Annotated in this window: 101 protein-coding genes, 3 pseudogenes, 3 riboswitches and 1 other annotated feature (1 of these 108 running past the window's edge); of the genes and pseudogenes, 83 read left to right on the top strand and 21 right to left on the bottom strand. The window is 36.4% G+C overall.

Annotation, left to right across the window (positions count from 1 at the left end; genetic code table 11):
- Both dprA and B5V89_RS01570 read left to right on the top strand, forming a co-directional pair.
- On the top strand, positions 1-566 hold the 3' portion of the coding sequence (dprA, locus tag B5V89_RS01575) for a DNA-processing protein DprA (RefSeq protein ID WP_108070212.1). Its footprint begins 496 nt before the window's first position; only the last 566 of its 1,062 coding nucleotides appear in the window; its start codon lies beyond the left edge, outside the window; it ends in the stop codon at positions 564-566.
- Positions 567-656: 90 nt separating this feature from the next.
- Positions 657-1,295, top strand: a complete 639-nt coding sequence (locus tag B5V89_RS01570; protein WP_244913431.1) for a transposase — start codon at positions 657-659, stop codon at positions 1,293-1,295.
- A gap of 7 nt (positions 1,296-1,302) precedes the next feature.
- Here the strand turns inward: B5V89_RS01570 and B5V89_RS01565 are convergent, their stop codons facing one another.
- On the bottom strand, positions 1,303-1,713 hold the full coding sequence (locus tag B5V89_RS01565) for a helix-turn-helix domain-containing protein (RefSeq protein WP_066228952.1): 411 nt from the start codon (positions 1,711-1,713) through the stop codon (positions 1,303-1,305).
- 186 nt (positions 1,714-1,899) lie between these two features.
- On the opposite strand from B5V89_RS01565, the gene B5V89_RS01560 reads away from it, so the two are divergent.
- The 5 genes from B5V89_RS01560 (at position 1,900) to B5V89_RS01540 (ending at position 8,110) form a co-directional block, all read left to right on the top strand.
- On the top strand, positions 1,900-2,343 hold the full coding sequence (locus B5V89_RS01560) for a hypothetical protein (RefSeq protein ID WP_107920849.1): 444 nt from the start codon (positions 1,900-1,902) through the stop codon (positions 2,341-2,343).
- Positions 2,344-2,888: 545 nt separating this feature from the next.
- Positions 2,889-4,112 (top strand): MFS transporter, encoded by a 1,224-nt coding sequence (locus B5V89_RS01555; protein ID WP_107920848.1) that lies wholly within the window; start codon positions 2,889-2,891, stop codon positions 4,110-4,112.
- A 724-nt stretch (positions 4,113-4,836) separates the two neighbouring features.
- Positions 4,837-4,992, top strand: coding sequence for an aspartyl-phosphate phosphatase Spo0E family protein (locus B5V89_RS01550; RefSeq protein WP_084347497.1), 156 nt, complete (start codon positions 4,837-4,839; stop codon positions 4,990-4,992).
- A gap of 421 nt (positions 4,993-5,413) precedes the next feature.
- Positions 5,414-6,691, top strand: coding sequence for an FG-GAP repeat domain-containing protein (locus B5V89_RS01545; RefSeq protein WP_108070210.1), 1,278 nt, complete (start codon positions 5,414-5,416; stop codon positions 6,689-6,691).
- Between the two features lie 45 nt (positions 6,692-6,736).
- The gene (locus B5V89_RS01540; protein ID WP_108070208.1) at positions 6,737-8,110 is read left to right on the top strand and encodes a sensor histidine kinase; all 1,374 of its coding nucleotides are present in this window, start codon (positions 6,737-6,739) and stop codon (positions 8,108-8,110) included.
- A gap of 63 nt (positions 8,111-8,173) precedes the next feature.
- Here the strand turns inward: B5V89_RS01540 and B5V89_RS01535 are convergent, their stop codons facing one another.
- Positions 8,174-9,784 (bottom strand): FMN-binding glutamate synthase family protein, encoded by a 1,611-nt coding sequence (locus B5V89_RS01535; protein WP_108070206.1) that lies wholly within the window; start codon positions 9,782-9,784, stop codon positions 8,174-8,176.
- A 282-nt stretch (positions 9,785-10,066) separates the two neighbouring features.
- Here B5V89_RS01535 and B5V89_RS01530 point away from each other — a divergent pair, with 282 nt between their 5' ends.
- Entirely contained in the window at positions 10,067-11,734 is a 1,668-nt protein-coding gene (locus tag B5V89_RS01530) for an acyltransferase family protein (RefSeq protein WP_108070204.1), read from the top strand.
- A gap of 338 nt (positions 11,735-12,072) precedes the next feature.
- Here the strand turns inward: B5V89_RS01530 and B5V89_RS01525 are convergent, their stop codons facing one another.
- Together B5V89_RS01525 and sigX are read right to left on the bottom strand one after the other, a co-directional pair.
- Positions 12,073-13,230, bottom strand: coding sequence for a GerMN domain-containing protein (locus B5V89_RS01525; protein ID WP_108070202.1), 1,158 nt, complete (start codon positions 13,228-13,230; stop codon positions 12,073-12,075).
- Entirely contained in the window at positions 13,205-13,756 is a 552-nt protein-coding gene (gene sigX / locus B5V89_RS01520) for an RNA polymerase sigma factor SigX (RefSeq protein ID WP_066228974.1), read from the bottom strand. Before sigX ends, B5V89_RS01525 begins: the two co-directional genes overlap by 26 nt.
- A gap of 164 nt (positions 13,757-13,920) precedes the next feature.
- Here sigX and B5V89_RS01515 point away from each other — a divergent pair, with 164 nt between their 5' ends.
- Positions 13,921-14,124, top strand: a complete 204-nt coding sequence (locus B5V89_RS01515; protein WP_213087575.1) for a hypothetical protein — start codon at positions 13,921-13,923, stop codon at positions 14,122-14,124.
- A 70-nt stretch (positions 14,125-14,194) separates the two neighbouring features.
- Here the strand turns inward: B5V89_RS01515 and B5V89_RS01510 are convergent, their stop codons facing one another.
- Positions 14,195-14,641 (bottom strand): hypothetical protein, encoded by a 447-nt coding sequence (locus tag B5V89_RS01510; protein ID WP_244913430.1) that lies wholly within the window; start codon positions 14,639-14,641, stop codon positions 14,195-14,197.
- 133 nt (positions 14,642-14,774) lie between these two features.
- Complete coding sequence (locus tag B5V89_RS01505) at positions 14,775-16,034, bottom strand: glycosyl hydrolase family 18 protein (RefSeq protein ID WP_108070198.1); 1,260 nt, start codon at positions 16,032-16,034, stop codon at positions 14,775-14,777.
- 308 nt (positions 16,035-16,342) lie between these two features.
- Here B5V89_RS01505 and B5V89_RS01500 point away from each other — a divergent pair, with 308 nt between their 5' ends.
- The 5 genes from B5V89_RS01500 to B5V89_RS01480 all read left to right on the top strand — a co-directional run bounded on the left by B5V89_RS01500 (position 16,343) and on the right by B5V89_RS01480 (position 22,496).
- The gene (locus B5V89_RS01500) at positions 16,343-18,325 is read left to right on the top strand and encodes a methyl-accepting chemotaxis protein (RefSeq protein ID WP_108070196.1); all 1,983 of its coding nucleotides are present in this window, start codon (positions 16,343-16,345) and stop codon (positions 18,323-18,325) included.
- Between the two features lie 192 nt (positions 18,326-18,517).
- On the top strand, positions 18,518-20,353 hold the full coding sequence (glmS, locus tag B5V89_RS01495; RefSeq protein WP_107920014.1) for a glutamine--fructose-6-phosphate transaminase (isomerizing): 1,836 nt from the start codon (positions 18,518-18,520) through the stop codon (positions 20,351-20,353).
- A gap of 161 nt (positions 20,354-20,514) precedes the next feature.
- Positions 20,515-20,967 carry a GNAT family N-acetyltransferase gene (locus B5V89_RS01490; protein ID WP_066228985.1) on the top strand — a complete coding sequence of 151 codons (453 nt, stop codon included), beginning with the start codon at positions 20,515-20,517 and terminating at the stop codon, positions 20,965-20,967.
- A gap of 20 nt (positions 20,968-20,987) precedes the next feature.
- Complete coding sequence (locus tag B5V89_RS01485) at positions 20,988-21,890, top strand: phosphotransferase family protein (RefSeq protein ID WP_066228988.1); 903 nt, start codon at positions 20,988-20,990, stop codon at positions 21,888-21,890.
- Positions 21,891-21,917: 27 nt separating this feature from the next.
- Complete coding sequence (locus tag B5V89_RS01480; RefSeq protein WP_066228991.1) at positions 21,918-22,496, top strand: histidine phosphatase family protein; 579 nt, start codon at positions 21,918-21,920, stop codon at positions 22,494-22,496.
- Between the two features lie 60 nt (positions 22,497-22,556).
- Here the strand turns inward: B5V89_RS01480 and B5V89_RS01475 are convergent, their stop codons facing one another.
- Complete coding sequence (locus B5V89_RS01475) at positions 22,557-23,012, bottom strand: DinB family protein (protein WP_108070194.1); 456 nt, start codon at positions 23,010-23,012, stop codon at positions 22,557-22,559.
- On the bottom strand, positions 22,991-23,482 hold the full coding sequence (locus B5V89_RS01470; RefSeq protein WP_244913429.1) for a DUF421 domain-containing protein: 492 nt from the start codon (positions 23,480-23,482) through the stop codon (positions 22,991-22,993). Before B5V89_RS01470 ends, B5V89_RS01475 begins: the two co-directional genes overlap by 22 nt.
- A gap of 330 nt (positions 23,483-23,812) precedes the next feature.
- On the opposite strand from B5V89_RS01470, the gene B5V89_RS01465 reads away from it, so the two are divergent.
- The 3 genes from B5V89_RS01465 to B5V89_RS01455 all read left to right on the top strand — a co-directional run bounded on the left by B5V89_RS01465 (position 23,813) and on the right by B5V89_RS01455 (position 26,373).
- Positions 23,813-24,319, top strand: a complete 507-nt coding sequence (locus tag B5V89_RS01465; protein WP_108070192.1) for a DinB family protein — start codon at positions 23,813-23,815, stop codon at positions 24,317-24,319.
- Between the two features lie 69 nt (positions 24,320-24,388).
- Positions 24,389-24,473, top strand: a riboswitch (ZMP/ZTP riboswitch).
- Between the two features lie 94 nt (positions 24,474-24,567).
- Complete coding sequence (locus tag B5V89_RS01460) at positions 24,568-25,413, top strand: bifunctional 5,10-methylenetetrahydrofolate dehydrogenase/5,10-methenyltetrahydrofolate cyclohydrolase (protein WP_108070190.1); 846 nt, start codon at positions 24,568-24,570, stop codon at positions 25,411-25,413.
- Between the two features lie 171 nt (positions 25,414-25,584).
- A complete protein-coding gene (locus tag B5V89_RS01455; RefSeq protein WP_108070188.1) occupies positions 25,585-26,373 on the top strand; it encodes a lipid II flippase Amj family protein in 789 nt (262 codons plus the stop codon).
- Positions 26,374-26,747: 374 nt separating this feature from the next.
- Here B5V89_RS01455 and B5V89_RS01450 read toward each other — a convergent pair whose 3' ends face one another.
- The 7 genes from B5V89_RS01450 to B5V89_RS19990 form a co-directional block, all read right to left on the bottom strand.
- Entirely contained in the window at positions 26,748-27,893 is a 1,146-nt protein-coding gene (locus B5V89_RS01450) for an ABC transporter permease (RefSeq protein WP_066229010.1), read from the bottom strand.
- The gene (locus tag B5V89_RS01445; protein WP_108070186.1) at positions 27,893-29,014 is read right to left on the bottom strand and encodes an ABC transporter permease; all 1,122 of its coding nucleotides are present in this window, start codon (positions 29,012-29,014) and stop codon (positions 27,893-27,895) included. Before B5V89_RS01445 ends, B5V89_RS01450 begins: the two co-directional genes overlap by 1 nt.
- A 16-nt stretch (positions 29,015-29,030) precedes the next feature.
- Entirely contained in the window at positions 29,031-29,966 is a 936-nt protein-coding gene (locus B5V89_RS01440) for an ABC transporter ATP-binding protein (protein WP_108070184.1), read from the bottom strand.
- A gap of 117 nt (positions 29,967-30,083) precedes the next feature.
- Positions 30,084-31,187 (bottom strand): sensor histidine kinase, encoded by a 1,104-nt coding sequence (locus B5V89_RS01435; RefSeq protein WP_108070182.1) that lies wholly within the window; start codon positions 31,185-31,187, stop codon positions 30,084-30,086.
- A gap of 1 nt (position 31,188) precedes the next feature.
- A complete protein-coding gene (locus B5V89_RS01430; protein WP_108070180.1) occupies positions 31,189-31,896 on the bottom strand; it encodes a response regulator transcription factor in 708 nt (235 codons plus the stop codon).
- 84 nt (positions 31,897-31,980) lie between these two features.
- Complete coding sequence (locus B5V89_RS01425) at positions 31,981-32,100, bottom strand: YjcZ family sporulation protein (protein ID WP_066229026.1); 120 nt, start codon at positions 32,098-32,100, stop codon at positions 31,981-31,983.
- A gap of 123 nt (positions 32,101-32,223) precedes the next feature.
- Positions 32,224-32,397 (bottom strand): hypothetical protein, encoded by a 174-nt coding sequence (locus tag B5V89_RS19990; RefSeq protein WP_160331423.1) that lies wholly within the window; start codon positions 32,395-32,397, stop codon positions 32,224-32,226.
- Between the two features lie 220 nt (positions 32,398-32,617).
- Between B5V89_RS19990 and B5V89_RS01420 the strand changes: the two genes are divergently transcribed.
- The 4 genes from B5V89_RS01420 to B5V89_RS01405 all read left to right on the top strand — a co-directional run bounded on the left by B5V89_RS01420 (position 32,618) and on the right by B5V89_RS01405 (position 39,942).
- Positions 32,618-34,330 carry a transglycosylase SLT domain-containing protein gene (locus tag B5V89_RS01420; protein WP_107920025.1) on the top strand — a complete coding sequence of 571 codons (1,713 nt, stop codon included), beginning with the start codon at positions 32,618-32,620 and terminating at the stop codon, positions 34,328-34,330.
- A 116-nt stretch (positions 34,331-34,446) separates the two neighbouring features.
- A complete protein-coding gene (locus B5V89_RS01415) occupies positions 34,447-35,592 on the top strand; it encodes a metallophosphoesterase (RefSeq protein ID WP_108070178.1) in 1,146 nt (381 codons plus the stop codon).
- Positions 35,593-35,777: 185 nt separating this feature from the next.
- A complete protein-coding gene (locus B5V89_RS01410; RefSeq protein WP_181294585.1) occupies positions 35,778-37,892 on the top strand; it encodes a S8 family serine peptidase in 2,115 nt (704 codons plus the stop codon).
- Between the two features lie 154 nt (positions 37,893-38,046).
- Positions 38,047-39,942, top strand: coding sequence for a S8 family serine peptidase (locus B5V89_RS01405; RefSeq protein ID WP_108070174.1), 1,896 nt, complete (start codon positions 38,047-38,049; stop codon positions 39,940-39,942).
- Position 39,943: 1 nt separating this feature from the next.
- Here the strand turns inward: B5V89_RS01405 and B5V89_RS01400 are convergent, their stop codons facing one another.
- Positions 39,944-40,432: an SLAP domain-containing protein gene (locus B5V89_RS01400; protein ID WP_108070172.1), complete on the bottom strand. Its 489-nt coding sequence runs from the start codon at positions 40,430-40,432 to the stop codon at positions 39,944-39,946.
- 25 nt (positions 40,433-40,457) lie between these two features.
- Positions 40,458-42,809 (bottom strand): accessory Sec system translocase SecA2, encoded by a 2,352-nt coding sequence (secA2, locus tag B5V89_RS01395; RefSeq protein WP_108070170.1) that lies wholly within the window; start codon positions 42,807-42,809, stop codon positions 40,458-40,460.
- A 267-nt stretch (positions 42,810-43,076) separates the two neighbouring features.
- Here secA2 and B5V89_RS01390 point away from each other — a divergent pair, with 267 nt between their 5' ends.
- The gene (locus tag B5V89_RS01390; protein WP_108070168.1) at positions 43,077-43,805 is read left to right on the top strand and encodes a WecB/TagA/CpsF family glycosyltransferase; all 729 of its coding nucleotides are present in this window, start codon (positions 43,077-43,079) and stop codon (positions 43,803-43,805) included.
- A gap of 303 nt (positions 43,806-44,108) precedes the next feature.
- Complete coding sequence (locus tag B5V89_RS01385) at positions 44,109-45,179, top strand: MraY family glycosyltransferase (protein ID WP_066229050.1); 1,071 nt, start codon at positions 44,109-44,111, stop codon at positions 45,177-45,179.
- A gap of 63 nt (positions 45,180-45,242) precedes the next feature.
- Here B5V89_RS01385 and B5V89_RS01380 read toward each other — a convergent pair whose 3' ends face one another.
- Positions 45,243-45,875 carry a YigZ family protein gene (locus B5V89_RS01380; RefSeq protein ID WP_066229052.1) on the bottom strand — a complete coding sequence of 211 codons (633 nt, stop codon included), beginning with the start codon at positions 45,873-45,875 and terminating at the stop codon, positions 45,243-45,245.
- A 398-nt stretch (positions 45,876-46,273) separates the two neighbouring features.
- Between B5V89_RS01380 and B5V89_RS01375 the strand changes: the two genes are divergently transcribed.
- From B5V89_RS01375 to B5V89_RS01210, 34 genes and pseudogenes are all read left to right on the top strand, one after another.
- On the top strand, positions 46,274-47,416 hold the full coding sequence (locus tag B5V89_RS01375) for a sensor histidine kinase (protein ID WP_066229055.1): 1,143 nt from the start codon (positions 46,274-46,276) through the stop codon (positions 47,414-47,416).
- A gap of 294 nt (positions 47,417-47,710) precedes the next feature.
- On the top strand, positions 47,711-48,391 hold the full coding sequence (locus B5V89_RS01370) for a response regulator (RefSeq protein WP_066229057.1): 681 nt from the start codon (positions 47,711-47,713) through the stop codon (positions 48,389-48,391).
- Positions 48,392-49,137: 746 nt separating this feature from the next.
- Positions 49,138-50,538 (top strand): PTS system trehalose-specific EIIBC component, encoded by a 1,401-nt coding sequence (gene treP, locus B5V89_RS01365; protein ID WP_108070166.1) that lies wholly within the window; start codon positions 49,138-49,140, stop codon positions 50,536-50,538.
- A 77-nt stretch (positions 50,539-50,615) separates the two neighbouring features.
- A complete protein-coding gene (gene treC / locus B5V89_RS01360; RefSeq protein ID WP_108070164.1) occupies positions 50,616-52,289 on the top strand; it encodes an alpha,alpha-phosphotrehalase in 1,674 nt (557 codons plus the stop codon).
- A 68-nt stretch (positions 52,290-52,357) separates the two neighbouring features.
- On the top strand, positions 52,358-53,074 hold the full coding sequence (treR, locus tag B5V89_RS01355; protein ID WP_066229065.1) for a trehalose operon repressor: 717 nt from the start codon (positions 52,358-52,360) through the stop codon (positions 53,072-53,074).
- Positions 53,075-53,302: 228 nt separating this feature from the next.
- Entirely contained in the window at positions 53,303-53,875 is a 573-nt protein-coding gene (locus B5V89_RS01350) for a hypothetical protein (RefSeq protein ID WP_108070162.1), read from the top strand.
- A gap of 185 nt (positions 53,876-54,060) precedes the next feature.
- Entirely contained in the window at positions 54,061-54,957 is an 897-nt protein-coding gene (gene gnd, locus B5V89_RS01345) for a phosphogluconate dehydrogenase (NAD(+)-dependent, decarboxylating) (RefSeq protein ID WP_108070160.1), read from the top strand.
- 169 nt (positions 54,958-55,126) lie between these two features.
- Complete coding sequence (locus B5V89_RS01340; protein ID WP_108070158.1) at positions 55,127-55,969, top strand: DegV family protein; 843 nt, start codon at positions 55,127-55,129, stop codon at positions 55,967-55,969.
- A 51-nt stretch (positions 55,970-56,020) separates the two neighbouring features.
- Positions 56,021-57,394 carry an ATP-dependent helicase ComFA gene (locus B5V89_RS01335; RefSeq protein WP_066229080.1) on the top strand — a complete coding sequence of 458 codons (1,374 nt, stop codon included), beginning with the start codon at positions 56,021-56,023 and terminating at the stop codon, positions 57,392-57,394.
- On the top strand, positions 57,387-58,094 hold the full coding sequence (locus B5V89_RS01330) for a ComFC family protein (protein WP_108070156.1): 708 nt from the start codon (positions 57,387-57,389) through the stop codon (positions 58,092-58,094). The genes B5V89_RS01335 and B5V89_RS01330 overlap by 8 nt, the downstream gene beginning before the upstream one ends.
- Before the next feature lie 66 nt (positions 58,095-58,160).
- Entirely contained in the window at positions 58,161-58,559 is a 399-nt protein-coding gene (locus B5V89_RS01325) for a TIGR03826 family flagellar region protein (RefSeq protein ID WP_108070154.1), read from the top strand.
- Positions 58,560-58,690: 131 nt separating this feature from the next.
- Positions 58,691-58,951: a flagellar biosynthesis anti-sigma factor FlgM gene (flgM, locus tag B5V89_RS01320; protein WP_066229091.1), complete on the top strand. Its 261-nt coding sequence runs from the start codon at positions 58,691-58,693 to the stop codon at positions 58,949-58,951.
- A 22-nt stretch (positions 58,952-58,973) separates the two neighbouring features.
- Complete coding sequence (locus B5V89_RS01315) at positions 58,974-61,292, top strand: hypothetical protein (protein ID WP_108070152.1); 2,319 nt, start codon at positions 58,974-58,976, stop codon at positions 61,290-61,292.
- A gap of 2 nt (positions 61,293-61,294) precedes the next feature.
- Positions 61,295-61,582 carry an EscU/YscU/HrcU family type III secretion system export apparatus switch protein gene (locus B5V89_RS01310; RefSeq protein WP_066229154.1) on the top strand — a complete coding sequence of 96 codons (288 nt, stop codon included), beginning with the start codon at positions 61,295-61,297 and terminating at the stop codon, positions 61,580-61,582.
- Between the two features lie 48 nt (positions 61,583-61,630).
- On the top strand, positions 61,631-62,056 hold the full coding sequence (fliS, locus tag B5V89_RS01305) for a flagellar export chaperone FliS (protein WP_108070150.1): 426 nt from the start codon (positions 61,631-61,633) through the stop codon (positions 62,054-62,056).
- Positions 62,057-62,077: 21 nt separating this feature from the next.
- The gene (locus tag B5V89_RS01300) at positions 62,078-63,871 is read left to right on the top strand and encodes a flagellin N-terminal helical domain-containing protein (RefSeq protein ID WP_108070148.1); all 1,794 of its coding nucleotides are present in this window, start codon (positions 62,078-62,080) and stop codon (positions 63,869-63,871) included.
- A gap of 120 nt (positions 63,872-63,991) precedes the next feature.
- A complete protein-coding gene (locus B5V89_RS01295; RefSeq protein ID WP_066229106.1) occupies positions 63,992-64,429 on the top strand; it encodes a YaaR family protein in 438 nt (145 codons plus the stop codon).
- A gap of 56 nt (positions 64,430-64,485) precedes the next feature.
- A complete protein-coding gene (locus B5V89_RS01290) occupies positions 64,486-64,977 on the top strand; it encodes a flagellar protein FlgN (RefSeq protein WP_066229108.1) in 492 nt (163 codons plus the stop codon).
- A 20-nt stretch (positions 64,978-64,997) separates the two neighbouring features.
- Entirely contained in the window at positions 64,998-66,548 is a 1,551-nt protein-coding gene (gene flgK / locus B5V89_RS01285; protein WP_108070146.1) for a flagellar hook-associated protein FlgK, read from the top strand.
- A 12-nt stretch (positions 66,549-66,560) separates the two neighbouring features.
- Positions 66,561-67,454, top strand: a complete 894-nt coding sequence (flgL, locus tag B5V89_RS01280) for a flagellar hook-associated protein FlgL (protein ID WP_108070144.1) — start codon at positions 66,561-66,563, stop codon at positions 67,452-67,454.
- Between the two features lie 62 nt (positions 67,455-67,516).
- Positions 67,517-68,074, top strand: a complete 558-nt coding sequence (locus B5V89_RS01275; protein WP_107921056.1) for a DUF6470 family protein — start codon at positions 67,517-67,519, stop codon at positions 68,072-68,074.
- A 20-nt stretch (positions 68,075-68,094) separates the two neighbouring features.
- Positions 68,095-68,532: a flagellar assembly protein FliW gene (gene fliW, locus B5V89_RS01270; RefSeq protein ID WP_066229120.1), complete on the top strand. Its 438-nt coding sequence runs from the start codon at positions 68,095-68,097 to the stop codon at positions 68,530-68,532.
- A 4-nt stretch (positions 68,533-68,536) separates the two neighbouring features.
- Positions 68,537-68,764 (top strand): carbon storage regulator CsrA, encoded by a 228-nt coding sequence (gene csrA, locus B5V89_RS01265; RefSeq protein ID WP_066229123.1) that lies wholly within the window; start codon positions 68,537-68,539, stop codon positions 68,762-68,764.
- Positions 68,765-68,922: 158 nt separating this feature from the next.
- Entirely contained in the window at positions 68,923-69,744 is an 822-nt protein-coding gene (gene hag, locus B5V89_RS01260; RefSeq protein WP_108070142.1) for a flagellin Hag, read from the top strand.
- Positions 69,745-69,836: 92 nt separating this feature from the next.
- The gene (locus B5V89_RS01255) at positions 69,837-73,163 is read left to right on the top strand and encodes a CDP-glycerol glycerophosphotransferase family protein (RefSeq protein ID WP_108070140.1); all 3,327 of its coding nucleotides are present in this window, start codon (positions 69,837-69,839) and stop codon (positions 73,161-73,163) included.
- A 519-nt stretch (positions 73,164-73,682) separates the two neighbouring features.
- Positions 73,683-73,877: pseudogene (locus B5V89_RS20820) on the top strand (transposase); the annotation flags it as partial.
- A gap of 196 nt (positions 73,878-74,073) precedes the next feature.
- Complete coding sequence (locus tag B5V89_RS01245) at positions 74,074-75,168, top strand: RpnC/YadD family protein (protein WP_108070138.1); 1,095 nt, start codon at positions 74,074-74,076, stop codon at positions 75,166-75,168.
- 314 nt (positions 75,169-75,482) lie between these two features.
- Entirely contained in the window at positions 75,483-77,606 is a 2,124-nt protein-coding gene (fliD, locus tag B5V89_RS01240) for a flagellar filament capping protein FliD (RefSeq protein ID WP_181294584.1), read from the top strand.
- Between the two features lie 25 nt (positions 77,607-77,631).
- On the top strand, positions 77,632-78,036 hold the full coding sequence (fliS, locus tag B5V89_RS01235) for a flagellar export chaperone FliS (protein ID WP_108070136.1): 405 nt from the start codon (positions 77,632-77,634) through the stop codon (positions 78,034-78,036).
- The gene (gene fliT, locus B5V89_RS01230; RefSeq protein ID WP_066235720.1) at positions 78,036-78,383 is read left to right on the top strand and encodes a flagellar protein FliT; all 348 of its coding nucleotides are present in this window, start codon (positions 78,036-78,038) and stop codon (positions 78,381-78,383) included. The genes fliS (B5V89_RS01235) and fliT overlap by 1 nt, the downstream gene beginning before the upstream one ends.
- A gap of 201 nt (positions 78,384-78,584) precedes the next feature.
- Positions 78,585-78,852, top strand: a binding site (T-box leader).
- A gap of 65 nt (positions 78,853-78,917) precedes the next feature.
- Positions 78,918-79,759 (top strand): annotated as a pseudogene (locus B5V89_RS01225) (SAM hydrolase/SAM-dependent halogenase family protein).
- 88 nt (positions 79,760-79,847) lie between these two features.
- Positions 79,848-80,207 carry a flagellar protein FlaG gene (gene flaG / locus B5V89_RS01220; protein WP_066235718.1) on the top strand — a complete coding sequence of 120 codons (360 nt, stop codon included), beginning with the start codon at positions 79,848-79,850 and terminating at the stop codon, positions 80,205-80,207.
- A 129-nt stretch (positions 80,208-80,336) separates the two neighbouring features.
- Positions 80,337-80,606, top strand: coding sequence for a late competence development ComFB family protein (locus B5V89_RS01215; RefSeq protein WP_084347933.1), 270 nt, complete (start codon positions 80,337-80,339; stop codon positions 80,604-80,606).
- 164 nt (positions 80,607-80,770) lie between these two features.
- Positions 80,771-82,072: a globin-coupled sensor protein gene (locus tag B5V89_RS01210; RefSeq protein ID WP_108070134.1), complete on the top strand. Its 1,302-nt coding sequence runs from the start codon at positions 80,771-80,773 to the stop codon at positions 82,070-82,072.
- A gap of 45 nt (positions 82,073-82,117) precedes the next feature.
- On the opposite strand, the gene B5V89_RS01205 is transcribed toward B5V89_RS01210, so the two are convergent.
- Entirely contained in the window at positions 82,118-82,369 is a 252-nt protein-coding gene (locus tag B5V89_RS01205) for a hypothetical protein (protein ID WP_407716576.1), read from the bottom strand.
- Positions 82,370-82,535: 166 nt separating this feature from the next.
- On the opposite strand from B5V89_RS01205, the gene B5V89_RS01200 reads away from it, so the two are divergent.
- The 17 genes and pseudogenes from B5V89_RS01200 (at position 82,536) to B5V89_RS01120 (ending at position 102,019) form a co-directional block, all read left to right on the top strand.
- Positions 82,536-83,528, top strand: a complete 993-nt coding sequence (locus B5V89_RS01200; RefSeq protein WP_066228291.1) for a phosphotransferase enzyme family protein — start codon at positions 82,536-82,538, stop codon at positions 83,526-83,528.
- A 147-nt stretch (positions 83,529-83,675) separates the two neighbouring features.
- Positions 83,676-84,224: a ribosome hibernation-promoting factor, HPF/YfiA family gene (gene hpf / locus B5V89_RS01195; RefSeq protein WP_108070132.1), complete on the top strand. Its 549-nt coding sequence runs from the start codon at positions 83,676-83,678 to the stop codon at positions 84,222-84,224.
- 73 nt (positions 84,225-84,297) lie between these two features.
- Positions 84,298-84,747, top strand: coding sequence for an Lrp/AsnC family transcriptional regulator (locus B5V89_RS01190; RefSeq protein ID WP_108070130.1), 450 nt, complete (start codon positions 84,298-84,300; stop codon positions 84,745-84,747).
- Between the two features lie 459 nt (positions 84,748-85,206).
- Positions 85,207-86,817 carry a gamma-glutamyltransferase family protein gene (locus B5V89_RS01185; RefSeq protein ID WP_066228300.1) on the top strand — a complete coding sequence of 537 codons (1,611 nt, stop codon included), beginning with the start codon at positions 85,207-85,209 and terminating at the stop codon, positions 86,815-86,817.
- A gap of 117 nt (positions 86,818-86,934) precedes the next feature.
- The gene (locus B5V89_RS01180; RefSeq protein ID WP_108070128.1) at positions 86,935-87,495 is read left to right on the top strand and encodes a chromate transporter; all 561 of its coding nucleotides are present in this window, start codon (positions 86,935-86,937) and stop codon (positions 87,493-87,495) included.
- A complete protein-coding gene (locus B5V89_RS01175; RefSeq protein ID WP_066228306.1) occupies positions 87,492-88,022 on the top strand; it encodes a chromate transporter in 531 nt (176 codons plus the stop codon). The genes B5V89_RS01180 and B5V89_RS01175 overlap by 4 nt, the downstream gene beginning before the upstream one ends.
- Before the next feature lie 207 nt (positions 88,023-88,229).
- Positions 88,230-90,743: a preprotein translocase subunit SecA gene (gene secA / locus B5V89_RS01170; protein ID WP_108070126.1), complete on the top strand. Its 2,514-nt coding sequence runs from the start codon at positions 88,230-88,232 to the stop codon at positions 90,741-90,743.
- A gap of 87 nt (positions 90,744-90,830) precedes the next feature.
- A protein-coding gene (gene prfB, locus B5V89_RS01165) for a peptide chain release factor 2 (RefSeq protein ID WP_235598282.1) occupies positions 90,831-91,929 on the top strand; the annotation gives its coding sequence in 2 pieces (ribosomal slippage) (positions 90,831-90,893 and positions 90,895-91,929; 1,098 coding nt in all).
- Between the two features lie 201 nt (positions 91,930-92,130).
- Positions 92,131-92,395: pseudogene (locus tag B5V89_RS01160) on the top strand (YitT family protein); the annotation flags it as partial.
- A 48-nt stretch (positions 92,396-92,443) separates the two neighbouring features.
- The gene (cccB, locus tag B5V89_RS01155; protein WP_066228314.1) at positions 92,444-92,815 is read left to right on the top strand and encodes a cytochrome c551; all 372 of its coding nucleotides are present in this window, start codon (positions 92,444-92,446) and stop codon (positions 92,813-92,815) included.
- A gap of 351 nt (positions 92,816-93,166) precedes the next feature.
- Entirely contained in the window at positions 93,167-93,853 is a 687-nt protein-coding gene (gene ftsE, locus B5V89_RS01150) for a cell division ATP-binding protein FtsE (protein ID WP_066228316.1), read from the top strand.
- Complete coding sequence (gene ftsX / locus B5V89_RS01145; RefSeq protein WP_066228319.1) at positions 93,843-94,727, top strand: permease-like cell division protein FtsX; 885 nt, start codon at positions 93,843-93,845, stop codon at positions 94,725-94,727. Before ftsE ends, ftsX begins: the two co-directional genes overlap by 11 nt.
- A 75-nt stretch (positions 94,728-94,802) precedes the next feature.
- Positions 94,803-96,152, top strand: coding sequence for a murein hydrolase activator EnvC family protein (locus tag B5V89_RS01140; RefSeq protein WP_107921423.1), 1,350 nt, complete (start codon positions 94,803-94,805; stop codon positions 96,150-96,152).
- Positions 96,153-96,391: 239 nt separating this feature from the next.
- On the top strand, positions 96,392-97,837 hold the full coding sequence (cls, locus tag B5V89_RS01135; protein ID WP_066228326.1) for a cardiolipin synthase: 1,446 nt from the start codon (positions 96,392-96,394) through the stop codon (positions 97,835-97,837).
- Between the two features lie 107 nt (positions 97,838-97,944).
- On the top strand, positions 97,945-99,084 hold the full coding sequence (locus tag B5V89_RS01130) for a trans-sulfuration enzyme family protein (protein ID WP_066228329.1): 1,140 nt from the start codon (positions 97,945-97,947) through the stop codon (positions 99,082-99,084).
- A 273-nt stretch (positions 99,085-99,357) separates the two neighbouring features.
- Positions 99,358-99,471, top strand: a riboswitch (SAM riboswitch).
- A 136-nt stretch (positions 99,472-99,607) separates the two neighbouring features.
- Positions 99,608-100,903, top strand: coding sequence for an O-acetylhomoserine aminocarboxypropyltransferase/cysteine synthase family protein (locus B5V89_RS01125; RefSeq protein ID WP_066228333.1), 1,296 nt, complete (start codon positions 99,608-99,610; stop codon positions 100,901-100,903).
- Positions 100,904-101,023: 120 nt separating this feature from the next.
- A complete protein-coding gene (locus B5V89_RS01120) occupies positions 101,024-102,019 on the top strand; it encodes a homoserine dehydrogenase (RefSeq protein ID WP_066228337.1) in 996 nt (331 codons plus the stop codon).
- Between the two features lie 418 nt (positions 102,020-102,437).
- Here B5V89_RS01120 and B5V89_RS01115 read toward each other — a convergent pair whose 3' ends face one another.
- Complete coding sequence (locus B5V89_RS01115; RefSeq protein WP_107921161.1) at positions 102,438-103,742, bottom strand: VTT domain-containing protein; 1,305 nt, start codon at positions 103,740-103,742, stop codon at positions 102,438-102,440.
- Between the two features lie 253 nt (positions 103,743-103,995).
- Here B5V89_RS01115 and B5V89_RS01110 point away from each other — a divergent pair, with 253 nt between their 5' ends.
- From B5V89_RS01110 to B5V89_RS01070, 9 genes are all read left to right on the top strand, one after another.
- On the top strand, positions 103,996-105,453 hold the full coding sequence (locus B5V89_RS01110; protein ID WP_108070124.1) for a S41 family peptidase: 1,458 nt from the start codon (positions 103,996-103,998) through the stop codon (positions 105,451-105,453).
- 103 nt (positions 105,454-105,556) lie between these two features.
- The gene (locus B5V89_RS01105) at positions 105,557-106,744 is read left to right on the top strand and encodes a PDZ domain-containing protein (RefSeq protein WP_066228345.1); all 1,188 of its coding nucleotides are present in this window, start codon (positions 105,557-105,559) and stop codon (positions 106,742-106,744) included.
- Between the two features lie 132 nt (positions 106,745-106,876).
- Positions 106,877-108,130, top strand: coding sequence for a DUF445 domain-containing protein (locus B5V89_RS01100; RefSeq protein WP_066228348.1), 1,254 nt, complete (start codon positions 106,877-106,879; stop codon positions 108,128-108,130).
- Between the two features lie 449 nt (positions 108,131-108,579).
- On the top strand, positions 108,580-109,746 hold the full coding sequence (locus tag B5V89_RS01095) for an ABC transporter substrate-binding protein (protein WP_066228354.1): 1,167 nt from the start codon (positions 108,580-108,582) through the stop codon (positions 109,744-109,746).
- A gap of 63 nt (positions 109,747-109,809) precedes the next feature.
- The gene (locus B5V89_RS01090; RefSeq protein WP_108070122.1) at positions 109,810-110,688 is read left to right on the top strand and encodes a branched-chain amino acid ABC transporter permease; all 879 of its coding nucleotides are present in this window, start codon (positions 109,810-109,812) and stop codon (positions 110,686-110,688) included.
- A gap of 15 nt (positions 110,689-110,703) precedes the next feature.
- Positions 110,704-111,678 (top strand): branched-chain amino acid ABC transporter permease, encoded by a 975-nt coding sequence (locus B5V89_RS01085; RefSeq protein WP_066228358.1) that lies wholly within the window; start codon positions 110,704-110,706, stop codon positions 111,676-111,678.
- Complete coding sequence (locus B5V89_RS01080) at positions 111,653-112,432, top strand: ABC transporter ATP-binding protein (protein WP_066228361.1); 780 nt, start codon at positions 111,653-111,655, stop codon at positions 112,430-112,432. The genes B5V89_RS01085 and B5V89_RS01080 overlap by 26 nt, the downstream gene beginning before the upstream one ends.
- Positions 112,432-113,139 (top strand): ABC transporter ATP-binding protein, encoded by a 708-nt coding sequence (locus B5V89_RS01075; protein WP_066228365.1) that lies wholly within the window; start codon positions 112,432-112,434, stop codon positions 113,137-113,139. The genes B5V89_RS01080 and B5V89_RS01075 overlap by 1 nt, the downstream gene beginning before the upstream one ends.
- A 172-nt stretch (positions 113,140-113,311) precedes the next feature.
- Entirely contained in the window at positions 113,312-114,130 is an 819-nt protein-coding gene (locus B5V89_RS01070) for a hypothetical protein (protein WP_108070120.1), read from the top strand.
- A gap of 88 nt (positions 114,131-114,218) precedes the next feature.
- On the opposite strand, the gene B5V89_RS01065 is transcribed toward B5V89_RS01070, so the two are convergent.
- Complete coding sequence (locus B5V89_RS01065; protein ID WP_108070118.1) at positions 114,219-114,590, bottom strand: Na-translocating system protein MpsC family protein; 372 nt, start codon at positions 114,588-114,590, stop codon at positions 114,219-114,221.
- Between the two features lie 227 nt (positions 114,591-114,817).
- Positions 114,818-114,960: riboswitch (cyclic di-AMP (ydaO/yuaA leader) on the top strand.
- The last annotated feature ends 383 nt before the right edge of the window (positions 114,961-115,343 follow it).

Raw genomic sequence — 115,343 nt, 5'->3', positions numbered from 1 at the left:
TTATCTTTCTAGGGGGTGGAGTGGATGTTTGTTATCCAAAAGAACAACGTAGACTCTATGATAAAATTTTAGAATCCGGAATAATCCTCTCACAATACCCTCCGGGAACATTACCAAAGCCCAAACATTTCCTACAAAGAAATGCATTAATTAGTGCATGGTCAACCGAAGTGATTATAGTAGAAGCAGGTAAAAACAGCGGGGCTCTATGGACAGCGCAGTTTGCAAGAAATCATGGAAGAAGGATTTTGGCTGTTCCTAATCAACTTTATGTGAAAGAAGGAGTTGGAACAAACCAACTACTTGAACAAGGAGCAATCCCCTTTTTAGGAATCGAAAGTCTGGATGCAGTAAAAAATTTGCCAATACTTTATGAGCAAAATCTTATTCAGAAACTACGATCACATCCAATTCTCTCCATTCTTACAACAGCAACCTCGATACCAAAACTTGCATTGCAATTGAATATGAATAACGAAGACCTCATGAATGAACTCTTCGACCTAGAGCTCCAAGGAGAAATTACAATCCGTGGAAACATAGTTAAAAAGACAAATGGCAAATGAATAAATAAGAATAATTATTCAGTAAAATGAATAAATGGTACCTGACACCAGGTGTCAGGTACCATTTTACCAAAAAAAGGAGGGAACTTTATGCCTCGGAAACCGCGAATTTGGTTTGAGGGAGCAAAATATCATATTACTAGTCGCGGAATTAGGAGAAGTAATTTATTTTTTGATGATCAAGATCGTAGTATGTATTTATATCTTTTGCGCGAGGCGATGGGGAAATTTCCGTTTAAACTTTATACTTATTGCTTAATGACCAATCATATCCATCTTCAGATTGAAACGATCAAGCACCCGCCTGGCGAAATAATGAAACAAGTTCATACAAAATACGCCAAATATTTTAATAAACGGTATGATTTTACCGGTCATGTATTTGAAAGTCGTTACGGAGCGGAACAAATTGACAGGCCCGATTATGAACTAGAAGTGAATAAATATATTCACTTAAACCCGATTAGAGCTAATATTGTTCAACGTTTGGAAGATTATCCATGGAGTAGCTACCGAACATATATATTTGGGGAAGAAAACTCTCTAGTTTTTACCACCCAAATCTTTTCCTACTTTAAAGATCCCCTGGTTGTAAATTATGAGAAATACTTACACGAGCCATTTAGTGCTATCTTTATATTACCAACTGGAAAAATAGTGCATCTACCAAGGGAGAAGCCGATTCAACAGAGAATAAAAAAGGGGAGCGCGAAGAAAAATTGTAATTGAAATTTTATTACTCTCTTTCGTTTTTCAAAATGGAAATTATATTATTAATGAGTCTGCGCCGTTGTTTATTTGGATAGTTAGAAATAAGACTGAATTCTTTTCTGAGCTCGGTTTCATTTTTAAATATCTCAATTACACGTTGCATTTCCGCGTCTTCAAACTGTTCCCTTATGATCATTGGTTCAAGGTCCTCTCCGAATTCAGATTCAGATTCTGGTCCTCGCATTAAATAAATCAGATGGTTATTTGATAGATTGGTTACTTTAATAAAATCATCAAGTATCTCTGCACTCAGTGCTTGTTTTCCAGTTTCCCATTTTGATATTTCTGATTGTTTACGTCCCATTCTAGCACCGAGTTCTTCTTGTGTTAGGTTTAATTCTTCGCGAATCAATTTAAATCGTTCATGAATGGACATACAAACACCTGCTATCTCTTTTTAATTTTAAGATAGCGGTTTTACTACTAGAAAAAATACAATATTCCTATTACGAATATTTATTTGTAGTCTTTTTTGGAATAAAATATTAACAATATTCAATTTTATTTTACAATTGTACTAAATGTTGCTATATTCCTAGTATAAAAGTAATAGAAAGGAGACGTGGGGGATATTCTTTTTCACTTTAGAGAAATTTTATCCAATGGACAAGGCATACATGGAGATTATCAATTAATTTGTCATGGCAAAGCGGTTGGTGAGAAACTAGTGAAAGTGTATTCTGAGTTTCAGTTTCATCACGCCCTTCAAAGTATTGCTTTATCATCGAATTCATCATCTTTTGTTCCAATTACACCACTTAAAGAATGGAATTCACTTAAAATTGAAATTCACCACGAAAATTTAGAAAATCATTTGAATATTAAACTAATCGTTGATTTAGTCGAGAAGAGTGTTTCTTTTGAGACAAGAGAAAGTATATCGCCACACTTGCTTTCAGGCCTACTGTCATGTTTCGGGATAAAGAAAGGAAAACAAATTCTTTATTTTACTTCACAAGTCCCGATTAAAAAACGAAGAAAACTAAAAAAACGACATAACCGATAAGAAAGGACAGGTGCGCTTCATACAAATTATGAAGCGCCCTGTCCTTTTCATAGCACTTTGTTTTAAAAATTTAAGTGTCTATCATATGAGCACAAATGTCCATTAACGGTACCTGACACTATGCTCAGTTTTGATCATAGTAAAGGCTAAAAAAAGTGATTGAAATAAATTTATATTTAGGGTAAACTGTTAACACCATTAAACGAAGGAGTGAACCAAAGGGCGATGAAAAACTAATCCTAATTTTTATGAAAACATTCGTTATAGTCACGAAGCATTTTTCAAAAATAGGATTAGTCTATACATTTATAAAGTTGATGATTGTACAGAGGTGGAACATCCGACTGTACAGTGTCCTTTTATGGTTCTAGATGGCCCCCTATTTGAGAAATGCATGAATAGGGGGTTATAATTTTGGAAAAAATAGTTTAGTTAGCTACAACTAGAATGAAATAGGTTATTTCTATATTGGAAATGAGCATCTTTTCTTAGTATTTTGCTCATCATCCAACAACAGAACATTTTAATATGAAGAGGAGAATCCTATGGGACAATTATTTAAAAACAGATTTGTTCAAGCCATTTTTATTTCTGCGTTATTTTTACAGGTGGGTATTTGGGTTAGAAATTTTGCCGTATTATTATACGTCATGGAAAAAACAAATGGGAATCCATTTGCCGTTTCGATGATATCTGTTGCCGAATTTGCTCCAATCTTTATTTTTTCCTTTATCGGTGGAACGTTTGCTGACCGATGGAAACCCAAAAAAACGATGATCTGGTGTGATGTTTTAAGTGCCGTTTCAATCTTTGCAGTTATTTTAGCTCTAGTTTACGGTACTTGGAAAGCAGTTTTCTTTGCTACATTAATTTCATCAATTCTTTCCCAATTTTCACAGCCTTCCGGAATGAAGTTATTCAAAATGCATTTGAAGGAAGAGTTAATTCAATCAGCGATGTCCATTTATCAAACCATTTTTGCAATTTTTATGATTTTAGGTCCAATTCTTGGAACATTTGTATTCCAACAATTTGGCATTGACGTTTCGATTGCTATTACTGGGGTTGCTTTCCTTTTATCAGCCGCTGCTTTAACGTTAATTCCTGCAGACCACTCGATGGAAAGAGAAACAAAAGCAACATCGCTTTGGCAAGAAATGAAAAGTGGTATTCAATATGTATTAGCCAAAAAGGAATTAAAACTACTCGGTATTTGTTTTATGGCAGCGGGTCTTGCGATCGGCTTAATTCAGCCGCTTAATATCTTTTTAGTAACTGAACGATTAGGTTTGCATAAAGAAAATTTACAATGGCTTCTTATGGTAAATGGGGCTGGTATGATTATTGGCGGAGCTTTTTCAATGGTCTTTTCGAAAAGTACACCTCCGCAAAAACTACTTGTTTTAGGAATGCTAGCCAATGCAATCGGGATGAGTATAATTGGTGCTTCCACCGTTTTATGGATCACATTAATAGCAGAGTTTGTATGCGGCTTTTTTATGCCGAGTATCCAAATTGGTATTAATACGATGATTCTTCAAAACACGAAAGCTGATTTCATTGGGAGGGTAAATGGAACATTAAGCCCACTTTTCACAGGATCAATGGTAGTAACTATGAGTGTTGCTGGGGCATTAAAAGCACAGTGGTCCATCGTCCCTATGTACGAAATCGCAGCTGCTCTCTTCATTATCGGATTACTATTTATAGTTCCGCTATACAATAAGAACGTACCAAAAAATATGGAAGTTTCAAAAGATGGAGCATAATCTGTTATAAAAGTGTCAAAACCGTGCACAACTGCACGGTTTTTCCTTGATGAAAAATCGGGTTGTATACTCATAAGACATAATAGATTTCGGGCAAAGGATTATTACGTTCTTGATTTCATTTTTGAGTTTAGACTAATAGCTCTTAAAATAAATAGTTTGTCTTGAATTGTTAGCGACCTCCAACTACGAACTTTGATTTTCACTTTTAAATTCTCCTTTCGTCCTTTTATTAAGGATTGTACATGCAGAGATTTTTTTAAGATGCCATCTAAACCTTCCAATTGATTTGATTCTATTAATATAGTACCGCCATTTTTTTAAAGTGAAACCTTGCAAATATCGACATTCTTTCAAGACTGCATATAACAATTATAGAACGCCTCATCCTTTTTAACGATTTCTTTTTGCCTAAATTGCTTGACCGTTAAATACATAACACGTATATGATAAATGTGAAAAATCATTTGTACTTTGTACTGTGGAAAGGAGTTTATGTATTTTTCATTGAAAATAAAAGGAATTTTCGAAAGCGTAAAAGTAGATGACCTTTTGAAGATTATTTAAATGGTATGAGGAGATTTCTTTGTTAGGTATTTTGTCGTGTAAAGGAATTTTTTGTCATTTTGTTAAAACTATTGTCGAATCTATTCCAATTTTACTAAAATTTTTACATAATATTTATAAAAATAGTAAATTTGCTTGAAAGTGGGAGAAAAGGCCCATGCCATATGATGAGTTTAGATTAAAAGAAAAGATTGAAAAACTAAGACAAAAAATGATAGAAGAGGGATTGAATAAAGGATTGAAAAATATGGACACTGTAGCATATAGTCAAAAATTGGATCAGTTGATATACGAATACCAATTAAAAATGTAGCCAACTTGATCCTAATACTATAGCCACCTCTCGTTGGTGGCGATATCTCAATTGAAATGTACACTCAAAATCATAAGAAAAATTCCCTATAAAGTAAAAACAACAATCCATTGAACACCCCTCCCATAGGTGCCTGGCACCATTTATTCATATTTGTGTATAAATAATCCAAAAAATGCATAAACGGTACCTGACACCGTTTATGCATTTTTGAGAATAATTATTAAAGTATTTGCATAAATGGTGCCTGACACCATATGTGACACCATATGTTACTTCTTTGTTACCATTTTTGGTGGTGGGGGCTGTATACTGGTATTATTCTAGTGGGATAGATGTTAAGGGGATTTTGTAGGATACTATTTACGATTCAAAGAATAATAATGATTTGACTAATTGTTTGTAGAAAGGTAAAGCTGGGATGAAACGTTTAATTATATATCTGATGGTATTTATAAGCATCATCTTGATAACAGGTTGTGATTTGGGTAAATCTCCGACATCGCTGATTCAAATTCCGCAGTTATCAAAGAATAAGCAATTTTTAACGAAAGCAATTAAGAAGGCAATGCCTGCGGGTGCCGTTCTTGTTACTCCTATTAAGAGTTCAACGAAAGAAACAATTCACATGGTCGATATTGACGGAGATCATGTTGATGAAGCGATTGTTTTTTACAGAAATGAAGAATTCGATCGCGAAATATATGTATTAATTTTTAAAAAGAAAAATAATAGCTGGGTAAAAACAATCCATGAACAGGTTGGTGGTTACCAGCTTCATACGCTTTATTTTGCTGATATAAATCAAGATGGCAAGAAGGATATCGCACTTGGAATAGATTCCACATATCCCGGGACTGAAGTTTTGCCAGAAAATATGACGAGGGAATTGCATATTTACACAATGAAAGGCCATACATTAAACAGGTTTTTTACAAAACAATACACTGATGTTGTCGTAGATGATTTTAATAACGATAAAGTTCCAGATATATCGCTTGTTACTTTTAACAGATCTAAAAATGCAAATGTACAATTATTACAATGGAGGCATAAAAAAATAGAGACAATCTCAAAATTGAAATTGCGTGAATATGTAAATGGAATCGAGAATGTCTTCATTGGTCAATTAAGTGATCACCGAAAGGCACTATTTCTAGACTCCGGAACAGGTGCACACTCAGGGTGGACCGATATTATAAAATTATCAAATCAACAATTAGAAAGAATAAAAATAGACGAACGACAATTATTAAAAGCTTACTACCTTGATTCAAGAGATGTAAATGATGACGAGATTACTGAAGTTGGAAATATGTATCAACCTCAAGGATGGGAAGATGCCCCATATTCCGACACGCCATGGATAGTAACATATACACAGTATGATTCAAAAGGGAAAGGCACGAAAGTTGAGGAAAGATATGTAGACGTCACACACGGATTTTACGTTGTCATTCCTAAAAAATGGTGGATGAATGTGACGGTGGAAAGAGGAAAGAATTCATTAAAAATTATTGATTTACCTAAAAAAAATATCGTATTTGATATACAGTGGTATCCAAATCATGAGTCACTAACTTCAACAAATTCCCGTGTAATTACTAAATCCGAAAAGTATACGTTTGTCACTCAGTCACAAGCAAAGATGAGTGAATACCAAGTTTATTTTCATTTATTAGGTGAAGATTTTGAATAAGTTATTTCCCATACAATTATTTTATAGATGGAAGGGCCATGACGTATGAAGAGGAAAGTAATTTTATATTTTATGACAATCATTGTGTTAATGCTCTTTCTTTTCATTGGGCTATTTAGTATTTTTCTTAAGCAATATTATTATGGAGGAATCGCCAACACACTGGAAAACCATGCAGAAACCTCCTCGTCATTTTTTAACAAATATAATACGTTGTCCAATAATAATATCAGGGAAATGAGCGGGGATATTATGGATAATTTCAATTATGAATATGCCGAATTACAGCTACTTAGCCGAAAAGGAGAAATTATTCAATCCTCGTCCGGATTTAAAGTAAAAAATGAAATTATTCCAGTTGACCCGGCTGTGCTTGAAGGTCATTCTAACTATTCGGTTGAAACTACGGAGGATAATAAGGAAAAAGTACTATCTGTGTATACCCCTTTAATGTATCAAGGACAAGTTGTTGGTGTGTTGAAATATATTTCTTCATTGTCCCAGGTAAATAAAATGATGAATACACTGATGTTCGAAATGCTTGTAATTGGGAGTATTGTGGCAATTATTGTTTTTCTTATTAGTTTAAAATTAGCAAACTCCTTCGTAAATCCTATAAAAAAAATTATTGAGTTTTCAACATCGATGGCAAAGGGACATTTCAAAGCAAGAGTTGATGAAAAATATCAAAATGAACTTGGTGAGCTTGCGCAATCGCTAAATTTTATGGCTGATGAAATTGCACGAACAGATAAAATGAAAAATGAATTTATTTCCTCGATTTCTCATGAGTTAAGGACGCCATTAACAGGTATAAAAGGCTGGTCGGAAACGCTACGTTCCTATGATGATTTGACGAAAGAAGAAGTTGAGCAAGGGATGACAATCATTTCAAATGAGACGAATCGTTTAATTGGATTAGTTGAGGATTTGTTAGATTTTTCTCGTTTAGAAGCAAATCACTTAAAGGTTTATAAAGAGGGAATACAGGTTGACCGAATTATTGAACAAGCAGTATTGCAGCTTGAGAAAAAAGCCGAGGCAAAAAAGATTAACATTGTATCTGAACTACTACCGGTTATAATAGATGCGGACCCCAATCGATTAAAACAAGTATTCTTAAACATTATTGATAATGCTATCAAATTTTCACACATAGATGGGGAGATTATCATTCGAATGAAGAAGATGGGAAAAGGCGTCTGTATTTCGATTGAAGATGAGGGGATTGGGATCGAATCAAGTCAAATTTCTAAGCTAATGGATAAATTTTACCAAGTCAACGCAAAAGCAGTCGGAGCGGGATTGGGACTATCCATCTCAAAAGAAATCATTGATTTACACGAAGGAACCATCAAAATTAACAGCAAACCGAACGAAGGTACAACCGTTTCTATCTACTTGCCATTCGGTACCTGACACCATTTATTCATTTTTCTGCATAATTATTGCAGAATTTGCATAAATGGTGCCTGACACCGTTTAGAGGGTGATTTGGTCGATTGATGGTTTGATTAGGCCTTGCATGTATTCCGTTCCGGAGTATAGTTGGCCGTTTGATGTGCGAAACATGAGATGTGTTTCATTGAATTCTGTTGGGGAGGCCAGGCCGGCTGCTCCTGCAAGATTAAATAATCCTTCTCTTGTTGAAATGACATAATTGCAGACACGATACATTTTTTCTTCGATTACTAAAGCTTTTTCGCGATTTGGATCAGTTGTCGCTACTCCGACTGGGCATGTGTTCGAATGACAGGTTTGCGCCATAATGCAACCGACTGAGATCATAAAGGCACGTGCTGTATTTATTAAATCGGCCCCTAAGCAAAGAGCGTAGGCCATCTTTTCGGGAGTAACTAATTTTCCTGAAGCAATAAGTTTCACATGATTACGCAAATCGTATTTCTTTAACATTTCATGTGTAATTGGAAGTGCTGTATATAGAGGCAATCCCGGACCATCCGCTAATTCCTGATAGGTGGCTCCCGTTCCGCCTTCTCCACCATCAACTGTTATAAAATCGGGAACTTTCTCCTCCTGTGCCATTGTTTTGACCAATTCTTCTACTTCATCTCGATTACCGACAACAATTTTTATACCAACAGGTTTGCCGCCAACCTCTCTTAACTGTTGAACAAAGTCTAATAATCCTTTTGTATCGTGGAACTGTCGAAAACGATTGGGACTATCAATCATTGTCCATGGCGGAACACTTCGAATCTCTGCAATTTCAGGTGTTACTTTTTCCGCTTCCACATGTCCGCCACGAATTTTTGCTCCTTGGGCCAACTTTATTTCAAACGCCTTTATTTGTTCGATTTCACTTTTTACCTTAAAACGTTCCCACGAAAATTCTCCATCATCTGTACGGTAACCGAAAAGGGCCGGTCCAATCTGAGCAATGATATCTACATTCCCCTTCAAATGATGCGAGGACAACCCACCTTCACCGGTATTCATCCATGTTCCCCCCGCTAACCCAAGCCCGTTCGAAAGAGCGGTAATTGCGTTTTTGCCAAGAGAACCGTAGCTCATCGCAGATTGTCCAATTAACCCTTTTACATGAAATGGCTTCATACACCGACCTTTTCCAATGATGATTTGATCGTGTTCGGATAAATAATAGGGATCGACATCCGCTTTTTCAGAATGCTCTTTTCTGCTCAACAGTTTTTCATTATCAATTTTATAAAGATATGTAGATATTTTTGGTTGTTGCACAATCCTTAAATCTTCCCGCTGAGTTGGAAACATTGCATTTTTAAGAAAAAATCCTGATCCCTCAAAATTACGTTCAGAACCGAAGGAGGTAATTCTTTCTTTGTACTTGCCCGATTTTACAATACTTTCATACTGATTTCTTGAAAAAGGCTTTCCTTCCTCATTATTTAAAAATAAATATTGCCGTAACTCAGGTCCAATCTTTTCGACAATATACCGAATACGACCTAAAACTGGATAATTTCGTAATACAGCATGCTCTTTCTGACGTGCATCACGGTAAGATATCCAAAAATAAAAGCCAATTGGAACTACAAAAACAGCTACCATTAAAATAAAAATAATAACTAATAAAATTTGTGTCCAATTCATCATTTCTCACCCTTTCGCAAAAGTCTTCTACCTAAACTTACTTCAACATAATATAAAAGATTCCTGAAAGGGGTATTTTTTGAAAGGTAAGAGGGAGTATAATTTTTTTTATGTTTAATGTTTCTAATAAATATCTACTTTGTCTAGCTTCAGCGCCTAGCCCCGTGCATTTGTTCTTGTCTAATAATGAAACTTTTTTCAGGTAAACACGTATTAGTAAGTTAAGTAGTCGAATAGATCGATATTCTTTCTATTCAAGAGACATACAAATGGAGGAATAATATGTACTATCTTATTTCATTATTTGCATTAACATTAAACCCATTTATATGGAAAAACTATTATAAAGTGAAGGCATTTTTGTATTTTCAAGGATTACGTTTAATTGCGGGAATTGTCATTACTTTTGTTCTTACCTATTTCGGTCTTATTGATCATACATGGGAAGCATTTATAAGCTATGGCTTGTATATTATCGGCATCTTTTTCATTCTCGATATCCCATTTATCAAAGTGAAATACGGGGTACTGACACCTTTACTAGGTTTCGCGTTTATCATTGGAGGGCTATATTTTACCTTTATTTATCCGATAACGATCACAAATGACAAATACGAGTTTGTTAAACAAAAGGTAACGGTTGCGAAGAAAGATGTCTCCGCTATTGATGAAAAACATATCCCTGTTGTACCGGAAAAATATGCAAGATACCGTAGCGAAAAGCTTATAGGTGAACTTAAGCATTCCTCTTATTATGATCTAGGGGAATCAACCATTCAAAAAATCGACAATCATCTTTACTGGGTGACCCCGATTGAATATACAGGTTTCTTTAAATGGCTCAAAGGAGATAAAGTCCCTGGATATATTAAAATGAGTGCTGAAGATGAGCGTGCCGAAGCAGAGCTTGTCAAAGTTGAAATGGCCTATGTACCTTCAGCATTTTTTAATAAAGATGTGAAAAGGCATGTACGCTTGATTCATAAAGATATGATTCTATTAGACGTTAGTTTTGAACCGGATGATAATGATCATCCATACTATGTTATCCCCTATGGAAAATATGAAAAGTTTCGTAATATTATTGATGTCAAAGGAATTTATTTAGTTGATCCGGTAACCGGAAGCACAAAAGATTATCCGATCGACAAATTACCAGACTTTATTGATCATGCAATCCCGACAACCGTAGCCGAAGATTGGAATGAATGGTACGGAAAATATGTTCATGGATTCTGGAATTCCCTCTTTTCTCAGGAGGATGTAATGGTTCCGACGGAATGGGAAGATATAGATGAAGTGAATGGAGTGTTTAACGAAGATTTGCAATTGCATTGGTTCACTGATTTCACTCGTCCAAAATCAGGGAGCGGCTCGATGGTGAGTTACTCTATATTAAATGCGAGAACAGGGAAATTTACATTTTATACAGAAGGAAATGGACTATTAAATGGGAAATCAGCAATGAATGTCGCTGAAAAAACATTTAGAGCCAATAAATATGAAGCCGGGACACCAATTCTTTATACAATTTATGGTCAATTTACATGGGTGGTTCCACTAATGGATTCAAATCATGTGTTCCGCCAAATGATGCTCATCAATGCAAAGGATGAAAAGGTTTATAGTACAGGGGACACAAAACGCTCCTTATTTGATGATTATAAATACGCAATCGCCACGAAGCTCGGGAAGGATGAAACAACTCCTACCGATAAAGCTTTGCTAAAATCACAAAAAGGAATTATTTCACATGTATATAAGGCAGAAACCGATCGTGGAACAGCTGTGAAATTTATGCTTAAAGGCAATGACAAAATCTTTGTCGTACAATCAACCGATTTTCCGTACTCAATTTTTATTGAAAAAGGAATATCCGTTGAGTTTAATTATATAGACACGGAGGAAACGATTGCTTCGGTAAATGGTGAGTTCAAAATAAATGAATAAATGATGAAAGGACAGCAATCTGCTGTCCTTTTTACGTAATATTAAAAATGGAAAACAGCATAAAGAATGGATGAACAGATTAGTTTGTATTAATTCTTTTTAACAGATACCTCGTTAGAAAATGTGCAGAAAAGGATGAAAGATAAAGAGCCGAGGACTTCCATTATAAATAGGGTATTTAATATATTTTCCATGAAAAGCACCTCCGATAAATTAGGTCTTTCATATTTTATTATAACTAGTAATTGCTAAGAAATAATGTACGGAATATTAATATTTCTTAAAGGTATGCTTTTTATTAGTAGAAAAATGCAGACGGATCCAACCGCCTGCAATATTTATTTTATAACAACTGGATTTGGCGCAACGGGAACGGGAATTTTGGTATTGAATTGGATTTTTCCTATTTGACTGATGTTTGCCTCTTCAGCACCAGTAAAGGTGACTGTTTTATAACCAAAATCTCGAGCTGTAAGGAGTAAACTGTCAATCATCCTAGTAAATGTACGATTATTCATAAGCTCAGAGTCTTTCGAAAATTGAACGGTCACATGCTTTGTGTCCTCTTCGGTCTTCACTTTCTGGATGTCGACACCCCTTGGAATCGGAGCATGTAATGGTGGATTTGAACTGAAATGCTCACTTTCCATATTAGTTATTGCTTCAGGCAATGTCTTATACTTTTTCGAAGACGGAGCTAAAAATACCGGATAATCTTGATCATACATATATTCGAAATACGCCTTCTGCCCAGTTGATTCAATAGGAAGAATGGTCTGTTTATTGTTCTCTATTATTGCCCCAGGTTTTCCTTCTGTTTGAAACTCAACCTCGTCAACGTTTTGATAACGGAGGGATTCCTTTACTGTTTCAATAAAAGCTCCGCCCCTTGAAGAAGAACTTAAGGAACGATTATCTTGCAAATCGATAATGACCTTCTTTCCGTTTTTTTCACTTTTTGCAGTGGAAAGTTTATTTATATTTTCAAAGTCTGCGGGTTGAAGCCCCCATGATTCACTAGGAATATTATCAAGATTTTCTTTAAATTCTTGAATAGATGTTTTTTCTTTTTTATCAATTATGATACTGATTGGCACGACAATATTTTCGCCCTTTGAAGCAGGAAGCCCAAGTGTAATGAAATTTTGATCTTTCTGCACCACGTAGCGTTGATCCGTTTCGGAAAATACATTCGGTACCTCAGGTGCACTTAATGCCTTCATGGCAACATCTCTTTTAACATTTTCAACACTGCTTTTTTCTTCTATAGAACCTGATGAAAAATGAAATAAGGATGCTACGATAAGGAAGGCGACGGAAACCGTACCAAGGGATGCAACGGTTGGAAAAAACCATGAGTGATTCTTTTTCGTTTTTACTTTAGGTGCTATTGCTTGATAGATCTCTTCCGGCGTCCTGTGGTCTTTTACGACCGGAAGTTGCTTGAATAGTTTTTCAATATCGTAGGATTTATCGTTCCAACCGTATTTTTCCACAATTCTCCTCTCCTTTCTCTATTTCATTTTGCATCAGCGTTCTTATCGTTTTTAAGGCCCGATGCTGTGTTGTTTTGACTTTTCCTTCAGACCAACCTAATACAGAAGCCGTTTCCTGAATGGATAGGGATTGTATATATCTTAAAATGAGGACCAACCGTTGGTCCAGCTTGCATTTATCTAAACAGCGATACATCATTTGGATGGATTCATTTTGTAGTGCAATCTCTTCAGGGAGTGGAGCAGGGTCACTAATAAGATTTGTTTCACCATCAAAACTATCGGATATTCGGTGTTTCCATCTTTTTTGCTTCCGAAAAAAATCAAACGCAACATGTTTGGCAATGGAGAAAATCCATGTTTTTTCACTGCTTCTATTTTCAAATTGATGATACGATTTTAGGATACGAATATATACTTCTTGAATTAAATCTTCAGCATGTTCACGGCTTTTAACCATATAAAACAGAAATTGAAATAAATTTTGATGATACTTTTCATAAATGTCATAAAATTGTTTTTCCATCACTACTCCCCCCTAAATACATTAGTCGAATGGAACAAAAAAAGGTTACAAAAAATTTAAAAATTTAATTTAAATGTAATAGAGGGAGAACAAATTGTACACAGTTAATGTGTAATGAGTGATGAAAAGGGTAAATGGATAAAAACTAACGAGGAGTGTTTATCGTGGATAAAAAATCAAGTACTAAAACATTCGATCACCCAGAACAATATAAAACAGAAAAGGAAAGTCTATTTGATAAATATGAAAGCGAGCAAAATGTGGACCCAATTCCGATGGAGGATTTAAACGAAAAAATGCAAGATGAAAAAGATAAGCATAAAAGTAAAGATACCTCATCTAGTGAAAAAAAATATAAAAATGAATAGATAAGTAGAAAAAAACTGCGGAAGAATGTACATCAATTTCATCCTTCCACAGTTCTTTTTAAATATGTAATCAATACGAAACTCGGATATTTTCTAATTCCCTCTGTTCCAAATTTTTTAAAGTAAACCCGAGGTTCTTACAAAATTTAGCGATAGACTTAATTTGTTGAAGGGTTGTTATGATAAATGTTCGATCCCTTTGTATCGTATCTTTAATAGATGACAGCATATCCAACAAAGCGGCAGACTTTAATTCAGGGATTGCTTGTTGATACGCTAAAGTTTTTTCAGTAACTGGAAGAATCCAAAGATTACACTCAAAGGGAACCTTCAATAATTGAGAAAACGCATCTGCCTTCTCTAAAGGAGTTCGTAATGTATAATCAAACATTTCAAAAACAATCTTATTTGAAAAATCTAAAGATCGAAAAGGATAACTTCCTTGTTCATCAAAAACCTGAATCATTAATTTAGATTGAATTACTTCTTTATTTTTTTTTGTAGCTAGATTGTCCATCATCGATACTCCTTTCAAATTAGTTTTATAACTTAATACCCAAAAATAAAAAAAGGAAAACCTACTAACCTCTTTAACACAATTTCTCGAAAATAAAGGGAGGGAACCAAAGATTTTGTTCCCTCCGATAGATTTAAGTTTTATTAATATGAAAAAACTTTGTCAAAAGCCACGGACCTTCAGGGAAGCCTAGTGATAACTGCCACGCCCCGACACCGCCAATTTGGAATTCACGGATAAGCTGCATCTTTTTGCTTATACTTCTAGCATCCTCAAATCCAACTACATGACGATTTCCTTGACCGTCAACATAATAGAAATAGGGAGATTCATATTCCTTTGAATAGTGGATCTCTGCTTGGTGCTGCATGGCAAGCCGTACAGCATTTTGATTAGAAATTCCCGGAGCAATCGTTTTTGGATTATAAGGCAGTGTCCAATCATAACCATATAGAGGAAGACCTAATAGTATTTTCTTCCGCGGAACTCGATCAATTGCAAATTGAATCGTCCGTCTTACTTCATTAATAGGAGCAACTGGTCCAGGCTCACTAGCACTATGATGCCAGTCGTACGCCATAATAAACATCAAGTCGACGACAGAGCCTATTCCGCCATAATCGTAGCCCTTCAGCCAAGGGATATTGTCACTTGTTTTCGGTGGGACAGCAATCGTTAATAAATGACCGGCAGGCTTTAACCGATCACGAAGCTCTCGCAAAAATCCAGTAAAAAGATCTCTATCCTTCTCAAGAGTCATTTCAAAATCAATGTTTACGCCATCGTATCCTTTCGTTGATACTTCTTGTAAGATTCGGTTAATGAGTGTATTTCTTGCTGTAGAATTATTCAGCATTTGACTAGTCAATTGTGAACTAAATCCAGATTCCGTTAAGTTAGTTATTGTCATTAATGGTTTTACCCTATGCGACCATGCTGTTTTAATTGCTGTAAGATCGTTTAGTGTGCTTAATCCGCCATCAGGAGAAAAATGATATTCAAAAAGAGCAATATAGGTAAGATAAGGCGAGAAGTCGGTGATTAATCGTTGATCTGCTTGTGGAGTTCTTACAGAATAATACCCTAAACTTGTCACATAATAATTTGAAATATTAGGGATTCTAACTATCATTCCTACTTGTAATCGAGCAGGGTTAATGGAAGGATTTGCTCTTCTAAGACTTTCAACGGATACAGAAGCCATTTGTGCAATTGTATAAAAACTATCCCCGGGCTGGACAATGTATGTGTACGAAGGAATAAGTAATGCCTGCCCGGGAACGATATTCACTTGATTTAAGCCATTCGCAAGTCGAATCTGTTCAACAGGAACCGAATACTTCGAACCAATTCGATATAAAGAATCGCCTTGTTGAACGGTATAAATAAACATGATGATCGACTCCTTTCCATACAACATTGTATGAAATACATACCTGTCTATATGCTTATCGAATGAATAAGGACAAGTCGAAAATAAATATAAAATGGGAAATTTTAACGAGAAAATAAATCTAAAAATGTTAAAAAAATTGTCGATAAAAAAAGAGATTAATAATAATCTAAATCAATTGTTGATTTTTTAACTACAATGATCAGAGCAGACCAACAGCGAAAAATCAACAGTGATGGATAATAAAGCTTTTAAGTGAGAAGATACATAAATTTTCTTTCTTATAACGAACCAAGGAGACTAGCAACGTGAAAATCAAATTAAATAAATTCTTCAAGATGACGATTCGAAAAAAATTATCTGTATCTTTTGTGATTATGTTAATTGTACCAACAGTAATTATCGGTGCATCGTCTTATTTCAGCTCGAAAAATAGCCTTGAAAAGGAAATGATGAGAGCAGCAAGTGAAAATGTAGATACTTTAAATAATATTATTGATGATACAATATCCCCTTATTTATCGGATGCTGATTTTTTTGCAGAAACAATAACATCAAAAGATTACAAAGGGTTAGAAAGTCCAAAGATACGTACGAAACTCGATCAGTATATAAAGCTTCATAAATATGTGCAATTAGCTTATATTGGTACAGAAACAGGATTAATGATTAAATCTCCGAAAAGTAATGTTCCAAAAGGATATGTACCTAGTCAAAGACCATGGTATCAAGAAGCGATGAAACAGCCGGGTAAGACAATTATTACTGAGCCATATATATCCTCAACTTCAGGTGATATGGTTATTACCATTGCAAAAACATTGAATGACCATTCCGGAGTAATAGGAATAGATATTTCTTTGGAAAATATTAATAGTATCGCTAAGAAAATTAATATTGGTGCTAAAGGGTATACCATGATATTGGACAAGAGCGAAAAGTTTATCGCCCATCCGCACGAAAAAGGTGGAAAAGCAGCAACACAATCTTTTTACAATAAGCTTTACAAAAAAGACGCCGGACAATTTACTTATCATTTAGATGGTGCCGCGAAACAAATGGTGTTTAACACGAATAAGCTAACCGGTTGGAAGATAGCGGGAACGATGTATTTGTCAGAAACAACTGATGCAGCAAGACCGATTATGTTGAACACGGGACTCATTAACCTAATAGCGTTCATTATTGGTGGAATCGCAATATTCCTTATCATTCGTTCTATAATTACACCACTGCATAAATTAAAAAATGCAGCTAATCAGGTGAGTGAAGGGGATTTATCCTTAAATATAGACGTACAAACTTCCGACGAAATCAATGATTTAGCCCAATCCTTTAATTCGATGACAAGAAATTTAAGGGAGTTAATTCAGCAAATAGATGAAAGTGCCTTTCAGCTTTCCGCATCTTCGGAACAATTGAATGCAAGTGCGGAAGAAACGACAAGTGCTACAGAACATGTCGCGGCAGCGATTGAACAAATTTCGAAAGGAGCAGAAAATCAAACGGTTGGTATTGAAAATAACGCAAATGCAATGGATGAAATTGCCCTCGGCATTGGAAGGGTAGCAGATAACACGACACAGGTAACAGAATTGACAAGAAGTACAACCAAATTGGCAGATGAAGGTGGAGCGTTTGTTAATCGTACAGTCGAGCAGATGAAGGAAATCTATCAATCGGTGGAACAGTCCAATGTAAAAATTACTGCTCTATCTGATCGTTCCAAGGAAATTAGTACGATCATTGAAATGATTACGGGAATCGCCGATCAAACGAATTTGCTGGCATTAAATGCAGCGATTGAAGCTGAAAGAGCTGGAGAGTCCGGAAAAGGCTTTGCAGTAGTAGCTGACGAAATTAGAAAACTCGCCGAACAATCAAGACAATCAGCACAGCAAATATCAACACTCATTACGGAAATACAAAAGGAAACCGACAGTTCTGTACAGACAATGCATGACGCGACTCAGAAAGTGGAGTTGGGGCTTTCAATTTCAAAAGAAACAATTGCAAAATTCAATCAAATTTTACATGGAATGAAAGAAATTGCTCCACAAATGGAGGACGTTGCAGCGATTTCACAACAAATTACTGCCGGTGTTGAAGAGGTTACATCTATAGCGAACGAACTTGCGTCGATTGCAAAAGAAAACTCATCGGCAGCAGATGAAATTGCCTCAACAACAGAAGAAACAGTTGCATCAATGCAAGAAATTACTTCTTCATCGAAAGCATTGTCGAAACTTGCGGAAGATCTTCAATTACTTTTGAAAAAATTTAAACTGTAACAACTCCCCCTCTTCCAAATTGGAACGAGGGGTTTTCTATTTGGTGGCATGTATTTTCTAAAATACATCACCTAGTTCAGCCAATTGAACAATGAACCAATGGATATCTATACCAGTTCCGCAACTTTATCGTATATAATACTTATAATGAAATTTACATAAGTTTAAGTATCAAATCGAGGTGAAAAGATCGTGAGTGGAATTGTTGGATATATAGGGAAATCTTCGGCTCATACTGTCATATTAAATTGTTTAACCCATTTGGATTACCGTGGCTACGATTCAGCTGGAATTGCCATTTCGAATATGAAAACGATTGAAGTACGTAAAGAAAAAGGACGTGTCGAGGATTTAGAAGCATTATTGGAAATTGAGCCGATGACGAATGGAAAGCTTGGTATCGGCCATACAAGATGGGCCTCACACGGTGCACCTACAGTATTGAATGCACATCCATTAAGCGATGAGAATGAACAATTTTTTGTCGTTCATAATGGGATTATCGAAAACAATCGCCAGCTTAAAAATATGTTAATAGAAAATGGTCACCATTTTACTACCGAGACCGATACAGAAGTGATTCCACATCTACTTGCACATTTTGATACAGGCAATTTTGCGGATACGGTAAAAAAAGTTTTGCCATATTTAAAAGGTTCATTTGCGTTAGCAATTATGTCAAAATCTGATCCCGATACCATCATCGCCATATCACAAGAGAATCCTTTAATTATCGGTTTTGGTCAGGATGAGGCATTTTTATCATCGGATATCTCTGCGATTCTTTCCTATACGAAAGAAATATATCCTATTAAAAACGGTGAAATTGCAGTCCTTTCTCCTAAAGGAATAAAAGTAGAGACGGTTGAAGGAATGTCCATTCAACCAGAGAAAAAAATTGTCGAGTGGGATCAGGCTGATTTTAGCAGGCAAGAACATGAGCATTATATGTTAAAAGAGATTATTGAACAACCGAAAGAAATTAAGAAAACATTAGAAGGCAGACTAATCGATGATCGTGTTCATATTCCGGAACTTGAGTCTTTTTTAGCAGAAAAAACAATCGATCAATATCAAAAAATTGATATCGTCGCAACAGGTACAGCTTACCATGCTGGAATGGTAGGAAAAAAAGTTATGGAATCGATGCTCAATCTACCTGTCGAAGTGTCGATTTCTTCCGAATTTCGCTATGAGCATGGACCGCTTAATGAGAAAAATCTCGTCATCTTCATTAGTCAATCGGGAGAAACAGCTGATACATTATCCGCTTTAAAAGAAGCGAAATTACATGGCAGTTCAACAATAGCAATTACAAATAGACAGCGCAGTAATCTTGCACGGAAAGCGGATTGTACGATATGTACAAATGCTGGACCGGAATTATCCGTTCCTGCAACAAAGGCTTATACTACCCAAATTACAGTCTTACTGCTGCTCGCAATCGTGTTAACAGAAAAAACAAATGGTCCGGGTATGGATCGGATTCCGGAAATGATAAAAGAATTATATAATCTTCCTGAAGAAGTTGAGAAAACGTTAATTATGACACAAGATGCAATTGATCAGTTCGCACAAGTGACAGAAGATCAAGATAACCTGTTTCTTATTGGGAGGGGGCTCGATTATGTGCTTGCATTGGAAGGAGCACTTAAGCTGCAAGAAGTCGCCTATTTACATGCAGATGCCTATGCAGCGGGTGAAATGAAACACGGAACAATGGCCTTAATCACTCCGGGAGTTCCGGTCATTGCCCTCTCTACGCAGATACATTTACGTGATAAAACAATCAATAACATTAAAGAAATTAAGGCGAGAGATGCGTTTGTTGTAGGAGTAACAACAATTGGGGACGATGACATTAGTGAAATTGTCGACGAAGTTATGTATATTCCAGAAGTCCATCCTTTTTTAATGCCGATCATTGCCGCCATCCCGCTGCAATTATTAGCCTATTATGCGGGAACGGTGAGAGGCTATGATGTTGATCGACCAAGAAATTTAGCGAAGAGCTTAACTGTTGAATAAGAATGGGTATCAAGAGGGGATGTCGATTCTACAGACACTAGTTCCTTTATTTGTGAAAAAGTGGAGTAATTTCTTATGTTTGCGGGCATAGGTTCCATAATTTTGATAAAAAGCAATAGTTTTACCATATTTTTTCGTAAAAAAATAAAAGGGAGAATAAGATGGAGATTAGGAAATTATATTTGAATGAAGATCCACCTATGGATCTATTATTACTAGCTGATCCCTCTAAAAAACTAGTTGAAGAATATTTAAAAAGGGGACAATGCTTTATCGCTGAACAAAGTGGCAAGATGGTTGGCGAATATGTGTTGCTTCCAACAAGGCCTGAGACAGTTGAATTAGTGAATATAGCCGTTGATGAAGCACAACAAGGGAAAGGCATTGGAAAACAATTAGTCTTCCATGCCATTCAACAGGCAAAAACACAAGGTTTCAAAACGATTGAAGTAGGGACAGGGAATTCAAGTATTTCACAAATTGCCCTATACCAAAAATGTGGATTTCGCATGATTGGTATTGATCGCGATTTTTTCCTCCGGCACTATGACGAGGAAATCTATGAAAATGGAATACAAACGATTGATATGGTACGCCTATCTCAAGATCTTTAAATAGTTTTGGAGGAACAAAAATGAAATCAGCATTATCTGATCAAGTGCTGGATTGGGTGCGAAAGTCTGTCGGTTCCGAAACAGAGATTCGTTCAATTAAAAGACTGCATGGTGGAATCTCGTCGGCTGTTCATCACATTTCACTTACAACGGGGGATGTCGTCCTACGTCAATTTGATAACGATGAATGGCTGAAGGAAGAACCGGACTTAGCCAGACACGAAGCGGAAAGCTTGCGTTTGGCGAGAAAAGCCCCTATCCCAACACCTGAAATCATTGCATTTGATGAAACGGGGGACCGATGTGGGATGCCCGCCGTTCTTATGACAAAACTGGAAGGCACAGTTCTATTAAAAGCGCAACACATGGAAAGGTGGTTAGATGGGCTGGCTGAATCACTTGTTCGGATTCATTCGGTTCAAGCGGATAATTTTCCGTGGACCTATTTTACATATAAAGATGTAAAAGAGTTAGAGATTCCCGATTGGTCGAGTTATCCGGAACTATGGGGGGCTGTTTTCGATTTTGTGAGAGAACCGCGTCCACAGGTGAAACCATGCTTTATTCATAGAGATTACCATCCAACGAACATATTATGGGTAGATGATAAAGTCAGTGGTGTCGTCGATTGGGTGAATGCTTGTCGTGGTCCTGCAGGGATAGATATTGGACATTGCCGATTAAATTTAGCGATGCTATTTGGTGTATCCACCGCTGATGAGTTTCTTTCAGCATATGAAAAACTAGCTGGTTATTCATTCAGTTATCATCCGTATTGGGATTTGTTGTCTCTGATTGATATTCTTTTTGGCTCTCCAGAGGTATATCCGGGATGGATCGCATTCGGAGTTACCAATCTCACGGACCAAATGATGGTTGACCGCTTGGACCAATATATGAAAAGTTTGTTAAAAAAAATATAGATATTTTTATAGGGAGATGAGGAGAATATGACACGGATCGGTTTTATTCGCCATGGGAGTACGGCGTGGAATAAAGAAAGAAGAGCACAAGGAAATTCTAATATACCACTTGATGAAGAAGGACTCTTACAGGCTAGGAAACTAGCTGAACGAATCAGTCAAGAAAAATGGGATGTGATTTATTCTAGTGATTTATCAAGGGCAAGGCAAACCGCTGAAATCATTGGAGAAAAATTGCAGCATATACCTCTTCATTTAGACGAAAGGCTACGTGAAGTAAGTGGTGGTCAAATCGAAGGGACTACTGAATCGGAGAGAATTTCAAAATGGGGTTCTAGTTGGAGAGAACTGGATTTAGGAATCGAAAAGGTGGATAGTGTGATAAAAAGGGGGCGCCCATTAATAGAAGAGATTATTACTAAGCATCACTCAAAAAATATTTTAATTGTTAGCCACGGTGGGTTTATTCAATGTCTATTATCTGATCTTGTTCCCCATTTAAAACAAGAACAATCGTTGAGAAACACGTCATTAACTAAGATTCTTCATAAAGAAAATGGATGGGAATGTGAATTATTTAATTGTTCGATTCATTTAAATGAGTAATAAAAATGCTATCTTGTAGATAATTCATATCTAAAAGATAGCATTTTTGGCTTTGAACTTTTACATTTTCGGTGCTTCCATTCCCATTTTCGCCCATTCTTCTTTAGATGGTCCATAAATTCCCGGCACAGACAATCCAGCTTGACGCATTAAGATAGTCATTTGGCCGCGATGGTGAATTTGATGATGAATGACAAACATCAATAATGCGCCATTAGACATGTCCCTTCCGAAAATATTGTGAACTTCTTGCAATTTTTCATCAGTCCATTGCGTTTTAACAGTTTCTTGATAGGCTTCAGTCATTTTTTTATACTGCTCGGCAATATATTGTGCAGAATCAGGAACAGGAAAATCTTTATCCGGTCCATCGAATGTGAGACCGGATTGTGAGTCAATTACTTTAATAGCAGTCGTCACATGCCATGCGGTGCGCCCAAGTGTCCAATGGCCCGGCGCCGTTTCCTGTTGCAGTGATTCGTCAGTTAGTTGGTCTAATACCTTTTGAGTTTGCATTGCTTCATACTTCCACCTTTTAAATGTAATTCATTAGTTAACCAGTTTTCGTTAATATTTAATTCTGTTAAATTTTTGCTTACAATTTTACCGTCGACTATCAGTTCGGTTGGAATATAGGGTCTTCGTTTGACTAGAATGTTGGAATCTTTTTTTGTGACAGGTTCGAATTCTTCTTTTTTTAGAACGCTAAGCTGTCCATTTGGTTCTAAAATGGCATACTCTACTTCAGATACAGCAAACACGTTTTTTATACGTAAAAGCATAGTTAAATCATCCATATTTAATTTATTGGAGGAAAGTGCTTTCTCAATAATTTTTCCATGCTTGATAAGAATGGTAGGCTCTCCGTCTAAAAGGCCTCTTGCTTTTGATGATTTAAAGACGATAAACTCAATCGCAGCGGTTAGGAAAACCCATAAGGCAATCCCTGTAATCCCATCAATAATTTTAATATCTTTATGGATCACCATTTCCCCTGCTATATTCCCAAGGGCAAGCCCGGTTATGTAAGAAAAAAAGACATTTGGCTAATTTGCTTTTTTCCGAGAAGGCGAATCAAAATAAATAAAACGAAAAAGCCTATAAAAGTCCGAATAATAGTACTAGAAATCGAATCCATCTCTTCCCCCACTCAATCATATAGCAAATATAAACAACCTTATTCAATAATATGGCACAAACACTGACAACATATGTAAAAAGGGTGCCTGACACCTAAGTTTTTAAAAAATAAAAAAGGAAAATTGCCTTCTTTTAATGAATTAGTATAAAAGAAAACGGTTGAAGGAGGATTTTCATTGGATCATTCACTACAGCTTTATCAATATCATCTCTGGGCAAACAAAGCAATTTTTACCCACCTGAAAGAAATACCGAAATCATACTCAAAGGAAGTAAACAGTGTTTTTTCATCGGTAAAAGAGGTGCTCTATCATTTGTATCAAGTCGATTATATCTGGTTGCGAACCATTTCAGGAGACCCATTCGAAGACATCGCTGCCTCCATTCCACAATTGAAGGAAGAAAACGCTGATAATACGATCGAAGAAATGGAAGATGCGTTTGTTAATTTAGGTGAGAAGTATAAAGCGTTCATCAATAATCAAGAAGATATGAATCGTCGTATCTCTATTCACCATCCTAAATACGGGACACTACATACAACTTATGCCGAGTTAATCCAGCATGTCGTCAACCATGGAACCTATCATCGTGGAAATATTACTGCAATCTTAAGACAGCTAGGGCATACAGGAGTTCCAACAGATTATGTATCCTATTTATTCATTTTGAATCAATCTTAATTCACGATATTTCACTAGTTATACATTTACGATAAAAAATCAATATGCTACTATTAGCATATAATAAATAAACAGCATGGTAACTGACGACATTTGTGGAATTAACCACAAGGGAGCTATGCTTTTATAGAGTCGGGTCGTCTGGGCAGAGATAAGGAAGGGAATATGACCATCTTTATCTTTTTTTATTTTTTAAATTACTTTTCCATAATAGTAGTGGAAAAGCCATTTTCTAAGGAGGATCTTCAATGGAAAACCTTATTTTAGATGGAAGAAAAGTTGCTCAGAGTATTAAAAATCAATTAGTGGAACGAGTACAAGTCCTAAAGGAGAAGGGAGTTACGCCTTGCTTAGCAACGATTTTAGTCGGTGATGACCCATCTTCAGCAACCTATGTAAAAATGAAAGGAAATGAATGCGAAAAAATCGGCATAAAATCATTGCGTATCCATCTCCCGAAAGAAACAGAAACAATAGAATTACTTGAAACCATTCAAAAGTTAAATGAAGATGCATCCGTACATGGTATTTTGCTGCAGCATCCCGTCCCATCCCATATTGATGAGCGAAAAGCATTTGAAACCATTTCGATTGAAAAAGACGTCGATGGTGTAACAAGCTTTGGATATGGGCAAACTGCCCTTGGATTTGGAAAATATCCTTCCTGTACTCCAGCAGCAATTATGAGTATTCTCCATTATTATCAAATTCCGATTGAAGGAAAACATGCAGTCGTTATTGGAAGAAGCCCGATTTTAGGAAAACCTGTTTCCGCTTTGCTACTTAACGAAAATGCTACAGTAACAACCTGTCATTCGAGAACGACAAATTTATCGGAAGTGGTTCAATTAGGAGATATTGTCGTAGCAGCAGTAGGTAAACCGAAATTTATTCAAGGCGATTGGATTAAACAAGGCGCCGTTGTCCTTGATGCAGGGTACAACAAAGGAAATATCGGCGATGTTGATTATGAAGCCTGCAGTGAAAAGGCAAGCGCCATTACTCCCGTTCCCGGCGGTGTCGGTCCTGTAACCATCTCGATGCTGCTAAAACATACCGTAGATGCAGCTGAAGAAACAATAAGCAAACATTGACCTATTCATCATTGAATAGGTTTTCTTATGGTTGCATGCGATATTCTTCCTTTTCCAAAATTGCACCCATAGTCGTTTTATTTTTAATTCTAAAAGAAGGATAATAATTGATAAACAAAGAATGTTTGATGGTAGAATTAAAAAGGTGATTTTATAAATAGGGGGACCACCATGGATCTTCGTTTAATCGAATTGATTGGATTAACTATCATCATTCATTTAATTGATACACTTGCGTATTCTGTCAGACTAAACTCCGTAAAGAGCGGAAAATATGCATTATCTCTATCATTATTCAATATATTTGTACTTATTTCCAGGACGGCAAATATGTTCCAAGCACCATTGCTTGGATTAATCATTGGTTTAAGTATTGAAAAGGGACTAAACCCTAAATGGGATTTACATCTCGTTATTTTTGCGGCAACGACCGGAACAATATTGGGCATCGTGCTCATTCCAACATTTTTAAAGATTTTTTCAAAAGCGGTCGATAAACTTGATATAAAAGGTTCGGTACCATCAATCGTTGTAGAGGCTCTTCATATTAACAATATTAAACGAATGGTAAAAAGTACGACGAAACCGCGTAAATCGATGTGGGCAAAGTTACGTTATAAAGAAATTCCGAAAAGGCTATTAATCTTAAATACAATTATTACAGCAGTCTATACAATCGGGGTGCTATCGGCTTTTTATGCATCTACCTTCGTTGATGAAAAGTATCGACTCGCTACTTCGGCCTCATCAGGGATGATTAATGGGGTTGCATCGATCTTATTAACATTGCTTGTCGACCCAAAGTCCGCCATTATTACTGATCAAGCATTGAGAGGAAAGCGGCCGTATGGCGATGTAAAAGCACTCGTCATTTTGTTAATCGGGTCCAAGTTATTAGGAACACTACTTGGACAAGTATTACTGGAACCAGCAGCAAGGATTATTGCATTTTTTAATTGAGCAAATGGGAAAAGCGTGGAGCGCCTTGTTCAGCCCTGACAATAAGCGGAGATTTTCCGGTTAGTCTGCTGGATAGAGCTTAGTTCGGGGGATATAAGCGGAAATTTTCCGATTAAGCAAAGCAAAATTACCCATTTTTACGTTTTTTGAGTCAATAGCCGGAATTTTTACGTCTATTTAAGCCATTTTTAATGCGATTTCTAAATTAAGCGGAATTTCTCCGCTTATCAAACTCACTTTAGCATCTAATGAACTGGTTGGTTTCTAAAAAAAGTCCGATCATTTCCTTTTACTCCGAAGATTATTTGACCTCCCCGAGGGGCTAGACAGAAAACCCTGTTCCGAACTATGCGGAACAGGGTTTGTCAATGAAATTAAACAAAATTTCTTGTATCTTGATTGCGACTAAACTTATAAATGGCTATTAAGAAAAAGGCAGCTGCAAAAGCAAGGAGAATCATAATGTTTAAATAAAGGCTCCCTAATGTATTTCCGTCTTGCAATTTCGTTAATGTATCTAATGTCCATCTCTGTGGCAGGAAATTCGCTACCTTTTGAATGGAAGCCGGCATCACCTCAACCGGCCAAAAACAACCAGATAACATAACAGTTGGTAAGACGATTAAATTTTGCAGTGCACCTGCAGCACTTCGATTGTTAGCAAAGGAAGTTGTTAGTAACGATATTCCTACAGATATTAAAGCAAAGAGGAACATCACAGCCATTGCTTCCCAATAAGGAATATTAAGATCAATATGAAATATCGTTGTCATAACGGTTAAAGTGATAAGAACCTGGACAATCATCACAATCATATTCACAATAACATTGGAAAGTATATATGTTCTCGCATTGATCGGCGTTGAGAGCAATCGGAAATACGTACGATTTTCTTTTTCCGAAAGAATAATCTCCGACATATTCCCAGCTGACATTAGCATAATCATGATTAAAAATCCGACTGTTTGATAGGTCATATCATTATTTTTTGATGTATCCGCTAATGATTTTGTTGTTAGTGTATAATCCGTTTTTTGATAGTTTTTATACATGGAATCAAAATTTTGTTGATTTCCATTTGCGACCTTACCAAGCGTTGAAATATTATCGATATATTGATATAAATAGGACTTAATAAACCCAGTAACTTCTGCCCCTTTAATAGATGTAATCTGAATATCATTTGGTTCACCACGTAACACACTTTCTGAATAGCCGCGATCAAAAGTAATCACGCTATCGAGTGACCCCGATGTTATTTTTTCTTGTACATTTGATTCCTCAATCTTTGTAACTTCCACATTTTCTAAGTCTTCTAGAAACTTGATGGTATCGGCTGTAATCCTGCTTTCGTCATGATTAACAACGCCAACATGAAGGATCATCTTTTGATCACCGCCATAAGCAATTAAAGAAATGAAGATTCCGATGAGTGGCATGAAAAGGTACATAATGATATTTTTCTTTTGTTTAAATGTTACACTTAATGTGTTTTGGACTAACCAAAGGATATCCTTCATTATAATCCCTCCCGTCTACGCATTGAAATCACCGCTATGAGTAGGAATAAAACGGCAATTCCAATATTTAAGCTGATGGCTGGGATCGCAGCCGATAGATCATTTGTATAAATAATTTTCGTTACCGCTCGATTAATCCATGTGAGCGGAGAAAGTTCTGTAATAAATTTAAAAATTCCTTCAGGATTTTCAATTTTAAAATAGGCCCCTCCGAAAAATGATGCTAATTGGATTACTAACATAAGAATCACACTTGTTGATGCGTTTGATTTTGTCAAATAACTAATTCCGAGACCAAGACTGACTGCGAAGATCACCTCGGTAAATAAAACAAGAAATACGGTTCCAAAATGGTCACCCCAATTAGCATGAAAGAGAATTTTGCTAAAAAGAACAACAAGGAGAACACAAAGCGTATTTAAAACGATATTTCCTGCTACTTTCCCGATAAAAATTTCACTTTTCCGAACGGGAGCGACAATTAGTCGATCACCGGTTTTTCGTGCCCTTTCACCCGCAATAAGGGAGCTTGCAGACATTGCTCCATATAACGCAATCATCGTTGTCATGACAATCGCGTAATAATCCATTGAGCCTGGTGATTTTTCTGGTAAAAGAGAGGTATTTTTAATGTAATTATGATGCTTTTCAGTTGAAAAAACGGTTCCAATTTGGTCAGGAGCAATCTTTACGACTTCCTGGGCAACATTATATTTATCGACGAAAGAAGTGAGCATTCCTTGTAAAATGCTTCCTTCAATACTATTCCGTTCATTGAGATACAGCCGGATTCCCTTTTGATTCACTTCAAGATAACCATCATATTTGTTTTGCTTCACAGCCTCTTTTCCGGAAAACTCTTCCGAAGCTTTCTTAAAGTGAATTCCTGATTGTTTTGCCTCAACGACAAACCGAGAGAAATACTGAGAAAATTCTCCGTTTGTTTGATCTTTATATAAAACGTTCATATCGTCTATTTGGATACTTGTTGTAAATGTGTTCGACAATGCGGTGCCGAGTACAAGCATTAGTACAATCGGTAAAGCGAGCATAAATACTGCCGTGCGAATGTCGCGGAAATCACTCTTAATTTCCTTCAATGCAATATTGATGATATTCAACGAAATCACCTCCTTATTAGTCCCTTAAATTTCTACCTGTTAATGTTAAAAATACCGTTTCTAAATTTGGTGCTTTTTCTTGTAAGGAGCGAATTTCGATATGGTTAGTAATAAAGTGCTCAATAATTTTGTTTAAGTTATTCACGCCTGTATCGGAATTGATTTTAATAAGATTTTCATCAAGTTGAACAGCCTCGACACCATTAATTTCTTTAATGCGATCAATCATTATATTTTCGGTAGACTTCACTTCAATCCATATATCTTTCGTATTCGTAATAATTGATTTCAATTGTTCCTTCGTTCCTTCGGCAATAATTTTACCGTGATCAATAATGGCGATGCGTGAGCAAATTTCCTCTACTTCCTCCATATAGTGACTTGTGTAAATAATCGTACAACCCATTTCATTTAACTTCCGAACCGATGTCAAAATATAATTACGGGAGTGGGGATCAATCCCAACTGTAGGTTCATCCATAATGATCAATTTAGGTCGATGGGCGATGGCACAGGCTATATTTAAGCGCCGTTTCATACCGCCAGAGAAATTTTTCGGATAGCTTTTATGTTTATCATGTAACCCAACAAATTCAAGTGCTTCCTCCACTCGATCCTTTAGTTCATCACCACGTAAGCCGTATAAGCCGGCAAAAAATTTCACGTTTTCATATGCCGTCAAATCTTCATAAATCGCTAAATCCTGAGGAACCATGCCGATATTCATTTTGGCAAATCGACTGTTTTTCGCGATGTTTTTCCCGAGAATATTAATGGTTCCTTCATTACTCCGAAGTAGACCTGCAACCATATTAATTGTCGTGCTTTTTCCAGCACCGTTTGCACCAAGAAATCCAAAAATTTCTCCTTCTGAAATCGAAAGGGACATATTATCTACTGCGATAAAATCGCCAAATTTTTTTGTTAAGTTTTTTATTTCTAAAACATTCATCTTCTCACCCCTAATGTTTTGTATATCGTAAGTATAAAAAAAAGAATGAAGCGATATAAGTGGAATCGTTCATTCTTTTCACATGAAGATATTCATATTTTTCATATGAGAATTTCATTATTGGATAGGCAGCAATGTAGTTACGGAAAAACCGTGGGTGCTGTCAACGATAATTTTTCCATTGATTGCGGCTGTCCGTTCTTCCATGCCAATAATACCAAGCCCTTTTTTAATTTTCTCTGCCCCTTTTCCGTTATCCTTCACTTCAACTCTGATTAGCTTGTTGAGCACTTTAATATCAACGGATACATGGGAGGCATCCGAGTACTTCATCGTATTTGTTAAAGCCTCCGTCACATTCTCATGAATAATTTTCCATTGGATAGGGGATATCGTATCCAAATTCCCATTATGGGTTAGTGTCGTGTTTAAATCATGTTTTGCTGAAAATTCATCGATGAAAAGCTTCATTCGATGTATTCCAACTTGTTCAGTAGGAGGCTTCATATTTTTTAATGTCATTCGGATATTTTCAATGCCTTCTTTTGAAATATTGATTGCATTCTGCAGCAATTCCTCAGCTTTCTCTTTATCAAGTTCCATTAACCGTTTGGCTGCTTCCATTTGGATTAATGCACCTGTCATCGAATGGCCGATTTTATCATGAATTTCTTGAGAAATTCGATTTCTTTCTTCTAATTTAACGGTGTACTCCGATTGTCTTATATATTCTTTATTTTCATTCAAATGCTTGGTCAGCTTTTGAATATTCTTTCTCATTTGGTCCATTTGGACTTCGTTTTTGTTCATTAGAAAAAGATGTCTAGTAGCGATGATGTAGACCATGAAGCTTGATACTGCGACTAATCCATAAATTGGCTGCGTATCAAACTGTATGTATATGATTGGAATAAATGTGAGCAGTAAAATAATAAATTTGCTATTAGTAAAACGAGAAATTAGTTCAATGACTGACAATGGTAAAAGAATAATAAATAACGAATAGACGAAAATATAGGACCAAATCGTTAAAATAATGGATAATAAAAGTAGCGATTTTTTGATGCCATCATGTTTAAAAATATATAATGTAATATTGATGCAAAAATAAATAAGGGAGGCCAAAACAACCCACGAAATGTTCTCGGAATCGGCTCGAATGCAATTGACGGCTATAAAGACAATCAATGCAACCTTATTGAGGATGATCCAAATCTCCATATTAATCTACTTTTCCTGTAATATAATAAATGGCGATTTGTGTCCGATGCTCAAGGCCGGTTTTCCCTAGTATCGAGGTGATATAGTTGGCAACCGTTCCTTCCGAAATAAATAATTGCTTTGAGATTTCTTTATTCGAATAGCCTTTTGCAATTAAAGACATAATGTCTCGTTCTCTTTCTGTAAATAACTTTGCATCAATTTTTGTCCCTGATTCCTTCTTTTCTAATAAGTTGGATTTAATTTTTTCCAAAACGACATCTTGCATAATGCTATTTCCGTTAAATACTGTTTTGATCGCATCACGAATTCGTTCCGGGTCATTATTTTTCAATAAATAACCTTTTGCTCCATTTTTTACCGCATCTAATATGTATTCGTCATCGTCGAATGTCGTCAAAATGATCGGTCTCGTCCTCGTTTGTTCAGTAAGAATTTTTGTTGCTTCAACACCGTTCATATTTGGCATTCGCACATCTAATAATGCGATGTCCACTTTATGTTTTTTACAATAATCGACCGCTTCTTGTCCATCATTGACGGTGTCAACAACTTCAAATTCGTCATACGTATTTAAAATTATTTTTAAACCTTCACGGATAAATGAATTATCGTCTGCAATAATTACTTTAATTTTTGTCAAATAAGGGTCACTTCCTTCAATGCACGGCAAATATTTTTGCGTTTTATATAGCCTTATTATATGCATAATTTGTAATGAAAAAATACTAAAAAAATGTAAGACACTAAAAAAAAGAAGCGTTGTAAAAAACGCTTCCTTTCGTCGATCTTATTAGTAATAAGAAGCACCGACAATGATTAAAAGGATGAACAAGACAACAATTAAAACAAATGTTGAACCGCCGCCGTAGCCGCCACCGGCATAGCCGTATCCACCATAGCCGTAACCCATTATAACACCCCCCTATGCAAGGATAATTTACTTTATGTAAGGGGGGTGGTTTTTGAAATGGACAACAGTTTAGTGGTTGAAATTTAGAGGAATTTGGCGAATACACTAGTTCTTATTAATCTTTTACTGTTTTTGCAGATAAACGGTTAACTGAGTTAAATCCAGCGTTAATTTTTGATATTCATATAAGTTAGGAAAGATGGCCGCGCTACCTGTATTCAATAGATCGGTAATGGTTTCTTTATAGTTTGGTACCTGCAATGTTTCTTCATTATCCATAAAAACAACCTGAACCATAGAATCCTCCTAGCATAATTGTTTTTACTCTAATTTTACTAAAATATTGAATAGTTTTCCAGAAGAAAACTAGCGAAAAAGATGTTGGATGAATGTATTTCCTTGGAAATAAAATAGGATTTTTGTCGAATTTCCTATAAAAAGAGTAGATTATCAATCTTCGTTTTTCGGAAAGAATAATAGTATAATAGATTGTAATACAAATTAGGGGTGTGGATAATTGAAATTTTATCGATTATTTATAGCGGCAATAGTAATCTTAGCTATTTCTGGATTTGGTCATACAAATACATTCGCTGCAGATAAAGCGGATGCACTTGTTAACTCTGCGGTGAAAGCTGGAAAAACCCTAGATAATATGACAACGGTTGGGAAAAAGGCAACAGGGAAAAATATCCCGACCAAGGAGTACAATGCAGCGGTAAAAAAATATAAAAGTGCTAAATCAGCGGTAAATAAACAGTCAGGAAAAAAGAAGAAAGCCAATCTTTCCAAATTAAAAACAGTAAATACGCAAATATCTCGAGGGAAAAAGTACATCAATGCTGTTTCAAACGGGAAGAAAATTGCTTCAAAAAAAGCAAAGTTAGATAAAGATATAAAAATGGGTGTCATCAATTCTAAAACGCTAGTGGCTTATTCGAATCTATCAAAGGATCTTAACAAATACGCATCAACATTTGATGCCGTATATGATAAAAAAACGCGTGATACGGTAAAAAAACTGTATAAAACACCGGCAGAAAAGATTAAAAAGGATCTTAATTACGCAATTATCGTAAAGAAAGCAATTGATGAAACAAGTAAACTTATGAAATCCAACACTTCATCTAATAAACTTGCTGTACCATACTATAAAATTCTATTGAATATTGACTCTATTCCTCAGCAAAAAATGAAACAGCAACTGATGAAGGAAGTAAAAAAAATAAATTCAACCATTCCGAGTAAATTGAAAACAGGAAAATTTGCCGAATATGTAAATTTGGAAATGAACTTTGAACGACTGGATTCGTATATTTCTAAAGGAAAATCAAATGCGAAAGTTCCCGGTTTATACAACCAATTAAAGAAAAATATAACATCGATCAGTTCTAAAACAGATAAGGCACGCTTACAAAAAAGATTCGCAGGCATCATGAATCGACAAAAGGTGAGCATAAAAGAATTAAAAGGAATGCTAACGAAGTCGGCGATTGCTAAAGGGATTCCACCGGAAGTAGTTAAATCAATTGCGGTCACGGAAAACGGCAATCTTACACAGTTTTTACCAAATGGAGAAGTGTTCAAAAGTCATGATAATGGGTATGGAATCATGCAAGTGACACCTATGTCAGATTCGGATAAAAGCTATGATTGGAATCGAGTAAAATATGATCTATCTTACAATATTCAAGCGGGGGTAGAAATTTTAGCAAAAAAGTGGACCTACGCCTTCTTATCATCTCCAGTTATGCCTAAAATCAATAATGGGGAAAAGAACCTTTTAGAAAATTGGTATTTTGCGATAATGGCCTATAATGGATTATCAACGAAAAATGATCCAAATAAAGTAACCAAACCGTATCAGTTAAAGGTATATGAAAATATGAAAAACCGTACACTAATGAACCCGGAAATTGTAAAAAAACAAGATGTTATTTTTACTGGTAATCCAGTCAAATTGAAAACAACACCAATCAAGACAAAACTAAAAACAAAAAGCACGCAATTTTATAAAAAGAATGATCGTGTAACAATCTCGGCCAGTGCAAACTTTCGGACAAAACCAACAACAAAGAGTACGCGCAAATCATTTCCGAAAGGCACGAAAGTAACAATTCTCGGCGGAGCGATTGAAGATGATAGCCCAGCGAATCTCTTTACTTGGTACAAAGTATCTGTTTCCGGAGCAAAAGGGACTTGGTATGTGGCGTCATCGAATTTAAAATGAAGAAAGTTTTCAGTCGGGTAGTTATTGCCTGGCTTTTTATTATGAAGGAATGATTTTACGAAAAATGCACAACATATAAATCCACGAAATTCCTTTTGAAGGGATGAATATGCCCGATGTGTAAGAAATTCATATCATTCTTTTCCATATTTATAATCTTATTCTTTTCATTTCCGGTTTATGGATACGAAAGTGAACCATTATCTGGAATCGTTGATTTGCGATTAATGGAAACAACAGATTTACATGGAAACATTGTTGATTACGATTATATAAAAAATAAGAAAATAGTTGAATTTGGTTTAGCTCGAACAGCAACGTTAATTAAACAAGCGAGAAAGGAAGTTCCGAATTCACTTCTCTTCGATGATGGAGATCTGCTTCAGGGAAATCTTTTAGCAGATTATATCGCATATATTGATCGATTCAAGACCGAACCGATTCATCCGATGATAAACGTCATGAATTATCTTAAATATGACGCGGCTACATTTGGTAATCACGATTTTCATTATGGTTTAGACTTTTTACATCGGACGATTACAGGTGCAAAATTCCCTTTTATTAATGCAAATATGTATGTGAATGATCACAAACCGTATAATTTTAATGAAATCAATATGTTTAAACCATATGTCATTTTAAATAAAAAGGTAAAGGATCGAAGTGGAAAGAAGCACACGATAAAGGTAGGAGTCATTGGCTTTGTCACACCATCTGTCATGATATGGGAGAAAAAAGCGTTAGCGGGTAAAGTAAGGGTAATGGATATTGTAAAATCTGCGGAAGCCTTTGTTCCACGAATGAAAGAGGAAGGAGCAGACATCGTTGTTGCACTTGCCCATTCGGGATTTGATGAAAAAGCAAAACCGTATGAAAAAGCCGAAAATGCGGTGTACCCATTAAGCCTTGCCCCTGGAATAGACGTTATTTTATTTGGACATCAGCATAGAGTTTTCCCCGATAAATCCAAGTTAAAAGGGATATCAGGGGTGGATACAAGTATGGGGACGATCAACGGAGTCTCTGCAGTTGAAGCTGGCAGTTGGGGAAATTATTTAGGAATTGTAGACTTAATTTTACAAAAAAATAATGGGAAATGGGCCATCCTTCATTCAAAATCAAAAGCTGTTCCTATATTCAAAGTAGAGAAGAAAAAAGCAAAACCATTAATAAAATCTGATCCAAAAATCTTACAAATAGTAAAAGAAATACATGAAAAGGCAATTCAATATAGTAGACGGATAAGTAATAAAAAGTGACTCATGACTTTGGTTCTATTTCGAATGATAATCATGAGTCTTTTGTTATGCATTCTATAGAAGATTAGGAATATTCGCTAAGTCCTTTTTACCAATTTCATGGTTTGTAATTAAAATATATCATAATTGTAATTTAATGGTGATACGATAGATGTTGGATGGAAAAATAGAAATGGGGGATTATGATGGGGAAAAAATTTTTAAAAACGATTACTGCCATTGCTGCCACGGTGGTAATTAGCTGTGTATTACCAAATGTTGCAAATGCAGAGGACAACTTTGGTAGAATTAAGGCATCCTATGAGCAAACACATAAAAATAGTAGAACATTATCAGCGACTATTAATCTATCAAATGTCTTTGATCGCCAAATTATGATTAAAACGAAATCTTCGAAGTCAATATTATCAAAGAACTTTGGGCTAACATTTGTTGATAATCAAGATATTCTAACCTTAAAAGATGTGTATATTGCAAGAGTTCCAGAAAAGTTAAACTATGCAAGCACACTAAGTAAACTGAAAAATTCTTCACTAATTGAGATTGCAGAACCAAATTACATACAAGAAAAAGTGAGCGGCAATCCTAATGACCCGTATTTTTCAGCCCAATGGCATTTACCAAAGGTTGGGGCACCAGCGACATGGGGAAAAATTGAAAAAAGTAAGAAACATGTAGTTGTCGCTGTTTTGGATTCCGGTGTGGACATTAAACATCCTGATTTGTCAGGACAATTATTACCTGGATATAATGTTATGACCAAGACAAATAATGTTACTGATTCGGTTGGTCATGGGACGGCAGTTGCAGGTACGATTGCTGCGAAAATAAATAATAGAATTGGAACGATCGGGGTAAATCCGTATGCAAAAATTCTCCCAATAAAAGTGGGCAACGATCGGATTGCTGTATCGGATTCAATTAAGGGTATTTATTACGCGATTTCTAAAGGTGCTGATATTATAAATATGAGCTATGGTGGAACATCGTATAGCGAATTGGAATTTGATGCATTGCTTAGTGCAGCATCGAAGGGGATTACTGTTGTGGCTGCTTCGGGGAATGATGGAAGATATGTCAATTTCCCAGCAGCATACCCAACGGTATTAAGCGTTGGATCTACTAATCAAAAAAATCAGGTTTCAGGTTTTTCAAGCAGTGGACCGTTACTTGATGTTGTTGCACCAGGAGAGAAAATTATTACACTAGGTACAAATAATCGATATGTTGAAGCTAATGGAACATCCTTTGCTGCACCAATAGTTAGTGGTCTGGCGTCGTTCATTAAATCGGTATCTCCAAATATGCCACCACATGGCATTGAATATTTACTTGAAAAAGGGGCTACAAATTTAGCAGCTAAGCCAAATATATGGAGTTCAAAAGCAGGTTATGGACTCGTGAATAGTGTCAAAACTTTTCAAACCGAATTACCTAATCTCAAAGGAGATATAGGTGATATCCGTAGTAAAGCGAAGTCAATTTCTGTAAATAAGAAATATACGAATAAATACGATCTGCCGTTAGACAGTGATTGGTATAAGCTAAAAGTAACGAAAACAACGAAAGTAAAGGTGGAATTAAGTGGTGTCCCTAATATGGATGGGATTATTTGGTTCGATAAGTTTTCCAATGGTAAAGCGACGATGGAAACACTATATAATAAAGGCGGATTAGGAAAAGGAGAAAGCTTTACGAAAACATTGAAAGCAGGTACTTATTACTTCCAAGTAATGGAGATCAATAATCACTGGTCAACATCATCTTATTCCTTTAAAGTTACTAAATTAGATACAACCCCACCTGCGGCACCGAAAGTAAATAGTATTAATAATAAATCTACGAAACTAACAGGAAAAGCAGAAAAAGGTGCAAAGCTTACGCTCAAAAAAGGTTCAAAAGTGATTGCGACAGGAAAAGCAACATCAAAATCAACCTTTTCACTAAAAATACCAAAGCAAAAGGCGGGAACAGTCCTTTATTTAACAGCAACCGATGCGGCAGGAAACAAAAGCAAAGCAACGAAAATTACTGTAAAAAAAGCAGATACAACCCCTCCAAAGCCACCGAAGGTAAATGCGATTACCAGTAAGTCTACAAAACTAACAGGGAAAGCCGAAAAAGGAGCAAAACTTACACTTAAAAAAGGTTCAAAAGTGATTGCAACAGGAAAAGCAACATCAAAATCAACCTTTTCACTCAAAATACCAAAACAAAAAAAGGGCACAATCCTTTACCTAATAGCAACCGATGCTGCAGGAAACAAAAGTAAAGCAACAAAAATCACCGTAAAAAAATAAAGAATACGGTGCCTGACACCAGTGTCTTGACACTGGTGTCAGGCACCATTTTTCATTTTTATGGAAATATTTTTTCGTTAGTCAGTACATATGATTTCCGTGTTAAAATAAGATAGAATAGAGGTTATATTTTCTTTTAAGCGGAGGATTTAATATGGGAAATAAGATGTTTAATATTGTGGCATCAGTAGCAATGGCAGCGTTACTATGTAGTGCTCTGCCGAATGATACAAAAGCACAGGAAACTCAGGAGCAGATAAGTATTAAAAGGATTAAAGAAAACTATATTCGACACTCGAATAGTAGAAAACTATCCTCCACTATTAATCTTTCAAAAGTAAAAGATCGACAAATCATTATTAAAACAAAAGAAATCAACAAAATTCTTTCCAAAATAAGCGGAATTAAATTGCTGCAAAGTCATGAAATTCTTATTTCAAAAGATATATATATTATTAGAGTTCCCGAATGGTTAAATTATTCCGGGGTATTAAAAGCGTTAAAAAAGAATCCGCTAATTGATACGGTTGAACCTAATTATTTACAAGAACGAACTGTAAAAGCTGCACCCTTACCAGAACCAAATGATAAATTCTATAAAGATCAATGGTATTTAAACAAGATTGGTGTACAAGCAATTTGGCCATTAATTAAACCAAATTCTAAACCAGTAACAGTGGCGGTTCTTGATACAGGGGTAGATACAACCCATCCGGACTTAAAAGGGCAATTAGTAAATGGTTATGATATTCCCCGTCATACAACAAAACAAACTGACAAAAATGGTCATGGGACAGCGGTTGCGGGAACAATTGCCGCGAAAATGAATAATAAAATTGGGATCGTCGGAGTGAATCCCTACGCGAAAATTCTTCCAATCAAAATTGGTGGAGAAGAAATTGCGGATGCAGATTCAATTGCTGGAATTTATTATGCGATAAAACATCATGCCGATATCATTAATCTAAGTTACGGCGGTCCGGAAAGTAGTGAAACAGAATTTGATGCAATCCTTAGTGCCGCACAACATGGAATTACGGTAGTAGCTGCTTCTGGGAATGAATACGGTGAAGCTGTTGAGTATCCCGCTGCCTATCCAACAGTCATCAGCGTCGGCTCGGTCAATAGCAAAAATAAAGTCTCGGATTTCTCAAATGTAGGACCACAGCTAGATTTAGTTGCACCCGGAGAGAAAATAAAAATATTAGCGTTGAAAAATAAATATGATATAGAGGATGGCACATCCTTCTCAACACCGATTGTCAGTGGCCTTGCCTCAATCATCAAATCAATTAAACCTGAGATGACACCAAGTAAGATTGAGTATATCCTTGAAAAAGGAGCCACACCTTTAGCAAAGTCGCCAAATATTTGGAGTCCAACCGGTGGATATGGAGCGGTAAAGGCAGCCAATCCATTAACCATCAAGCTCCCGGATTTAAAAGATGATGTAGGTAATGACCGTGGCAAAGCGAAAACGATCGCCTTAAATAAATCATACACTAATAAATATGATCTTCCGTTGGACAGTGACTGGTACAAGCTGAAAGTAACTAAAAATATGACTTTAAAAGCGGAACTAAGTGGTGTAACGAATATGGATGGCGTTGTTTGGGTCGATAAATATTCGAAAGGGAAAGTCACGAAAGAAGAGATGCATAATAAAGGTAAGCTAGGCGGAAAGGAAAGCTTTATCTTTAAAGTTACACCTGGCACATATTATTTTGAAATTTTAGAAGGAAATAATCATTGGTCAACAAAACCTTATCACTTTATCGTAAAAAAGGTAGACGTCACACCACCTGCACCGCCGAAGGTCAACTCGTTTAACAGTAAAGATAGAAAGTTAACGGGAAAAGCGGAAAAAGGAGCTAATCTTATCTTGAAAAATGGTTCAAAAATTATCGCCAAAGGCAAAGTGACGTCTAAATCAACTTTTTCACTATCACTTAAAGCTCAAAAAGCAGGAACAAAGCTTTATTTAACTGCGACAGATGCGGCAGGGAATAAAAGTAAAGCAACGAAGATTATTGTAAAAAAAGCAAAATAAATCATCTATTATTCTTTTGTATTTCAAACGCTAGCCTCCAACCATTCTTCGGAATGGATGATGAATAAATGTCAAAAGGTGAAAAATAGAAATGCCAAGGACGGCTCGTTCTTGGCGGAATTTCACCAAGTTCACTTAAATCAAACACCTTGCTTGCCAAACGTTCCCCTTCAGGACCAATTAAAATAATTGGTAAAGACTCCAATGTTACTGCTTTTTTTAAACTGCTTCGGACAAATGCTGTAACAATGATTCCCCCATCCTCATCCTCATTTATTTCAATCCCGGACAAAGAAATTTTATTTTGTTTCATTGGTTCGTTTTCATTATTTAGAAAGCGAAGCACATACTCCTGTTCAATGGAATCTGTCCAGTTAGGTAAAATCGAGAGTTCAGTATCAACGAGTTCATCCTCGTTAAAATCGCGTTCTTTTTCTTCAAGTACAAATGCCCTCTCACTTCTAAGCTGCTTATTTTTAGAAAATAGCATGAAAGATCCTCCTATCCCTTATGACTTATTCATTCACTTCTCCTAACAATAGGAATGTTTTAACATGATCACTTACAATGGTGCAAATTTCCTCTTCAATCAGATAGAAAGTCTGTGTAAATATTTTTAAACTCTCTTTTTGATAAATTTGTATAGGATCCTCTTGGCTATAGCCTCTTAAGCCTATTCCTTCTTTTAATCTTGTCATCGATTCTAAATGCTGCGTCCAATACATGTCCATCGCGTGAAGAATATCGTATTTAACATCTAGCAAAAAGTTTGGTTCACTTTGATAAATTTCTTTAAGTTTTTCAATCGATTCTTCTAAATGAAGTAAAAAAACGTTAATAAATTCATTAGGTTCGATTATTTCAGCTGTATCAAATTCTTTTATCGAAATTAATTGTGCCTTATGCATCAGCTCTTCTATCTTTTCGTTAGTCAAACCATCATTACTAGTGTATTTTTGTTTATAATATTCAGCTAAACTTCGATAAGTTTTTATGATAAAGTCAAAAACATCCGTCGATTCTAAAATCATATCCCGATTTTTATATATAATGTTTCGCTGTTCATTAACAACATCATCCAGTTTTAATGTGTATTCGCGTGCTGAATAATTGCTTCCTTCACATAATCGTTGTGCTCGATTAACTATTTCATGAATTTTTCGATTCAAAATTAAGCCGTCAGAATTAGTTTTTAATGACTTCTTCATTTTTTTTAACTGTTCTGCTGCAAATCGCTCAGTAATGACATCTTCGATCGAGATGAAAAATTGGCTAACACCCGGATCACCTTGTCTTCCGGCACGACCTTTTAGCTGGTCATCTACACGCCTGCTTTCATGTCGTTCGGTCCCCAATACACATAGCCCGCCAAGTTCCGCAACGCCCGGACCTAAAACGATGTCAGTTCCTCTACCTGCCATATTTGTTGCAATAGTAATTTGATTTTTTTGTCCAGCTTTAGAGATTAAATCGACCTCTTGTTCCACACTTTTCGCATTTAATAAATTATAAGGTAGATTCGCTTGTTCTAAATACTCGGCAACCATCTCGGATTGTTCGATGGAGGTTGTTCCGATTAATATAGGTTGACCCGTCGCATGACGCTTCAATACTTCTTTTGTTAATGCTTCATATTTTTGCGGGATTGTGGCAAAAATAAGGTCTTCCAAATCAATTCTTTGCTTCGGCTTATTCGTAGGGATTTGAATAACATCCATGCCGTACACTTGCTGGAATTCCTTTTCCTTTAATTTGGCTGTTCCAGTCATCCCTGACAAGATCGGATACATTCTAAAATAATTTTGAATCGTAATCGTTGCCTGCATCTTATTTTCTTCTGTCAGTTCCAATCCTTCTTTTGCTTCAATAGCTTGGTGAAGCCCGTCACTTAAACTTCTGCCTTCCATTACACGTCCAGTGAATGAGTCAATGAGTTCAATTTTCCCCTCATGAACGATGTAATCCACATCTTTTTTAAAGATGACTTCAGCATATAACGATTGAATCATGTAATGGTATAAAACTTGATGTTTTAAGTCGTATAAATTATTGATGGAAAAGGCTTTTTCTATTTTATTAATGCCTTCCTCCGAAAAAAACGCCGTTCTCGTTTCAAGGTCTATCGTATAATCTACATCGATTTCCATTCGTCTTACTACTTTAGAGCAAACGGAAAATAATTTTGAGTATAAGGAAGCTTTATTTGCAATAATTAATGGTGTTTTCGCTTCATCAATTAAAATGCTATCCACTTCATCGATAATAGCGAAGTGATAAGGTCTTTGTACCTTTAATTCTTCATCTAATATCATATGGTCGCGTAAATAATCGAAGCCAAATTCAGTTCCGATCCCATATGTTATATCTGCCTGATAGGCCTCTTGTTTTTCATCAGGTGACATCTCTGTCAAGTTAATACCGACCGTTAGTCCTAGAAATTCATGAATTTGGCCAATTTGTTCTTTATCTCTCATGGCAAGATATTCATTCACAGTAATGACATGTACACCTTTTCCTTCAAGTGCCCTTAAATAACTTGGCAAAGAAGCAACAAGTGATTTTCCTTCACCTGTTGGCATTTCAGAAATATTTCCTTCCAATAGAGCAAGCCCACCGATTAACTGGACATCAAAATGACGCATTCCTAGCGTTCTTTTCGAAGCTTCACGGACTGTTGCGAAAGCCTCCACTTTAATGTCTTCAATTGTTTTACCATTGCTTAATAACTCTTTGAAGTAAGTTGTTTTTTGCTTCAATTCTTGATCAGAAAGTTGTTCAAATTCTATTTCTAACCGATTGATCTCGGTAACGAATTTTTGATATTTTTTTATTTTGCGTTCTTGAGTCTTACTTAGTAAGGTGATCATTGTTTAACTCTCCTTGCAGACTTGTAGCATAATAATATCATATTAAGATAAGAGAATATAAATGGAATGAGATAGAATTAGTTGGAAGAAAATATTAAGCTAGTTTCTTACTATGAATTTTGGTATTTTAGTAGGTAAGATTATTAAGGAAAAAAACAAAAAGAACACATGCAATAAAGTTTAAGAAATGAACCTTAAGCAAATATTAAGAAAAAAGTTGTAATCTTGTTTAGAAGCCTTTGTTAAGATTTTGTTAGGAGAATGATTATGAATCATGTTGAAATATTAGGTGTTCCATTTATTCATTCCACGAGAAATGAATTTATCGATATCCTCCATCAAAGAATTAAACAACAAAATAAGACATTTGTCGTCACAGCTAATCCGGAAATTGTGATGATGGCAAATGAAAATAAAGTATTCATGGAATATTTACAAACGGCTGATTTTATTACTCCGGATGGAATTGGGATTGTTAAAGCTGCCGGGTGGCTAAACAAACCGTTACCTGAAAGAGTTCCCGGTTTCGATACGATGAAAGATTTACTGTCGCTCGCAAATGAAAATCAATATCGTGTTTACTTTTTAGGTGCCAAACAAGAAGTGTTAGAACAATGCATACATAATGTAAGTAATGACTTCCCCAAAATGGAAATTGCGGGCTATCATAATGGCTTTTTTGATTTGGACAATCCGCAAATTGCTGAAGAAATCCGAGAGTTGAAACCCGATCTTATTTTCGTTGCACTAGGAGCACCTCGGCAAGAACAATGGATTTATCAAAACATTGCCAAGTTTGACAAAGGGATTTTTATGGGGGTAGGAGGAAGTTTCGATGGAATCGCCGGTGTAGTCCCGCGTGCTCCGGAAATTTGGCAAAAGTTAAACATCGAGTGGCTTTATCGTCTCATTCAACAGCCAACAAGGTGGAAACGAATGCTGGCTATCCCTCGATTTGTATTCAAAGTACTACTGCAAAAAACGAACAAAAGATAGATGCATTTATTAGCAATAAACGAGTATAACGTGAATACAATAAGAAATTAGGGAAATCTTATTAGATTGTTCGGTCTTGTTATTTTTTCTACCTCTTTATCATAGGACTATGGTATAATTCATTTGACCTGCAAAAATTGACGATATGTATAGAAAATTAGAATAAAATTTTGCTAGAGAAAGATGAAAATGAAACTAAACTAAAAATAAATCTTTGTACAAAAATGAAAATAACAACTAGGTGTTTTCTTCCTGTTTTTATTAGCTGTACATTTGGGCATTATAGTGCTAAGGAGGATTTGAATGATATACTTGACGTTGTTGTTCTGCTTTATATTATCGGTATTGGTAACTCCTTTAATCGGAAGACTCGCCATTAAATTAGGAATAACAGATAAACCAAATAATAGAAAAGTCCACAAAAAAAATATGCCCCTTATTGGTGGGGTTGCAATATTTATAAGTTTTCTTGTAGGGTATTTTATCTTAAGACCTGTACCACAGGAAAGTGATGCGGTAGTACATGTTTCGGGGATTTTTATAGGAAGTTTCATTATTTTAATTACTGGAATTCTTGATGATAAATATGAACTTTCACCAAAATTAAAACTCCTTGGTCAAATTCTTGCCGCATTAGCTGTTGTGGTTTGGGGCGGAGTGGAACTTACAAAAATTAATCTTCCCTTCGGTGGAATTCTTTATTTCGGTTATTTCAGTATTCCATTAACGATTTTTTGGATTGTCGCGATTACGAATGCAATTAATTTAATTGATGGCTTGGACGGCTTGGCTGCGGGTGTTTCATCCATTGCATTAATTACGATTAGCGGCATGGCGATTATTATGGGCGATATGTTCGTTGCGATTGTCGGCGGGATATTATTAGCTAGTACATTAGGATTTTTAATCTATAATTTCCATCCGGCGAAAATATTTATGGGTGATACAGGGGCACTGTTTTTAGGATATATGATTGCCGTTTTATCCTTGCTCGGTTTCAAGAACATTACCTTTATCTCTTTAGTCATTCCTGTCATTATATTAGGAGTACCGTTATCGGATACATTCTTTGCAATCATACGTAGATTTTTAAATAAACAACCATTTTCAAGTGCTGATAAGTCACATCTACATCATTGTTTATTACGAGTAGGTTTTTCTCATCGACAAACCGTTTTAGTCATTTATGCGATTGCTGCACTATTTGGTTTAGCGGCAATCATCTTTTCCATGTCGACGATGTGGGGATCATTAATCATAGTTGCCGTTTTGCTTCTGGCAATTGAAATTTTCGTGGAAAGCATCAATTTAGTCGGCGAGGATTACAAACCACTTTTAAAATATGTAAGACCGAAAAAATCACCAAATCAGTAATAGACAAACAAAAGGGCCAGTACAGTTCACGAACTATACTGGCCTTTTTTTTTCTCTTCGCTTTTATACATCAATTTCAAGATATAATGATTCCCCAATGGTTATTTTCGCTTGTCCGTTCGTTAACTCGGTCATCCACTGTGTAAAGGTTTCTGTTTGTTCTTCCTTCACATACGTCTCGATTTCCACTTGATCTAGGTAATGTATATCTTTAATTGAATAGATGGAGGAACGCAGTTCATTTTCAACTTTTCCAAGCCATGTATAATCGATTTTTGTTCGGACTGTACACATTAGTGTTCGTTCAACAACACCGGTAACATTAATTCCTTCCGATGTTGATTTTCCATATGCACGAATGAGGCCACCGGTTCCTAGCTTAATACCGCCAAAATATCTTGTCACTACGACAACCGTATCTTTTAAATCACGTTTTTTCAATACTTCAAGCATCGGCACACCGGCTGTACCACTCGGCTCGCCATCATCATTTGCCTTTTGAATTTGATTTTGCTGCCCAATCATATACGCAGAACAATTATGTGTCGCATTCCAATGTTTTTTCTTTATATCTTGAATAAACGTCAGCGCTTCCTCTTCGGTTGTTGCACGATTCACGTGGGCAATAAACCTTGATTTTTGAATAATGATTTCGTGTTCGCCCGCACCTTTTACCGTATAATACTGCCTTAACATCTATGTCACTCCTAAATGAACACTTAACTATACTTTCTACTATACATAATTTATGAAATAAATTAAATCCTTCCATCTTCAACGTCAGATGAAAATATATTTGGTATAGTGATATAATTAAAGAGATAAAGGAAATTAAGCAGTGTTTATTGAATACATAATAGTATTAATAAAATCTTTATTTCATTTTTTTTAACTAACGGTGCACATACGCTTTTCCATTCATACAAAACGTGTCAATAGAACTGGATTTCGTAGAAGGAACTATATAATTTCCAACTTATGGTTTAGGGACATTTTCCTAACTTTTATATTGACAAACATTTCAAATAGTATCTTTTCGCAAAAAGAGGTAAAATGACCCTAATATATACTGAGTGTACGCTGGAGGAATGAGGATGGCATTAAAAAAAATTGATGCAAAGACACTTGATCAAATATTGGAAAAAATGATTGATACCGTTGACTCTAGCAAAAATGAAATCTTCCATATTGGTGAACAATGCCGTCAAGACTATGAAACTCTCTCCGATGAACTACATGAAGTTAAGATCATGGTATCCAAGGCAATCGAAGAGGGCGATGATCTAGAAATTAAAACTCGGCAGTCACGAAGGCGATTATCAGTCGTCAGCCAACATTTCCGTGATTATACAGAAGAACAAGTTCGTGAAGCATATGAGATCGCTCATAATTATCAAATGAAACTTTCAATGAATCGTGAGCTTGAAAAGCAGCTGCGCAGAAGAAGGGATGAATTAGAAAGAAGACTAATTACCCTCGAGCAAACAATTGATCGCGCTAATCATTTAGTATCACAAACGAGTGTCGTTCTAAACTATTTAACAAGTGACTTAAAGGAAATAGGTAATGCATTAGAAGATGCGATAGAAAAGCAAGATTTTGGTCTTCGTGTCATTGAAGCACAAGAAGAAGAAAGAAAGCGTTTATCACGGGAAATCCACGATGGACCGGCCCAAATGCTTGCTAATATGCTCCTTAGATCTGATTTAGTCGAGAAAGTTTATCGTGAACAAGGAATTTTAAATGCACTTGAAGAAGTACGAAGTTTAAAGAAAATGGTCCGTTCATCACTTTCAGAGGTTCGTCGTATCATCTATGATCTTCGCCCAATGGCATTAGATGATTTAGGTTTAGTTCCTACCCTCAGAAAATACTTGGAACGAACCGAAGAGTATAACAATGGGATTGTTTTCCGGTTTACCAATTTAGGTGATGAATATCGACTACCATCAAAATATGAAGTAGCCTTGTTTCGCTTAGTTCAAGAATCCGTTCAAAACGCAATCAAACACGCGGATGCTACCGAAATTCAAGTGAAAATAGAAATGAGTAGGAATCGAGTATTTGTCGTAATCAAAGATAATGGAAAAGGCTTTGACGTAAGGGCAAAGAAAGAAGGATCCTTTGGTCTTATGGGAATGAGAGAACGTGTCGATATCATTGATGGTCAGATCACGATTGATTCAAAAATTGGTTCAGGAACCATCGTAACCATTCAAGTGATGTTTGACCAATAAAGAATGATTAATTTTGAAATAAGCCAATGGGAATGTAGTATTATCCATGGGAAATGTAATGAATAGTAAGAAATTGTTTTTTATATAGGCAATGTTAAAGCTAATTGTTGATTTTGACACTTTGTTGATTGGAGCGGAAGGTACGAGACTCCTGCGGGAAAAACGGTAGTCGGGAGACCCCGCAGGCGCGTTTAGCGCCGAGGAGGCTCCCGGACCGCCCGCGGAAAGCGAGTACCTGGAGCGGAAATCAACAGCCTAATTTAGCAGAGCCTTTAAATAAAGGAGGAGTAAGCTTTGTCTACTAAAATAGCAATCATTGATGATCATCAATTGTTTCGTGAAGGGGTAAAACGTATTTTAGAATTTGAAAAAACATTCGAAATCGTTGCCGAAGGTGAAGATGGGGCAAATGCTCTTCAATTAATCGAACAAACTAAGCCCGATGTTGTTTTAATGGATATTAATATGCCAAATAAAAACGGCATTGAAGCGACACGTCAATTAGTAGAAACCTATCCAGATACAAGGGTTATCATTTTATCGATTCACGATGATGAAAACTATGTTACCCATGCATTAAAAACAGGCGCCACTGGCTATCTGCTGAAAGAAATGGATTCCGATGCCCTAATTGAAGCAGTAAAAGTCGTTGCTGATGGAGGCTCTTATTTACATCCAAAGATTACTCGTAATCTAGTAGAGGAATTTCGCCGCTTAGCAAACAGACAAAGTACAGGGACAGGCTATCAACAACCTGAAGTCGTTCGACCACTACATCTACTTACACCACGTGAATGTGAAGTACTACAATTACTTGCTGATGGAAAAAGCAACCGTGTCATCGGAGAAACTTTATATATAAGCGAAAAAACGGTCAAAAATCACGTCAGCAACATTTTGCAAAAAATGGGTGCGAATGACCGCACACAAGCGGTCGTTTCAGCAATCAAAAACGGCTGGGTTGAAGTACGATAATAAGATTGAAAACACTCTTCTATTAATTTAGTAGAGTGTTTTTTTTATTCGAGTCTAAAAGTTTGTTAGCACTTTATGACCATATGCTTTTTTTAGAATAGTATTTTAGGTTTTAGTGGGAAGGATAGGGCGGTATAAAGCCCAAGATGAATTGAGAAAGTAGATCTTGGGCTTTAAAGAGTGGGAATGAAGCCCAAGATAGTTTGGAAAAGCGGAACTTGGTCGTCAAAGAGTGAGAATGAAGCCCAAGATAGTTTGGAAAAGCGGAACTTGATCGTCAAAGAGTGAGAATGAAGCCCAAGATGGTTAGAGAAAGCGGAACTTGATCGTCAAAGAGTGGGAATGAGTCCCAAGATGGTTAGCGAAAGTAGAACTTGGTCGTCAAAGAGTGAGAATGAAGCCCAAGATGGTTAGCGAAAGAGGAACTTGGTCGTCAAAGAGTGGGAATGAAGCCCAAGACGGTTAGCGAAAGCGAATCTTTGTCATCAAAGACAAGGAATGATAACCAGGTAGCTACTATTGAACACCCTCCCTTTCTAACATTTTATAATTTTTTATTGACCAACTTGTATATACAGGTTATTATAAAACTATAAATTTTATCTTGTATATACAGGTAATGGAATTTCATGTAAGCGGTATAAAATAGAATGCTATTATCCTATTTTATAAAATTGTAACCGCCTACAAATTATAAGAAAATCGTATTGTTTTCCTGTGAAAACAATAACTGGAGGATGGAACAAATGAGTGTAAAAACGTCTGCAGAGCAAATCGTGACGGCGATTGGTGGAAAAGAAAATATTGCCGCGGCAACGCATTGTGTCACACGCCTACGTTTTGCTTTGAAAGATGAAAGCGTTGTAGATAAAGAAACTCTTGAAAAAATCGATCTAGTAAAAGGCTCATTTTCAGCAAATGGCCAGTACCAAGTGGTCATCGGTCAAGGAACCGTTGATAAAGTTTATCATGAAATGGTGAAAATTACTGGAATTGGTGAATCCTCAAAGGAAGAGATAAAAGACGCGGCTGCACAGAAGTTAAATCCAATTCAGAGGGCGGTTAAAACACTTGCTGATATTTTCATCCCAATCCTTCCGGCAATTGTAACAGCCGGTCTTCTAATGGGAATCAACAATATTTTGACAGGCCAGGATATTTTCTTTGATAAAAAATCACTTGTTGATGTGTATCCACAGTGGAAAGATTTTGCTGGCATCATTAACTTAATTGCTAATACTGCTTTTACCTTTTTACCAGGCTTAATTGGTTGGTCGGCAGTGAAAAAATTTGGTGGGAATCCGTTATTGGGGATCGTTCTTGGCTTAATGCTTGTCCATCCAGACTTACTTAATGCCTGGGCGTACGGATCTACAAAAGAGATTCCAACATGGAATTTATTTGGTTTAGACATTCAAAAAGTTGGTTATCAAGGCCAAGTATTACCAGTGTTAGTCGCATCCTATTTACTTGCAAAACTAGAACTATTTTTGAAAAAGCGAATTCCGGATGCTTTTCAACTTTTACTTGTCGCGCCAATTGTTTTATTAGTTACTGGATTCCTTTCGTTCATCGTCATTGGACCAGTCACATTTGCGATTGCGAATGTCATTACGGATGCAGTTGTTGGCATTTTCCATGCTGCACCGGCATTAGGTGGACTAATCTACGGTTTGCTTTATGCGCCATTAGTCATTACAGGAATGCACCATACATTTTTAGCAGTTGACTTACAATTAATCGGATCAACAGGTTCTACCTTCCTTTGGCCAATGTTGGCATTATCAAATATCGCGCAAGGATCTGCAGCACTAGGAATGCTGTTTGTGACAAGAGATGAAAAACTAAAAGGACTATCATTAACATCAGCGATTTCCGCTTACTTAGGTATTACGGAACCAGCGATGTTTGGAGTGAACTTACGCTTCCGTTTTGCCTTTATCGCAGCGATTGTCGGTTCAGCCATTGGCGGCATGTTTATTACACTAAATGGCGTAAAAGCAGCATCTGTAGGTGTTGGTGGATTACCGGGATTCCTATCGATTTTCCCGCAAAACTGGGGAGCATTCTTTATCGGTATGGGAATCGCCATCGTCATCCCATTCATCCTTACAATCGTATTCGCGAAATTAAGAAAAACAAAGTAATTTTTAATAGAGGGGGTCTCATTAGTATTAGAGACACCCTCAGCCTATTTATTCTATGAAAAAAGTGGTGATATTAAATGAAGCAACCTTGGTGGAAGAAAGCAACAGTGTATCAGATCTATCCGAAAAGTTTTTATGATACTACTGGGAATGGAGTTGGTGATCTACAAGGGATTATTAAAAAGCTAGATTACTTGAAAGAACTAGGGATTGATGTCATCTGGCTAACTCCGATTTATAGCTCCCCGCAAAATGATAATGGGTATGACATTAGCGATTACTATGAAATTCATGAACCATATGGAACGATGGAGGATTTTGAATCACTCCTTGAAGAAGCACATTCACGTGAAATAAAAGTCATCATGGACATCGTTGTCAATCACACGTCAACAGAGCACAAATGGTTTAAGGAAGCATGTTCAGCAAAAGACAATCCATATCGTGATTTTTATATTTGGAAGGATGCTAATCCCGATGGCAGTGAGCCGAATAATTGGGAGTCAAAGTTCGGAGGCTCTGCATGGAAGCTGGATGAGAAAACAGGGCAATATTATTTGCATTTATTTGATGTCACTCAAGCAGATTTAAACTGGGAAAACGAGAAAGTACGCAGAGAAGTTTATAAGATGATGAACTATTGGTTTGAAAAAGGAGTAGATGGTTTTCGATTAGATGTAATCAATCTCATTTCGAAAAATCAAGATTTTCCTAATGATTCAACAGGTGACGGACGAAAATTTTATACGGATGGACCTCGTGTACATGAATTTTTATATGAGGCGAATCGTGAAGTTTTTGCAAAACATAATGCGATGACAGTGGGCGAAATGTCATCAACAACAATTGACCATTGTATTAACTATTCGAACCCAGAACGAAACGAATTAAGTATGACTTTTAATTTTCATCATTTGAAAGTGGATTACGCAAATGGGGACAAATGGACAGTAGCCGATTTTGATTTTATTAAACTAAAACAAATCCTCTCTGAATGGCAAACAGAAATGTATAAGGGTGGCGGATGGAATGCATTATTCTGGTGTAATCATGACCAACCGCGAATTGTCTCACGCTACGGGGATGATGGTGCGTATTGGAAAGAATCAGCAAAAATGCTAGCAACGACGATTCATCTAATGCAAGGGACACCGTATATTTATCAAGGGGAAGAAATTGGGATGACCAATCCAAAGTTCCAGCGAATTGAGGAGTATCGGGATGTGGAAACCTTGAATGCTTATAAAAAATTGCATGAAGAGGGATTAACAGAGGAAATGATTATTTCTATTTTACAAGAAAAATCCCGTGATAATTCACGTACCCCAGTTCAATGGACAAGTGATTTAAATGCGGGATTTACGGAAGGAATCCCTTGGATAAATGTGGCATCAAATTATAAGGAAATAAACGTGGAACGAGCATTGCAAGATAAAGATTCTGTCTTTTATCATTATCAAAAACTGATTCAATTGCGAAAACAATACGATCTCATTACTTATGGTGAATATGAACTCATTTTAAATAATCACCCGCGTATTTTTGCTTATTTGCGAAATGGCGATAATGAGAAGCTGCTCGTCGTTAATAATTTTTATGGAAAAGAGACAAGCTTTGAATTACCGGAAGAAATTCAGTTAGAAGGTTTTACAAGTGAGATTTTGATATCCAATTATCCAGATTCGACGTCCCACTTTCACCATGTACGATTACGCCCTTATGAATCTATCGTGTACTACCTGAAAAAATAAGCATTGTTTAAATAGACAAATATTTGTACAATATCCTTGAATGTTTGCAATCATAGTGGGTGATAATGATGCGTGAAAATAAATTTTTAGCTATATACGATGATTTAGTTGACCAAATCCAGTCAGGAGAAATCAAGCCAAGTACGAAGCTGCCTTCAGAAAATGAGATGGTCGAGCAATATGGAACTTCTCGTGAAACTGTACGGAAAGCATTAAACCTTTTGTCGCAAAATGGATTCATTCAAAAAATAAAAGGCAAAGGTTCATTTACGCTTGATGTTAGAAAATTTGATTTCCCTGTTTCCGGTTTGGTAAGTTTTAAAGAATTGGTAGACAAAATGGGTAAACCATGGAAAACAATCGTTTATGAAATGGCTTTGGAAAATGCAAACTCATACATTCAAAAACAATTGAATGTTAAGGGCAATGAACAAGTTTGGAAAATCGCCCGTGCACGGGAATTAGACGGGGAACGAATTATTCTTGATAAAGACTATGTTCGCCAAGCATTTGTCCCTACCTTATCAAAGGAAACATGTGAAGGATCGCTATTTTCCTATTTTGAAGGTGAGCTCGGACTAAAAATCAGCTTTGCCAAAAAAGAAATATCGGTAGACGAACCGACAGAAGAAGACTATAGATACCTAGACTTAAAAGACTACAAACATATCGTCGTCGTCAAAAACTACATCTACCTAGAAGACGCCAGCCTCTTCCAATACACCGAATCCCGCCACAGACTCGACAAATTCCGCTTCGTCGACTTCGCCCGAAGAGGCCACTAAGCATCTGCCCAACCAGCAGATGCCTTTTTGCATACCTCCAATAAAGTGTCAGGCACCATTTATACATAAATTCGCATAAATATTTACCATTCTGCATAAATGGTGCCTGACACTTTAAACTAAATTTGTAGTATTTTCTACATATGGCTGTAGTTTGTTGTAGGTTGGGGTGATTTTCTTTAAAATAGGGGAATAGTGAACTATATTTATTTTTGGAAGGTGTGTATTATGAAAAGGTTAAATAAATGGATGTTATTTCTTGTGATCATGTTGGTTGGTTCGATTATGCTTGCTGCATGTGGGAAGGATGAAAAAACGGAGAAGAAAAGCGAAACGAACACAGCGACGGAAAGTAAGAAACAAAATCAACAAACACCGCCTAATGAATCAACTGTTTCTGATGCTGCACCACCAATAAAGGAAGCGGAAAATCTTCCGGCAAAAGAAAAAAAAGCACTGCTGGCCGTTTTGGATCAACATATTTCCACATTCAATAAAAAAGATTTATCAGGATATATGGATACCGTTTCAAAAAATCCAACCTCGTTTAAATATGATGAAGAAAAAGCTTATATGAAAAACATTTTTGATACGATGAATATCCAAATTAAATCGGAGAATGTTGTTATCATCGACTATAAAAAAACAGAAGCTAATATTTTCACCCAAATGAAAACGATAGTTTCCGAAGCAGGAAAAAAGAAAAAAAAGATAGAGAAAGTTAGTCGTCAAATCAACACTTTCCGAAAAGAAGAGGGAAAATGGAAACTTATCGCAACGTACGCAATGGAAACGAAGTAAGAACTTCGAGCATATTTTCGTAAAAAAATCGTTAACCCGAAAGTTGCTGAATGACCAGACTTATTAGTTTTTCGAGTTGAAAACAACAAATTTTTCAAAAAGAGCAAACTAAAAAACTTGCATGGAATTTTTTTTCTTTTATAATGAAGGTATTGTGAAATAAAGTTTGAAAGGCGGCATATGACATGCAAATCGGTATGGTTGGTTTAGGAAAAATGGGCTATCAACTCTCATTAAACCTAATTGAAAAAGGATATAAAGTATCTGCGTATGATGTTAATAAAGAATCGGTCGATAATATTTCTAAAGATGGTGGACAAGGAGCTTACACATTAGAAGAACTTGTGCAACAACTTGAAAGCCCACGTAAACTTTGGATGATGGTTCCAGCCGGCGACATTACAGAACAAGTTTTCAACCAGTTACTCCCATTATTAGATGAAGGCGATATTCTCATTGATGGCGGAAACGCTCATTATAAAGATTCACTTCGACGTCACGCTATTTCAAAAGAAAAAGGTATTTACTACCTTGACTGTGGGACAAGCGGTGGTGTAGAAGGTGCACGCTACGGCGCATGTACAATGATTGGTGGAGATAAAGAAGCTTTTGCACAAGTTGAAAAAGTATTCGAAGACATCTCTGTTGAAAAAGGTTATCTTTACACAGGTGAAGCAGGAAGCGGACATTTCCTTAAAATGATCCATAATGGTATCGAATACGGTATGATGCAAGCAATCGCTGAAGGCTTTGATATTTTAGAAAAAAGTCCATTCGATTATGATTATGAAAAAGTATCAACCGTTTGGAACCACGGTTCTGTTATCCGTTCATGGTTAATGGAATTAATGGAAAATGCCTTCTCTAAAGACAGCAAACTAGATAAAATCAAAGGTGTTATGCAATCATCTGGTGAGGGTAAATGGACTGTTGAAACAGCTCTTGACTTCCAAACTGCTGCACCAGTTATCGCTTTATCATTAATGATGCGCTATCGCTCCCTAGAAGATGATACATTTACTGGAAAAGTTGTCGCTGCACTCCGCAACGAATTCGGCGGCCACGCAGTTGTTGAAAAATAAGTCATCGAATTTGACAAGGCACTTAGGAATAAACCTAGGTGTCTTTTGTTTTAACGGACCAAACACGGAAGAAATTCCTGCATAATAATAATTCTCCCCAAATCCCTTTCCAAATCGTCCAATCTTTTATAAAATGAAAGCAAACGAAATTGAGGATGATAAATAAACAATGAAAATTGCCATAGTGACAGACAGTACAGCTTACATTCCGAAGGACGTTCGTGACAAGCTGAATATACATATGATCCCTCTTAGCGTCGTCATCGGCGGCGAAACGTACGAGGAAGAAATTGACTTAAACGCCGAACAGTTTTATGAAGAGTTAAAAAGAAAAGACCGCTTTCCTACCTCATCACAACCACCATCTGGAAAATTCGTTGCCCTTTTTGAATCGTTGGCGAAAGATTATGACGCAATTATTAGTATCCACCTTTCAAGTGGCATTAGTGGTACCTATCAAGGAGCAATCACAGCGGGAACAATGGTTGAAGGTGTCAAGGTGTATGCGTACGATTCAGAAATAAGTTGCATGGCCCAAGGCTTTTATGCGATAGAAGCAGCAAAGATGGCTGCAGAAGGGAAATCACCGGAAGAAATCATCGCCCGTTTAGACGTAATGAAAGCCTCACTAAGAGCGTATTTCATGGTTGATGACCTCTCCAATCTCCAAAGAGGTGGACGTCTCACAAGTGCCCAAGCCATCATCGGAAGCTTGCTAAAAGTAAAACCACTGCTTCATTTTGTTGATAAAGTAATTGTGCCATTTGAAAAAATCCGCACACGCAAAAAGGCGATGAATCGGATTGCCGAATTAATTGGCGAGGACGCGTCGAAAGGCATACCACTGCAAGCATCCATCATTCATGCAAATCGTGAAGAAGATGCTAAAGAATGGAAAGCTGAACTTGAACAGCTTTATCCAAATGTCGACTTTTCAATCAGCTATTTCGGTCCCGTTATTGCTACTCACCTCGGTGAAGGAGCAATGGGATTAACTTGGACAATTAAATAACAGTTGACGCCATTCGTAAAAGAATGGCGTCCTTTAAAAGGAGTGAATCATTTGTCAGCCGAATTTCCCCCCGAATTACAAACCTTTCTCACTGGCCGCAAACTTCTCCAAAACGAAATCCCTTTCCCGCAAAAACTAATCACACTACACGAAAAAAATGGCTATATCTCATCAACCCCAGGAATAACGACACAAAAATGTGAACGCTGCGGCAACACAGCCACCCATCTTTTTGCCAAGTTCCCCTGTGCAAAATGCCAAAAAGAATGCACCTATTGCCGAAACTGCATCATGATGGGACGAGTCTCAACTTGTACGCCTTTATATCAATGGACAGGCCCAGCGCCGACCATCAAAATAGAAGAATCCCCACTACAATGGGACGGCACACTTTCACCGGGTCAACGAACTGCCTCGGAAAAAGTTCAATCAGCCATCCAAACAAAATCCGAGCTCCTCGTCTGGGCGGTATGTGGCGCAGGAAAAACAGAGATCCTTTTTGAAGGCGTTAATGAAGCCTTAAAACAAAACATGAGAGTCTGCATTGCCACACCCCGCACCGATGTCGTTCTCGAACTTGCCCCTCGATTGCAAAAAGTTTTTCCAACGATCCAAGTGGCAGCCCTTTATGGAGGAAGTGAAGATCGACATCTATTTTCACCCTTAACGATCGCAACGACCCACCAATTATTCCGTTTCTACGAGGCTTTTGATGTCATCATTGTCGATGAGGTCGACGCCTTTCCGTACACTTACGACCATACACTACAATGGGCCGTGAAAAAATCAGCAAAAAGCTCGGCAGCAAAAATCTATTTAACGGCAACACCTAACGAAAAATGGCAGCTTGAATGTAAAACAGGCAAACGTCCATTTATCACAATCCCAGCCCGATTTCATCGCTATTCCTTACCAGTTCCAACTTTCACATGGTGCGGAAATTGGAAAAAGTCATTTGAAAAAGGAATCATCCCCGCACCTATCGAAAAATGGACAAAAGAAAGAATACAAAGAGGAAAACAAGCCCTTATTTTTCTCCCAAACATCAAATTAATGGAAAAAACGGCCCCATACTTTAGAAAACTTCATCCAAACATCGAATCCGTCCATGCTGAAGACCCAAACAGGAAAGCCAAAGTCGAACGAATGCGCAAAAAAGAAACACAAATCCTTCTCACGACAACCATTCTCGAAAGAGGTGTCACATTTCCGAATATTGATGTCGCAGTCGTTGGAGCCGAAGATGGCATTTTTACCGAAGCCGCCCTCGTGCAAATTTCCGGTCGCGTCGGAAGAAGTTCACAACATCCAACTGGAAACATCACGTTTTTCCATCATGGACGAACAAGGGCAATGAATAAAGCGTACAACCACATTATCCAAATGAATAAAGAAGCGAAAGAAAGGGGACTAATCGATGTCTGACCATTGTTTAAATTGTCATCTCCCACTTCCATTCGAACTCACCTGGCGATCACTATTCAAACAATTGCCACCCTCCTATTTATGTAAAGACTGCAAAAAGCAATTGGCTCCTATACACCCGCCAATCTGTCCAAAATGCAGCCGCCCGCTTGAAAAACTTTCGAAAGACTATCTTAAGGGGGATGTATGTCTCGACTGCTATCGCTGGGAAAATGATACGAACTGGACCAACATTCTCGATAAAAATATTTCTTTCTATGAATACAATGACTTTTTAAAAGATTTGCTTGCCCGTTTCAAATATCGCGGCGACTATATACTAGCAAAAATTTTTTCACAAAAAATCCAAAAGGAACTAGAAAAAATCAGCTGCGACGAAATCGTTCCGATCCCGCTTAGCAATGAACGCCTTCTCGAACGAGGATTCAATCAATCCACTGCATTAGCAACCGAAGCAAACTTAAACGTTGCTAATCTCCTAACAAGAGTGCATACCGAAAAACAATCAAAAAAGTCTCGCCAGGAACGAATTCATCTTCAACAAGTTTTCAATCGAAAAGATGACGTTAAACTGGAAGGGGAAAATATTCTCCTGATCGATGACATCTATACAACGGGCTCAACACTTAGACATGCGGCAAAAATATTAAAAGAGGCAGGCGCAAAAAGCGTCACATCCATCACAATTGCAAGAGGTTAACTATTAACAAAATCAATTAACATCCGATATAATAAATATATTAGTGATCAGTAGGAGGAGAACCGGATGGCAGATTTAGAAAACTGTCCGAAATGTGGTGCATTGTATATTAAAAACAATGTTCGTGACGTTTGTGAAAAATGCTATAAAGAAGAAGAAAAACGATATGAAGTTGTTTATAAATTTTTGAAAAAACGCGAAAATCGCTCGGCTACTAAAGATACCGTCGTCGATGAAACAGGAGTCGAAGAGGAATTACTATATAAATGGGTTCGTAAAGGCCGGCTCCAGCTCGCACAATTCCCTAACCTTGGATATCCTTGTGCAAAATGTGGAACAATCATAAGAGAAGGGAAACTCTGTGTAAAATGTACAGGAAGCATCCTAAATGACCTAGAATTACATAAAAAAGAAGAAAAACGAAAAGAAGAACTCCAAAAACGCACATACTATAGTCAGTTATAATTAACAAAAAAATCCAAACTCGCTGTTTGGATTTTTGACTAAATGGGAAAAATCGACTATAAAACTTTCACAAAAACTACCGATATAAACAATATAGGAAAAAATACGTTCGAACGAAAGGGGCGTAACCAATGAAAATTAACAACATTGGAAATCATGGAATCAACCCATATAAAAAGCAAATGAATAAAATGGAACAAGTAAATAAGAGCGGAAAACAAGTTGATAAAGTAGAGATATCCGGTGCGGCAAAGGAAATGCAGCAACTATCGAGCATCGAAAAAGAACGCCAAGCAAAAGTGGAACAATTAAAAAAACAAGTCGAGAACGGTCAGTATAAGATCGATCCGGAGAAAATTTCCACTAGTATAATGAAATATTACCGACCATAAAGTTTAACGGAGCGTGAGAAACATGCAAGTGCAAAATGATATGAAGATTCCATCTTTTACACAACAAGAAAAGCCCCTTGAATTAAAAGCGGGCGATGTCTATCAAGCAACAATAAAAGATAAAATCTCTGATCATGAGGCTGTACTGCAAATTAGAGGCCAAGAGGTAAAAGTGAGTATCCAAGGTAATTTCCCTTCAAGCGGGAATTTGTCAATTGAAGTAAAGGATACAAAACAGGCCATGCCAGTTGTAAAAGCGCTCCCACAAACAGAAGCAGCAGTTAATCAACAAAAGACTGTCCCATTTGTTATGGGAAATACAAAATTACCTGATGATTTAAAGGCTGCTGTAAACCTCCTAGTGAAACACAATATTCCTCTTGAACAAACCACACTGAGTCAAGTGAAGTCTTTTATGGAGCATGAAACAGGGACAACTACTCAAAAGTTGGAAACAATTGCAGCAATCATAAACAAAGGCTTGGATCTCACAAAGTCCCAGTTACAAGCAGTTCATCAAGCATTGCACTCATCTTCAATCGAACAGCTTGTTCAAGACATCGCCCCTGGCTTTGATCAGAAAACAATGGAAGCGATAAAAGGCAACACTACAGTCATTCTTTCAAAAAATAGAAACATTACTCAATCGGATCAGCTTTATCGTGTTGGTATGGATAAAGTAAATGAGGTTCTAGAAAAATTAGCACAGGGTATAAAGGATCCGCAAAAACTGCGGTTAATTGACTCATTACAAAAGGAATTAATAAAGGAAGGAGGATTGGAGCGGGTAATCAAACTTCTTCACGCGAATTTTTCCAGTGAGCTTAAAGCCGATCCTGCCCTATCCTCTTTAGTAAAAGATGCGATAAAACTTGGGTCACTAAGTCAATCATTCTTATTTGAAGCAGTAGAAAAATCGAACGTTCAGACGAATCAGGCAAATACCATTCAACAGGCGATCAAAATGGTTCAAAAAAGCCCAAATATGAATGAACTGATGCAATTCATTAAAGAGCAACTAATAGATTCAACCAATCTATCAACTATAGAATCAGAATCATTGAGAAACGTAGTGGAACATGCTGAACAGCTTCAGTCAAGTGGACGAGAATTGGCAGCACGTAAAGAATTGATGACCGAATTACATGCCATTAATAAAAATCATAAACTGCCTGTGACAGCGCCTATCTCGGAAGATACCGCATACCAAGTCAATGATGATTTCTTAGCAACATTGCCTATCCAGTCTAAGGATGTAATCGTCACGACGATTACAAAAAAGCTATCACAAGCGGCTATTGATTTTAAAGAAATAAAAAGGGAAATTTCAAACAATCTACAATCAATAATTAAATTATTTGATATGTTTAAACAAAATGCCGGAAACCAAGCAAAGCCCTTATTAGAATCAACGATTAAACAATTGGATAAAGCCATTTTACGAAGCGATTTTATGCTTTATACCGATATGACAACAGAAAAGAAGCTATTACAAGCAAGTTCACAGTTAAATGAAGCGAAAAAGCTTTTAAGCACAGGCAATTTTTCGGACGCAAATAAAATTGTAAGTGAAGTCAAAACGATGATGGACAAGTTGATTTTTAAACCTTCAAATGTGAAAGTACAGCATTTTGTAACAAAAGAATTTTTACAGCAAGAGGAGCCATCATTATCTAAGCAGCTGGTTCATTCATTAAATGAATCAAACCAAACATTAAAGCAATCACCATCTGCACGACAAGCATTTGAGTTTGTCCGAAATTTAGGTTTAACCTATGAGTCAGAACAGGCACATTCCTTATTCACCAAAGGGCAAGGTCAAGCATCGTTAGACTCTACTGTGAAAGGGATCTTACAGAGGCTTGCACAGACTGAAGGGAATCCTACGATAGACCAAGCATTGCAAAACCTTACCGGACAACAGCTATTAAGCAGGTCAGATCAATCAAGTACACAAAGTTTAATGTTTGCTCTACCATTTCTTATTCAAAATAAAGTGGAGAATGTGAAAGTCTATATTAATTCTAAAAATCAGTCGGAAAAAATAGATTGGGAGCATTGTAGTCTTTATTTTCTATTTGAAACGAAGAAGCTTGGTGAAGTGGGGATTCTACTTTCCTCCTCAGATCGGACCCTAAATCTCACGATAAAAAACGACCGCCAAGGATTTAAGGAAAAAATTACACCACTTGCTGAAGTTGCAAAAGAAAGATTAAAGGAAATCGGCTATAACATAGGGACAATCCAATTTACACGATTAACAGAGTCAAATAAATCTTTGACACCTAAGGTAGATTCCGAAAAAAAGAACATTACAAGAGGATTGGACTTTACGATATGACAATGAAATATTTTAACCCAAAAAACAAACGAATACTTAATGGTCCATCGGCCGCAGTCATCCGCTATGATGAAACACAACCTGGTCCAACAGTCGTTGCACATGGTACAGGCAATGTTGCCGAAAAAATCATTGAACTAGCAAAAAAACACGGAGTTCAAATGCAAGAAGATGCAGGACTTCTTCAGCAATTGATTGATGTAGACTTAGGTGATAATATTCCTCCACAACTATATTCAGTCATTGCCGAAATATTAATATTAATTGAGGAAATGGAAAAAAACTATTAAAAAATGAAAGAATCATCCGATATATAGAGTGATTAGGAGGTTAAAATCATGGAATTTTTAACAAAAGAATTCATTTATTCAAAATCATCACAAGAAATAACCTCATTGCTCTATGAAGCATTAATGGATCGAGTGCGCGAAGCAATTGATGCAATAGAAAAAAAGGACTTTATTGAAGCAAATACAAAGCTTCAAAAGGCAAATGATATTTTACAACGATTAGGTGTAGGTTTGAATTATGAAGCGGGGATTATTGCTGACCAGCTTGATACCCTTTATAACTATATGGCAAATAACTTAGTAGAAGCAAACTTGAAAAAAGATACGACCCTTTTAATAGAAGTTCTTCAAATCACGGAATCTATCGCAAATGCTTGGAATGAAGCATTAAAAAATAAAGAAAAACAAGAAACTCAACTTCAACGAAAAGCGAATGCTTACGAACAGCATGTAGCAGTAGCAACACAGGAATAAGAGAAATGAGGAGAATCGAACATGAGGATTAATCACAATATCCAAGCATTAAATGCGTACAGAAATTTATCACAAACGATGAGCAGTACATCGAAAAGCCTTGAAAAACTTTCATCCGGACTGCGCATTAACCGTGCGGCAGACGATGCGGCAGGACTTGCCATTTCCGAAAAAATGCGTTCACAAATCCGCGGTTTAAGTATGGCTGAACGAAATTCATTGGATGCTGTTTCTCTTATTCAAACTGCTGAAGGGGCATTGAACGAAACCCATTCCATTTTGCAAAGAATGAGGGAATTAAGTGTGCAGGCATCAAATGGCACACTAGAGGATAATGATCGTGGCGCGATACAAGCCGAAATGAATCAATTAACATTTGAAATTGATCGTATCGCTGATACGACGCAATTCAACCAAAAGAAATTATTCAGTGGTGCGGAAAAAGGAAGACCATTTGCCGAAATTAGCTCGGATCAAGTGACTTATCAGGGAACGGGAACATGGAAGGGTACGATTACAGCGGATCCTACAGACCCTGCTCAAGTCGTAATGGACTTTTCTGCAGCATTTGGAAAGCAACTATCGACAGCAATTGATGGCAAAACCTTTACAGTTAATGGCAAAACGTATGAAATAGATATTACAAATGGCAAAACACCTGGACTTTCTAAATCAAGTAATATCGCTGTCAATTTAACAACGGCTCAATGGAAAGACAACGCAGCGAATGATACAGATGCCGTTTCAAATATAAATAATTTACTTGGTGCATTAACATCAGCAATTAATGCAAATGATCCTACTTTCACTGCAAAAGCAACAAATGCGGCAAATACTGGAACTACAACTGATAATATCATTAATAATGGTAAAATCACTTTAACGACTAAAGCGAATATGGCTCCAATTGATGCCGCAACTATAAAAGTAAGTACAACCTTTGCAAATACAGCAGTCAAATATTTAGACCCTACTAATTTAACAACAGAAGTAAAAAATGTCATCGGCAAACCAAATGCAATTAATGCTGAGACGTTTAATCTAAAATTTTCTGAAGTTCCAAAAGCAGGGGATCAATTAAAAATTGGCAACTTAACGATTAATTTCGGTACTACATCAAAAGCGTACGCAAACAAGAGTGCAACAATCGATATAACTGGAAAAGATGTTTTTACTGTATTAAACGAAATTAACCAAACTTTAGTAACTGCACAAAAGGATACGACAAATAATCCGTTAAAAGATCTTGCACCAACCTTTAGTGTTGTTGGAAATACATTATCATTAGGCACGACAAAAACGAATGACGGCACGAGCGGTTTGGCAATCCAGCTAATTGACAAAGATTTTGAAGCAAACGCAGGAAAAGATCTTGAAATTCAGTTCCAAATTGGAGCAAACAGCTCCGAAACATTAACGATGTCTATCGGAATAATGGATGCTGCTAGCTTAGGACTTGCAAGAGACTTACAAGGAAACAAAATTACAACACCAGGACTAAACGCTCAAGCAGGAGTAGATGTAAGTACGGCGCAAGGAGCTAGTGAAGCGATTGACATTATCGATCAAGCGATCCAAAAGGTTTCTGCAGAACGAAGCAAATTAGGGGCATACCAAAACCGATTAGAGCACACCGTTACAAATTTACAAACTGCCAATGAAAACTTAACAGCTGCTGAATCACGTATTCGTGACCTTGACATGGCAGAAGAAATGACAAATTATACACGTAACAATATTCTAAACCAAGCCGGTCAAGCAATGCTCGCGCAAGCAAACCAGCTGCCACAAGGAATTCTACAGTTATTGAAATAAATTTCAACATGGGGTGGAGGACAAATAGGACTCCACCCTTATTTATTGGGGATAATCTCCAACTGAAATTTTATTGAAACTCACGTAAAATAAGAAAAAAGCGATGAAGAGGTGAGCACCGTGGAAGTAGGGAAAGTAGATAAATTAGGTTTAAATAAACTTCAAAAAAAGAATCAAGTAGCTTCAGAGACGGTCTCGTTTTCAGAAGTCATGTCTAAAGGACGTGAAAATAGAACGTTAGAAAGAATGACCAAGCTGATGCAAGACATCGAGGACCAAGGACAAAAGCTTGCCAAATCAAGAACGATTGAAGATTTTCGTAAATATAAAAAACTAGTGAAATCCTTTATGGAGGATGCCGTCAATAATGGTCTAAAGCTGGAAGAACAGCGCGGTCTCAACTGGCGTGGACGTTCAAAAGTTTATAAAATCGTTAAAGAAGTAGATTCGAAATTAATCGATTTAGCCAATAAAGTACTGGAAAAAGAACAAAAAGGAATAGATATATTAGGACTTGTCGGAGAAATTCAAGGATTAATCGTTAATATTTACACTTAACATTTTTCCTTATTTGCCGATAAAAAAGATAGAAACTTAAAACAGGAGGGTCTTTCATGCTGACCCAAAAGCTAATAGAAATATTGCAAAAAACACTTAAGCTTCATCAAAGTCTATATGAAATTGCTGTTGAAAAAACAGAAGTTATAAAATCAGCCAATATCGAATCATTACAGAACATCATCCAAAATGAACAAAAGCATATTGCAGCCATTCAAATGTTTGAAAATCAACGACAAGAATTGGTTGCACGATTTAAAAAAGATTTAGCCATTGAAATGGACGGGTTCACTATTTCAGCACTACTTACTCATTTAAATGGACCCGAGAAGGAACAGATTCAAGAACTACAAGCGAATTTAATCCAACAAGTGGATGAATTGAAAAATGTAAATACGTTGAATCAACAATTACTTATGCATTCCTTACAATTCGTTCATTTGAATTTAAACTTTTTCGATCCAGACCCTGAATCACCAAATTATACAAAATCAGCAGATGAAGAGCTTGTCGAAACGACGCGATCTTTATTTGATTCTCAAGCCTAACGAGAGAAGGAGGGAAACCATTGCGTTCAACATTTTTCGGTTTAGAAACGGCCAAACGCGGAATGTTTACTTCGCAAAGTGCCATTTATACAACAGGAAATAATATTTCAAATGCGAATACACCTGGATATACAAGACAACGAATAGAATTTATCCAAACAGAAGGTTTTCCATCACCGGCGATGAACCGACCTGAAATTCCGGGCTTACTCGGAACAGGAGTAAAAGAAGGATCGATTGAGAGAATTAGGGATCAATTTATCGATCGGCAGTATCGCAATGAAAATACGAAATTAGGATACTGGCAATCCTATGCGGGGTCTGTACAAAAAATGGAAGAAATTATGAATGAACCGAGTGACTATGGTTTATCAAAAGCGATGTCGCAATTTTGGCAGTCACTTCAAGATTTAAGTGTAAACCCTGAAAATGAGGGGGCAAGGATGGTTGTTTTACAACGTGGACAATCATTAGCGGAAACATTTAATTATTTGCATGATTCTTTAATGTCCGTGCGCAATGAGCTGAATCATGAAATGGATGTAACGGTTCAGCAAGTGAATTCATTAACGACCCAGCTTGCCGCTGTAAATAAGCAAATTAGTGAAGTAGAGCCTCATGGTTATTTACCGAATGATTTATACGACCAAAGAGACCGTTTACTTGATGAATTATCGAGTATTGTTCCTATTGAAACGACTTATCAAACATCGGGTGGCAAACCATCGACAAAAGCTGAAGGTACAGCTAGTATCAATCTGGTCATTGGAAATAAAAAGATAAGCTTAGTAAACGGCTCAAATGCAAGTGCTCTTTCTATTGAAAAAGATGAAAAAGGTGTAAGTTCTATTTCAGTTAATGGTGAAATTGCGACAAGTAATACGGATAGCCTCACAGGCCAAGGTAAACTAAATGCATTAATTCAAGCATATGGAACAGGTGAAGGCAAAGGGTTGTATCCGGAAATGCTTGATAACTTAGATAAACTAGCTTATACATATGCAAGCATTTTTAACGAGATTCATTCAAAAGGCTATGATAAGGATGGAAATGGCGGAGTCGATGCAAATGGCAATCCACTAGGCAAAAACTTTTTCGAAGGACTAGGAACTGATTATAAAGGGGCGGCAGGAAGTATTAAGGTAGCTGACCTCAAACCGTCAGAAATCGCTGCTTCACTAGTGAAAGGTAATGCAGGAAATGGTGGCAATGCGATTGCTTTAGGGAATATTAAAGACTTGCAATTCTCTAATAACTCTGTCACGTTAAGCGATGGAACGAAACTTGAAAATTTAGAAATAAATAATGGAACGATCCAATCTTTTTTTGAAGGGACAATTGGAAGTATGGCGGTAAAAGGTCAGCAGGCCAATCGACTCGCACATAATAGTGAAGTCCTTCTAAATTCTGTAGATAAAAACCGTCAATCAGTTACAGCAGTTTCTTTAGATGAAGAGTTTTCAAACTTAATACAATTTCAACATGCCTATTCAGCATCTGCTCGCATGATTACAGCAATCGATGAGATGCTTGATCAAATTATTAATGGACTGGGACATGTTGGGAAATAGGGGTGAAATGAGATGCGCGTAACACAAAGTATGATATCGAATAATGTGATGTTTAATATTAACCAAAGCTATTCACTCATGGATAAGCTGAATGAACAAATGACAACACAAAAAAAGATTTCAAGACCGTCGGATAATCCAGTCGTTGCGATGAAAGGAATGTTTTATCGGACAAATGTAATGGAAATTGAGCAGTTTAAAAGCAATTTCTCGGAAGCGCGAAATTGGGTTGATACAACCGATTCTGCATTAAGTGAAATGAATAAAGCCTTGCAACGTATTCGTGAAATAACGGTAAGTGCGAATAATGGAACATATGATAAAGAGCAAACGAAAGCAGTAGCGGATGAAGTTAGTCAGTTAAAAGAACATATTGCCTCCATTGCTAATTCTAAAGTCGGCGACAAATATATTTTTAACGGAAGCAATACATTAACAGCCCCTGTTCAAACGACTGATGCAGGTATTAAAGCACAATTTTCTGAAGGTAATGTGAATATGGAGCTTTCTAAAGGAATCTATGTTCCAGTTAATATCAATGGAACGAATGCCTTTATGGGTGGTGCAAATGGGGACAGTGTCTTTACAGAATTAGACAATCTGGAAAAAACATTACGAGGAGAAGGCTCCGGAAAAATAGGCGACTTCATTCAAACGATGGATGACCGGATTTCTAAAGTTTTATCTGCTCAATCCGAAATCGGTGCACGAACAAACCGCTTAGATTTCATGGAAGAGAGAATTGACAACCAACAACTTATCGCGAAACGCGTCATGTCAGATAATGAAGATATCGACTTTGAAAAGCTCGTCACAGACTTCAAAACACAGGAAGCGATTCACCGTGCCGCAATGGAAGCCGGTGCAAGAATCATCCAACCGACCCTATTGGATTTTCTAAGATAAGGGGAAGCTATTCATTTCGAATAGCTTTTTTTGTAGAATAAGAAAAAAGGGGATGAATTTCTATGCAGGTGCCACAAATTAGACTCCAGTCCCAGCAGGCACAAATTGAATTACAAACGAGACCAGCCACACAAACAATCGAACAGCCAAAAGCACAAATGGATATCCAGCAGCCACATGCGGAATTACAAATACATACAATTCCCGGCAAACTTTCCATTGACCAAACCGAAGCTTGGGAAGAGATGGATATTAAAAGTGTCTTTCGACGAACCGAAGAAAATGCCCAATATGGAAAGCAAAAGGCAATGGAAGGAATCGCAAGGATTGCCTCCGAAGGTGATCAACTAATGAAGATAGAAAACAGTCGGAAAGTAATCGTCGAACAATCTGCCCAACGTGCACTTGAGAACCAAACATTCGACACGAATATTACATGGATTCCATCGTTTTTTTCTGTAAAAACGGACTACCAGCCAGCGGAAGTAACTATTGATTGGAATACCCACCAAGCAAACATCAATGTGAAAACACAAAAGCCAATTATTACGTATCAACCTGGTGAAGTAACGGCAAGATTGAAACAGCATCAAGCATTAAACATAGATTTTACGCTGTAAGATGAAATGGAGTGTTAAAAATGAAAATCGAAACAAAATATCACGGCGAAACCGAAATAAATGAAAAAGACGTTCTGCACTTTGAAAAGGGAATCCCGGGCTTTCCAGAAGAATACAAATTTATTTTACTCCCATTACCGGACCAAGCCTTGTTTACAATTATGCAATCGCTTCAAACAGCAGGACTTGCATTCGTATTAACAAGCCCATTTAATTTTATCGATAAATATGAATTTTCCCTTGATGAAAGTACAATGGAACAATTATCTATCGAGAGTCAGGAAGATATTAGCGTATTTACAATTGTAACGGTCCAAGATCCATTTGAAAAAACAACAGCCAACCTGCAAGCGCCTATTGTGTTAAACATAAAAAATAACAAAGCCAAACAAGTTATCCTAAACGATTCGCCATACAAAATCAAACATCCGCTCTTTGAGCAACTAGTAAAGGGGTGAGACGATGCTAGTCCTATCAAGAAAAAAAGGTGAAGCCATCCAAATCGGTGATGACATCGAAATCACCATCACCGCCATCAAAGGCGACCAAGTCAAAATCGGCATCAACGCACCAAAAAACATAGAAATCCATCGGAAAGAAGTCTACCTAGACATCCAATCCGAAAACACCGAAGCATCAAAAGATATCACAAATCTTCTATCACTCCTACCAAAAACAAAAAAAGAATAAAATTTTTATCAAAAACTATTAAACCTCCTCGAAACCTGTCGATATAAATAATGTAAGCGAGAAACGAAAGGACGGCCGACTTTCAGTTCTTGCTAAACAAACTAAATTTATATCGTTCACAAGGATGTGGGCGGGATATTCAAGGAGGAAATTATATTATGCAAATCAATCATAATATTGCGGCGTTGAATACTTATAACAAGTTAAATGCTGCATCAAATGCTCAAGGTAAATCAATGGAAAAATTATCTTCGGGTATGAGAATTAATCGTGCAGGAGATGATGCAGCTGGTCTTGCAATTTCTGAAAAAATGCGTGGACAAATTCGTGGATTAGATATGGCTGCCAAAAACTCTCAAGACGGTATTTCTTTAATCCAAACAGCTGAAGGGGCTCTAAACGAAACACATGATATTCTTCAACGTATGCGTGAATTAGCAGTTCAAGGTGCTAATGATACAAACGTTGCTGATGATCGTACAGCTATTCAAGATGAGTTAAATCAATTGTCTTCTGAAATTGATAGAATTGCTAAAACTACTGAATTTAATACGAAACCATTGTTAAGTAATTCTGGTGGATTTAGTGCTACCTTACAAATTGGTGCAAATAAAGATCAAACAATTGCTATTCAGATTTCTAATATGAATACAACAAGCCTTAGTTTGGGTGCTGCAAGAATTGCTGTTGCTACTCATGCATCTGCGGGCGTAGCGATTAGTGCAATTGATAATGCAATTAAATTAGTATCTAAACAACGTTCTAAATTAGGTGCTTACCAAAACCGTTTAGATCATACAATTAACAACTTAAGCACTTCTAGTGAAAACTTAACTGCTGCTGAATCTCGTGTTCGTGACGTAGATATGGCTAAAGAAATGATGCAACAAACAAAGAATTCAATCTTATCTCAAGCTTCTCAAGCTATGCTTGCTCAAGCAAACCAAATGCCACAAGGTGTACTACAATTACTTCGATAAAAATAATGGGTTTATAGAAATATCGTGCTTAGGTGGAATCTTAAGCACGATGTTTTTATTAAATCCATTACTTCCCAGGAGGATTACATTTTATGAGACCTTTTATTTCACTCTGTATGATTGTTAGAAATGAAGAAAAAGTTCTAGAGCGTTGTTTATTGTCGATTGCTAATTTGGTTGATGAAATTATTATAGTGGATACAGGATCTACTGATAGTACAAAAGAATTAGCGTTAAAGTATACAAAAAATATATATGATTTTGAATGGATTAACGACTTTTCAGCTGCACGAAATTTCGCTGCTGAAAAAGCCACGGGAGAGTGGATATTAGTATTAGATGCTGATGAATATGTAGATGAAGAAAACTTCAAAGAATTTATAAAACAATTAAAAAAAGATAATGGACATATTGATGCGTATGATGCAAAAATAATTAATTTTTCTGGTCTGTCCGGGGAATCATTGATGCAAAATTTTCATGATCGCATCTATAAAAACAATGGAAAAATTTTCTATTATCGTAGAATACACGAGCAATTTAAACATAAAGATAATGCAACATTGAATATTCAAAAATCTAATCTAATAATTTTTCACTCAGGGTATTTAAACCAAACAGTCAAAGAAAAGGAAAAATCAAGCCGTAATAAAGAGTTACTCGACATAGAGATGCATAATGGAGAAAAGAATGCCTTTGATTATTTTAATTTTGGTAACGAGTATTTTTCTATTGGTGAATATTCCGAGGCTTTAGATGCTTATTTAAAGGCATATAAATTTAAAAAAGATTTTCGCCTTTCTTGGGTACCTATGGCAGTCATGCAAATCATTACTTGTTTAATAAATTTAAAAAAATATAACGTTGCATTAAATGTAATAAATGATGCAGAAAATATATATTCAAATTCACCAGAGATAAAATACTTAAAGGGGGAAATATTTTTACTAAGAGGGCAATTAGAAGATGCAAGGAAAACTTTTCTTGAGTTAGTAAATAATAATGAAAATTATACTTTTATTATTCTTAGACCTGATTTAAAAGATCAAAAGCCACACCTAAAATTAGGGGAAATCTTCCTTTATCAAAAGGACTATAACGCTGCAGTACATCATTATGCTAATGTTCTTAATATAAATAATAGTAATGTAGAAGGTATCAAAAAGCTAATTTATATTCTAAATAAATTTTATACAGAAGTTGAAATCACTGATTTTTTACAATCCAATAATTTAGTAAACCATCATAATATCAACATTTATATAAAAACTTGTTTTGATATTGGAAATTCAAATTTAGCTTTATCTATACTAGAAGACTTTTCTGAGGAACATAAATTGTTATATCAAATAGCTTTACTAAAAGATTTTTGTATAAATGGTAAAAGAGAAATTCATCATTTTAAAGATACACTAAATTTCGATATTCTAAAAAGTGTAGTAGAAACAAATTGGATAAACCTGATTGACCTCGTATTGTTAAGGGATTATGTAGAGGTAAATAGCGATTTATTAGGGGTATTAGAATCTTTAGGGGAGAATAATCAAATCAATAAATTAATAAATTTACTTAGTGGTTCTGAAAATATCACAAATCTCGATGAAGATCTTATTTTGTATTCGCTAGAGATATTCTTAAAATATAAAAAAACTGATTTATGTAATGTAATTCTTGATAATATAGAACAAACAGATAAAAGTACTATTCGTAAGGTTGCGGGTTTACTGTTTGCTAATGAATTTAAAACAGAGGCTTTACAATTGTATGAGCTATGCGACTGGAATACATTTAATGAGCAAGATTTTATAAATATTATTGACAGTTTAATAGAGACAAATAATAAAGATTATGCTATAGAATTGGCGAAATATGCGATCATTATGTTTGAAGAAGACTTTCGTTTTTATAAGTATGTTTTAGAAAATACGGAGGATTCCTTTGTATTTAAACAAACTTTTCAAAAGGCAGGAGAGCTATTTACCCAAAGTGAATATCTTGAAAGTATTATTTCTGCTAATGGACAAAACGTTAGCGGTGAAGATAAAGCGAAAATAATGCTCGGCGAACAAAATAAAATATTAAATGCATTTTTGGAAACTATAGATCAGTATTTAATAAATTTTTATTCGCTCAAAAAAGATGAATTTACTGTATGTTATCCATATATTTCTTTTATAAATGAAGAAGTTAGTATTGCCGGAGTAAAGTTCCTTTTAATACATGAAACTAAAAAATGGGTAACAATAGAAGTTGCTAAAAAAGAAGAAAAGTGGACATTACAAAATTTAAAAACACCTAATGAGTCTGAATTGATAAAGAAAAAGACTTTATTAAAAATGAATTATATTAATAAGAAACCTAAAATATTATTAGGTTACAGAGATTTTAGTGGTTGTAATACATTAGCTTTATACAAATCAATTCCTTCATACATTTCTGATGAATTTGAAGTAGATTTTGTCAAAGGAACAACTGACGAGTTTACACAAAAGGCTCTTAACAGTGATATGATTGTAATAACAAATATGGAATACAACTTTGAATCAAATACTAAAACTAATGAAAAAATAGTTATTGATACATGGCACGGCTTTCCATTAAAAAATATGTTCTATACAGACCCACATTATTTCAATAAGAATTCTATTGCACCTTTTTGGAGACAAATAGATTATTCAACTTCATATTCAGAGTTGTATAGTAAAATAGTAAATAAATCAATTATGGTTGATCCAGATAATTTTGTAATTACTGGTTCCCCAAGGAATGATTTCCTCTTTAATAAGGATGTTAGTCGATCATTATTACTAGAGTTACTAGGTAAAGAAGATAACGGGCAAAAATTTATATTTTATATGCCTACTTTCCGTAGTGCCGATATAATAAATACTCTTAGCTCTAATAACCTTTTTGGATTTAAAGGTTTTGACTTAGGTTCTTTAGAAAATTTCTTAGAAGAAAGTAATTATGAATTAATTGTCAAACTTCATCCAATTTATAAAAAGAAGTTCAATGATCTTATATTCAATAGTTCTAGAATAAGTATGTATCCTGAATATGAAGCTAAAAAAAGATTTGTTGATCTCTACGAAGTTTTAAGTGCAACGGATATTTTAATCACAGATTATAGTTCAGTCTATTTTGATTATTTGCTACTAGATAAACCCATAATTTTTGCTATTCAAGATTTAAAAGAGTATCAAGAAGAAAGAGGTTTTTGTCTTGAACCATTCGAAAATTGGACACCGGGTCCGAAGGTAGTTAACCAAGAACAATTACAAACTGAAATAATGAATTATGAGAAAGATAAAGATTACTATCGTTTAATCCGAAAAGAAATTAGAGATAAAGTGTATCGTTACAAAGATGGGGACTCTTCAGAAAGAGTCTGGAATTTTATTTCATCACTTTATTGTTGAGTGGGAAATAAAAAGTTTTAGCAACGATTAATATGGCTCCAATTTGTAGGAAATAAATTGGGGCTTCATTCAAATCCAACAGATATAAGTACATTAATTCCATTTTTATATGAAATCGAGTAGGATTATTACGAGTTACCGAAACACATTGTAACATATGCAAGTTATTGTAGTGAACAAAACTATAATGATTTCCTTTTGAACAGGAAACGAGATGCACTTATTTCGTATAATACGTATTTGAAGGAACAAAAGAAAAAGTACAAACAAAACACATTTAATCCCGACAACTGGCACTACGATGATGAAACAAATGGATATACTATACATGCCCTAAACAGAAACGTCTTGAATTTCACTATCATGCAGTCCGTAATGACCGTACTAGCTTCCAACGGAAGTTCAAAATCTACAAATGAGAAGACTATTCGGGATGCCATTCCGTTCATCCAGTAAAAAGCAAAAGAAGGAAACAATCGAAAACTAATAATGAATGAAAAATGGGAACAACAAAAATTATATATAAGAGAGAAGCTTTCAGAAGAGAAAAAGAGTGACATTTATCGAAAACGCAAATCGATGCGGAACCAGATTTTGATTTTTGAAGGCTAATCTGCGTTTCACTCGCTTTTATGTAAGAGGAAAATCAAAAATAGAAATCGAAATGGGTCTCGCGCTAAGGCAGTGAATTTAAGAATATTCACTGCTCAATAACTAAGGTAATAGAAGAATTCACCTTTCTCGCTATTTAAAGCTAGTTTTGTCCTAGCCCGATTATTTTGGAGAAAGTTCCTGTCACAGTACCACCCCAAGTAATATTGTTTCACGGAATAAGTTAATGTTCATTGGTCCACTGTATTGATGAATAGTCCTCAATTTTTGAGTTATACAAGGTATGTGGGGGCAGCTTATGTGCTTGTCACACCAGCTTTTCTTGTTTAACAGAAAGTTCTACAAAGATTTCCCTTTTGAAAAAATACCAAATAGAATACTCGTTCTGTTTTTGTTATTATTAATGTATAAGCTCGAAAAAGGTTGTGATATATTAATGGTAACAAGCATGGTGTTTGAAAAGCCACCAATCTATTCTGTTGTTGATTATGATGGACTTTGGAAAAAACTCATTAATGAGCTGTTTGAGGAGTTTGTTCTATTTTTTGCACCTGATTTATATGAAAAAGTTGATTTTCAGAAGAAGTATGAATTTTTGCAGCAGGAGCTTTATAAAGAAGTTATTCAAGAGAAGAAGGGCAAACAAATTGCTGATCAAATTGTTAAAGTATACTTAAAAAGTGGTATAGAAAAATGGCTTCTTATCCACATTGAAGTTCAAGGGGATCCCGATCCAGAGTTCCCAAAACGGATGTTTAGGTACTATTATCGTATCTTAGATAAGTACGATCGTGATATAGTTGCCATCGCATTATTAACTGATGCGTCCGGAGGTTTCCGTCCAAGTAGATATGAACGCTCATCCTTCGGTACAAAGCTAACCTATGAATATAATGTTTATAAATTTAAAGACCAGAAAGAGGAAGAACTTATACAATCATCTAATCCATTTGCTATTGCAGTATTAGCTGGTATGTATGCAAGTATGTTCAAAAATGATGAAGATACCCGCTTTCGTTTCAAACTCAAATTAATGCGGTTACTTTTGCAAAAAAGTAACTTTCCTCAAGAAGAACAACGCATCTATTTATCTGCCCTTATTTATTTTGTAGACTACATCTTGCAAATTCCCGATGAATTGACATCCAAATTAAGAAATGAAATCATGATCATGAAGGAGGAAGTGGATATGTTCTTTTTAGATCGAAAAAATCTACCCCCAACTTTTGGCGAAATAAGAGAAGAAGCACGTGAAGAAGGCTTAAAGCAAGGACGTAAACAGATTGCCCTTGAAATGTTAGCAGATGGTATGGATGTTGAAGTAATTGCTAAATATGTAAAACTTCCTATCGAAGAAATTAAAAGATTGAAGAAAAAGGGATGGACACAGTGACACCCCGAATTCCCCAAAAATGTTGATAAGGGATTTAACGTCTTTTATTTGAGAGGGATTCTATCTATTACCAAGCCAGAGGATAACTGTACTGGAACTTCTATAAGCTTTTTCAACCACAATATAACTGGAAATGGTCCATCGATAGCTTAAATAAAATCATAGGAAACTTGTTTTTATTGAAAACGAGTTTTTTATGATTTTTTTAATTCAAGTCATTCCCGAAAACAAACAAATCCATCCTAAACATTCACAAAAAACTACCGATATAAATAATAGAAGAAAAGACTTTACAGATTAGGGAGTGAAACCAAATGGTTCGTATAAGCGGATTGGCCAGCGGCATGGACATCGACCAAATGGTAAAGGATTTAATGAAGGTAGAACGTATGCCTTTAGATAAATTAAAGCAAAAACAGCAAACCCTTGAATGGCAACGGGATGATTATCGTTCATTGAATACATTGTTTTTTAATTTTCGACAAACATTAACAAATATGAAATTAACGCCAGCATATCGTGCGAGAAGTACCGTTTCAACGAATGATCAATTACTGACAGCCACTGCTTCAAGTGCAGCTGCGATGTCATCGTACTCAATTTCGAAAGTGAAACAGTTGGCAACGGCTGCCACAAAAGTAAACACAGGGAAGATATCTTCTGGCACAGAAAAAGTAGATATAAATCAAAGTATAATGAGTCAAGCAGGTAAACTTAGTGGACTTACATGGGAACAAGGTGTTGTTGAATCAAAGTCTATTAGTGTATCAGAAGATGGGACTGAACTGAAATTTCCATTGGATGGAGCAAACCTAAAAGATATTAACAACATGAATATTAAAGTCGATGGGAAAACCTATAAACTTGTAACTGACCCTAATGCAGTTCTAGCCGACAATGAAGTTCGTGTCTCTGTATCTGATACTGGTACCGATGGGGTTCTTACATTTAAATCATTAAAAAAAGGAAGCAACGTAAAAATCGACTATGTTGCCGATAAAAAAATAGAAAAAACAACTATATCAGATCAGGCAACAGGATTTCAGTTAAGTCATGGAGCAATTGTCACTGATTCCAACTTTTCTATCGTTATAAATAATAAAACATTTAAATTGGATGGGAATGGAACGGATTTAATAGAAGTAGATGCATCAGGTAATCCTGCCTCATCATTAAAACTTGGAACATTAGATAAAGAAACAGGGAAAGTTACATTTAGTGATGCTTATAAAGAAGAACTAAAAAAAGAAGCTGAGGAAAAACGAGCTGCTGAAAATTTAGGTGAGAAGGATGCGGTAAGTTTTGACGTTTCCACAACCTATCAACAAAACTACACAAGTTTTAAGGTGGCTACATCTACCTCTCAATACCCTAATGGGGTTGAGGAAAACTTTTTTGTTCAAGGAAATGATTCTTTAAGTAAAGTTATGACAAATGTTAATAATTCCAATGTAGGTGTTTCACTGTTCTATGATTCTTTTTCCGATAAAATGACGTTAACACGTACGGAAACCGGAAACTTTAGCGGAGATGAAACAGTTCAAGAAATTTCAACATCAGGTAATTTTATTGATAACGTATTGAAATTTGGCGGAGCCGCTGAAACAGGTGGGACAAACGCAAAATTCAACATTAATGGTCTAGATACTGAAAGAACATCCAACACCTTCGAAATGAATGGCGTCACATTTACACTAAAGAAAACATTTGACACTGCCGAAAGTGTATCTATCAAAAACGACTCAGATAAAGTCTTTGACAATATCAAAGCATTCGTCGATGAATATAACAAACTAATAGACACTGTTAGTAAAAAGACTTCCGAAGAACGATACAGAGATTACGGTCCATTGACAGATGAGCAACGCGAACAACTTTCCGACAAACAACAGGAAATGTGGGAAGAAAAAGCGAAAAGCGGTCTGCTTAGAGGGGATACAATGCTTTCTGGTGCTCTTTCGCAAATGCGGATGTCGATGTATCAGCCTGTTGATAATGCAAATGTTGCTTCAGCTTTTAAACAATTGGCTGCAATCGGAATTAAAACGACTGCAAATTATTTAGAAGGAGGAAAGCTTGAAATCAATGAGGCTGCCTTGAAAAAAGCAATTGAAGATGATCCGACATCTGTGGAAAACCTTTTCAGAGGTACAGGGGAAACATCTTCATCCAAAGGGATTGTCCAACGACTCTATGATGATGTCTCAACAACTATTGATAAATTAAATGAACGTGCAGGAAAAGCATATTCCACGAACCAGCAATTTACAATAGGAAAAAACCTAGATGATGTGGCTAAAAAGATTACATCCTTTACTGAACGATTAAAGCAAATTGAGGATCGTTATTACCGACAATTCTCAGCAATGGAAACAGCGATTCAAAAATCAAACAACCAAATGAATTATTTATTACAACAATTTAGTAGCGGACAGTAATTTTACTAGAAAGGAATGGGAGAGTATGGCAATGACCAATCCCTATCAAACGTATCAAACGAACTCTGTAACAACAGCATCACCAGGAGAGTTAACATTAATGCTATATAATGGATGCCTAAAATTTACGAATCTCGCAAAGGTAGCGATTAAGCAAAAAAATATAGAAGAGAAAAATAAATACATCCTAAAAGCACAGAATATCATTCAAGAGTTAATGGTTACATTGAATATGGATTTAGACGTTTCGAAGAATATGATGTCCTTATACGACTATATCCACCATCAATTAATTCAAGCGAATATTAAAAATGACATCGCTGCTCTTGAAGAAGTAGAAGAGTTTGTTACAGAGTTTCGTGATACATGGAAACAGGTTATCCAATTAAATCGTCAGCAGCAGTATGGGGTTCAAGGTGGCAAAGCATAATGAATCCGATTCAGGAATGCTGTAACATTACTAAGGAATTGATCGAGTTTTTAAGAAATAATAATGATGCAGATCGGGACAATGTGATTCAAGAAGTCGAACAGTTTCTCGAAAAACGCGAATCACTACTTGAAGATATCAAGCCACCTTTTTCAGCTGAAGATCAATTATTAGGTGAAAGATTGATCTTATTGGGAAAGCAACTAAATCTACTATTGATGAATGTAAAACAAGAAATTCAAAAAGATTTGAATGGATTAAATAAAAAGAAGAAATCGATGAATCAATATACGAATCCATATGCAAATATTCAGAGTGACGGTTTTTTCTATGATAAAAGAAAATAAATGAAAAATAGGACCATCAACTTGATGGTTCTTATTTTTTTTAGCTTGAAAAATGTATAAAATATATAGAACATAGGTTTCGATTTATGAGTGATGTCATTGAAATATTAAAAAGGAACATAGAGTAATTCGCAAAAAACAACTTGCAAATTTTTATTACCCCTTTTATAATAAATTTAATATTCAATCAATTCCCATAAATTAAAAACTACGAAGAGAAAAGTAAGATTTAATCATTTTTTTAAAGAGAGCCTCGGGAGCTGAAAAGAAGCAAAAAATGTAAATCTGAAAAATGGCCTCTGAGTTTCGTGCTGAACGTATCAATTGATATTAGTAGGTTCCGACGAGAGTTGGTACTCGTTATCCATACCACAGTATAAAAGTTTAAGCTTGAGTACTTGTCGAGGCTGTATGTGTGAGCATGCAGTAAAGTAAGGTGGTACCACGTTGATTCAACCACGTCCTTATCGTTAATGATGGGGGCGTGTTTTTTTATTTTGTTTTATATTTATTAAAGCCAGGGAGGATAACAGCATGGGTAAGAATTTAGTGATTCAAACAGATTTTGGTACAAGTGATGGGGCAGTTAGTGCAATGTATGGAGTGGCCATTTCTGTTGATCCGGATCTTCGGATTTTTGATCTAACACATGATATTCCACAATATAATATTTGGGAAGGCTCTTATCGTCTCTACCAAACCATCACGTATTGGCCAGCGGAAACGGTCTTTGTTTCCGTCGTTGATCCTGGAGTGGGATCGAATCGTTTAAGTATTGTCGCTAAAACGGTGGATAATCAATATATTGTTTCACCCGATAATGGGACATTGACGCATATTAAACAACAGATTGGTATTAAAGAGGCGAGAGTGATTGATGAAACGGTCAATCGATTGCCGAAGTCGGGTGAATCATACACCTTCCATGGTCGTGATGTTTATGCCTATACAGGAGCACGATTAGCGGCAAATGTTATCACATTTGAACAGGTAGGTCCTGAAATCGACGTGAATCAAATTATTGAATTACCTAATATAGAGGCGAGTATCAATCAAGGGACTATTTCTGGAACAATTGATATTCTAGATGTTCGCTTCGGGAATCTTTGGACGAATATAAGTCGTGAATTATTTAAAAGCGGAGTATTGAATACGGAACATCATTAGAAGTGACGCTCTCTAATAATCGACATCAAGTGTATAAAAACAAAATGACATTTGGTCGTTGTTTCGCGGATAGTCGGCTAGGAGAACCATTGCTTTATGTAAATTCTTTAGACAAAATAGGCGTTGCTCTTAACCAAGGATCTTTTGCAAAAGCTTATCATATTTCGACCGGGGCGAATTGGAAAATTAGTATTCGCAAAATAATGTAATAATTGCAGAAAAACTAGCCAAAAGTACTAAACATTCCCATTGACAAACCGATATAAAAAATAAAAGGGTTGTAAGGGGTGAGAGGAAATGATTGATAGACTTGGAGGACAGGCGCTACCTGCAGCAACAATAACTACTACAGTCCAAGGAGATACGGATAATAGTAACCTTGCAGAATCGACGCAATCCAGGCATACAGAAGAAATGAAAGTGGAAGTGGTGCCAAAGGATAAACTCGAAAAAATAATTGATAGTATGAATGAGTTTGTTGCTGCATCAAACACTCATTTAAAATTCGAATTTCATGATAAATTAAATGAGTATTATGTAACAGTAGTTGATGACACAACACAGGAAGTCGTTAAAGAAATTCCTTCAAAGAAAATGCTCGATATGTATGCAGCAATGACTGAATTTCTTGGCGTTATGGTAGATAAAAAAATATAATAAATACAAATATGTTTTCCTAGTTAATCCAGTATATGAAATAATTAAAACTATGATAAAATGAGTGTAGCCACCTGGAGTAGGTGGTTTTAATTATGTTTTTAATAATGATCTCATGGGGGACATATTATGCCTGTGTTCAATGTGATGGAGGAAATTGTAAGAAATGCAATTGATGAACATAAAGATCAGTTGAATTTAACATGTGCTTGTGAAAATTGTTTAGACGATATTTTAGCACTTTCATTAAATCGGTTACCTCCGAAATATATCGTGAATCCAAATACGAGTCCATTTGTTCGGGCGGCATATACAGCCGATCGACAAGGCGCGGCGAACATAATTAGCACCGTTTTTCAGGCAGCGGAAATCGTATCGAAAAATCCGCGGCATATATGATGTATTAAGGAATTTTTGAAGTATAGTATTTATGTAGTTTTGTTATTATTTTTCAGATAAATAATAGGTACTTAGTATTGTTCAAATAATACGAGCACCTGCAGAAGAAATCAACAACCTAATTTAACATTGCCTTAACAAAAATAAGATCTAAGAGGTGGCCAATGAATTGGTTCAGTAAAAAAACAATAAATGAACAACCTGTTCTTGAGAAAGATGAACAACTAATCTCGATAAATATTAAAGATCATGAAGTAAACAAACAGATGCAAATGATTCGTTTTACAGAGGGAGATTTACGCATCGCAGCATCTATAAAATATATTGTTGATCAAAACATTGAAAAGATCGTTGATGATTTTTATGATGCAATCGGTCATCAGGCAAATTTAATGAACATCATCAATCAGTATAGTAGCATCGACCGGCTGCGACAAACATTAAAACGCCATATAAGTGAAATGTTTGTTGGAGTTATTGATGATGGCTTTATCGAAAAGCGGAAAACGATAGCTGTTGTTCATTTACATATTGGGTTAGAACCTAAATGGTATTTAGGGGCATTTCAAAATCTATTGTATTCCTTAATTGAACTCATTGAAGAACATGTAGAATCAAAAGCTAGGGTAATTGAAATCATAAAAAGCATTTCAAAACTTCTTAACTTTGAACAACAAATTGTTCTTGAAACATATGATAAAGAATATCAAAAAGTCCGCAAGCAGCATGAAGAACAAAAGAAAATTATTGAGCAGCAAGTGGCCCAAGTATCTGAAACGCTTTCTCAATTTTCGACCCAAACCAATGATTTTATGAATCAACTAAATTTACAATCTGCTGAAATGCTGTCCATTGCTAGTCAAAATGTTGAAGTAGCAAAGTTAATGTCTGCGGAAGCAAGTATTAGTAAAGAAAAATTAAGTCAAGAACTACAATTAATCAATAATATTGAAGCAAGTACTCTAAATATCAATGAACGGGTTAAAGAGCTTAAGAAAGCATCGGATCAAGTTCATTCCATCATTTCCATTATTACGAGTGTTGCTGAACAAACAAACTTATTAGCATTAAATGCAGCAATCGAATCTGCAAGGGCTGGCGAGTATGGAAAGGGATTTTCGGTCGTTGCTGGTGAAGTAAGAAAATTAGCCGAAGAAACAAAAAAATCAATCGGTAATATTTCTACATTAATCGAAAGCATAAAAAGTCAAATTGAGAATGTAACAATTTCGATCGGAGATGTGACAGAACTTACAAAGGAAAGTTCAAAAGAGATCACTAATATGGACTCATTCTTTGATAAAATTTTACAAGCAGCAGATGAAAATAAACATCATAGTGATCGAACTAAAATTGAGCTAACGCAAACGTCGGAAATTATTCAACAAGTGACAAACCTTATGGAACAAATTGCTATTTCTTCTGACGATTTAAAGGAGCTTTCACAAAGATTTAATACAAATTAAATAGGAGGTATCCAAATTTGGATACCTCTTTTTACTATAAAGGATCTACCAGAAGAACCCTGGGTAGCCATATCCATACGGATAGCCGCCGTAAAGGGCAGGAGCTAACAAGGCAGATCCTGCAAGTCCTCCGAGAACTCCGCCTAAAAATGGTCCACCGAAAAATGGTCTGCCCCACGGACGACCGAACCCCCATGGACGACCAAATCCCCAAGGGCGTCCCCAAATTCGTTGATCATTGGCATTGTATTGATACTCATTCCAATTTGGCATTTGATGATAATACTCAGGATGCATCACATTTCCTCCTCTTTTATTTATAAACGCTTTCCCTAAAGGATATGAAAATTACACAAAGAGGGTTTGGGTGAATATCCCACTTTATGAAAAATAAAAAAATACAGAAAACTAGTTAAGAGTATGCTATGATTTTTTCCAAATAGGACAAATGGGGGATATGGGAGTGGAACAATTTGTAGAGAATCTCTTTACTCAAGACGTTATCGAAAACATATTAAATCGATTTAATCTAGATCATTCCTATAAAAAATTAGGTGATTTTGAAAATTATGTGTTCGAAGTGTATGAGCTGGGTAAGCCTAAAATATTGCGGATAACACATAGTTCGCATCGTTCCAAACAGGAATTGGAATCTGAGTTAGACTGGATTCAATATTTGAATCGTTGCGGAATTAGCATACCAAATGTTTTACTTTCACCTGACGAAAAAACAGTAGAGGAATTTACGGTTGAGAACTCCTCTTTTTTTGCCAGTCTTTTTGAAAAAGCATCCGGTGATCCGATTACATTAGATGATTCCATTTTCAATGAAAAGTTGTTCTATAAATGGGGGAAAATGATCGGGAAGATGCATCGCCACACGAAAGAGTATCAGCCTTCGGAAGGAATTGTTCCAAGACAACACTGGGATTCCGCCGATCTACTTGATTTTGAAAAATATTACTCAAATGAGGAGTTACTTGAACATACAAGGAATGTCGTGGGAAAAATTCAGCAATTAGCGAAAAGCAAAGATAATTATGGATTAATTCATTCTGATATTCATCAAGGGAATTTTTTCTATGATGGTAATACGATACATGTTTTTGATTTCGATGATGCAAGCTATCATTATTTTGCTTCCGACATTGCTATTCCGCTTTATTATGCGACGAATTCAAAGCATTTTTATAGTACGAGGGATGAACGAAATCGGTTTGCTAAAAAATTTTTAACCGCTTTTCTCGACGGATACGAAGAGGAAAATAAATTTTTTAGTGACTGGATCGAAATGATACCTTTATTTTTACAACTTCGAGACAGTGAATTATATGCAGTTTTTAATAAAAAAGTTGCTCCCGAGGAACGAAATGATCGTGTGAAACATTGGATGAAGGAAATTAAACAACGGATGGAAGAGAATGTAGCCATTGTCGATATAGACTTTTTGACATAATTCTCAAATTCGACAAAAAACTTTTCGTTTTAAGCAGGAATATGATGGGCTATAATAGAAATATATAAACATAGTATTTATAATAGGAGGCAGTTTCCAATGTTTAAGCAAATGGAAGCGGCATCCATATAATGAGGAGGAGTCCATATGATGAACTACAACATACGTGGCGAGAACATTGAGGTAACTCCAGCAATTAGAGAATACACAGAGAAAAAAGTAAGTAAATTAGAACGATATTTTACAGAAGTACCTGAAGCAAATGTACATGTTAATCTTAAAGTGTATCAAGATAAATCATCTAAAGTTGAAATTACCATTCCCCTCCCGCAATTAGTCCTAAGGGCAGAGGAAATTAATAACGATATGTATGCAGCAATTGACTTAATTGTTGACAAGCTCGAACGACAAATTCGTAAACATAAAACGAAAGTCAATCGTAAATTCCGAGAAAAAGGAAATGCAATGGAATTTTTCTCAAACGGTGAAAGCCAAGCGGAATCCGACGATGATCTTGAGTTTGAAGTTGTTCGTACAAAGCAATTTGATTTGAAACCGATGGATAGTGAAGAAGCGGTTCTTCAGATGAACATGCTTGGACATAATTTCTTCGTCTTCACCGATGCAGAATCAAATAACACAAACATCGTATATCGTCGAAAAGATGGGAAATATGGTTTAATCGAAACGAAATAGTGATCTGACAATAAGGTGAGTACCTACAGTTGTAGTGTCTCGCCTTTCTTTTTCCTTAAAAGTGGGTGATAAAATGAAGTTGGATGATATTGATCGAAAAATTCTTCAAATTTTAACAGAAAACGGGCGTGCATCCTATGTAGATATTGGCAAGGAATTAAACTTGTCCCGTGTAGCAGTTCGCGAGCGAGTACATCAATTAATGAATAATGGCGTAATCGAAAAATTTACTGTTGTGATTAACTCAGAAAAAATTGGAAAGCACGTATCCGCGTTTTTTGAAGTGGATTGTGAACCAGCTTTTTTAGTTCAAGTTGCACAAGCTCTTGCAGATAATCCAAGTGTAGCCAGTTGCTATCAAATGACAGGTCCTAGCACATTACATATGCATGTTTTAGTCGACGACTTTATTGCTTTGGAAAATTTCATCAACAATGAATTGTATGCGTTAGACGGGATAACAAGAGTTGAAAGTAATATTTTATTAAGGCGATTTAAAAGCCGAAATGGATTGAAGCTTTAAGTGAAACAACTGCATGCTAAGAGTGGAATTTGAGTTCGTAATCCTGGAGCCTGAGACCAAGTGAACGAATCCGCTGGATGCGAGAAGATGAGGACGGGAAATCCAAGTGGACGAATCCGCCGGATGCGGGAAGATAAGGATGGATGAACCCTGCTCAAGTGGACGAATCTGCTGGATGCGGGAAGATAAGGCCAGGAAAACCATATTCAAGTGAACGAATCCTCGAAATAAACCCTAAAAATGACATAGCGTGCTAGTTACTAAAATGCGCTTAATCCGAACCGGGCATCTTTTTTGCTCGGTTTTTCTTATTAAAAAAATTTATTGTAGAATAAAATGAAAATTTTCTATATAATCGTAATTAATTAAAAAATAATTCCGTTTGTAAATTATTTTTACAAAAAAGACTAACAAATGTTAATCAAAAAGGATTATTTGTTTTCAAGGAGGGAATAGAAGGTGAAATTGGATCATTTGTATCAGCCATATTCTTCGGTTCGTAACACAATATTTGCGAAAAATGGAATGGTGGCGACATCGCAGCCATTGGCAGCTCAGGCTGGACTTAGTATTCTTCGAAAAGGCGGAAATGCGATTGATGCGGCAATTGCCACGGCGGCCGCTTTAACGGTAGTTGAACCAACTTCAAACGGAATTGGTGGGGACGCATTTGCACTCGTTTGGACGAATGGGAAGTTGCATGGATTAAATGGGAGCGGTCCGGCACCTAAGTCCATTTCTATCGATGACATCAAGGCGAGAGGACATGAAAAAATGCCAACATACGGTGTCATTCCGATTACCGTTCCTGGTGCACCAGCTGCTTGGGTCGAGCTATCAAAGAAGTTCGGCAAACTGCCGCTGCAAGATGTACTCCAACCAGCGATTCGCTATGCGGAGGACGGCTATCCGCTCACACCAATATTAGGGAAAAATTGGATGGCGACCTATAAACGTTTCAAAGAAATTTTCAAAGGGGAAGAATACCAGCCTTGGTTTGACACATTTGCACCGAATGGAAATGCCCCTCTTATAGGTGATATTTGGCGTTCACCTGGTCATGCTGCCACATTACAATCAATTGCAGAGACAGATGGGGAAAGTTTTTACCGTGGAGAATTAGCTGAAAAAATTGCAGATTATATTCAGAAATATGATGGATTTTTATCAAAAGAGGATTTGGCTGATTTCAAAGCGGAATGGGTCGAACCGATTTCTACTCACTATCGCGGCTATGATGTATGGGAAATTCCACCGAATGGGCAAGGGCTGGTAGCATTAATGGCCTTAAATATTGCGCGCGGCTTTGATTTTACCGAAAAAGAAACGGTCGAGACATATCATAAACAAATTGAAGCGATGAAGCTTGCATTTACTGATGGGAAAGCTTTTATTACTGATCAAAGACATATGAAACTTACGACAGAACATTTATTATCAGAAGAGTATGCAAGAACGAGACGTGAATTGATTGAAGACATGGCATTAGTCCCTGATCCATATAAGCCGCCAAGTGGAGGTACCGTGTATTTGGCTGCCGCGGATGGGGAGGGTAACATGGTTTCCTTTATTCAAAGTAATTATATGGGATTCGGTTCGGGAATTGTTATCCCTGGAACAGGCATTGCTTTGCAAAATCGTGGACATGATTTTTCTTTAGATCCGGAGCATTCCAATGCTTTACAGCCTGGGAAGAAAACCTATCATACGATTATTCCTGGTTTTCTCACAAAAGATAATCAAGCTGTTGGCCCATTCGGCGTCATGGGTGGTTATATGCAGCCGCAGGGACATTTTCAAGTAGTCATGAATACGGTCGATTTTCATTTGAATCCTCAAGCTGCCTTGGATGCCCCGCGTTGGCAATGGATAGAAGGGAAGAAAATTGTTGTCGAAGCGAATTTTCCAAACCATCTCGTGCAGGCATTGATTCGTTTAGGTCATCAAATCGAAATTGCTCCTGATACTGGCGGTTTTGGCAGGGGGCAAATTATTTGGCGAAATCCTGAAACGGGTGTTTTAATGGGAGGGACAGAATCTAGAACAGATGGATCGATTGCTGCTTGGTAGTGAATAGGATTGGTTCGATCAAATATGGTCAATCTAACGATATCGATCATTTTGTGTATGAGGAAATTTTTCAACGAGAATAGCATCAATAGAAATGATTAAAGGATTGTGATAGTTTTGAAACAAATGGATATTTTTATTGCCTTTTTCCGATCGGGTATGCTCGGCTATGGAGGAGGATTATCCGCCATTCCGCTTATGCATAGGGAAGTCGTAGAAACGTATAAATGGATGGATGACGAAGAATTTTCCGATATATTGGCATTGGCTAATACACTCCCCGGGCCGATTAATACGAAAATGTCTGGATATATTGGCTGGAGGGTTGGCGGCTTTTTAGGGATGCTTACGGCACTTGCTGCAACGGTTCTGCCTACCGTTATTTTAATGATTATTTTATTAACGGTATTACATGCGTATAATGACAAACCATGGGTAAGAGGGATGTCAAAAGCCGTTGTACCAATTGCTGGTGTCATGTTAGGTGTGCTCACATGGGATTTTGTTAAAAAGTCAAAGAGTTCGATGGGGTGGATGTCAACTCTCATTGTCATCGGGATTAGTATTATCGTTATCAATATTTTAGGACTTCATCCAGCGATCATGATTGTCGGACTTCTAGTTGCTGCTTTATTTTCGAAACAGGAAGAGAAAGAAAAGCAGGTGAAAGCATCATGATCTATTGGCAAATTTTCGTAGCGAATTTTATGGCGAATTTTTTAGGATATGGAGGGGGACCCGCTTCTATTCCCTTACTTGAACATGAAGTAGTTGACCGTTATAAATGGTTTACCGTCCATGAATTTAGTGAAATGGTCGCGTTAGGAAATGCGTTGCCGGGACCAATAGCGACTAAATTAGCTGGTTTTGTTGGTTACCAGCAAGGGGGGATATTAGGAGCCATTGTCGGTTTATTTGCGACCATTGCGCCCTCCATTATTTTACTGATCATTTTATTGGGGATTTTACTAAAATTTAAAGAGTCTCCGAAGGTAAAAAATATGACGAAACTCGTTCGTCCGGCGATAGCGGTACTATTAGGAGTCATGACAATTGACTTTTTCTCCAGTTCATACGAAGGAATTGGTATCATACATACCATCTTTTTAGGTGGTGCGAGTCTGCTATTATTAGAAAAGTGGAAAGTAAGTCCCGTCTACGTTATTTGTGGGGCTTTACTATACGGAGCAATCTTTCTTGGGTAAGGAAATTTTTGGCCTGCTACATGTTATCAGGTCTTAATTTTTTTCTCCTACTTGGTATGAGTTGTCACTTCATAGTATACAATGGTAAAATTTAATCAGGTTTCAAAATAAGAATGCTTGGTGAGAGGATTTTTGGTCTTTCATCACGAAAGAGTTAAGACCTAAACGAAAGTTCACTCACATTTACTATAAAGGAGCGTTTACTACATGGCAGCTTTTTTAGAAAAAGTTTTTGATGCAAACAAACGTGAAATAAAACGACTTGATAAGATGGCCAATCAAATTGAAGAATTAGCATCTGATATGGAAAAAATGTCTGATGAACAGCTTCGCGAAAAAACAGAGGAATTTAAACAACGCTATCAAAACGGCGAATCATTAGATGATTTACTAACAGAAGCTTTCGCTGTTGTTCGGGAAGGTGCTCGTCGTGTTCTTGGTCTTTATCCATACCACGTCCAATTAATGGGTGGGATTTCTTTACACGAAGGAAATATCTCGGAAATGAAAACGGGTGAAGGGAAAACCTTAACAGCGACAATGCCCGTATACTTAAATGCGCTTTCCGGAAAAGGCGTCCATGTTGTCACTGTTAACGAATACTTAGCTAGCCGTGATGCGACAGAAATGGGTGAATTATATGAGTTTCTTGGCTTAACCGTTGGCTTAAACTTAAATAGTATGTCAAATGAAGAAAAACAAGAAGCATACGCTGCTGACATCACTTATGGAACGAATAATGAATTTGGATTCGACTATTTACGTGATAATATGGTGTTATATAAGGAACAGCGGGTGCAGCGTCCATTGTATTATGCAGTAATTGACGAGGTCGACTCCATTTTAATCGATGAAGCGCGGACACCTTTAATTATTTCCGGTCAAGCACAAAAATCTACTTCTCTATACATTCAAGCGAATGCTTTTGTTCGTACATTGAAAAAAGAAGAAGATTACACATACGACGAAAAAACGAAAAGTGTTCAATTAACAGAAGAAGGAATCAATAAAGCAGAACGCTATTTCTCAATCGATAATCTATTCGATATTTCACATGTAACATTGAATCATCATATTAATCAGGCGTTAAAAGCAAATGTCAGCATGCATTTGGATGTTGATTACGTTGTACAAGATGGGGAAATTGTGATTGTCGATCAATTTACCGGTCGTCTCATGAAAGGACGTCGCTTTAGTGATGGCCTTCATCAAGCAATTGAAGCAAAAGAAGCCGTTGAGATTCAAAATGAAAGTATGACAATGGCAACAATTACATTCCAAAACTACTTCCGAATGTATGAAAAGCTTGCCGGTATGACAGGTACAGCGAAAACGGAAGAAGAGGAATTCAGAAACATTTATAATATGAGAGTTATTGTTATTCCTACGAATAAACCAATTATTCGCGACGACCGTCCGGATTTGATTTATGCAAGTATGGAAGGGAAATTCCGTGCAGTTGTTGAAGACATTGCCGAACGTCATAAAAAAGGCCAACCGATTCTTGTCGGTACGGTAGCAATTGAAACATCTGAATTAATCTCCGGTTTATTACAGAAAAAAGGCGTTCGCCATAATGTATTGAATGCGAAAAATCATGAACGTGAAGCCGAAATAATTGCTGAAGCAGGCCACAAAGGCTCCGTAACGATTGCTACAAACATGGCTGGTCGTGGAACAGATATTAAACTAGGTGAGGGAGTTAAAGAACTTGGTGGATTAGCTGTTATCGGTACAGAGCGCCATGAATCTCGCCGGATTGATAATCAGCTTCGTGGTCGTTCAGGACGTCAAGGTGATCCAGGGGTCACACAATTTTATCTCTCCATGGAAGATGAATTGATGCGTCGTTTTGGTTCAGATAATATGAAAAACATGATGCAGCGTTTAGGTATGGATGATTCCCAACCAATTCAAAGTAAAATGGTATCGCGAGCAGTGGAATCAGCACAAAAACGTGTAGAAGGAAATAACTTCGATGCCCGTAAACAACTTTTACAATATGATGATGTGTTGCGCCAACAACGTGAAATCATTTATACTCAACGAAATGAAGTGCTCAATTCCGAGAATTTACGTGAAATCGTTGAAAAAATGATTCAGTCTGTTCTTGAACGCAATATTCAACTATATGCTTCAAGTCATGAGGACGAAGAAAACTGGAATCTTCAAGGACTAGTTGATTTTGTTCACGGCAATCTTTTACCTGAAGGCGATTTAACAATTGACGAATTACGTGGTAAGGAACCTGAAGAGATATCAGACCTTATTATGGAAAAAGTCAAAGTCCGTTACGATGAAAAGGAAGAGTCGTTAACACCTGAACAAATGCGCGAATTTGAAAAAGTTGTTCTCCTTCGTGCAGTTGATTCAAAATGGATTGATCATATTGATGCAATGGATCACTTGCGTCAAGGAATTCATCTTCGTGCATACGGTCAAGTGGATCCGTTACGAGAATATCAAAGTGAAGGGTTCGCTATGTTTGAAGGGATGATTGAAGCAATCGAAGAGGATGCAGCGAAATATGTGATGAAAGCTGAAATTAGAAACAATCTTCAACGTGAAGAAGTAGCTAAAGGTCAAGCGGTGAATCCGAAAGAAGACGGGGAAAAGGTGAAAAAGAAACCGGTGAAAAAATCCGTTGATATTGGCCGTAATGCTCCGTGTCCATGTGGAAGCGGCAAGAAGTATAAGCAATGTCATGGTAAGAATGTTTAAATCTATGATACAAATGGATTTTTTTAAGGGACAGGTGAAAAAGCCTGTCCTAAACTAATTACAAATTACACCCTGAGGTGAGGCAAAATGGAATTATTTGAAATACGTACAGAACTTGAGAAAACAGCTAAGAAACTAGCGGACTTTAGGGGGTCTCTTTGACTTAGAAAACAAAGAAGCCCGCATTGCCGAATTAGATGAAAGAATGCTTGAGCCTGACTTTTGGAATGATCAGCAAGGTGCACAAACGATCATCAATGAAGCTAATGGCTTAAAGGATTTAGTAAATGAATATAAGGAACTTCTTGATATTCAAGAAAACCTTGAATTAACTCATGAACTTGTGAAAGAAGAGAATGATGCGGAACTTGCTGGGGAACTAGAATCTGAATTGGAAACATTAGTGGAGAGAGTAAATCAATTTGAATTACAACTTCTATTAAGCGAACCATATGATAAAAATAATGCGATTCTTGAGCTTCATCCCGGTGCAGGTGGTACGGAATCACAAGACTGGGGTTCCATGCTTTTACGCATGTACACACGCTGGGCAGAGAAAAAAGGTTTCAAAGTGGAAACTCTCGATTATTTACCTGGTGATGAAGCTGGAATTAAAAGTGTCACTTTATTAATTAAAGGACATAATGCATATGGCTATTTAAAGGCGGAAAAAGGGGTCCATCGTCTAGTCCGAATCTCACCGTTTGATTCGTCAGGACGCCGTCATACATCCTTCGTTTCCTGCGAAGTTATGCCGGAGTTTAACGAAGAGATTGAAATCGACATTCGCACAGAAGACATCAAAATAGATACGTACCGTGCAAGTGGTGCCGGTGGACAGCATATTAATACAACCGATTCAGCGGTTCGTATTACCCATATCCCAACAGGTGTCGTTGTTACATGTCAAAACGAAAGATCGCAAATCAAAAACCGTGAGCAAGCAATGAAAATGCTCCAAGCAAAACTTTATCAGCGTGAACTCGAAGAAAAAGAAAAAGCACTCGCTGAAATTCGTGGAGAACAAAAAGAAATCGGCTGGGGAAGCCAAATCAGATCCTACGTCTTCCACCCATACTCAATGGTCAAAGACCATCGAACTAACACAGAAGTAGGTAACGTCCAAGCAGTAATGGACGGCGAGCTTGACAACTTCATCAACGCCTACCTCCGCTCTCGCATATAAGTGTCACTTTATAGGTGCCCCTTTATAGGTGCCTGACACCGGTGTCATTACACCGGTGTCAGGCACCGTTTGTGGACACTTTCCATCTGGGGTGGACAGTTTATGTTTGATTTGAATTCTTTTTATAAGAAGCCTTTACCTGCGTGGTGAAGGCATCTTAACGTTGAGATTGAAGACCTATCATTAAAATTTTTGAATCGCTCAAACACGGTATTAATTATTACCGAAAAGAAGAAAGAAATACGTAAAGGAATTTTGAATAAAATTGACCGTGGTGTGACAAAACTAACAGCATATGGTGGTTTTACTGAGAGTGAGAGACCGGTACTTATGTGTGGTCGATCAAATAGAATTCACAAAGTTGAAACAACTAGTGAAAGCCCTTGATCCATCTGCGTTTGTCGTGGTTATGGATGCATCAGAGGTACTTGGGGAAGGTTTCAAAAGAAGCGAAAAAGGTATATAGTAATAATGATAAAGGATTAATTTTCCAACATCTAAAGGAGGAAATAAAATGGTTAAAAAGCTAATAGGAATTCTGATGATTTTCACATTAGCATTCGGACTTGCTGCCTGCGGCTCTAGTAGCAAGGACAATAATAATGATAATGCTAATAAAAATGAAACAACGACAAATACTAACAAATCGACAAACACAGCAAGTGCTGGGGATGCAGAAAAATTATTTAGTCAAAATTGTGCAAGCTGTCACGGTGGAAACCTCGAAGGTGCAGTTGGCCCTAATTTAACAAAAGTAGGAGCAAAATATAACAAAGATCAAATCCTCGATATCATTAATAAGGGGAAATCAGGCGGAATGCCTGGAGGACTTATTAAAGGTGATGACGCAGATAAAGTAGCTACATGGCTATCTGAGAAAAAATAATAGCAATTCAAATGACCTGATGTTAGTATGACAAACATCAGGTTTTTTCTTTGTTAACAGATATAATGACAAAAATAGAACTTTCATACTATTGAAAAAGTATTTAAAATATGAATATTTTCCTCTCGAAAGAATCAAATTTTTCAATAGAATAAAGCTTTGAAATATAAATGTAATATTATTTTCCATTAACATTCAAGTTTATGATGTTATAATAGTTTTGTGATTAAATTTCGCTATTTTACGTCAGCATTCGAGTTATTCGCGGGAAGTTAGCGAAATAGTAAAGAAAATGACAGTTATGAATTATGGGGATCTAGTAAAATGATCCTAGAAGAGTAAGGTGATTAAATGATAGAAATGCAAAATGTATATAAAAAATATCCCAATGGGATTATAGCTACAAATGATTTGAACATTCAAATCAAACAAGGTGAATTCGTATATGTCGTCGGACCTAGTGGAGCAGGGAAATCGACTTTTATAAAAATGATTTACCGCGAGGAAAAAGCAACACAAGGTAATATTATGGTTAATGGAATTAATTTAAGTAAGTTGAAAAATAGCCGAATTCCATATTTTCGCAGACAAATAGGAGTCGTTTTCCAAGATTTTAAATTGCTGCCAACATTAACGGTTTTTGAAAATGTTGCTTTCGCAATGGAAGTAATCGAGGAACAACCAAAGCAAATCAAACAACGGGTGATGGAAGTTCTTAATTTAGTCGGATTGAAGCATAAAGCAAGAATGCTTCCAACAGAGCTTTCCGGTGGGGAGCAGCAGCGTGTATCGATTGCACGATCCATTGTAAATACACCAAAGGTTGTAATTGCGGACGAGCCTACGGGAAATCTTGACCCAGAAACGTCATGGGAAATTATGAACATTTTAGAAGAAATTAATACACGAGGGACAACTGTGGTAATGGCAACACATAATCGTGAAATCGTTAATACGATTAGACATCGAGTTATCGCTATAGAAGGCGGTCGCATTGTCCGTGACGAGCAACGGGGGGATTACGGATATGAAAGCTAGAACAGTTAGAAGACACCTTCGCGAAAGCTTCAAGAGTCTAGGGCGTAATGGATGGATGATGTTTGCTTCTGCAAGTGCGGTAACTATCACATTATTGCTAGTGGGCGTTTTCTTTGTCATTATGATGAATATGAATAAAATTGCTTCCGATATCGAGCATGATGTCGAAGTTAGAGTTCATATCGATTTAACAGCGAAACAACAAGATCAAGAAGCTCTTAAAAATAAAATAGAGAACTTAAGCCAAGTTAAATCAGTTGAATTTTCTTCTAAAGAGAATGAACTTCAAAATTTAATAAATAGTATGGGGAATGACATGAAGTTATTCGAACAAAACAATCCCCTCTATGATGTATTTATTGTAAAAACAAAGAAGCCGACAGATACGCCGGCAGTAGCGAAACAAATCGAATCTTTCCCCCATGTCGAATCTGCAAAATATGGTGAGGGGAAAGTAGAGAAACTGTTTAATGTGTTAAAAATAAGCCGTAATGTGGGATTAGTATTAGTTATTGGTTTATTATTTACCGCGATGTTTTTAATCTCGAATACAATTAAAATTACGATTTTTGCTAGACGTAAAGAAATTGAGATTATGAAATTAGTAGGTGCAACAAACTGGTTTATTCGATGGCCATTTATTATGGAAGGCCTTTGGTTAGGGATTCTCGGATCAATTTTACCGATTCTTATTATCACATTCGGATACTATTACATGCATAGTTTCTTAGCACCAAAATTAGAAAGTAATATGATTCAAATTTTAAACTATAATCCATTTGTGTTTGAAATTACAGGCATACTCCTATTAATGGGTATTTTAATTGGTATTTGGGGAAGTACAATGTCCATTCGCCGATTCTTAAAAATTTAAACATATAACCGAGGTAGTGCTGCTACCTCGGCCATCCATACATATACATATAAAATTTCTTAAGGGGGAAAAACATTGAAAAAAAAGTCATTGCTTTCGGTTACTTTAGCATCAGTACTTGGTTTTGGCGGTTTATTTGCTTATCAATCCGATGCCTTTGCATCCAAACTATCGAATTTACAAGATCAGCAAAAAGATGTGCAAAATAAACAGTCAAATATTCACTCAAATATTAAACAAAAAGAGAACAAGATTGATGAAATTAAAGGAAAACAAAACAATCTTGAAAGTGAATTGGAAACATTAGATGTAAATATCGCAGATACAGATGAAAAAATACAAGAAAAGCAGCAACAAATTGATGTAGCTAAAAGGGAAATAGAAAAGCTGAAATCCGAAATTAATGCATTAAAAAAGCGAATCAAGGAACGAAATGAACTGTTGGACAAACGTGCCCGTACAATGCAAACAAATGGTGGGGGCTCAGTAAATTATTTAGATGTTATATTAGGTGCGGACAGCATTGCGGATTTACTTGACCGTGTATCCGCCGTTACTACATTAGTCAATGCAGATAAGCAAATCATTGATGAACAAAAAAGAGATCAAGCGGAGTTAGAAAAGAAGCAAGCAGATGTAACAAAAAAACTAAATAATCTTCAAGAAATGCAACAAAAGTTACAAGCGATGAAAGCTGAATTAAATCAACAAAAATCAAGAAAAAATGTGATATTGAAAGAACTTGGAAAACAAAAGAAAAAACTAGAACATGATAAAATGTCTTTAGAGGAAGAAAATGCAATCCTTTCTGCACAAAAATCCGCGATCGAAAAAGCGATTCAATTAGAAAAGGATCGTATTGCAGAAGAGCAACGTGCCGCAGCAGAAGCAGCAGCTGCACAGAAACAACAAAGCTCATATAGTACAAACGGCAGCGGGAATAGTGGAAACAGTAGTAATAGTGTAAATAGCGTGAGCAGTGGCGGAGGAAAATCTTCCGGAACACCAGCTGTTTCATCCGGAACATTTACACGTCCGGCACAAGGCTATGTTTCTTCTGAATTTGGTAGACGCTCTTTCGATGCAGATGGATTCCATTCAGGAATAGATATTGCTAAGGGAGGAACAGTTCCTATCGTGGCTGCCGGTGATGGAGTAGTAACTCGTTCATATTTTTCTTCAAGTTACGGAAATTGCATCTTCATTACCCATTCTGTTAACGGAAAAATTTATACGACAGTTTATGCACATATGAGTTCTCGTACCATTGGTGAAAATGCAACAGTACGAAAAGGACAAGTCATTGGTTATATGGGAAGCACTGGACAAGCCTATGGCCAACATTTACATTTTGAATTCTATATCGGACCATGGACAGCATCCCATTCAAATGCTGTAAACCCTAGAAACTATATTAATTTTTAAATGAAAGGACCACTTTATGTGGTTCTTTTTTTTGCGGAATTATTGTTATCTGATTGTTGCATGTAAATAATTAGTATTTGTATTTATGATGTTAGAAATTAAAATATGTGTTATGATACAGTGGAATAAGTTTCCGCTATTTCTCAAATAGGTAATTATTTAATTACGATAGTTTCGGACATACTGTACGAAACTATCGTAACAAAAAGAAATAACGTATCTTGTTAAAGGAGTTCAAGATGACAATTATTACTATTTTATTGGCATTTTTTTTTATTTTAAACTTTATTTTATCGGGTGCCGTCATCTTTCTAGAACGGCGAAACATAGGTGCAACATGGGCTTGGCTGTTAGTTTTGTTGTTTATTCCTGTAGCAGGATTCATTATTTATTTAGTTTTTGGACAAAACTTGAGCAGAAGAAGAATCTTTTATTGGAAAGATCAGGAGAAAATTGGAATAAAGGAAATCGCCCATCGTCAAATTGAACTGTTAAGAAATAATTCTTTCCCCTTTCATGATGAGCGGACTGTGCAATATAAAGAATTAGTTTATATGCTTCTAGTTAATGATGATGCGATTATGTCACATGATAATGAGGTAGAAATTTTTATTGATGGTGAGGACAAATTTCGCTCTTTATTTGAAGATATAAAGAGGGCAAACGATCACATTCATCTTGTTTATTACATCGTTCGAAATGACTCATTAGGTCAAAAGTTAGTTGAACTGCTTACTGAAAAGGCCAAGGAAGGGGTCAAAGTTCGTTTTTTATATGATGACATGGGTTCGCGAAAGCTTCCACGGAAATTTTTTAAAGAATTAATTGAAGCCGGTGGCGAGGTCGCGGCATTTTTTCCTGCAAAAATACCGATGCTGAATTTACGTGTCAATTTCCGAAATCACCGCAAACTTGCGATTATCGATGGTAGTATTGGCTATATCGGTGGATTTAATATTGGTGATGAGTATTTGGGGTTGGATAAAAAATTCGGTTATTGGCGGGATACCCATTTGAAAATAACGGGAAAAGCTGTTTATGCAATGCAAACACGTTTTGTATTAGATTGGAATCAAGCCTCGGCTAAAGAAATTCGTTATAAAGAAAGTTTTTTCCCCGATATACAATCTGTCGGCTACACAGATGTTCAGATTGTATCCAGTGGACCTGACTCAGAGTGGGAGCAAATTAAAAACGGTTATATTAAGATGATTAATGAGGCGAAAAAATACATATACATGCAAACTCCATATTTCATTCCAGATGATAGCCTATTGAATGCACTTAAAATCGCGATTTTATCTGGGGTGGATGTTCGTTTAATGATTCCGAACAAGCCTGATCATATGTTTGTTTATTGGGCTACATATTCCAATGTTGGGGAATTATTGAAAACAGGTGCAAAAGTATATATATACGAAAATGGATTCATTCATGCAAAAATGCTCGTAGTTGACGGGAAAATAGCAACAGTTGGTACTGCGAATATTGATAATCGAAGTTTCCGTTTAAACTTTGAAGTGAATGCCTTTTTGTATAGCCATCATCTTTCTAAAAGACTAGAATTGATTTATAAAGCAGATATGGAAAAATCAAGAGAATTAACATTAGAGGACTATTTGCAACGACCGAAATCGATTCGATTCAAGGAATCTGTCTCAAGATTATTGTCTCCAATTTTATAAAACAGCCAAATGATAGGGATAACCCTATCATTTTTTTGACAAAAATATAGATCGGGCGTACAATTTAAAATATTTAAAATTATCCTATAGTTAGAGGTGCTGGCAAAGTGGATCAATCATTTGAAACGAAAATCGTTCATCATTCATTAAAAAAGACCAATCATATTCGTAGTAAAACGACACCAATCTTTCAAACTTCTGCTTTTACTTTTAGTTCATTAGAAGAGCTTGAAGGTTTTTATCAAGGTGATGAATCTTACTTATATTCGAGAACGGGCAATCCAAACACGGATGAACTAGGACAAATGGTAGCAAACCTTGAAGGGGCACCAAGTGGGGTAGCTACTTCTTCGGGGCTATCAGCAATACTAGCTGGTCTGTTATCGGTTGTTTCATCTGGTGATCATATCGTTGCGGCTGAAGATATTTATGGTGGTACACACCATTTGTTAAAGGAAGAATTAAAAAATTTAGGAATTGAAACATCCTTTGTAAACTTTGCTGATCAAACTGCCATCCGAGATGCAATACTGGAAAATACAAAACTATTATATTCCGAAACGGTTACAAATCCCTTTTTACGTGTGGAACAGATTGATACACTAGTAAAACTAGGTAAGGATTATAATTTATATACAATGGTAGACAATACCTTTGCCACACCATATTTGCTAAATCCCTATCAGGAGGGCATCGATATTGTCGCTCATAGTGCGACGAAATATTTAGGCGGCCATAGCGATGTGACGGCGGGAGTTGTTGTTGGTTCCGAGGAATTAATGACGAAAGCACGTCAAAAAGTAGTGAATCTCGGAAGTAATTTAAGTTCTTTTGAAGCTTGGCTAACTTGTCGCGGCATAAAAACATTAGCATTACGGATGGAACGTCAATCCGCAAATGCGAAACAATTGGCAGACGCACTCTATCAAAATTCAAATATCAAAAAAGTCTATTATCCCACCGATCTTTCCAGTAAAGGAAATGGGGCAATTGTCACAATTGAATTAGCTGACACATGTGACATCCATCGATTCTTTTCATCGTTGGGCTGGGTGAAAATTGTACCTACGTTAGCCGGAGTTGAAACGACCGTATCCTATCCGTTAGGCACATCCCACCGAGCACTTTCACTCGAAGAACAGCAGAACATAGGAATCAACCAACAAGTTGTTCGTATTTCGATTGGAATTGAGGATGCTGAGGATATCATTAAGCAATTTGATGAAGCCATTAAAGCATCGGTTTAAATGATATCGCTTTTTCTGAAGGATTGTTACTTTTAACAAAGCGCAGAGTGGATTGGAGCGGAAGGAACCTGACTCCTGCGGGATATAGAGAAAAGGTCGAGACCCCACAGGCGCTAGCGCCGAGGAGGCTCGACTTCCTCCCCGCGGAAAGGAACGGTCACCGTCTATTCTTAGAAAAAATTTTTATAAAAAAAGGTTGACGAAGTAACAATTCGTCTACTATAATGCAAAACAAGAGCAATTTAAAATTTTCTAAAAAAACTAAATGAATCACTCTTATCGAGAGCGGCGGAGGGACTAGGCCCTTTGATGCCCGGCAACCTTCAAGCATTTTGCTTGAAAAGGTGCTAATTCCTACAGATCCTTTAAAGATCTGAAAGATAAGGGGAGGAACCTATTGATTAGCCCTCTTCTTATGAAGAGGGCTTTTTGCTTCCCTTCGTATATCCCACTTCAACGATCACACTTCAGGAATTTCTCGGCTCGCCTAGAGAAAAAATCAAAAACTTTGGAGGAATGTAAAATGACAAACGAACAATTTCAACCCGAAACATTATTACTACACGGAGGGCAAGAACCAGATCCAACAACAGGGTCACGTACAGTTCCTGTATATAAAACCACATCCTATGTATTTAAAGATACAGATCATGCACAAGGTTTATTTGCATTAGAACAGCAAGGATTCATTTATTCGCGAATCGGCAATCCAACTGTTGATGTGTTTGAACAGCGAATTGCCCTATTAGAAGGCGGAACTGCTGCTGTTGCATTGTCTTCAGGAATGGCTGCAATTGCTTTCTCCATTCTAAATATCGCTGGTGCAGGAGACGAAATCGTCGCTGCCGGAAATTTATACGGTGGAACATTTAATCTATTTTCTAATACCCTTCCGAAGTATGGAATTAACGTAAAATTCGTTGATGCAACAGACCCAGAAAATTTTAGAACCGCGATAACATCAAAAACAAAAGCAGTATTTGCTGAAATCATCGGTAACCCTAGCCTGCACGTTCTTGATGTAGAAGAAGTCGCGAAGGTTGCTCATGAAAATGGTGTTCCACTGATTATTGATAACACATTTGGTACTCCATACCTTTCAAACCCTATTAAATGGGGAGCAGATGTGGTCATCCATTCAGCTACAAAATGGATCGGCGGTCACGGAACAACGATTGGCGGTGTTGTAGTTGATGGTGGGAAATTCGACTGGAACAGTGACCGATTCCCGGATTTTAAAGAACCAGACCTAAGCTATCACGGTCTCCGTTATGGTGTTGATGTTCCACAAGCGGCGTTTGCAACAAAATTACGCGTACAAATTTTGCGAGATTTCGGTGCAAGTTTAAGTCCGGATAGTGCGTTCCTATTATTACAAGGTTTGGAAACATTACACTTGCGTGTACAAAAGCATGTTGAAAATGCGGGTAAAGTAGCACAATTTTTACAAAACCATCCTGCAGTTGCATGGGTTAATCATCCAAGTTTAGAAGAACATCCATCACATGAAAGAGCAGCTAAATACTTAAAAGGCGGCTTCGGATCGATTGTCAATTTCGGAATTAAAGGCGGCAGAGAAGCAGGGCGAAAAGTCATTGATAATATTCAATTATGGTCACACGTAGCGAATGTTGGAGATGCTAAATCTTTAATCATTCACCCAGCATCGACTACACATCAACAGTTAAGCGCCGAAGAATTAAAAGTTTCAGGTGTAACCGAAGAACTAATTCGCTTATCCGTCGGACTAGAAGCCGTTGAAGATCTCACAGCCGATCTGAACCAAGCCATTCTTAAAGCAACAAGTGTAACAGTTTAATCGAAGGTGTCAGGCACCGCATTTCCATAACTAGTAAATATGTGGTGCCGTTTATGATATGTATAAAATGCCTTCCCGATGAAGGAATTGAAGATTGGTAAAGGCAGGTGGGAGGTTGTAATGACAGTTATTAAAGTAGCATTGTTAGGTTTTGGAACGGTGGGTGAGGGTGTCTATAGTGCCATTCACTCACATCAAACACAGCTTAGAAAATTATTGGGAAAAGAAGTTGAGATTGTCGCGATTCTCATTCGTGATCAAACAAAAGAGAGAAAGATTGATGCGAATGTTCTTGTGACAACCAATTTTGAGGATATCATCAATATTCCGGATTTGGACGTGATATTCGAGGCAATTGTAGGAGAGGAACCAAGTAGATCCTATTTACTCCAAGCCATTGAAAAAGGCATCCATGTTGTTACTGCTAATAAAGAAATGTTTGCTAATCACGGTCATGAACTAATTCAAAGGGCCCAGCAAAATGAAACCAAAATTGGCTTTGAAGCAACAACAGCTGGAGGAGTTCCAATCATTCGAACGATTAAACAGCTATTACAAGTAAATCGTATCACCAAAATACAAGGGATATTAAATGGAACATCGAATTTTATTTTAACTGAAATGAGAGAACGAAAGCTTTCATTTGATAAAGCGCTCCAACTCGCACAGAAGAAGGGATATGCGGAAGCTGATCCAACGAATGATATTAGCGGAATCGATGCTTTTTATAAATTAATGATACTAAGTCAATTAGTCATTAATCAACAACCGAATTGGTCAGAAGTAATTATTGATGGGATCGTATCTATCACACAGGAACAGATTAAACAAGCGGAAAAACGAGGACAACGTTTTAAACATATTGCTGAAATTACCTTCAATGATCACTCTTTAGTAGCTTCCGTTCAGCCAATCATCGTTGATTCGAATCATCCCCTTTATTCCATTGAAGGTGTTGAAAATGCCGTTGCAATAGAAGCAAGTTTAGTCGGAAAAATTACCCTTCAAGGTCCCGGAGCTGGAAAGTTGGCGACCGCAAGTGCGATGATTGAAGACTTTGTGGACATCATCCAACATTCAGCAACAAAGAAACGACTCGAATATCAATCTATTTAATGAACAGAAAGAAATCGGTCCAACCTTAACGGGTTTACTTGTGAGGTGCATAAAGGAAAATCATAATTCACAGTCAAAAAGACTTAGAGATGTATTTTTCTCTAAGTCTTTTTTTAAACAAAACGACAAGTATATTAGATGCTAAAACGAATTTGAATAAGCGGAGAAATTTCCCTTAATGAGCATAATAGCATTGAAAACAGCTTAAATAGCCGGAAGTTTTCCGGCTATTAACCCAAAAAACGCAAAAAAGGGTAATTTTGCTTTGCTTAATCGGAAAATTTCCGCTTAAATCCCCCAAACCAAGCTCTATTCTACAGTATAACCGGAGATTCTCCGCTTATTTTAAAACCCAAGTTACCCAATAAAGTTAGACCTAACAATCTTCGTAATCACAAAAAATTCACACACCTCTTTATCATTTTGGCTGCTTACTAAAATCCGTTTCTTTAATCAACTTAATCAGTCGAGAGACTTCTAATAATAGAATCATAAAACATACCCAAACTCCACCAAAAGCATACCCGGCGGCAAAATCGCTCGGAACATGGATCCCTAAATAAATTTCGCTCGCAGCGATTGCTAATAAAATAAAGATAACGATCAAAAAAGTGAGTAAATTAAGTAAAGTACTTTTACTATGACGAATGATTTCGTACATAAAAAACGAATATATAATAGAACAACTTAATGCTTGTTCATTTGGAAAGGATTGACTAAACAGTTCTTTTCCGTGTGTCACGTAATGGAAAAGAATATTAAGCCCCTTTCCTAAAAAGACAGCCCCTAGTATACTCAGGAAAAAATAAAGGAATTCAATCCGCTTAATTCCCCCCTTAACGGATATCCAAACGGCAGTAAAGAGGATGAATACCAAAAGTACTTTCCAATTAGACATAGAATTGAAAAGCGTCATCACAGGTTTCCAACGTTCATTAAATGCATACATAATGATCGTATTTGTAATCGAATTAAACTGCTCAAATTCATTAGCAATAAAGTCTTGAATCATTCCAACAATTAAAAATATGAGACCAATGAAAGCAATTAATGCCCCAAATATCACTAGCTTTGTTTTTAAAAAACTATTGAATCGATTAAATGTATTTTCAATTAATAAAAGGATATTTTCTTTAATTTTCTTTCTGTTCGTTTTAATTAAATAATAGGCTAGATAAATTATGCCGATGCCAATGCAGGCAAGGGTAACATATACTTTCGCCTCATTATGAAAAGACTCCCATTTTGGCCCGAAAATATTACCTAAACTAATGAACGTACCAACCCAAATAAAGACCCCGATATAGGCAAAAATCGCAAATGTTTTAAAAGGGATTCGTGTAATACCTGAAAAGATACTAGTAATATGACGCACGCCTGGAATAAAGTAAGAAAAAAGTAATAGCCCCTTCCCATATTTTTTATTCCATTTTGCGATTTTTTCAATTTTGTCTGGCCCCATATGAATTTTACTTCCATATTTATTGAAAAATGGCTTACCTAATTTATAACCGATCCAGTAGGAAATACTTACTCCCACTATCCCGCCAAGACCGCCAAATAAAATGGTTAAATATAAATTTAATTTATGTTGATAAACAAGAAATCCAACATAGCTCATCAATATTTCATTAGGAATAGGAACGATGATTAATTCCAGCATCAATGAAATAAATAGAACCAAATATCCGAACTGATCGATTAAATGAAATAGCCAACTCAAAATGACTTCCCCCTCGATAAATAAAACAAAAACGCACTATATAGACTTTTTTATCATGATAAAAGTTTCACAAACTAAAAATGAGCTTTATATAAATTTATTATAAACAAATATTGAAAGAAATAGAAAATACTCTTCCCTCTACGAGGAAAATTAATCAACCCTTTAATGATTGAATCATCATAACTCGTCCTTTTCACACATATATTGAAATATTAACAGCGTTGAATCCTAACAAATTAGGGGGAGTCAGATGAACCGAAAATGGATGGCCGTTATGGTTTCGTGCGCATTAGTAACCGGAGCTGGCGGTACATATATAGGAATGAAGTGGCTGGAGCCGGAACAAGTACAGACACAAAACACCACAAAAGAAAACCAAATGATTAATTATGTGAAAAACAAAGGAGAATCACTGCCGGACTTAGCAAAAATTGCCCAAGCATATGACTTAATTAAAGGTTCCTATGTTGAAACAGTGGATGAAAGTAAATTAGTTGAGGGTGCCATTCAAGGAATGGTCAGCACGTTAAATGACCCGTATTCCGTCTATATGGATGCAAAAACGGCTTCACAATTTAACGAGACCCTCGAATCAACGTTTGAAGGAATTGGTGCGGAAATGACATCAAAGGATGGGAAAGCAATAATTGTTGCACCTTATAAAAACTCTCCTGCGGAAAAAGCGGGTTTGAAACCAAAAGATGAAATTATCAAGGTAGATGGAACGAGTGTTAAGGGGCTCGATCTATATAAAGTGACGACAAAGATTCGCGGGAAAAAAGGGACGACGGTCACACTTGAAATTAAACGTGAAGGTGTGAGCGATCCACTCGAAATTAAAGTAAAACGTGATAAAATTCCGATGGAAACTGTATTTGCGAGCATGAAAGAAGACGGCACCAAATCAATTGGATACATTGAGATTACTCAATTTTCACAAAATACGGCGGCTGATTTTAAAAGAGAATTAAGTAAGCTGGAAAAACAAAAAATGGATGGATTAATCATAGATGTTAGAGGAAATCCAGGCGGGCTTTTAGTAAGTGTGGAAGAAATTTTAAGTGTTTTAGTTACGAATCAAAAACCGTCTTATCAAATTCAACAGCGTGATGGGGAGAAACTCCCATATTACTCCAAATTAAAAGAAAGCAAAAAATACCCTATTTCTGTATTAGTAGATGAGGGGAGCGCATCAGCTTCTGAAATTCTTGCCGGCGCCTTAAAAGAAGCTGAAGGATATACATTAATTGGTGAAAAGACATTTGGAAAAGGAACAGTTCAGCAGGCTGTCCCAATGGGCGATGGAAGCACGATCAAGCTAACGATGTTTAAATGGCTCACGCCTAATGGAAATTGGATTCACCATAAAGGAATTGAGCCAAACATTGAAATTAAGCAACCAGATTATTTCTATATCCATCCATTGGAAGTAGAAAAAACAATGACCGTTGACATGAATAATGAACAAATAAAAATCGCCCAGCAAATGCTCGATGGACTTGGATACGCTACCGGACGGGCAGATGGGTATTATGATAAGCAAACAGAAAATGCGGTAAAAGCATTTCAAAACGAAGTGGGGCTGCCGGCTACAGGAGAAATTGATCCAAAAACAGCGGAATCGTTAGAAGAGGAAATTACTTCAGCTATAAAAAACGAAAAAAACGACCTGCAACTACAAGTTGCACTTAAAAGCTTTAAAAAATAAGGAACAGGACGCACCTGTTCCTTATTTTTTTTACCAATACTTAATAGGTTTTATGTACACAATCTGATAAAATAGAAATAATAGATTAGGTGGTGAAAAAAGTATGACGCAAATGTGGATAATGGAAATATTGAAAGGCATTGGGAAGATGTTTCTTCATCCAATATTCTACTATTCTATTATTTTAGCCGTTATTACTGGTCTTTCTCGTGTGAAACGAGAACGAAGTGATTTTCATATAAGGGTAAATGATCCATTGCAAGAATTACGTTTTTTATTTCCTGCAGGATTACTAATAGGGTTCATTCTTTCTATTATTACAGTCGGAAGTGGGTTAACAATTTCTTACTCCATCGTTACCATGTTAGCGATTATTACGATTGTGCTTTCACTTATAGGTAATTTTCGCTTTTTGTCTCCAGCATTTACGATCGGATTTTCATTTGTTTTTCTATTTTTAGCGAAACAATTAAACTGGAATCTTCCTATATTATCAGGACATCCATCTGATAATAGTTTATCAGGTTTTATTGTATTATTAGGTCTGCTGTTAATCGTTGAAGGTATACAAATGATGCGAAATGGATCAAAGAAATTTTCGCCAATCCTTCGAAATAGCAGAAGAGGTTTAGTTGTTGGTGCCCATCAGGTAAAACGAATATGGCTCATTCCTGTATTTTGTTTTCTGCCAATTGGCCCATTAACTGCCCCTTTCGAATGGTGGCCGACGTTTGATTTTGGGACAAGCTCGTATTCTTTCATTCTTGTTCCGTTTGCTGTAGGATTTCAACAGCAAATTCAAAGTACTTTGCCTCAATTAGCGGTAAAACGGATTGGGAAACAGGTAATTGCATTAGGGATAGTTATCTCAGCCATTGCTATATCAGGAATGTGGGTACCGATTCTATCAATAGTCGCAGTGATCATCGCAATCATTGGCAGAGGGTGGATTTCTTATCGACATCGTGTCCGGGAAAACGCGGCGCCATATTATTTTACACCTCGAAAAAATGGACTTATCGTTTTAGCTGTTATACCTCATTCTCCCGCTGAAAAATTAGGACTTCAAACAGGAGAGATTATTTATAAATGCAACGGGCAACTAACTGGAAACAAAAAAGAGTTTTACAAAGCCCTTCAAAAAAATCGTGCGTACTGTAAATTAGAAGTTCTTAATTCAGAAGGAGAGGTCCGCTTTGTACAAGGAGCATTATTTGAAGGAGATCACCATGAACTTGGTATTTTAACAGTAGAAGATAGGAAGAAATGGAATGGGAATGAGGCTTCTTAAAAAAACCATTGAGTTTCTAAAAGAATTATCAAATAATAAAGAGGGTAATATGATATTATCCTCTTTTTTGTGGATTGAAAATATCAATAGATAAAGTCAAATTTTAAAAATATTAAAGGATGAAATCACACAATGGTTAGAAGTTCAAAACATTTAGCACGTATATCACTTGCGATCATGGGAGTAGGATTTGTACTTACATTCCCATTTAGTGATTCGAAGATTATCGCATTTTTACACGGAGGATTTGAGGCAGGGATTGTTGGGGGTCTAGCAGATTGGTTCGCTGTCACAGCACTCTTTCGTTACCCGTTTGGAATACCTATTCCACATACCTCATTATTAACGAAAAATCGTTCAAGGATTACGAAGGCGTTAATTTCTACTTTAGAAAATGATTGGCTTTCGAAGAAAAGTATTAAAGATAAGCTGAATACGATTCAGATGACAGAAAAAATAATCAATATAGCCGAAAGGGAATTGCAATCACCACGCTTAAACAAAGCAATCGCAACTTTATTATCACAAATGATTGTGAAAGTTGACGTTCAAAAGCTTGCTCCACTTCTTTCAAAATATATGAAGGATTATCTTTATTTATATAAAATGCAATCTCTACTCGAAGTTGGGTCCAAGAAAATTCTTGATCATCAATTTGATCAAAAAGGATTGGATTATCTATTGATGCATGGGGAGAAATGGATTTCGAAAGAAGAAACGAAATACAAGCTTGGTAGTATGGCAGTAACTGCCCTTAATAAAATTGAATTAGATGGTTTTTTACAATTTGCTCTAAAATCCTTTCAAAGCTTAATTAACGAAGAGAAAATGGGGAAAATCATTCAAAATCTTATAAGTAATGTTATTCATGATCTACAAAATCCGAATAGTAATGATCGGGAAAAGGTTTTATTATCTATTCAAACGTTCTTACATAATGCCGGAGATAATCAAGCGCTCATTGAAGAATTGGAGAAATTCAAGCAATCATTGCTTGAGGAATGGGATCCGTCTGAAAGTATTGAAAAAATACTGTTTGAAATGCAAAAGAAACTAGCGGGTTATATTCAAAATAGTCCTTTTGTGGAAGCACATCTTATTCCATTAATCATGGAGCTATTCCAATCACTTAGAGGAAATCAAGAAAAAATGATGGCAATCGAAACATGGCTCCACACACAAATCACAAACTTTGTCGAAGAAAATCATTCAAAAATCGGCAGACTAGTTGAAGAAAACCTAAACAAACTCGATGATCAAACACTTATCAACATGGTAGAAAACAATATCGGTAAAGACCTGCAATGGATAAGAGTAAACGGAGCAATCTGCGGATTCATCATTGGAATATTGATTACTGGAATTGAGATGTTATTTTCTCTATAAATCCTTTTAACAATATTAAAAGCACAGAGTGGATTGGAGCGGAAGGGTGCGAGACTCCTGCGGGACATAGAGGAAAGGTCGAGACCCCACAGGCGCGAAAAGCGCCGAGGAGGCTCGACTTCCTCCCCGCGGAAAGCGAGCACCCTGTAGCGTAAAGGAACGGTCCATTATTTATTTCTAATTAAACTTTACTAAAATAAATAAGATGTTCATTAGAAGATAGACATCGAGTGATGAAGTCTATCTTCTATTTTTTACTTAATTTAATTTAAAAAAATTTTTAATAAGTAAAATTATCGGAATATATAGACTAAACACATATTATTTTGTACAATGTTTTCAGAACTTGGTTTTTATTTTGAATAATACAAATATAAATAATAAGGAGGAAGAAATACCTGTTTCTAATGAACAAAATTTACTATGTCTAAAAGGGGGAAATTAGAGATATGAAGAAAATCTTAGGTATTTCGATGTCACTTCTACTCTCAGCTGGACTAATGGCCGGCTGTGGCGGAGCAAAGAGTGGGGGAAAAGGCGGGGATGAGATAGTAATCGGAGCCAATCTTGAATTATCCGGTGGGGTTGCTTCTTACGGCCAATCGATTTTAGAAGGGGTGAATCTCGCTCTTGATGAAATCAACAAAGAAGGGATTGACGGAAAGAAAATTAAACTAATTAAAGTAGACAATAAATCGGATGCTGCTGAAGCAACAAGTGTAGCAACGAAATTAATAGATAAGGATAAAGTCTCAGCGATTATTGGTGCAGCAACAAGTACAAATACACTTGCACAAGTACAAATTGCCCAAGGGAAAAAAATTCCGCTCATTACTCCAACTGGCACTAGTCCGACTATTACCTTTGATAAAGGAAAACTAAATGACTTTGTGTTTAGAACTTGCTTTATTGATCCGTTCCAAGGAACAGTCGCAGCGAATTTTGCTTCTAATGAATTGAAGGTCAAAACAGCTTCGATCCTTATCGATAGTTCAAGTGACTATGCAAAAGGATTAGCGGCAGCATTTAAAGAAGCATTTGAAAAGAATGGTGGAACCATTGTAGGCAATGACGAAGCCTATGTACAAAAAGATACAGATTTCCGCTCTACATTAACTCGGATTAAATCAAAAAATCCTGAATTTGTGTTTGTACCTGGATATTATGAAGAAGTTGGCTTAATTTTGAAACAAGCACGTGAAATAGGTTTAAATGTACCATTTATGGGTGGAGACGGATGGGATTCTCCTAAACTCATTGAAATTGGTGGAAAAGAAGCAACGAATAATACGTATATTACGAACCACTACTCATCCGGAGATTCGGATGCGAAAATTCAAGACTTTGTAAAAGCATTTAAAGCGAAATACAAAGATAAAACGCCTGACGCATTCAATGCTCTTGGATACGATACGTTATATCTCCTTGCAGATGCCATTAAACGTGCAGGAAGCTCTGAGCCTGAAAAAATTCAAAAGGCACTAGCTGAAACGAAAGAACTTGATTTAATTTCCGGAAAAATGACACTTGACGAAAATCATAATCCGATTAAATCAGCGACGATTTTAAAATTTGTAGATGGCGAACAAAAATTTGAAGCAAAAATTAATCCATAAATTGTAATAGGGGGCTAGTCCCCCTATTTTAGAGTTTATCAGGATTTTAAGGGGAGTGAGACAATGGAGATAATTCAGCAGCTAGTAAACGGTATCTCACTAGGTAGTATTTATGCACTCATTGCACTGGGCTATACAATGGTCTATGGAATTGTTAAACTAATCAATTTTGCTCATGGGGATGTCTTCATGATCGGGTCCTTTATCGGATTTTACTCGATTACCTTTTTACATCTTGGTTTCTTCCCGGCATTGATTATATCGATGGTCGTTTGTGCAATTCTAGGGGTAGTAATTGAAAGAATCGCCTATAAGCCGTTACGTAATGCGACGAGAATTGCCGCACTTATTACCGCAATCGGTGTTTCTTTATTAATTGAATATGGAATGATTTATTTAAGAGGTGCACAACCAGAAGCTTATCCGATTAATACTCTTCCTTCAAAAAGTATCCACATTTTAGGTATTACGATCAATAGTCAATCATTGTTTATTCTAGGTATATCCATTGTGCTGATGATTGTTCTTCAATTTATTGTGCATAAAACGAAAACGGGAAAAGCGATGAGAGCCGTATCTCATGATGCAGAAGCCGCAAAATTAATGGGAATTAGTGTTGATCGAACGATTTCCGCTACTTTTGCCATTGGGTCCGCACTAGCAGGAGCCGCAGGCGTAATATTCGGAACATATTATATAAAAATCGAACCATTAATGGGGCTAATACCTGGGATCAAAGCATTTGTTGCTGCTGTTTTAGGAGGAATTGGAATCATTCCGGGGGCAATGGTAGGTGGATTATTATTAGGTGTCATCGAATCACTTGTCAGTGCATTTGGTTATTCATTATGGCGTGACGGTGTTGCCTTTATCGTACTCATTCTTATACTTATTTTTCGACCATCTGGACTATTTAGCAAAAACTTCAAGGAAAAGGTTTAAGAAGGAGGAGAAGGTATGTCGATACTTAAACAGTCAAAAGGTTTTTGGCTATCAATCATTGTATCCTTAATATTTTTTGTAGTTGTCCAATGGCTAATTAGTAGTGAAATACTTAGTTCTTACTACACGAATACACTTTTTACTTTATCTATTAATATCATTCTCGCGATTAGCCTACATCTAATTATCGGAATTACCGGTCAGTTTTCGATCGGACATGCTGGTTTTCTCGCTGTCGGTGCATATGCATCAGCGATCATGACGATGAAGCTTGAACTGCCATTTCCCATTGCTTTAATTGTTGGGGGAATTGTCGCTACTATTGCTGGACTGATTATTGGGATTCCCAGCCTTCGTTTAAAAGGGGATTATTTAGCAATTGCCACTTTAGGATTCGGTGAAATTGTGCGGATTATCCTATTAAACATTGACTATGTTGGTGGAGCTAGTGGAATGCAGGTAATGAATTATACTACTTGGCCATGGGTTTACGCTTGTCTTTTAATATCTATTATTGTTATCGTCAACTTTACAAATTCGACCCACGGGCGAGCATGTATTTCGATTAGAGAAAATGAGATTGCTTCTGATGCTATGGGGATCAATACGACTTATTATAAAGTAATCGCATTTGCGATCGGTTCCTTTTTTGCCGGAGTGGCAGGAGGATTATATGCTCATAACTTCTATATTATCCAACCGACGAACTTTGGTTTCTTAAAATCATTCGATATTTTAATCTTTGTTGTACTTGGAGGTTTGGGAAGTTTATCGGGAGCAGTGATTGCGGCTGTCATTTTAACGATTGTTTCAACGTTTTTACAAGATTATGCTGAAACAAGGATGATTATTTATTCACTAGTCCTAATCATCGTAATGCTTTTCCGTCCACAAGGATTACTGGGAACAAGAGAAATTACCTCATTCTTCAAAAAAAGCAAAGATGCTGGTGGAGGGACACAAAATGGAAACAAACAAACCACTGCTTAAAGTAGATCATGTAGGGATTACATTCGGGGGACTAAAGGCTGTTTCAGATGTAAATATGGAGTTGGGAAAAGGTGAGTTGGTTGGATTAATTGGACCGAATGGTGCAGGGAAAACAACGTTTTTTAATCTATTAACAGGTGTTTATGAACCTACCATGGGGAATATTGAATTAAACGGAAAACGGATTAATGGGAATGCCCCTTATCAGATTACGAGAAAAGGAATTAGTCGGACCTTCCAGAATATTAGACTATTTAACGAGCTGACGGTTTTAGATAATGTTAAAGTTGCCTATCATTCCAATGCTAAACATGGAATATTTAGCTCTATCCTGCGTCTTCCCTCGCATTTTAAAGGTGAGAAAGAGATGGAGCAGGAAGCGATTGATTTTCTGAAAATCTTCAATCTTGATTTATATAAAGATGAAAAAGCAAAAAATCTGCCGTATGGACAACAAAGACGTCTCGAAATTGCTCGTGCATTGGCTACAAAGCCAAGCCTGCTCTTACTTGATGAGCCGGCAGCAGGAATGAATCCGCAAGAAACGGAATCATTAATGAAATTAATTGCTTTTATTCGAGAAAAATTTGATTTAACAATTCTACTTATCGAACACGATATGCAGCTTGTCATGGGCGTATGTCAACGGATTTACGTTCTTGATCACGGACAATTGATTGCAGAAGGCACGCCATTAGAAATACGAAACAATCCGAAAGTGATCGAAGCATATTTAGGGGAGGAGGTTTCATAATGCTAACAATTGAGAACATCAACGTATATTATGGAAATATTCAAGCATTAAAAGGAGTCTCCCTAACGATTAATCAAGGTGAAATTGTCACATTAATAGGTGCAAATGGTGCAGGAAAAAGTACGTTATTAAAAACGATTTCCGGATTACTAAAGCCTAAACAAGGTCAAATTTTGTTCGAAAAAAGCTCGATAGCTGGGAATGCCGCACAAAGTATAGTTAAAAAGGGAATTTCCCATGTTCCTGAGGGAAGAAGGGTTTTCGCCAATATGACTGTCGAAGAAAATCTCGAATTAGGTGCATTTTTACGCAAAGATAAAGCTGGAATTAAAGAGGATTTCGAGAAAGTCTATCAGCTTTTTCCACGTTTATTAGAACGAAAAAAACAACAGGCCGGGACGCTATCAGGTGGTGAACAACAAATGCTGGCGATGGGGCGTGCATTAATGGCCCGACCGAGATTATTGCTGCTCGATGAGCCATCAATGGGATTAGCACCACTTTTAGTAAAAACGATTTTTAAAATAATTGAAGAAATTAATCAGTCCGGTACTACGATATTACTTGTTGAACAAAATGCTAATATGGCATTATCGATAGCTAATCGAGCCTATGTCATTGAAACGGGTCGTGTGGTTGCATCCGGAACTCCGGAAGAATTAGATAGTAGTGATCAAGTGAAATTAGCCTATCTTGGCGGCCATTAGATAGAAAGAGAAAGCATTGATAGTAGTTCAATGCTTTTTCTTTTTGAAATTTTTGCGAAACAATTAGAGTAAGTATGTTAAAATATAGTGGTTATCGTTTGTAAGATATGGAAGAAAAACAAATATATTGGGATTTTGCAATTTTAAATGGAAGGAATAGGTGAGGAAATTAATGAGTAAGAAAAAATTGCTATTTTTCAGTGTGGTCACTTCACTCCTCTTGTCAGCCTGCAATGCAGCAAAAGTGCCAATGTCAGTAAAAGAGCATGATATGAGCTCAATGGAGCCAGTGACAGGTGATGAAACGAAATCAGACTGGACATTGCCGAAAGATCCGAAAGCAAATGAGGATGTTCCAATGTCTATCGTAATAAAAGATAAACACGATAAACTTATCAAACAATTTGAAACTGTAAGCGAAAAGAAAATGCATTTAGTTATTGTCAGCAAAGATTTATCTTATTTCAGTCATATCCACCCAACATTAAAGGATAATGGCGAGTTTACCATCACTACGAAATTTCCGGCGGGTGGCGATTATAAAATGACTGCCGAAATGACACCAGTAGGAGCGAGCGAATACAGTTTGGAAGATCATTGGGTTCATGTAGTAGGAGATGAGCCAAAACCAAAACCAATCGTTCCCGATAAAAATCTAACGAAAGTAATCGATGGTAAGAAAGTCACGCTTTCTTTTGAAAATGAGTTAAAGGCGAAAAAAAATACGAATATTACATTCACATTGTATGATGAACAAACAAAAAAACCGATTAAGGATCTTCAACCCTATCTAGGAACGATCGGGCATGCGGTAGCAATCGATAAAGACTTGAAACATTTTTTACATGTTCACCCTATCTATACGAAAACGACTGGACCAGAAGTTACGTTTATGACGTATTTTCCGAATAAAGGAATCTATCGTATTTGGGGGCAATTTAATATTGATGGCAACATCCTTACTGTTCCATTTACACTTGAAGTTTCATAATTGTTTTACTAATAGATATTCGAAAAATAAAATGCGCTTAGTACAAGACTACTAGGCGTATTTTTAGTAGATTCATATAGATAATCTATCAATCTTGTTCAAATTGCTTTTCTAAATTCTTATCTAATATAAACACTTCAATTCTTTCCCCCATTTTTGTACTAATATCACTATGACTTGAGATTACTGTACAATTCGTAAGTTTCTCGACAATTCTCTCGAAGTTTTCGCTATACATTTCCCTAAGAACTTGACGCATTTGTTTCACTAGCTTTTTACCATATTGGTGATTAACTAAATGTTTCTCTTCAATGGTTAAAACACCTTTAAATCTAGCAATGACCATATCATGGACAATATATGTTTTTGTTTCTTGTGGCCCACGGCCAATAAGATCTCGTTGAAGTTTAATAAAGGCTTCACTAAGATCCGCTTCTAACCTTTTTTTTGTTATTGCCATGGTCAATGCCCCCATTCCATTATCTTGAAGATAATATTACTTTTGGATGTTTACCATTGTCAATAGAAAAATAAAAAAATAAAAAACCAACGAAATATTACGAAAAAATTAGTAATAAATAGATAATTTGAGAAATGATATGGAAATTGAGAAAATTCAACCGGATTTCGTTAAATTTCGTAATTTACAAATAAGCAAGGAGCGAAGTAGAATAAGCGTCATAATAAAAAATATTTCGGCCTAGTCTCAAAATTGAGAACGGAGGAACCACTTTCTTGGGGTTAATTCTACGGTTTGTAGAAGGGATGAGATCTTCTCTTTCGCCATCCTACCCCGTCAGCTAACTTCGTCGGCTAAAGCGAAGGAGGTCTAAAGAGACCACCTTACCAAGGTGCTTTTTTGACTATGTTCTATACATAATCAAAAAGGAAACTTGAATTAATAGTAGGTCTTTTTGTTTTGCCTATTTTTAAAAAAGGATACTTGGAAGACAGAATGCAAAGGGAGCGAATGCTTGCTGGGCATTAGGTAGACCAATGTGTACTTTTTCTCCAAAAAATTGAGAAAAATGATTCGAATCAGAGGCATTCAAATCGAATGCATATTTACTGACCGGAACTTTTTTTACTCAAGCGGAGGGAAAGTATGTATTGGTCTATTTTTTTTGGAGGTGAAAGAAGAAAAGTAAAGATTTATTGCAGTGACTAGTTGAAGTGTAAGTTAAAAATCAGTCAAAGACTTGTGGTAATAAGT

Source organism: Heyndrickxia sporothermodurans, from assembly GCF_003055045.1.
GTDB classification, from domain to species: Bacteria; Bacillota; Bacilli; order Bacillales; family Bacillaceae_C; genus Heyndrickxia; species Heyndrickxia sporothermodurans.
Note: the sequence above shows the minus strand (reverse complement) of the source record. Positions and strands in the feature narration are given on the sequence as shown.

Coding starts and splice junctions, on each gene's coding strand:
- B5V89_RS01570 (WP_244913431.1), top strand. CDS start 657: ATGCCTCGGAAACCGCGAATTTGGTTTGAGGGAGCAAAATATCATATT.
- B5V89_RS01565 (WP_066228952.1), bottom strand. CDS start 1,713: ATGTCCATTCATGAACGATTTAAATTGATTCGCGAAGAATTAAACCTA.
- B5V89_RS01555 (WP_107920848.1), top strand. CDS start 2,889: ATGGGACAATTATTTAAAAACAGATTTGTTCAAGCCATTTTTATTTCT.
- B5V89_RS01550 (WP_084347497.1), top strand. CDS start 4,837: ATGCCATATGATGAGTTTAGATTAAAAGAAAAGATTGAAAAACTAAGA.
- B5V89_RS01545 (WP_108070210.1), top strand. CDS start 5,414: ATGAAACGTTTAATTATATATCTGATGGTATTTATAAGCATCATCTTG.
- B5V89_RS01540 (WP_108070208.1), top strand. CDS start 6,737: ATGAAGAGGAAAGTAATTTTATATTTTATGACAATCATTGTGTTAATG.
- B5V89_RS01535 (WP_108070206.1), bottom strand. CDS start 9,784: ATGAATTGGACACAAATTTTATTAGTTATTATTTTTATTTTAATGGTA.
- B5V89_RS01530 (WP_108070204.1), top strand. CDS start 10,067: ATGTACTATCTTATTTCATTATTTGCATTAACATTAAACCCATTTATA.
- sigX (WP_066228974.1), bottom strand. CDS start 13,756: ATGGAAAAACAATTTTATGACATTTATGAAAAGTATCATCAAAATTTA.
- B5V89_RS01510 (WP_244913430.1), bottom strand. CDS start 14,641: ATGGACAATCTAGCTACAAAAAAAAATAAAGAAGTAATTCAATCTAAA.
- B5V89_RS01505 (WP_108070198.1), bottom strand. CDS start 16,034: ATGTTTATTTATACCGTTCAACAAGGCGATTCTTTATATCGAATTGGT.
- B5V89_RS01490 (WP_066228985.1), top strand. CDS start 20,515: ATGGAGATTAGGAAATTATATTTGAATGAAGATCCACCTATGGATCTA.
- B5V89_RS01485 (WP_066228988.1), top strand. CDS start 20,988: ATGAAATCAGCATTATCTGATCAAGTGCTGGATTGGGTGCGAAAGTCT.
- B5V89_RS01480 (WP_066228991.1), top strand. CDS start 21,918: ATGACACGGATCGGTTTTATTCGCCATGGGAGTACGGCGTGGAATAAA.
- B5V89_RS01475 (WP_108070194.1), bottom strand. CDS start 23,012: ATGCAAACTCAAAAGGTATTAGACCAACTAACTGACGAATCACTGCAA.
- B5V89_RS01460 (WP_108070190.1), top strand. CDS start 24,568: ATGGAAAACCTTATTTTAGATGGAAGAAAAGTTGCTCAGAGTATTAAA.
- B5V89_RS01455 (WP_108070188.1), top strand. CDS start 25,585: ATGGATCTTCGTTTAATCGAATTGATTGGATTAACTATCATCATTCAT.
- B5V89_RS01450 (WP_066229010.1), bottom strand. CDS start 27,893: ATGAAGGATATCCTTTGGTTAGTCCAAAACACATTAAGTGTAACATTT.
- B5V89_RS01440 (WP_108070184.1), bottom strand. CDS start 29,966: ATGAATGTTTTAGAAATAAAAAACTTAACAAAAAAATTTGGCGATTTT.
- B5V89_RS01435 (WP_108070182.1), bottom strand. CDS start 31,187: ATGGAGATTTGGATCATCCTCAATAAGGTTGCATTGATTGTCTTTATA.
- B5V89_RS01430 (WP_108070180.1), bottom strand. CDS start 31,896: ATGCATATAATAAGGCTATATAAAACGCAAAAATATTTGCCGTGCATT.
- B5V89_RS01425 (WP_066229026.1), bottom strand. CDS start 32,100: ATGGGTTACGGCTATGGTGGATACGGCTATGCCGGTGGCGGCTACGGC.
- B5V89_RS19990 (WP_160331423.1), bottom strand. CDS start 32,397: ATGGTTCAGGTTGTTTTTATGGATAATGAAGAAACATTGCAGGTACCA.
- B5V89_RS01415 (WP_108070178.1), top strand. CDS start 34,447: ATGTGTAAGAAATTCATATCATTCTTTTCCATATTTATAATCTTATTC.
- B5V89_RS01410 (WP_181294585.1), top strand. CDS start 35,778: ATGGGGAAAAAATTTTTAAAAACGATTACTGCCATTGCTGCCACGGTG.
- B5V89_RS01405 (WP_108070174.1), top strand. CDS start 38,047: ATGGGAAATAAGATGTTTAATATTGTGGCATCAGTAGCAATGGCAGCG.
- B5V89_RS01400 (WP_108070172.1), bottom strand. CDS start 40,432: ATGCTATTTTCTAAAAATAAGCAGCTTAGAAGTGAGAGGGCATTTGTA.
- secA2 (WP_108070170.1), bottom strand. CDS start 42,809: ATGATCACCTTACTAAGTAAGACTCAAGAACGCAAAATAAAAAAATAT.
- B5V89_RS01390 (WP_108070168.1), top strand. CDS start 43,077: ATGAATCATGTTGAAATATTAGGTGTTCCATTTATTCATTCCACGAGA.
- B5V89_RS01385 (WP_066229050.1), top strand. CDS start 44,109: ATGATATACTTGACGTTGTTGTTCTGCTTTATATTATCGGTATTGGTA.
- B5V89_RS01380 (WP_066229052.1), bottom strand. CDS start 45,875: ATGTTAAGGCAGTATTATACGGTAAAAGGTGCGGGCGAACACGAAATC.
- B5V89_RS01375 (WP_066229055.1), top strand. CDS start 46,274: ATGGCATTAAAAAAAATTGATGCAAAGACACTTGATCAAATATTGGAA.
- treP (WP_108070166.1), top strand. CDS start 49,138: ATGAGTGTAAAAACGTCTGCAGAGCAAATCGTGACGGCGATTGGTGGA.
- treC (WP_108070164.1), top strand. CDS start 50,616: ATGAAGCAACCTTGGTGGAAGAAAGCAACAGTGTATCAGATCTATCCG.
- treR (WP_066229065.1), top strand. CDS start 52,358: ATGCGTGAAAATAAATTTTTAGCTATATACGATGATTTAGTTGACCAA.
- B5V89_RS01350 (WP_108070162.1), top strand. CDS start 53,303: ATGAAAAGGTTAAATAAATGGATGTTATTTCTTGTGATCATGTTGGTT.
- gnd (WP_108070160.1), top strand. CDS start 54,061: ATGCAAATCGGTATGGTTGGTTTAGGAAAAATGGGCTATCAACTCTCA.
- B5V89_RS01340 (WP_108070158.1), top strand. CDS start 55,127: ATGAAAATTGCCATAGTGACAGACAGTACAGCTTACATTCCGAAGGAC.
- B5V89_RS01330 (WP_108070156.1), top strand. CDS start 57,387: ATGTCTGACCATTGTTTAAATTGTCATCTCCCACTTCCATTCGAACTC.
- B5V89_RS01325 (WP_108070154.1), top strand. CDS start 58,161: ATGGCAGATTTAGAAAACTGTCCGAAATGTGGTGCATTGTATATTAAA.
- flgM (WP_066229091.1), top strand. CDS start 58,691: ATGAAAATTAACAACATTGGAAATCATGGAATCAACCCATATAAAAAG.
- B5V89_RS01315 (WP_108070152.1), top strand. CDS start 58,974: ATGCAAGTGCAAAATGATATGAAGATTCCATCTTTTACACAACAAGAA.
- B5V89_RS01310 (WP_066229154.1), top strand. CDS start 61,295: ATGAAATATTTTAACCCAAAAAACAAACGAATACTTAATGGTCCATCG.
- fliS (WP_108070150.1), top strand. CDS start 61,631: ATGGAATTTTTAACAAAAGAATTCATTTATTCAAAATCATCACAAGAA.
- B5V89_RS01300 (WP_108070148.1), top strand. CDS start 62,078: ATGAGGATTAATCACAATATCCAAGCATTAAATGCGTACAGAAATTTA.
- B5V89_RS01290 (WP_066229108.1), top strand. CDS start 64,486: ATGCTGACCCAAAAGCTAATAGAAATATTGCAAAAAACACTTAAGCTT.
- flgL (WP_108070144.1), top strand. CDS start 66,561: ATGCGCGTAACACAAAGTATGATATCGAATAATGTGATGTTTAATATT.
- B5V89_RS01275 (WP_107921056.1), top strand. CDS start 67,517: ATGCAGGTGCCACAAATTAGACTCCAGTCCCAGCAGGCACAAATTGAA.
- fliW (WP_066229120.1), top strand. CDS start 68,095: ATGAAAATCGAAACAAAATATCACGGCGAAACCGAAATAAATGAAAAA.
- csrA (WP_066229123.1), top strand. CDS start 68,537: ATGCTAGTCCTATCAAGAAAAAAAGGTGAAGCCATCCAAATCGGTGAT.
- hag (WP_108070142.1), top strand. CDS start 68,923: ATGCAAATCAATCATAATATTGCGGCGTTGAATACTTATAACAAGTTA.
- B5V89_RS01255 (WP_108070140.1), top strand. CDS start 69,837: ATGAGACCTTTTATTTCACTCTGTATGATTGTTAGAAATGAAGAAAAA.
- B5V89_RS01245 (WP_108070138.1), top strand. CDS start 74,074: ATGTGCTTGTCACACCAGCTTTTCTTGTTTAACAGAAAGTTCTACAAA.
- fliD (WP_181294584.1), top strand. CDS start 75,483: ATGGTTCGTATAAGCGGATTGGCCAGCGGCATGGACATCGACCAAATG.
- fliS (WP_108070136.1), top strand. CDS start 77,632: ATGGCAATGACCAATCCCTATCAAACGTATCAAACGAACTCTGTAACA.
- fliT (WP_066235720.1), top strand. CDS start 78,036: ATGAATCCGATTCAGGAATGCTGTAACATTACTAAGGAATTGATCGAG.
- flaG (WP_066235718.1), top strand. CDS start 79,848: ATGATTGATAGACTTGGAGGACAGGCGCTACCTGCAGCAACAATAACT.
- B5V89_RS01215 (WP_084347933.1), top strand. CDS start 80,337: ATGCCTGTGTTCAATGTGATGGAGGAAATTGTAAGAAATGCAATTGAT.
- B5V89_RS01210 (WP_108070134.1), top strand. CDS start 80,771: ATGAATTGGTTCAGTAAAAAAACAATAAATGAACAACCTGTTCTTGAG.
- B5V89_RS01205 (WP_407716576.1), bottom strand. CDS start 82,369: ATGCATCCTGAGTATTATCATCAAATGCCAAATTGGAATGAGTATCAA.
- hpf (WP_108070132.1), top strand. CDS start 83,676: ATGATGAACTACAACATACGTGGCGAGAACATTGAGGTAACTCCAGCA.
- B5V89_RS01190 (WP_108070130.1), top strand. CDS start 84,298: ATGAAGTTGGATGATATTGATCGAAAAATTCTTCAAATTTTAACAGAA.
- B5V89_RS01175 (WP_066228306.1), top strand. CDS start 87,492: ATGATCTATTGGCAAATTTTCGTAGCGAATTTTATGGCGAATTTTTTA.
- secA (WP_108070126.1), top strand. CDS start 88,230: ATGGCAGCTTTTTTAGAAAAAGTTTTTGATGCAAACAAACGTGAAATA.
- cccB (WP_066228314.1), top strand. CDS start 92,444: ATGGTTAAAAAGCTAATAGGAATTCTGATGATTTTCACATTAGCATTC.
- ftsE (WP_066228316.1), top strand. CDS start 93,167: ATGATAGAAATGCAAAATGTATATAAAAAATATCCCAATGGGATTATA.
- ftsX (WP_066228319.1), top strand. CDS start 93,843: ATGAAAGCTAGAACAGTTAGAAGACACCTTCGCGAAAGCTTCAAGAGT.
- cls (WP_066228326.1), top strand. CDS start 96,392: ATGACAATTATTACTATTTTATTGGCATTTTTTTTTATTTTAAACTTT.
- B5V89_RS01125 (WP_066228333.1), top strand. CDS start 99,608: ATGACAAACGAACAATTTCAACCCGAAACATTATTACTACACGGAGGG.
- B5V89_RS01120 (WP_066228337.1), top strand. CDS start 101,024: ATGACAGTTATTAAAGTAGCATTGTTAGGTTTTGGAACGGTGGGTGAG.
- B5V89_RS01110 (WP_108070124.1), top strand. CDS start 103,996: ATGAACCGAAAATGGATGGCCGTTATGGTTTCGTGCGCATTAGTAACC.
- B5V89_RS01105 (WP_066228345.1), top strand. CDS start 105,557: ATGACGCAAATGTGGATAATGGAAATATTGAAAGGCATTGGGAAGATG.
- B5V89_RS01100 (WP_066228348.1), top strand. CDS start 106,877: ATGGTTAGAAGTTCAAAACATTTAGCACGTATATCACTTGCGATCATG.
- B5V89_RS01095 (WP_066228354.1), top strand. CDS start 108,580: ATGAAGAAAATCTTAGGTATTTCGATGTCACTTCTACTCTCAGCTGGA.
- B5V89_RS01090 (WP_108070122.1), top strand. CDS start 109,810: ATGGAGATAATTCAGCAGCTAGTAAACGGTATCTCACTAGGTAGTATT.
- B5V89_RS01085 (WP_066228358.1), top strand. CDS start 110,704: ATGTCGATACTTAAACAGTCAAAAGGTTTTTGGCTATCAATCATTGTA.
- B5V89_RS01080 (WP_066228361.1), top strand. CDS start 111,653: ATGGAAACAAACAAACCACTGCTTAAAGTAGATCATGTAGGGATTACA.
- B5V89_RS01075 (WP_066228365.1), top strand. CDS start 112,432: ATGCTAACAATTGAGAACATCAACGTATATTATGGAAATATTCAAGCA.
- B5V89_RS01070 (WP_108070120.1), top strand. CDS start 113,312: ATGAGTAAGAAAAAATTGCTATTTTTCAGTGTGGTCACTTCACTCCTC.
- B5V89_RS01065 (WP_108070118.1), bottom strand. CDS start 114,590: ATGGCAATAACAAAAAAAAGGTTAGAAGCGGATCTTAGTGAAGCCTTT.